The sequence below is a fragment of the Gemella cuniculi DSM 15828 genome (assembly GCF_000425665.1).
Taxonomy (GTDB): Bacteria; Bacillota; Bacilli; order Staphylococcales; family Gemellaceae; genus Gemella; species Gemella cuniculi.
This window is the reverse complement of the sequence record NZ_KE384431.1, coordinates 205,706-311,847: the sequence shown is the minus strand read 5'-3', so window position 1 is coordinate 311,847 and position 106,142 is coordinate 205,706. Positions and strand designations below refer to the sequence as shown.

General features: G+C 28.8%; 101 protein-coding genes, 8 tRNA genes and 2 pseudogenes (1 of these 111 cut by a window edge). 95 read left to right on the top strand and 16 right to left on the bottom strand.

The window, feature by feature from the left end; translation table 11 throughout:
* Positions 1–200: helix-turn-helix domain-containing protein (locus tag H612_RS0106220; RefSeq protein WP_027129863.1), on the bottom strand; the 200-nt coding region annotated here is incomplete at its 3' end.
* 198 nt (positions 201–398) lie between these two features.
* On the opposite strand from H612_RS0106220, the gene H612_RS09245 reads away from it, so the two are divergent.
* The 7 genes from H612_RS09245 (at position 399) to typA (ending at position 10,007) form a co-directional block, all read left to right on the top strand.
* Positions 399–1,190 (top strand): PspC-like choline-binding domain-containing protein, encoded by a 792-nt coding sequence (locus H612_RS09245; protein WP_051210169.1) that lies wholly within the window; start codon positions 399–401, stop codon positions 1,188–1,190.
* Positions 1,191–1,670: 480 nt separating this feature from the next.
* Positions 1,671–2,759 (top strand): PIN/TRAM domain-containing protein, encoded by a 1,089-nt coding sequence (locus tag H612_RS0106205; RefSeq protein ID WP_027130651.1) that lies wholly within the window; start codon positions 1,671–1,673, stop codon positions 2,757–2,759.
* A 77-nt stretch (positions 2,760–2,836) separates the two neighbouring features.
* Positions 2,837–3,067: a preprotein translocase subunit SecG gene (gene secG / locus H612_RS0106200; RefSeq protein WP_027130650.1), complete on the top strand. Its 231-nt coding sequence runs from the start codon at positions 2,837–2,839 to the stop codon at positions 3,065–3,067.
* Positions 3,068–3,128: 61 nt separating this feature from the next.
* Positions 3,129–5,252, top strand: a complete 2,124-nt coding sequence (gene rnr / locus H612_RS09240; protein ID WP_051210167.1) for a ribonuclease R — start codon at positions 3,129–3,131, stop codon at positions 5,250–5,252.
* A 12-nt stretch (positions 5,253–5,264) separates the two neighbouring features.
* Entirely contained in the window at positions 5,265–5,729 is a 465-nt protein-coding gene (gene smpB / locus H612_RS0106190; protein WP_027130649.1) for an SsrA-binding protein SmpB, read from the top strand.
* Positions 5,730–6,280: 551 nt separating this feature from the next.
* On the top strand, positions 6,281–7,939 hold the full coding sequence (locus H612_RS0106185) for an L-lactate permease (RefSeq protein ID WP_027130648.1): 1,659 nt from the start codon (positions 6,281–6,283) through the stop codon (positions 7,937–7,939).
* A 223-nt stretch (positions 7,940–8,162) separates the two neighbouring features.
* A complete protein-coding gene (gene typA, locus H612_RS0106180; RefSeq protein ID WP_035500391.1) occupies positions 8,163–10,007 on the top strand; it encodes a translational GTPase TypA in 1,845 nt (614 codons plus the stop codon).
* 225 nt (positions 10,008–10,232) lie between these two features.
* Here typA and H612_RS0106175 read toward each other — a convergent pair whose 3' ends face one another.
* Genes H612_RS0106175 through H612_RS0106165 form a run of 3 tightly spaced genes read right to left on the bottom strand, consistent with a single transcriptional unit; the run spans position 10,233 to position 11,282 of the window.
* Positions 10,233–10,847, bottom strand: a complete 615-nt coding sequence (locus H612_RS0106175; RefSeq protein ID WP_027130646.1) for a hypothetical protein — start codon at positions 10,845–10,847, stop codon at positions 10,233–10,235.
* A gap of 14 nt (positions 10,848–10,861) precedes the next feature.
* On the bottom strand, positions 10,862–11,077 hold the full coding sequence (locus H612_RS0106170; protein WP_027130645.1) for a hypothetical protein: 216 nt from the start codon (positions 11,075–11,077) through the stop codon (positions 10,862–10,864).
* A 1-nt stretch (position 11,078) separates the two neighbouring features.
* Positions 11,079–11,282, bottom strand: coding sequence for a hypothetical protein (locus H612_RS0106165; protein ID WP_027130644.1), 204 nt, complete (start codon positions 11,280–11,282; stop codon positions 11,079–11,081).
* A gap of 173 nt (positions 11,283–11,455) precedes the next feature.
* Here H612_RS0106165 and H612_RS0106160 point away from each other — a divergent pair, with 173 nt between their 5' ends.
* From H612_RS0106160 to mtrB, 4 genes are all read left to right on the top strand, one after another.
* Positions 11,456–12,466 carry an NAD(P)H-dependent glycerol-3-phosphate dehydrogenase gene (locus H612_RS0106160; RefSeq protein ID WP_027130643.1) on the top strand — a complete coding sequence of 337 codons (1,011 nt, stop codon included), beginning with the start codon at positions 11,456–11,458 and terminating at the stop codon, positions 12,464–12,466.
* Between the two features lie 204 nt (positions 12,467–12,670).
* Positions 12,671–12,943, top strand: a complete 273-nt coding sequence (locus H612_RS0106155) for an HU family DNA-binding protein (RefSeq protein ID WP_003144688.1) — start codon at positions 12,671–12,673, stop codon at positions 12,941–12,943.
* 75 nt (positions 12,944–13,018) lie between these two features.
* Entirely contained in the window at positions 13,019–13,579 is a 561-nt protein-coding gene (gene folE, locus H612_RS0106150) for a GTP cyclohydrolase I FolE (protein WP_027130642.1), read from the top strand.
* 9 nt (positions 13,580–13,588) lie between these two features.
* The gene (mtrB, locus tag H612_RS0106145; protein ID WP_027130641.1) at positions 13,589–13,792 is read left to right on the top strand and encodes a trp RNA-binding attenuation protein MtrB; all 204 of its coding nucleotides are present in this window, start codon (positions 13,589–13,591) and stop codon (positions 13,790–13,792) included.
* A 71-nt stretch (positions 13,793–13,863) separates the two neighbouring features.
* On the opposite strand, the gene H612_RS0106140 is transcribed toward mtrB, so the two are convergent.
* Positions 13,864–15,225: an FAD-dependent oxidoreductase gene (locus H612_RS0106140; RefSeq protein ID WP_211223601.1), complete on the bottom strand. Its 1,362-nt coding sequence runs from the start codon at positions 15,223–15,225 to the stop codon at positions 13,864–13,866.
* Between the two features lie 544 nt (positions 15,226–15,769).
* On the opposite strand from H612_RS0106140, the gene H612_RS0106130 reads away from it, so the two are divergent.
* The 3 genes from H612_RS0106130 (at position 15,770) to trxA (ending at position 18,048) form a co-directional block, all read left to right on the top strand.
* Positions 15,770–16,048 (top strand): co-chaperone GroES, encoded by a 279-nt coding sequence (locus H612_RS0106130; protein WP_027130638.1) that lies wholly within the window; start codon positions 15,770–15,772, stop codon positions 16,046–16,048.
* A gap of 13 nt (positions 16,049–16,061) precedes the next feature.
* Positions 16,062–17,666 carry a chaperonin GroEL gene (groL, locus tag H612_RS0106125; protein WP_027130637.1) on the top strand — a complete coding sequence of 535 codons (1,605 nt, stop codon included), beginning with the start codon at positions 16,062–16,064 and terminating at the stop codon, positions 17,664–17,666.
* 76 nt (positions 17,667–17,742) lie between these two features.
* Positions 17,743–18,048, top strand: coding sequence for a thioredoxin (gene trxA, locus H612_RS0106120; protein ID WP_035500389.1), 306 nt, complete (start codon positions 17,743–17,745; stop codon positions 18,046–18,048).
* Positions 18,049–18,278: 230 nt separating this feature from the next.
* Here trxA and H612_RS0106115 read toward each other — a convergent pair whose 3' ends face one another.
* Positions 18,279–18,665 (bottom strand): rhodanese-like domain-containing protein, encoded by a 387-nt coding sequence (locus H612_RS0106115; protein WP_027130635.1) that lies wholly within the window; start codon positions 18,663–18,665, stop codon positions 18,279–18,281.
* Between the two features lie 141 nt (positions 18,666–18,806).
* Here H612_RS0106115 and H612_RS0106110 point away from each other — a divergent pair, with 141 nt between their 5' ends.
* The 35 genes from H612_RS0106110 (at position 18,807) to H612_RS0105935 (ending at position 46,080) form a co-directional block, all read left to right on the top strand.
* Positions 18,807–19,562, top strand: a complete 756-nt coding sequence (locus H612_RS0106110) for a TrmH family RNA methyltransferase (protein WP_027130634.1) — start codon at positions 18,807–18,809, stop codon at positions 19,560–19,562.
* A 71-nt stretch (positions 19,563–19,633) separates the two neighbouring features.
* Positions 19,634–20,587: a magnesium/cobalt transporter CorA gene (corA, locus tag H612_RS0106105; RefSeq protein ID WP_027130633.1), complete on the top strand. Its 954-nt coding sequence runs from the start codon at positions 19,634–19,636 to the stop codon at positions 20,585–20,587.
* Between the two features lie 27 nt (positions 20,588–20,614).
* Positions 20,615–20,818 carry a DUF1146 family protein gene (locus tag H612_RS0106100; RefSeq protein WP_027130632.1) on the top strand — a complete coding sequence of 68 codons (204 nt, stop codon included), beginning with the start codon at positions 20,615–20,617 and terminating at the stop codon, positions 20,816–20,818.
* Between the two features lie 17 nt (positions 20,819–20,835).
* Entirely contained in the window at positions 20,836–21,996 is a 1,161-nt protein-coding gene (locus H612_RS0106095) for an AI-2E family transporter (protein ID WP_027130631.1), read from the top strand.
* 156 nt (positions 21,997–22,152) lie between these two features.
* Positions 22,153–22,575 carry a cell division protein SepF gene (locus tag H612_RS0106090; protein WP_027130630.1) on the top strand — a complete coding sequence of 141 codons (423 nt, stop codon included), beginning with the start codon at positions 22,153–22,155 and terminating at the stop codon, positions 22,573–22,575.
* 2 nt (positions 22,576–22,577) lie between these two features.
* Positions 22,578–22,853 carry a YggT family protein gene (locus H612_RS0106085; protein ID WP_027130629.1) on the top strand — a complete coding sequence of 92 codons (276 nt, stop codon included), beginning with the start codon at positions 22,578–22,580 and terminating at the stop codon, positions 22,851–22,853.
* Between the two features lie 10 nt (positions 22,854–22,863).
* Positions 22,864–23,634, top strand: coding sequence for a YlmH family RNA-binding protein (locus tag H612_RS0106080; protein WP_027130628.1), 771 nt, complete (start codon positions 22,864–22,866; stop codon positions 23,632–23,634).
* 169 nt (positions 23,635–23,803) lie between these two features.
* The gene (locus H612_RS0106075; protein ID WP_027130627.1) at positions 23,804–24,688 is read left to right on the top strand and encodes a phosphate/phosphite/phosphonate ABC transporter substrate-binding protein; all 885 of its coding nucleotides are present in this window, start codon (positions 23,804–23,806) and stop codon (positions 24,686–24,688) included.
* A gap of 96 nt (positions 24,689–24,784) precedes the next feature.
* Positions 24,785–24,857, top strand: a tRNA-Asn gene (locus tag H612_RS0106070).
* A gap of 2 nt (positions 24,858–24,859) precedes the next feature.
* Positions 24,860–24,947: transfer RNA gene (locus tag H612_RS0106065), tRNA-Ser, on the top strand.
* An 11-nt stretch (positions 24,948–24,958) separates the two neighbouring features.
* Positions 24,959–25,033, top strand: a tRNA-Glu gene (locus tag H612_RS0106060).
* Positions 25,034–25,055: 22 nt separating this feature from the next.
* A tRNA-Asp gene (locus H612_RS0106055) sits at positions 25,056–25,131 on the top strand.
* Between the two features lie 5 nt (positions 25,132–25,136).
* A tRNA-Phe gene (locus H612_RS0106050) sits at positions 25,137–25,209 on the top strand.
* Positions 25,210–25,223: 14 nt separating this feature from the next.
* Positions 25,224–25,299 (top strand) — tRNA-His (locus H612_RS0106045).
* 130 nt (positions 25,300–25,429) lie between these two features.
* Positions 25,430–25,777 carry a DUF6568 family protein gene (locus tag H612_RS0106040; protein WP_027130626.1) on the top strand — a complete coding sequence of 116 codons (348 nt, stop codon included), beginning with the start codon at positions 25,430–25,432 and terminating at the stop codon, positions 25,775–25,777.
* Between the two features lie 173 nt (positions 25,778–25,950).
* Positions 25,951–26,688 (top strand): phosphonate ABC transporter ATP-binding protein, encoded by a 738-nt coding sequence (gene phnC, locus H612_RS0106035; protein WP_027130625.1) that lies wholly within the window; start codon positions 25,951–25,953, stop codon positions 26,686–26,688.
* Positions 26,663–28,222, top strand: coding sequence for a PhnE/PtxC family ABC transporter permease (locus H612_RS0106030; protein WP_027130624.1), 1,560 nt, complete (start codon positions 26,663–26,665; stop codon positions 28,220–28,222). The genes phnC and H612_RS0106030 overlap by 26 nt, the downstream gene beginning before the upstream one ends.
* A gap of 13 nt (positions 28,223–28,235) precedes the next feature.
* Positions 28,236–28,745 carry a ribosome maturation factor RimM gene (rimM, locus tag H612_RS0106025; RefSeq protein ID WP_027130623.1) on the top strand — a complete coding sequence of 170 codons (510 nt, stop codon included), beginning with the start codon at positions 28,236–28,238 and terminating at the stop codon, positions 28,743–28,745.
* The gene (trmD, locus tag H612_RS0106020; RefSeq protein WP_027130622.1) at positions 28,745–29,476 is read left to right on the top strand and encodes a tRNA (guanosine(37)-N1)-methyltransferase TrmD; all 732 of its coding nucleotides are present in this window, start codon (positions 28,745–28,747) and stop codon (positions 29,474–29,476) included. Before rimM ends, trmD begins: the two co-directional genes overlap by 1 nt.
* A 78-nt stretch (positions 29,477–29,554) precedes the next feature.
* Positions 29,555–30,763 carry a 30S ribosomal protein S1 gene (gene rpsA / locus H612_RS0106015; RefSeq protein ID WP_027130621.1) on the top strand — a complete coding sequence of 403 codons (1,209 nt, stop codon included), beginning with the start codon at positions 29,555–29,557 and terminating at the stop codon, positions 30,761–30,763.
* A gap of 141 nt (positions 30,764–30,904) precedes the next feature.
* The gene (gene der, locus H612_RS0106010; protein ID WP_027130620.1) at positions 30,905–32,212 is read left to right on the top strand and encodes a ribosome biogenesis GTPase Der; all 1,308 of its coding nucleotides are present in this window, start codon (positions 30,905–30,907) and stop codon (positions 32,210–32,212) included.
* A gap of 14 nt (positions 32,213–32,226) precedes the next feature.
* A complete protein-coding gene (locus H612_RS0106005; RefSeq protein ID WP_027130619.1) occupies positions 32,227–32,997 on the top strand; it encodes an HAD-IIB family hydrolase in 771 nt (256 codons plus the stop codon).
* Between the two features lie 96 nt (positions 32,998–33,093).
* Positions 33,094–33,816 carry a zinc metallopeptidase gene (locus H612_RS0106000; protein WP_027130618.1) on the top strand — a complete coding sequence of 241 codons (723 nt, stop codon included), beginning with the start codon at positions 33,094–33,096 and terminating at the stop codon, positions 33,814–33,816.
* 332 nt (positions 33,817–34,148) lie between these two features.
* Positions 34,149–35,210, top strand: a complete 1,062-nt coding sequence (locus H612_RS0105995) for an NAD(P)-dependent alcohol dehydrogenase (protein WP_027130617.1) — start codon at positions 34,149–34,151, stop codon at positions 35,208–35,210.
* Positions 35,211–35,264: 54 nt separating this feature from the next.
* On the top strand, positions 35,265–36,197 hold the full coding sequence (locus tag H612_RS0105990) for a GTP-binding protein (protein WP_027130616.1): 933 nt from the start codon (positions 35,265–35,267) through the stop codon (positions 36,195–36,197).
* Between the two features lie 234 nt (positions 36,198–36,431).
* Positions 36,432–36,689 (top strand): hypothetical protein, encoded by a 258-nt coding sequence (locus H612_RS0105985; RefSeq protein WP_027130615.1) that lies wholly within the window; start codon positions 36,432–36,434, stop codon positions 36,687–36,689.
* A 3-nt stretch (positions 36,690–36,692) separates the two neighbouring features.
* Complete coding sequence (locus tag H612_RS0105980; protein WP_027130614.1) at positions 36,693–37,610, top strand: YihY/virulence factor BrkB family protein; 918 nt, start codon at positions 36,693–36,695, stop codon at positions 37,608–37,610.
* A 302-nt stretch (positions 37,611–37,912) separates the two neighbouring features.
* Positions 37,913–38,401 carry a peptide-methionine (S)-S-oxide reductase MsrA gene (gene msrA, locus H612_RS0105975; RefSeq protein WP_027130613.1) on the top strand — a complete coding sequence of 163 codons (489 nt, stop codon included), beginning with the start codon at positions 37,913–37,915 and terminating at the stop codon, positions 38,399–38,401.
* Between the two features lie 148 nt (positions 38,402–38,549).
* A complete protein-coding gene (locus H612_RS0105970) occupies positions 38,550–39,476 on the top strand; it encodes a manganese-dependent inorganic pyrophosphatase (RefSeq protein WP_027130612.1) in 927 nt (308 codons plus the stop codon).
* 165 nt (positions 39,477–39,641) lie between these two features.
* Positions 39,642–40,028, top strand: coding sequence for a phage holin family protein (locus tag H612_RS0105960; protein WP_027130611.1), 387 nt, complete (start codon positions 39,642–39,644; stop codon positions 40,026–40,028).
* 14 nt (positions 40,029–40,042) lie between these two features.
* Positions 40,043–40,990 carry an HPr(Ser) kinase/phosphatase gene (gene hprK, locus H612_RS0105955; RefSeq protein WP_027130610.1) on the top strand — a complete coding sequence of 316 codons (948 nt, stop codon included), beginning with the start codon at positions 40,043–40,045 and terminating at the stop codon, positions 40,988–40,990.
* 1 nt (position 40,991) lies between these two features.
* On the top strand, positions 40,992–41,795 hold the full coding sequence (gene lgt, locus H612_RS0105950; protein ID WP_027130609.1) for a prolipoprotein diacylglyceryl transferase: 804 nt from the start codon (positions 40,992–40,994) through the stop codon (positions 41,793–41,795).
* Positions 41,796–41,817: 22 nt separating this feature from the next.
* Complete coding sequence (gene trxB / locus H612_RS0105945; protein ID WP_027130608.1) at positions 41,818–42,741, top strand: thioredoxin-disulfide reductase; 924 nt, start codon at positions 41,818–41,820, stop codon at positions 42,739–42,741.
* A 629-nt stretch (positions 42,742–43,370) separates the two neighbouring features.
* Positions 43,371–44,486: an alanine dehydrogenase gene (gene ald / locus H612_RS0105940; RefSeq protein ID WP_027130607.1), complete on the top strand. Its 1,116-nt coding sequence runs from the start codon at positions 43,371–43,373 to the stop codon at positions 44,484–44,486.
* A 226-nt stretch (positions 44,487–44,712) separates the two neighbouring features.
* A complete protein-coding gene (locus tag H612_RS0105935; protein ID WP_035500383.1) occupies positions 44,713–46,080 on the top strand; it encodes an amino acid permease in 1,368 nt (455 codons plus the stop codon).
* 292 nt (positions 46,081–46,372) lie between these two features.
* On the opposite strand, the gene H612_RS0105930 is transcribed toward H612_RS0105935, so the two are convergent.
* Complete coding sequence (locus H612_RS0105930) at positions 46,373–46,936, bottom strand: thermonuclease family protein (protein ID WP_027130605.1); 564 nt, start codon at positions 46,934–46,936, stop codon at positions 46,373–46,375.
* A gap of 166 nt (positions 46,937–47,102) precedes the next feature.
* Here H612_RS0105930 and tsaE point away from each other — a divergent pair, with 166 nt between their 5' ends.
* From tsaE to H612_RS0105875, 11 genes are all read left to right on the top strand, one after another.
* Entirely contained in the window at positions 47,103–47,555 is a 453-nt protein-coding gene (gene tsaE, locus H612_RS0105925) for a tRNA (adenosine(37)-N6)-threonylcarbamoyltransferase complex ATPase subunit type 1 TsaE (RefSeq protein ID WP_027130604.1), read from the top strand.
* On the top strand, positions 47,549–48,217 hold the full coding sequence (gene tsaB / locus H612_RS0105920; RefSeq protein ID WP_027130603.1) for a tRNA (adenosine(37)-N6)-threonylcarbamoyltransferase complex dimerization subunit type 1 TsaB: 669 nt from the start codon (positions 47,549–47,551) through the stop codon (positions 48,215–48,217). Before tsaE ends, tsaB begins: the two co-directional genes overlap by 7 nt.
* Entirely contained in the window at positions 48,210–48,662 is a 453-nt protein-coding gene (gene rimI, locus H612_RS0105915; RefSeq protein ID WP_027130602.1) for a ribosomal protein S18-alanine N-acetyltransferase, read from the top strand. The genes tsaB and rimI overlap by 8 nt, the downstream gene beginning before the upstream one ends.
* Positions 48,649–49,671, top strand: a complete 1,023-nt coding sequence (gene tsaD / locus H612_RS0105910) for a tRNA (adenosine(37)-N6)-threonylcarbamoyltransferase complex transferase subunit TsaD (RefSeq protein WP_027130601.1) — start codon at positions 48,649–48,651, stop codon at positions 49,669–49,671. Before rimI ends, tsaD begins: the two co-directional genes overlap by 14 nt.
* Before the next feature lie 756 nt (positions 49,672–50,427).
* Entirely contained in the window at positions 50,428–51,552 is a 1,125-nt protein-coding gene (locus tag H612_RS0105905) for a cysteine desulfurase family protein (RefSeq protein WP_027130600.1), read from the top strand.
* On the top strand, positions 51,552–52,661 hold the full coding sequence (mnmA, locus tag H612_RS0105900) for a tRNA 2-thiouridine(34) synthase MnmA (protein ID WP_027130599.1): 1,110 nt from the start codon (positions 51,552–51,554) through the stop codon (positions 52,659–52,661). Before H612_RS0105905 ends, mnmA begins: the two co-directional genes overlap by 1 nt.
* Before the next feature lie 161 nt (positions 52,662–52,822).
* Positions 52,823–53,461, top strand: coding sequence for a helix-hairpin-helix domain-containing protein (locus H612_RS0105895; protein ID WP_027130598.1), 639 nt, complete (start codon positions 52,823–52,825; stop codon positions 53,459–53,461).
* A gap of 2 nt (positions 53,462–53,463) precedes the next feature.
* Positions 53,464–53,928 carry a ComE operon protein 2 gene (locus tag H612_RS0105890; RefSeq protein ID WP_027130597.1) on the top strand — a complete coding sequence of 155 codons (465 nt, stop codon included), beginning with the start codon at positions 53,464–53,466 and terminating at the stop codon, positions 53,926–53,928.
* Complete coding sequence (locus H612_RS0105885; RefSeq protein ID WP_027130596.1) at positions 53,928–55,853, top strand: ComEC/Rec2 family competence protein; 1,926 nt, start codon at positions 53,928–53,930, stop codon at positions 55,851–55,853. The genes H612_RS0105890 and H612_RS0105885 overlap by 1 nt, the downstream gene beginning before the upstream one ends.
* Positions 55,853–56,833, top strand: coding sequence for a DNA polymerase III subunit delta (gene holA / locus H612_RS0105880; RefSeq protein WP_027130595.1), 981 nt, complete (start codon positions 55,853–55,855; stop codon positions 56,831–56,833). The genes H612_RS0105885 and holA overlap by 1 nt, the downstream gene beginning before the upstream one ends.
* Positions 56,834–56,860: 27 nt before the next feature.
* Complete coding sequence (locus tag H612_RS0105875; RefSeq protein ID WP_027130594.1) at positions 56,861–57,508, top strand: DUF998 domain-containing protein; 648 nt, start codon at positions 56,861–56,863, stop codon at positions 57,506–57,508.
* A 744-nt stretch (positions 57,509–58,252) separates the two neighbouring features.
* Here H612_RS0105875 and H612_RS0105865 read toward each other — a convergent pair.
* The 4 genes from H612_RS0105865 to uvrB form a co-directional block, all read right to left on the bottom strand.
* Entirely contained in the window at positions 58,253–58,558 is a 306-nt protein-coding gene (locus H612_RS0105865; RefSeq protein WP_027130593.1) for a hypothetical protein, read from the bottom strand.
* A gap of 193 nt (positions 58,559–58,751) precedes the next feature.
* A complete protein-coding gene (locus H612_RS0105860) occupies positions 58,752–60,113 on the bottom strand; it encodes a UDP-N-acetylmuramoyl-tripeptide--D-alanyl-D-alanine ligase (protein WP_035500381.1) in 1,362 nt (453 codons plus the stop codon).
* An 8-nt stretch (positions 60,114–60,121) separates the two neighbouring features.
* On the bottom strand, positions 60,122–61,189 hold the full coding sequence (locus H612_RS0105855; RefSeq protein WP_027130591.1) for a D-alanine--D-alanine ligase: 1,068 nt from the start codon (positions 61,187–61,189) through the stop codon (positions 60,122–60,124).
* A 105-nt stretch (positions 61,190–61,294) separates the two neighbouring features.
* Positions 61,295–63,292 carry an excinuclease ABC subunit UvrB gene (uvrB, locus tag H612_RS0105850; RefSeq protein WP_027130590.1) on the bottom strand — a complete coding sequence of 666 codons (1,998 nt, stop codon included), beginning with the start codon at positions 63,290–63,292 and terminating at the stop codon, positions 61,295–61,297.
* A gap of 279 nt (positions 63,293–63,571) precedes the next feature.
* Between uvrB and H612_RS0105845 the strand changes: the two genes are divergently transcribed.
* The 4 genes from H612_RS0105845 (at position 63,572) to H612_RS0105830 (ending at position 68,336) form a co-directional block, all read left to right on the top strand.
* Positions 63,572–65,164: an ATP-binding protein gene (locus tag H612_RS0105845; protein ID WP_027130589.1), complete on the top strand. Its 1,593-nt coding sequence runs from the start codon at positions 63,572–63,574 to the stop codon at positions 65,162–65,164.
* A gap of 14 nt (positions 65,165–65,178) precedes the next feature.
* On the top strand, positions 65,179–65,859 hold the full coding sequence (locus tag H612_RS0105840; RefSeq protein ID WP_027130588.1) for a response regulator: 681 nt from the start codon (positions 65,179–65,181) through the stop codon (positions 65,857–65,859).
* Positions 65,860–66,141: 282 nt separating this feature from the next.
* Positions 66,142–67,215, top strand: a complete 1,074-nt coding sequence (locus H612_RS0105835; protein WP_027130587.1) for an AEC family transporter — start codon at positions 66,142–66,144, stop codon at positions 67,213–67,215.
* 104 nt (positions 67,216–67,319) lie between these two features.
* On the top strand, positions 67,320–68,336 hold the full coding sequence (locus H612_RS0105830; RefSeq protein WP_027130586.1) for a 2-hydroxyacid dehydrogenase: 1,017 nt from the start codon (positions 67,320–67,322) through the stop codon (positions 68,334–68,336).
* A 772-nt stretch (positions 68,337–69,108) separates the two neighbouring features.
* On the opposite strand, the gene prmA is transcribed toward H612_RS0105830, so the two are convergent.
* Complete coding sequence (gene prmA / locus H612_RS0105820; protein ID WP_027130585.1) at positions 69,109–70,044, bottom strand: 50S ribosomal protein L11 methyltransferase; 936 nt, start codon at positions 70,042–70,044, stop codon at positions 69,109–69,111.
* Between the two features lie 487 nt (positions 70,045–70,531).
* Here prmA and gatC point away from each other — a divergent pair, with 487 nt between their 5' ends.
* Genes gatC through gatB form a run of 3 tightly spaced genes read left to right on the top strand, consistent with a single transcriptional unit; the run spans position 70,532 to position 73,743 of the window.
* Positions 70,532–70,822, top strand: a complete 291-nt coding sequence (gene gatC / locus H612_RS0105815; protein WP_027130584.1) for an Asp-tRNA(Asn)/Glu-tRNA(Gln) amidotransferase subunit GatC — start codon at positions 70,532–70,534, stop codon at positions 70,820–70,822.
* A 22-nt stretch (positions 70,823–70,844) separates the two neighbouring features.
* The gene (gatA, locus tag H612_RS0105810; protein WP_027130583.1) at positions 70,845–72,305 is read left to right on the top strand and encodes an Asp-tRNA(Asn)/Glu-tRNA(Gln) amidotransferase subunit GatA; all 1,461 of its coding nucleotides are present in this window, start codon (positions 70,845–70,847) and stop codon (positions 72,303–72,305) included.
* A 10-nt stretch (positions 72,306–72,315) separates the two neighbouring features.
* Positions 72,316–73,743, top strand: a complete 1,428-nt coding sequence (gene gatB / locus H612_RS0105805) for an Asp-tRNA(Asn)/Glu-tRNA(Gln) amidotransferase subunit GatB (protein ID WP_027130582.1) — start codon at positions 72,316–72,318, stop codon at positions 73,741–73,743.
* 127 nt (positions 73,744–73,870) lie between these two features.
* Here gatB and H612_RS09235 read toward each other — a convergent pair.
* Positions 73,871–76,135 (bottom strand): annotated as a pseudogene (locus tag H612_RS09235) (type III restriction-modification system endonuclease); the annotation flags it as partial.
* 66 nt (positions 76,136–76,201) lie between these two features.
* Here H612_RS09235 and H612_RS0105795 point away from each other — a divergent pair.
* The 4 genes from H612_RS0105795 (at position 76,202) to H612_RS0105780 (ending at position 81,767) form a co-directional block, all read left to right on the top strand.
* Entirely contained in the window at positions 76,202–76,969 is a 768-nt protein-coding gene (locus H612_RS0105795; protein ID WP_027130581.1) for a nitroreductase family protein, read from the top strand.
* Positions 76,970–77,502: 533 nt separating this feature from the next.
* On the top strand, positions 77,503–80,085 hold the full coding sequence (locus tag H612_RS0105790; RefSeq protein WP_027130580.1) for an ATP-dependent Clp protease ATP-binding subunit: 2,583 nt from the start codon (positions 77,503–77,505) through the stop codon (positions 80,083–80,085).
* A 182-nt stretch (positions 80,086–80,267) separates the two neighbouring features.
* Entirely contained in the window at positions 80,268–80,741 is a 474-nt protein-coding gene (locus H612_RS09230) for a glutamate racemase (protein ID WP_245570457.1), read from the top strand.
* A 297-nt stretch (positions 80,742–81,038) separates the two neighbouring features.
* Positions 81,039–81,767: a DUF554 domain-containing protein gene (locus tag H612_RS0105780; protein WP_027130579.1), complete on the top strand. Its 729-nt coding sequence runs from the start codon at positions 81,039–81,041 to the stop codon at positions 81,765–81,767.
* A gap of 340 nt (positions 81,768–82,107) precedes the next feature.
* Here the strand turns inward: H612_RS0105780 and H612_RS0105775 are convergent, their stop codons facing one another.
* Positions 82,108–83,157: a PTS sugar transporter subunit IIC gene (locus H612_RS0105775; protein ID WP_027130578.1), complete on the bottom strand. Its 1,050-nt coding sequence runs from the start codon at positions 83,155–83,157 to the stop codon at positions 82,108–82,110.
* A gap of 388 nt (positions 83,158–83,545) precedes the next feature.
* Here H612_RS0105775 and H612_RS09970 point away from each other — a divergent pair, with 388 nt between their 5' ends.
* From H612_RS09970 to H612_RS09945, 14 genes and pseudogenes are all read left to right on the top strand, one after another.
* Positions 83,546–83,692, top strand: a complete 147-nt coding sequence (locus H612_RS09970; protein WP_156882802.1) for a hypothetical protein — start codon at positions 83,546–83,548, stop codon at positions 83,690–83,692.
* A 97-nt stretch (positions 83,693–83,789) separates the two neighbouring features.
* The gene (locus tag H612_RS09965) at positions 83,790–83,945 is read left to right on the top strand and encodes a hypothetical protein (protein ID WP_156882801.1); all 156 of its coding nucleotides are present in this window, start codon (positions 83,790–83,792) and stop codon (positions 83,943–83,945) included.
* Positions 83,946–84,142: 197 nt separating this feature from the next.
* Positions 84,143–84,301: an RNA polymerase sigma factor sigma-70 region 4 domain-containing protein gene (locus H612_RS09960; RefSeq protein WP_156882800.1), complete on the top strand. Its 159-nt coding sequence runs from the start codon at positions 84,143–84,145 to the stop codon at positions 84,299–84,301.
* 39 nt (positions 84,302–84,340) lie between these two features.
* On the top strand, positions 84,341–84,505 hold the full coding sequence (locus H612_RS09955) for a hypothetical protein (protein WP_156882799.1): 165 nt from the start codon (positions 84,341–84,343) through the stop codon (positions 84,503–84,505).
* 27 nt (positions 84,506–84,532) lie between these two features.
* Positions 84,533–84,703 (top strand): SHOCT domain-containing protein, encoded by a 171-nt coding sequence (locus tag H612_RS09950; RefSeq protein ID WP_156882798.1) that lies wholly within the window; start codon positions 84,533–84,535, stop codon positions 84,701–84,703.
* Positions 84,704–84,816: 113 nt separating this feature from the next.
* Positions 84,817–85,230, top strand: a pseudogene (locus tag H612_RS10505) (recombinase family protein); the annotation flags it as partial.
* 87 nt (positions 85,231–85,317) lie between these two features.
* Complete coding sequence (locus H612_RS10500; protein ID WP_281170298.1) at positions 85,318–85,740, top strand: recombinase family protein; 423 nt, start codon at positions 85,318–85,320, stop codon at positions 85,738–85,740.
* Entirely contained in the window at positions 85,694–86,116 is a 423-nt protein-coding gene (locus tag H612_RS09580; RefSeq protein WP_027130577.1) for a hypothetical protein, read from the top strand. Before H612_RS10500 ends, H612_RS09580 begins: the two co-directional genes overlap by 47 nt.
* Complete coding sequence (locus H612_RS09575; protein ID WP_051210161.1) at positions 86,076–87,056, top strand: recombinase family protein; 981 nt, start codon at positions 86,076–86,078, stop codon at positions 87,054–87,056. Before H612_RS09580 ends, H612_RS09575 begins: the two co-directional genes overlap by 41 nt.
* Before the next feature lie 70 nt (positions 87,057–87,126).
* On the top strand, positions 87,127–87,582 hold the full coding sequence (locus H612_RS10175) for a hypothetical protein (protein WP_051210158.1): 456 nt from the start codon (positions 87,127–87,129) through the stop codon (positions 87,580–87,582).
* A 300-nt stretch (positions 87,583–87,882) separates the two neighbouring features.
* The gene (locus H612_RS0105735; protein WP_027130576.1) at positions 87,883–88,155 is read left to right on the top strand and encodes a class IIc cyclic bacteriocin; all 273 of its coding nucleotides are present in this window, start codon (positions 87,883–87,885) and stop codon (positions 88,153–88,155) included.
* Between the two features lie 47 nt (positions 88,156–88,202).
* A complete protein-coding gene (locus H612_RS0105730) occupies positions 88,203–88,676 on the top strand; it encodes a stage II sporulation protein M (RefSeq protein WP_027130575.1) in 474 nt (157 codons plus the stop codon).
* A gap of 15 nt (positions 88,677–88,691) precedes the next feature.
* Positions 88,692–89,180 carry a hypothetical protein gene (locus tag H612_RS0105725; protein ID WP_027130574.1) on the top strand — a complete coding sequence of 163 codons (489 nt, stop codon included), beginning with the start codon at positions 88,692–88,694 and terminating at the stop codon, positions 89,178–89,180.
* 31 nt (positions 89,181–89,211) lie between these two features.
* Positions 89,212–89,364 (top strand): hypothetical protein, encoded by a 153-nt coding sequence (locus H612_RS09945; RefSeq protein WP_156882797.1) that lies wholly within the window; start codon positions 89,212–89,214, stop codon positions 89,362–89,364.
* Between the two features lie 144 nt (positions 89,365–89,508).
* Here H612_RS09945 and H612_RS0105715 read toward each other — a convergent pair whose 3' ends face one another.
* Complete coding sequence (locus H612_RS0105715; RefSeq protein WP_027130573.1) at positions 89,509–89,796, bottom strand: hypothetical protein; 288 nt, start codon at positions 89,794–89,796, stop codon at positions 89,509–89,511.
* A gap of 861 nt (positions 89,797–90,657) precedes the next feature.
* Here H612_RS0105715 and H612_RS0105710 point away from each other — a divergent pair.
* From H612_RS0105710 to H612_RS0105680, 7 genes are all read left to right on the top strand, one after another.
* Positions 90,658–91,302, top strand: a complete 645-nt coding sequence (locus tag H612_RS0105710; protein ID WP_027130572.1) for a hypothetical protein — start codon at positions 90,658–90,660, stop codon at positions 91,300–91,302.
* A gap of 418 nt (positions 91,303–91,720) precedes the next feature.
* The gene (ileS, locus tag H612_RS0105705; protein ID WP_027130571.1) at positions 91,721–94,453 is read left to right on the top strand and encodes an isoleucine--tRNA ligase; all 2,733 of its coding nucleotides are present in this window, start codon (positions 91,721–91,723) and stop codon (positions 94,451–94,453) included.
* Between the two features lie 541 nt (positions 94,454–94,994).
* Complete coding sequence (gene secA / locus H612_RS0105700) at positions 94,995–97,565, top strand: preprotein translocase subunit SecA (protein WP_027130570.1); 2,571 nt, start codon at positions 94,995–94,997, stop codon at positions 97,563–97,565.
* A gap of 102 nt (positions 97,566–97,667) precedes the next feature.
* Positions 97,668–98,393 carry an NAD-dependent protein deacylase gene (locus H612_RS0105695; protein WP_027130569.1) on the top strand — a complete coding sequence of 242 codons (726 nt, stop codon included), beginning with the start codon at positions 97,668–97,670 and terminating at the stop codon, positions 98,391–98,393.
* A gap of 206 nt (positions 98,394–98,599) precedes the next feature.
* Positions 98,600–100,345 carry an ABC transporter ATP-binding protein gene (locus H612_RS0105690; protein WP_027130568.1) on the top strand — a complete coding sequence of 582 codons (1,746 nt, stop codon included), beginning with the start codon at positions 98,600–98,602 and terminating at the stop codon, positions 100,343–100,345.
* A 1-nt stretch (position 100,346) separates the two neighbouring features.
* Positions 100,347–102,083: an ABC transporter ATP-binding protein gene (locus H612_RS0105685; protein ID WP_027130567.1), complete on the top strand. Its 1,737-nt coding sequence runs from the start codon at positions 100,347–100,349 to the stop codon at positions 102,081–102,083.
* A gap of 171 nt (positions 102,084–102,254) precedes the next feature.
* Positions 102,255–103,004: a copper homeostasis protein CutC gene (locus tag H612_RS0105680; protein ID WP_027130566.1), complete on the top strand. Its 750-nt coding sequence runs from the start codon at positions 102,255–102,257 to the stop codon at positions 103,002–103,004.
* Positions 103,005–103,407: 403 nt separating this feature from the next.
* Here H612_RS0105680 and H612_RS0105675 read toward each other — a convergent pair whose 3' ends face one another.
* Positions 103,408–104,400 carry an ornithine cyclodeaminase gene (locus H612_RS0105675; protein ID WP_027130565.1) on the bottom strand — a complete coding sequence of 331 codons (993 nt, stop codon included), beginning with the start codon at positions 104,398–104,400 and terminating at the stop codon, positions 103,408–103,410.
* Positions 104,401–105,112: 712 nt separating this feature from the next.
* On the opposite strand from H612_RS0105675, the gene H612_RS0105670 reads away from it, so the two are divergent.
* The 3 genes from H612_RS0105670 to H612_RS0105660 all read left to right on the top strand — a co-directional run.
* Positions 105,113–105,188, top strand: a tRNA-His gene (locus tag H612_RS0105670).
* Between the two features lie 26 nt (positions 105,189–105,214).
* A tRNA-Cys gene (locus tag H612_RS0105665) sits at positions 105,215–105,288 on the top strand.
* Between the two features lie 140 nt (positions 105,289–105,428).
* Positions 105,429–106,142, top strand: partial view of a phosphate/phosphite/phosphonate ABC transporter substrate-binding protein gene (locus H612_RS0105660; RefSeq protein WP_027130564.1) — the 5' portion only. 177 nt of this gene lie beyond the right edge of the window; the window shows 714 of its 891 coding nt (coding positions 1–714); it begins with the start codon at positions 105,429–105,431; the stop codon falls past the right edge of the window.

The window sequence follows — 106,142 nt, the reverse complement described above, 5'->3', positions numbered from 1 at the left end:
TCTTTCAATTTTGATAATTTTATATAGTTTTTTTGTGCTTCTTCTGAAGTATAAGTTCCATCTTTACATCTCTTTATTTCTCGTGATATTGTTGATACATTTACTCCTATTTTCTTAGCTATTTTTCTCATAGAGTAGCCTTCTTCAAGTAATATTTCTATATTATTTCTTTGTTTTATGGTAAGATATTTATAGCTCATATATGAACCTCCGTGATGTTTTTGTCGTTATTAACATTTTACACGATTGTTCTTTATGAGTCTTTTTTTATGTCTTACTGTTGCACTTTATTTTACAACTTATCTTATAAAATTGCGAAAAAGATTTTATTATTTGATTTAGTGTATAAAATATGATACCGTTTTATATATAAATAATATTTTTAGGAGGAAATAAAAATGAACAGAAAGTTAAAAAGTTGTACAAAAATTTTATTAGTTGGTACATTATTATTTTCTTTATCACTTCCTATTGCGAAAGATATTTCAGCACAAGATATGTTGTTAAGTCCTAAGGAAATAGTAGAAAAAAATGGAAGTTGGCAAAAAGATAACAATGGTTGGTGGTATAGATTTAATGATGGGACATATGCAAAAGGCGTCTTTGTAAAAATAAAATTAAAGACTTATTATTTTAATGAAAAAGGATATATGGTAACGGGATGGTATTTTAATAATTCAGAACAGAAGTGGTATTATTTTTATCCAGGAAACGGTGCAGCAGCACTTGGTTGGGAAGAAATAAATGGAAAATGGTATTATTTCCAATCACAGTCGCCTAATCTTTACCAAATGACGACAGGTATTAAAAATGTCACAGGAAAGTGGTATTATTTTGATCAAATAAATGGAGATATGAAAACAGGATGGCAAAAAATTGGAGAATTCTGGCATTATTATGATCCTGTAGATGGAAGTGGGAAACAAGGCTGGTTAAAATATAATAATAAATGGTATTATTTCTGGACTAATTATGGGCGTATGTCTGTAGGTTGGTGGGATATTGATGGTAAAACATATTATTTAGATGGAAGAACTGGAGAAATGGTAACGGGCTGGAAGAAAGATAACAATAAAAAATGGCATTATCTTGATCCAAATGATGGAGGAGCAGCTGCAAAAAACAAAACTTTGTTTATAAATGGTAAATATTATACTTTTGATGAAAAAGGGATACTAGTAAAAAATTGATTTGAGGTATAATATTTTTGTGGACTTCTAAATATTTAGAGGTCCATTTTAGTGGTATAAATAAAAGTTTTATAATTTTATTTGATGATAATGAAGGTATTATAAGAATTCTATTGACTTTTGTTAAAAATAAAGTAGGGATTGTGATAAAAAGGAATGTTACTATGACTGAAAGAAAGTTATTGAAAAATAATATCACATTTTTTAAATGAAAATTATAAAGTAATCTCAAAGTATAAATTATTTTTTTATAAAATAATTGAAAATATGTGTTGGTATTTTCAAAAAATTCAATTTCTTAATTACTGTATTTAGTAATTTATTAATTACAATGAATCATTAAAAATATTTTTAATTTTTTTGCAAAACTTATATTAATTTTTAGGTGAATGTAGTACAATAGAGATGTGAATAGTCGATTTGAAATATATAGTTTAAAAATCAATTAATTACAATAATAATATAAAAAGGAGTGATTTGATGTTAAAAAAAATATTGATGATAATCTCATTGTTTTTGGGAATAACAGTAGGAACTTTAGCGACAAGTGCTTTGTTAAACTATAATGTTTTTCCAGCAATTAATGAAACTAGTTTAAGATTAATTGGTATAACTGGGACCGCTGTAATTTTCTTATTAGTGTCTTTATTATTTTCTGATAGATTTATAGAAGCAATGAGAAGAATAGAAGATCGTTTATCTAAAACACCAATTCAAAAAATTGTTTTTACTACAATAGGCTTAATATTAGGTCTGTTACTTGCAATGTTACTTTCTGCAGGGGTAGATGTTATAGCGGGAGCAGGTATAATGGGAAGAATTATTTCTGCAATTATCTATATAGTATTCGGTTATTTGGGATTAGTGCTTGGATATAGACGTGGTGGAGAATTCTTGAATATCTTTACATCATTTAAATTAGGAAATAGAAATAAAGAAAGAGAAACTAAGTCTAAAAATAAAAAAATAACAGAAATTTTGGCAAAAATAATTGATACGAGCGCACTTATAGATTCAAGAATTCATGATGTGGCTAAAACTGGCTTTTTGGAAGGAAAGGTTATCGTTCCAGAATTTGTTTTAAAAGAATTGCAACTTATATCTGATTCAGAGGATCCACTAAAACGCTCTAAAGGGCGACTAGGGTTAGATTGTGTTGAAGATTTGCAGAAGATGAAAGAAATAGATTTGGAAATTGATAATAAGTACAGTTACAATGAACATAAAGGTGTGGATAATCTATTGATAGATTATGCTTTGAAATATAAATGTGCTATTATAACAACAGATTATAATCTTAATAAACTTGCGACATTACAGTCTATAAAAGTTCTTAATGTAAATGATTTATCTAATGCGGTAAAACCTATATTGACTACAGGTGAAAAATTGAAAGTGCAAGTGTTGAGAGAAGGTAAAGAAAATAATCAAGGTGTGGCTTATACAGAAGATGGAACAATGATAGTTGTTGAAAATGGGAAACGCCATGTAGGAAAAAGTATAGAAGTAGAGGTTCAAAGTGTTTTGCAAACTTCATCAGGAAGGATCATCTTTACAAAAATAGTTTAATAAAATTTGCTTTTTATAAAAAAATGTGATATGATTAAGTGTATTGTATTAATGAATTAGTATTTTAGGAGGAGAGTATGCACACTTTTTTAATGGTAATGGCAATATTGAGCAGTATTTTGCTAATTGTAGTAGTATTACTACAAGAAAGTAAATCTGGCGGTCTATCTGGACTTACTGGTGGAGCAGAAGAATTGTTCGGAAAACAAAAAGTAAGAGGTGCTGAATTAGTTTTACAAAGGATTACAATTGTATTAGGACTAATATTTTTTATATCACTAGTGTGTCTTACTTGGTTAAAGTTATAGACTAAATGTATAAACCTAAAATGTGAACGCATTTTAGGTTTATTTTTTTAAAGGAGGGTATATGGTAGAAAATATATTAAGATTATTTAGAGAAAATAAAATATTAAGTGTAGAAGAATTAAAAGAAAAATTGAATATAGAATCAGCTAAGGAATTTGTAGCATTAATAAAAAAAATTGGAAGATTAGAAGAAAGAATGATAATAACTCAGCTACCTAATGAAAAATTTCTCTATACTAAGGAAAAAATTCAAGCTGAAGGAATAATTAAGGTACATGCAAAAGGATTTGCCTTTGTGTATTCAGATATCTTGGGAATAGAAATTTATATTCCCAAAGGTTATACTCAAAATGCAATGACTGGTGATAAAGTTTTAGTTACAATAGATAATGTAAACAAAAATGAAAAAAATATAAGTGGTATTGTTCAAAAGATAGTAGAAAGAAATACTAAATATACAGTAGGAACATTGACTAATGCTAAATTTTTTTCTTTTGTAAAAAGTGATGATAAAAATATTTCAAAATATATAAAAATAGAAAATTCTAAAAATTTTAATTTGGATGATGGTTATAAAGTTCTTGTAGAAATAACATATTATTCAAAGACTAGCTTTGAAGATCATCAAGGAATAATTATAAAAACATTGGGGCATAAGGATGATCCAGGTATGGATATACTTTCCACCATTCATAAGCACGCTATCCCCAATGAATTTCCTGTTGAAGTAGAAGAAGAAATTAAAACTATAAGTGAAGATATAAAATTTGACGACAGGTATATAGACTGTACACAAGAAATGGTGGTTACTATTGATGGGGATGATGCAAAAGATTTAGATGATGCAATTTCAGTAGTAAAAACTAAAAAAGGATACAAATTAAAAGTTTTTATAGCTGACGTGAGTCATTATGTAGAAGAAAATAGTTTTTTAGATCAAGAAGCGGCTAGAAGGGGATGTAGTGTTTATTTAGTTGACAGGGTAGTTCCTATGTTACCTAGAAAATTATCAAATAATATTTGTTCTTTGAATCCTCATGTTTTGAGATATACGATTTGTTGTGATATGGAATTCAATGAGAGAGGATATATTGATAGTTATGATATTTATCCAGCATTGATAAAATCAAAAGGAAGATTAAGTTATAAAAAAGTTAACGAAGTTTATGAAAATTCTAAAGAAACAATAAAGGAATATAAACCGTATATTTCTATGTTAAAGTCAGCACTAGAACTATCTAAAAAAATTAGAGAAAATCGACAAAGACGAGGTGCAATAGATTTTGACAAAGACGAATCAAAGGTATTGGTAGATGAAAGTGGGAATGTTCTTGATATTGTCTTAAGAGAGAGGGGAACTGCGGAAAAGTTAATCGAAGATTTTATGTTGAGTGCTAATGAGGTTATAGGAGAACATTTTTATTGGATGCAAGTTCCATTTATATATCGAATACATGAAGAGCCTAAAGTTCAAAAATTAAAACAATTTTTCGATATAGCTGCAAATTTTGGATATAGAACCAAAGGCAATATAGAAAAGGTGGAGCCATACATGTTATCTAATATGTTGCAAAAATTCAAGGGTGAAGTCATAGAATCAATGTTATCTACGATTTTATTAAGAACAATGAATCAAGCAAGGTACTCGACTAGTAACATAGGACATTTTGCTTTGGCAACAAAATACTATACACATTTTACTTCACCAATAAGAAGATACCCTGACCTATTGGTGCATAGAATGATTAGGAAATATTTATTTGTTGGAGATGTAAAAGAAAATACACTAGAACATTATTCAGAAATACTTCCAAAATTGGCGGAAAGTTCATCAGAATATGAAAAAAGAGCAGTAGATTGTGAAAGAGAAGTAGATAGAATAAAAAAATGCGAATACATGTGTAAATATCAAGAAAAAAGATTTAAGGGAGTGGTTTCTGGTATAACAAGTTTTGGAATATTTATTACACTGGAAAATACAATTGAAGGATTAGCACATATAAAAACAATGAAAGATGATTATTATGTTTATGATGAAAAAAATATGCTCCTAATAGGAACTCATAATAAAAAAGTATATCGACTTGGTGATGAAGTCATAGTAAAAGTTGATAATGTTGACATAGATAATCAAGAAATTGATTTTAAAATTTTGAAACATAAATCTTTGGTAAATAAAAAGTAAAGGAAGAGATATATGAAAAAAGAAGTAAGAGTAATAGCCCAAAATAAAAAAGCAAATCATGATTACTTTATAGAAGATACATATGAAGCAGGATTAGTTTTAACGGGAACGGAAATAAAATCGATAAGACGAGGTAGAATAAATTTAAAAGATTCATATTGTCAAACACGCCGTGGAGAATTATTTGTTTATAACATGCATATTTCTCACTTTGAAGAAGGAAATAGATTTAATCATGAACCATTACGAGTGAGGAAATTATTATTAAGAAAAAAGCAGATATCAATACTAACAAGTGTTCAAAATGAGGTAGGTATAAGTATTATTCCACTTAAAGTATATATAAAAAATGGATATGCAAAACTTTTGATAGGAGTGGCGAAAGGTAAAAAAAATTATGATAAGCGCCATATACTTAAACAGAAAGAAGCAAATAGAGAAATTAATAGAGTATTAAAAGATAAACAAAAATATTAAAAAGTAATTTATTATCTTATAATTATAATTGAAAATATATCATTCTTTTGGGAATGATATATTTTTCTTGTTTAAAAAAGGATATTAATTTATAGCTGTAAATTTTTGAGAAATTAACGATAAAAAAATTATTTAAAAGTGTTATAAAAAAATAATTTGTTCTGTTATAAAAGAAGCGATGAATATTTTTCAAAAAAATATTCATTATTTTCTTTGATATAATAGGATTTTTCACAAATATTGTAAGAATACTTAAAAAAACGCTTTACTTTTCCATGAAAGCGTGCTACAATATAAAATGTAAATTAAAAAAATCATCAAATAAAAAAGGGCTAAAGTATGAAGCAATTAACAAAATATAAAAGATATGAAATGATATTTTTTAAAGCTGTAGTACAACTATTGTTTTGTGGTTTCAAAAAATATTTGTCAAAAAAAATAGAAGTTTTTGTGTAATGTTTAGCTATAAAAATATGTTCTAATCTTATAAAATTTGATGGTAATATTTTTCATATAAACAAAATATATTTATACAAAGGAGAAGTGTATTCATGGAAAAATTCACTCAATTATTACAGCCAGTGGCTGACAACATATATATTTCTGCACTAGTTGCACTAATCCCTATAGTTTTTTATCTAGTTGTATTAGCTGGATTTAAAGTTAAAGGTTGGTTGACTGGATTACTTACTTTAATTGTAGCTATAGTAATGGCTTGTGTATTCTTTAAAATGCCATTCAAGTTTGCTGCTATGTCATCATTACATGGTATGGTTTATGGTATTTTACCAATTGGTTGGATCATTTTAACATCAGTATTCTTGTATAAAATGACTGTTAAAAGTGGACATTTTGATATAATAAGAGATAGTATTACATCTCTTACTGATGACAGACGTATCCAAGCGTTAATTATTGCGTTTTCTTTTGGTGCATTCCTAGAAGGTGCAGCAGGATTTGGTGCACCAGTTGCAATTACAGCAGCACTTCTAGTAGGGTTAGGATTTAAACCTTTGTATGCAGCAGGAATTTGTATGGTTGCTAATACTGCACCAGTAGCGTTTGGTGCTGTAGGTGCACCAGTAACTGCTATGGATGGTTTAGCAACATATGCAAATGGTTCACCAATTCCAGCAACAGAGATTGCAGCTATGATTGGTCGTCAATTACCATTAGTATCAGTATTTATTCCATTTTACTTAGTGCTTATTATGGCAGGATTTAAAAAAGCATTGGAAATTTGGCCAGCACTACTTGTTTCAGGTGGTTCGTTTGCTATTGCACAATTTATAAGTTCTAACTTCATGGGTGAACAATTACCAGACATTCTATCATCATTGATTTCATTAGTTTCAATTGTTATTTTGTTACAATTCTGGAAACCTAAAACTACTTGGAAGTTCCCAGGTGAAGAAGAGAATAATGGGGCTAAAGAACAAGTTGCTCCTCAACACTCTCTAAAAGAAATTTTGGTAGCATGGTCACCATTTGTTGTTCTAACTCTTATCATTTTCTTATGGACAATGAAACCTGTTAAAAAATTCTTCGCAACTCTTGCATTGAATCCATCAGTTCCATTTATTGATAAAAATATTATTAGTTCAATATCTGGTAAAGAGATAGCAGCAGTGTTTAAATTAGATCTTATTGGTTCAATAGGTACTGGTATTCTTGTTGCAGCAATTATTTCTAAATTTATTATTAAACTTAGTTGGAAAGATACATTTAAAACATTTATAGAAACATTCTCAGAAGTTAAGATGGCATTATTAACAATCTGTTTCGTAGTAGGATTTGCTTATATAATGAACGCTTCTGGTATGTCCAATACATTAGGATATGCTCTAGCAGCAACTGGTGCAGCATTCAAGTTTGTATCACCAGCGTTAGGATGGATTGGAGTGTTTATCACTGGATCAGATACATCAGCAAACTTACTGTTCGCAAAACTACAACAAGTTACAGCGAGTCAAGTTGGAATGGATCCATTGTTAGCAGTAGCTGCCAATGCATCAGGTGGAGTTGTAGGTAAGATGATTTCTCCACAATCAATTGCAGTAGCAGCAGCGGCGGTTGGATTAGTAGGAAAAGAGTCTGATTTATTGAAATTTACAGTAAAACATAGCTTTATTCTTCTAATAATTGTCTGTGCAATCGTAGCACTTCAAGCTACAGGAATATTGTCTTGGATGATTCCAGCACACCCATAGAAATCTAAAATAGTTAATTGCTACTTTAAGACTGAAGTTTTAAAATAAAACTTCAGTCTTTTTTATCATTTCTTCAGTAAAAAAGAAATTAAATTAATAAAAAATAATATATTTATTTACAACTTCCAAAATAAGTGGTATTATTGATAAGTTAGGTTAATTATTATTTTATAATGATAATTATAGAAGTCTTTATTAAAGCACAAAATTTAAGGAGAAAGAAATGTCAATAAAATTAAGAGATGATGTTAGAAATATTGCAATTATAGCACACGTCGACCATGGTAAAACTACTTTAGTTGATGAATTGTTGAAGCAGTCAGGAATTTTTCGTTCTAATGAGCATGTAGAAGAAAGAGCAATGGATTCTAATGATTTAGAAAGAGAACGTGGAATTACAATTTTAGCAAAAAATACTGCAATTGATTATAAAGGTAAGAGAATTAATATTCTTGATACACCAGGACATGCAGATTTTGGTGGAGAAGTTGAACGTATTATGAAAATGGTGGATGGTGTTCTTTTAGTAGTTGATGCGTATGAAGGAACGATGCCACAGACAAGATTTGTATTGAAGAAAGCACTTGAACAAAATTTAAAACCTATAGTAGTTGTTAATAAGATAGATAAAGATTCAGCACGACCAGAAGAAGTTGTTGATGAAGTAATTGATTTATTTATTGAACTTGGTGCCAATGATGAACAATTAGAATTTCCGGTGGTATATGCATCAGCTATTAATGGTACTGCATCACTTGAAAGTGCTCCAAACATGCAAGATGAGAATATGCAATGTCTATATGACACAATAATTGATTATGTCCCTGCTCCGATAGATAATAGTGATGAACCATTACAATTCCAGGTTGCTCTTTTAGATTATAACGATTATGTGGGACGTATTGGAATTGGACGTGTATTCAGAGGAAGTATGAAAGTAGGAGAATCAGTTTCTTTAATGAAATTAGATGGAACTGTAAAAAATTTCCGTGTAACGAAAATTTTTGGTTATTTTGGTTTGAAACGTGATGAAATTACAGAGGCTCATGCTGGAGATATCGTAGCGGTTAGCGGAATGGATGATATAAACGTGGGAGAGACTATATGTCCTACTGAACATCAAGAAGCGTTACCAGTGCTACATATAGATGAACCAACACTGCAAATGACTTTCTTAGTGAATAACTCACCATTTGCTGGAAAAGAAGGTAAATTTGTTACTGCAAGAAAATTAGAAGATAGACTTATGCAACAATTAGAAACAGATGTATCACTTCGTGTAGAGCCTAATACAAGTGATTCATGGATTGTTAGTGGGCGTGGAGAATTACATCTTTCTATTTTGATAGAAAATTTACGTCGTGAAGGATATGAACTTCAAGTTTCTAAACCGGAGGTAATTATAAGAAATATTGATGGTATAGACTGTGAACCTGTTGAACGTGTTCAAGTTGATGTTCCAGATGAATCTGTGGGGGCTGTAATTGAGTCTTTAGGTCAACGTAAGGGAGATATGGTTGATATGCAAGCTGATGGTAATGGGCAAACTCGACTTATATTTAATGTTCCAGCACGTGGACTTATTGGATATAGTACAGAATTCATGTCTATGACAAAGGGATACGGAATTATAAATCATACATTTGATTCATATCAACCAATGCAGAAAGGTAGAGTAGGTGGTCGACGAAATGGAGTGCTTGTAGCATTAGAAAATGGACAATCAACAGCTTATTCTATCTCTAGTTTAGAAGATCGTGGAACAGTATTTATTGAACCAGGAACTGATGTTTATGGAGGGATGATTGTTGGAGAAAATAGTCGTGAAAATGATTTGACTGTAAATATTACAAAAGCAAAAGCACAAACTAATGTCCGTTCTTCAACTAAAGATCAAACGGTAACACTTAAAAAAGCTAGAATCATGACATTAGAAGAAAGTTTAGAATATTTAAGTGATGATGAATATTTAGAAGTAACTCCGGTGTCAATTAGATTACGTAAAAAAGAATTAGATAAAGCAACCCGTGAAAAAGCGGCAAGGAAAGCAAAATATTCAGAAGAGTAAAATAAAATTTTAATTGATAATAGAATCCTAGAAGTACGACTGTGTTGTTTTTCTAGGATTTTTTTGAAAGTATTTTTGAAAATTAAAAATAAATTATAAAAAATTTCATAACATACGGAGGTAAATGACAAATTTTAAAATTAATATATTTTATTTTTAATTTATTTCTTGTGCATACTATATTGTGATGTAAAATTAAAGATAGAGAATTTAAATTCTCTATCTTTAATTTGAATTTTTTATTTCTAAATTCCCATTTTTGAGTGAGATATTATCCCCCTCTTTTACTTTGTCGTATTGCTCTTTTGTGACTGAAACATATTTTGTTTCGCCATCTTTTGTTTTTATTTCTAACATATAGACAGGAACTTTGCTATCTTTTACATTATCAACTAATTCTTTTTGTTGCTCACTGGCATGTATACGATTATGTGATGAAGAATGGAAGAGAGTATGCCATAAAAGCAGATTGGTTATGCTGTTTCCTGAGAAAAAACCACTTCGACGATAGTTATTGTTTAAATAATCGGTATAATCTTTTTTGTAATTTTTGTTGTTATAACTATTATAATTAGAATTATAACTACCTTTTGAATTTTTTGTAAAATTTTTTGTAGTTGATTTCGAGTTAGAAGATTTAGTTGACGGTTTACTACTAGAATTAGATGAACTAGGTTTACTACTTTTACCACCACTAGGTTTTGAACTGGGACGTGAAATTTTAGGGGAGATTTTACTTCCCTTTGCTTCAACCAAGTTTATAGTAGAAATATTAGTAGAAAATATTAGTGTAACTGCTAAAAAAATTCCATCAACTTTTTTTAGTATATTTTTTTTCATATTATCTACCTCCATTAATTATTTTGAGTACTACGTTTTGCGATAACAGTTCCTTCGACATCTTCTTGAGAACTTGCTTCATTTTTAACAGTATTTTCTATATTAGTTTTATCATCTACTTTGTCATTATCTTTAGAATAGTTATTAAAATAGTAATATATACCAAAGATAATTATTATGGGCAATAGGAGTGTAACAAATATTTTAAAAAATCTAGCTGTACCAGACATACTAAAGTCCTCCTAATAAATAGCTTTTCATATCTAAAGCACGTTTCAGTCTATCATATTCAGAAGCGGGAATTTCTATTTCATCACCATTTATTTGAGAAATAGTGGCATATTCCGAATCTAAATCTATCCATATATCAATAATATTGCTTAAATTTATCAAGCCACGATTTCCATCTATTAACGTAATTTCAAACCAATTCATAAAATTACCTCCTTAAACTTATAAGTTAATTATAGCATAAAAAATAAAAATGTAGTACAAATATATTAGGATACTACATATAGTAAATTATGATTAATCAAATTTAATTTAGTGTATAATTGCGAAATTTTTGATATAATGAAAACAATAAATAAAATTAGTGAGGATAAAAGATGAAAGTATCTGTAATAGGAGCTGGTAGTTGGGGGACAGCATTATCCCAAGCTATTGTTGACAATGATCATGAACTTCTTTTATATGCAAGAAGTGAGAAAGTTCGAAATGAAATAAATGAAGAACATACAAATAGAAGATATTTAAAAAATATAGTTTTACCAAAGGAGATAATAGCGACATGTGATTTGAAAAGGGTTGTTAATTTTTCTGATGTACTCGTGATTGCAGTTCCCACAAAAGCAATGAGAGAAACTGTAAGAATAATAAATGAATACATTGATAAACCAAAATATATAATACATGTTTCCAAAGGATTAGAAATGGAAACGAATAAAAGAATGTCTGAGATTATTGAAGATGAAATTAATACTAAATATTTAAAAGGTGTTGGTGTTTTAAGTGGGCCATCACATGCTGAAGAGTTAATACTTAGGAATCCAACAGTAGTTGCAATTGCTTCTAAGAATGATGATTTAAATAAAGTTGCACAGAAAATTTTTCATAATAAATATTTCAGAATTTATGTTAACAAAGATATAATTGGAGTTGAAGTAGGGGGAGCATTAAAAAATATAATAGCATTAGGTTGTGGAATTATAGATGGAATGGAGTATGGTGATAATGCAAAAGCAGCATTACTTACTCGAGGTTTAATAGAGATAACAAGATTAGGAACAAAGCTGGGGGCGGATAAAATGACATTTTTAGGCCTAGGTGGTATTGGTGATCTTGTAGTGACTTGTACTTCTAAACATTCAAGAAATTATAATTGTGGCTATTTGATAGGTAAAGGATATACGCTAGAAGAGGCTGTAAAAGAGTTAGATATGGTTGCTGAAGGGGTAAGAACAACTAAGGTATGTTACTTTTTATCAAAAAAATACAATGTATATATGCCAATAACGGAAAATATTTATAAGGTATTATATGAAGACTTAAATATAGAAGAATGTGTAGAAAATTTAATGAAAAAAATGGCTGCAGAAGAAATTAATAAGTTTGAATAACAAATTTTTGTTTATATATTTTAGTATTGGGAATAAAAAATAATGTTATTTTAGAAAATATGGGCGAAATTTTATAAAAAATATAGAAAAAATGCCTATTTTCGCTATTTTTATTCAATTAAAACTTGATTATTACCTTTTAATATGGTAATATTTAATAAGTGAAGCGGGAAACCGCTACTCAAAAATGGAGGTAAAGAATTAATGAATAAATCAGAATTAATTTCAAAAGTTGCTGAGAAATCAGGACTACAAAAGAAACAAGCAACTGCAGCTATCGAAGCATTCGTAGAAACAGTTGAAGAAACTTTAGCTAAGGGTGAAAAAATCCAAATTATCGGATTTGGTAACTTTGAAGTAAGAGAAAGAGCAGCTCGCAAAGGACGTAACCCTCAAACTAATGAAGTTATCGAAATTGCTGCTAGCAAAGTGCCTGCATTCAAAGCTGGTAAAGCTCTTAAAGACGCAGTTAAATAATAGAAATTTAATTCAAAGAGGAGTTACTTATTAAGTAGCTTCTTTTTTAATAAGTACGAATTTTGGAGGTTGGTTTTGAAGAACAAGGAACAATCAATGAAACTTATAAAAACATTGCTTGATAATATTGGAGAAGATACAAGTAGGCCAGGACTTTTGGATACACCTAAAAGATGTGTAAATATGTATGAAGAGTTACTTTCTAAAACTAATGTAGATCCTAAGGAAGAAATAAATACTTTTTTTGAATCAGAAAATGATGAACCAATATTGGTAAAAGATATTCAATTTTATTCATTATGTGAACATCATATGTTACCGTTTTATGGAGTTTGTCATATTGCCTATGTTCCTAACAATGGAAAAATAACAGGACTTAGTAAATTAGCACGTTTGGTAGAAAATACAAGTCGTAGACTTCAAATTCAAGAAGATATGACACTTATGTTAGTTAGAGCTATAGAGGAAAAGTTAAATCCTAAGGGAGTATATGTAGTTATAGAAGCTGAACATATGTGTATGGCAATGAGAGGAATTAAAAAAATAGGAGCTAAAACTATTACTAGTAAGAAGACTGGTATTTTCTTAGAAGATAATGAATTGGTAAAAGATATTCAGTATAAGATAAAGTTATAGGGAAAAAATATGAAACAAGTTGATTATATTATAATAAGAGCAGAAGTTGATAATGTAAAAGTTATTACAAAAAAACTAAATAATGAAGAAGTATTAGAAATTTTAAATAAAGGTGAAGTTATTATTCTTAATATTTTTGAAAATATTGTTAATTTTAAAGTTCAAGGAAGAGCAAGAATAGTATCTAATTTAGATCAGGTAATTTCAGAATAGGATATCTTCACTATAATATAAAATAAAAGAAAAACTCGCTAAAGTACTTTAGCGAGTTTTAATATTAGATTTTAAAATAATAATTTATCTGCTCCTCCAAGTTTGAAGTCAAGTGCGGCCATTGCAAGTACATTAATATAGTGCCATGGTCTATCAAATTCTGGTTGGAAGAAAATATCGGCAAATGCCAACTGTTCCAAAGTCCATTTTGAAGAAATTGCAATAGAGAGTGCAGCGATTCCAGAAGAAATATCACGTTTAGACATAAGTTGAGCTCCTAATATTCTATGAGTATCTACATCATAATATATTTTCATATGAATTAAATTATTTTCCTTTCTCATAAAATCAGGATAAAGTTTTTCTTCTATATATTTGCTAGCGATATTTCCCTCGTATAAACTTATACTATTTTGAGAAAGACCAGTACTTACGAAATTATAGTCAAAGAATGAAAGTGCAGAAGTACCATTAACCTCTGGCATTTTTACTTTTTGTCCCATAGCATTAAGTGCGGCTACAATTCCTTGACGTCGAGCGAGCGTTGCAAGTGCAATAGGAATTTTACCACCAGTAGGAGCATATGGAAGTAAGGTAGAATCACCACCAGCATAAACATCTTTAGCAGAAGTTTCTAGATATTCATTTGTTATAACAAATCCACGTTCAGTTGTTTCAAGTTCTCCTTTAAGCCAAGAGGCATCAGGACGAACACCAACAGAAATAATAACGGTATCAGCTTCATATTCAGCTTTATCAGTAACAACAGCAGTTACTTGACCATTTTCTCCTTTGAATGACAAAACTTTTTCTCCCCCACGAACTTTAAGATTATACCTATTTCCTTCGTTAGTAAGGATATCAGTAAGTTCTTGATCCAAATATGTATTTAGAATTCTTGGAGCAAAATCAACGATCGTAACATCAATTCCTTTTTTTGCATATGATTCTGCAACTTCAAGGCCAATATATCCTCCACCAACTACGACCGCTTTTTTACTGTTTTTCATACAATCAGCTACGGCTTGTGTATCTTCTGGTCCACGGAAAGTATGGATATTTTTTAAATCGATTCCTTCAAAAGGAGGTTTAACTGCGACACCACCAGGACTTAACAGCAGTTTATCATAGTTTTGTTGTTCTTTTCCACTTGGTGTATTAACTACTATGTATTTTTCTTTTGTGTTTAAATCTACAACATCAGAGTTGCAGTGAATATTGATCCCTTGTGAACGATAAGATTTTTCTGTTGCAAAATGTAACTCAGATAATGCTTTAGATGTACCATCTAAATATGATTGGCTACCTCATCCCATAAACGAAGCTGTACTACCTCGCTCGTATAAGTGAATTTCAGCTTTGGGTTCATTTTTTAAAATAGTTTGAACGGCTTCATATCCGAAATGAGACGTTCCAACAACTACATATTTCATATTTATTCCTCCTAAATTTTTATATTATTTATGAATTATGATTTAACAAGGAAAACAATTATTTTAATTTATTTTTCCTAACATATTCTATGATTATACCATAAAGTACTTTAATATAAAATAAAGTTGCTCAAAGTGAAAATAGAAAGGAATACACTATTAATAAGCGATTAACTGTATTGTATATTGTAATATTATACTTAATAATATAATAAAAGAAATAAAATATTAATATTATTAAGTAAAAAGTTATAGAGAGAAATATAAAGAAGTAAGAGAATCTATATTGATTTTTTATTTCTGAAGAGATAAAGTAAATTATTATGGAGAAAAATGGGATAATAGGGTGATAATGTATATGTTGAAAATTTAAGTATTAAAAATAAAAAGAAAAAATTAAATATTTGACTTTCTTTGACTTTTATTTTATGATATATTTTAGTTAAAGTTACTTAGTGATAAAAATATCGGTAACTAGAAACATTACTTTAGACAACTATGGTAATGGAGTAAATAAAAGAAATTTTAATTTAGAGGTAAAGAAATGATAAAACCATTATTTGACAATATTTTATTAAAAAAAATTGAACAGGAGAAATCTACTTCGAGTGGTATTGTTTTATCTTCAAAAAGTAATGAGGAGTCTAATATAGGTGAAGTAATTGATTTGGGTGGAAGCTGTTTGTTATCATCTGAAAATGAAGGCGAATTAGCAATAGGAAGTAAAGTAGTTTTTTCGGACAACTATAAGAAAGTAATTTTTAAAAATGAAGAATATTACATTGTCAATGAAGAAGATGTACTAGCAGTAATAGAAGATTAATAAGGAGGAATTTATGGCTAAAGAAATAAAATTTTCAGAAGATGCACGTCAATCAATGAAGCGTGGTGTGGATAAACTTGCGAATGCTGTAAAAATTACATTAGGACCAAAAGGAAGAAATGTGGTTTTAGATAGAAAATTTGGTTCTCCATTGATAACAAACGATGGAGTGTCTATCGCAAAAGAAATTGAATTAGAAGACCCATATGAAAATATGGGGGCGAAATTAGTAGCAGAGGTTGCTAATAAAACAAATGAAATTGCTGGAGATGGAACAACAACGGCAACCATTTTGGCACAAGCTATGATAACAGAAGGATTAAAAAATGTTACTAGTGGTGCTAATCCCATAGGAATAAGAAAGGGAATGGAAAAAGCAGTAAAAGCGGCTGTAGAACGTCTGCGTGAAATAAGTGTAACTGTCGATTCAAAAGATAAAATAGCACAAGTTGGGGCAATATCTGCAGCAGATGAGGAAATTGGAAAATTTATATCAGAAGCTATGGAGAAAGTTGGAAACGATGGAGTAATTACAATAGAGGAATCACAAGGATTAGAGACTACTTTAGAAGTTGTTGAAGGTATGCAATTTGATCGAGGATACATTTCACCATATATGGTAAGTGATACAGAAAAAATGGTTGCAGATCTAGAGAATCCGTATATTTTAGTTACTGATAGGAAAATAAATGCAGTTCAAGAAATTTTACCCGTTTTAGAAGAAGTTGTGGCTGCAGCCAGACCATTGTTAATAATTGCCGATGATATTGAACAAGAAGCAAGTGCAACTTTAGTAGTTAATAAATTAAGAGGTACGTTTAATGTAGTTGCAGTAAAAGCACCAGGATTTGGCGAAAGAAGAAAAGCAATTCTAGAAGATATTGCAATACTAACAGGTGCAACTTTAATAACAGAGGATTTAGGATTAGAATTAAAAGATGCAAATATCACAATGCTGGGAAATTCGGCTAAAGTAAATGTGACTAAAGATAATACCGTTATTGTAGATGGTAAGGGTGAAAAAGAAAATATAGAAAGTCGTATTCAACAAATAAAAGCATTGTATGCAGAATCTACATCAGAATTTGATAAAGAAAAACTTCAAGAAAGATTGGCAAAACTTTCAGGTGGTGTTGCGGTAATAAAAGTAGGTGCAGCAACTGAAACAGAACTTAAAGAAAGAAAACTTCGTATCGAAGATGCACTTAACTCGACTCGTGCGGCGGTGGAAGAAGGTATAGTCCCTGGAGGAGGTACAGCTTTAGTTCAAGTAATTTCAGAAGTGGAAAAATTAGAGGCGACTGGAGACGAACTGACAGGAATAAATATAATAAAAAAAGCGTTAGAAGCTCCAGTTCGTCAAATAGCGGAAAATGCAGGGGTAGAAAGTAGTGTAATAGTAGCAAAGCTGAAAGAAGAAAAAGTAGGAATAGGTTATAATGCAGCGACAGAAGAATGGGTTGATATGATAAAATCAGGAATAGTAGATCCAACTAAAGTAACTCGTTCTGCACTTCAAAATGCAGCTAGCGTTTCAAGCTTATTCTTATCAACAGAAGCGGTCGTAGCTGATATTTCAGATGATGAACCAATGCAATCACAAATGCCAATGATGTAATCTTAAGACAAAATAGTTGAATAACAAAGTGTAATATTATAATATATATTCATAATATAAAAGGAGATAGAAAACAATGAGAGAAATCACAGATAAAGAATTTTATGAATTGTCAAAAACTGATAGTGTAAAACTATTTGATTTTTGGGCACCATGGTGTGGGCCATGTAAAATGTTGGCTCCAGTGTTGGAAGAAGTGTCTAATGAATTAACTAATATTGAATTTTATAAAATTAATGTAGATGAAAATCAAGAAGCCGCAGCTGAATTTGGGGTAATGTCGATTCCAACTTTACTAGTAATGAAAAATGGTGAGGTATTGGAAGAAAAAACAGGTTACTTACCTAAAGAAGCATTAGTAGAATTATTATCAAAATACTAAAATATAAAGCTAACTCAATAGTAGAGAAATAATAAATTTAAAATGTATTAGAGTTTGTTATTTGTGATTGTTTGCTAACGAGTTAGTTTTTTTATAATTAAATTAAGGTTTATAGATGAAAATTAAATTAATGATATTGATATTAATAAATATAATTTTAATATATAAGATTAATATTTAACAAATAGAATAAAATAAAAAACCAATATCCTATGATACTGGTCAAAAAATTACTTTTTAGTTTTAAGGTTTTCTTTCCAATCTTGAAGACCGTTTTTTAACATATATACATTAGTATAACCATTTTTTTTCAATGTTAGAGCAGCTCTTGGCGCAACTGTTCCGTTTTTATCACAAAGATAGATTGGTTGATCTTTTCTAAGAGAGGTATATAAAAAATTAAATTGAGAAAGTGGCATATTTCTCGCTCCATTAATATGAGCATATTTGAAATCTTCTTTTTCTCTAACATCAATCAATTGAACTTTTCTAAGATTTTGTCTAAACTCGGCATAAGGAAGTTTTGTAACTGCATTTCTTAATCTTAGATAATTAAATAATCCAACTGCTCCAAATACAGCAAGTATTATTAGGGTTGACACTAAAAATGACATAATAAACTCCTTTATAAATATATTTATCAATAGAGAAATTATATCATAATTTATAACTTTATTCAATATGGATTATGATATACTTATATTTAAGGAAAATAAAATAAAAAACTATCTTAATTATATAAAAATTATGGAGGTAAAATGATAACATCATCTAGTAATAAAAAAATAAAGGATTTACAAAAGCTTAAAGAAAATAGAAATATAAAAAAGTATAAAAGATATTTGATAGAGGGGAAACATTTAGTAGAAGAAGCACTTAGTACAAATTTAGTAGAAGAAGTAATTGTGTCAGAAGATTTTGATGATAAGAATTTGTTGAATGATTTTTCCGGAGAAATTACCATAGTTTCAAATAACATCATGAAATTATTAATAGATACAATAACAACACAAGGAATTGTTGGAGTATGTAGAATAGAAGAAAAAAATTTCGATATAAGCAACTACAGTAAAGTTTTGATTTTAGACAGAATTCAAGATCCAGGAAATCTTGGAACAATTATAAGGACGGCAGATGCTTTTGATTTTGATTGTGTAATTTTAGGTAAAGGAACTACAAGTTTATATGGGCAAAAAGTGATTCGTAGTACACAAGGGAGTAATTTTCATATAGAATGTTTTGAAAACATTAATATAGAAGAATTAATTTCTAAAATGGATGATTTTAACTTGTACGCAACCTCACTTAAGGGAGAAAAATATCTAGAAGAAATAAGGAATATAGAAGGGAATATTGCTGTAGTTTTTGGGAATGAGGGATCAGGTGTTTCCGAGTCAATATTGGATAAGGTGAATAATCTTTTAAAAATAAGTATGCCAGGAAGAGCCGAAAGTTTGAATGTTTCTATAGCTGCTGGGATAGTTATGCATCATATTGTAAATAATTTGAAATAAAAATTTACTAATTACAATAAGTATGGTATTATTGTAATTGTGAAAAAATTTTTTAAGAGAGGTGAGGTCTAATGTTAAAAACACTAGCAGTAGATAAAAGAGGAAATATTCTAACTGATATTAATTTGGAAAGACTTAATGACCAGGATATTGCTTGGTATTGGGTTGACTTTGATACTCCAACAAGAAGTGAGATAAACTTGTTGTCAACGTTTTTTAAGTTTCATGAACTTTTAATTGAAGATTGTTTAACCCTTTTACAAAGACCAAAAATTGAAATAACAAGGCAGCAAATATTTTTAGTATCTCATGTTTTAAAAAATATAGATGATGACTATGAAACTATAAATATGTTCGTAGGAAAAAATTATATTGTTACGTTTCACCTCTCTCATATAAGATACGTAAATAAAGTTATACCTAAAATCTTGCAGCGTGGTGCTCAATATTCACCGCTTCATGTTATGCATATGTTAGTTTCTGAAATAGTTGAGGGTTATATACCTATTATCTCAAAAATAGAAAATCGTCTTGATGAAATTGAAGAAACGGACTCATATACATCTGGTAGTAAAATTATGGATGAGGTATTTGATCTTCGAAGTGATCTTTTAAAACTTCGTCGTGGGCTTTTACCTATGCGTGAACTAATTCACAGATTTTTGGTATCAAGACGAGTTGAGATGACAGATAATGATAGAAAATATTTTCATGATATTTATGACGATTTAGTACAACAGACGGAAATTATAGAGGCAAATAGAGAGTTGGCCAGTGATATTCGTGAAAACTTTATGACATATAACTCGCTTAAATCAAACAATATTATGATGACGCTAACTGTTATTTCTACAATATTCCTTCCATTGACATTTATAGTTGGTCTTTATGGTATGAATTTCAGGAATATGCCAGAGTTGGAATGGGAATATGGTTATTTTATTGTTTGTGCAGTAATGTTAATTATTGCTGGTGGAATGTTGTGGGTATTTAAGAAAAAAGGATGGTTAGATATGTTTAAATAATATATCGGCTAAATTAAGGATAATTATATGAATTATATAAAATTGACATTGTTATTTACATTAATTTTAATTTCTAACTTTAGTTTAATTAAACTAGATTTCAGCAAATTTTTTAAAAAGAATAGTACTAGAGAAATAAAAATATTCATAAGTTTATTATCATTTGCTCTAGGGTATATTGTTTTTATGGCAATAATGATGTTGTACGAATTATCATTAACATTATTTTAACTAAGAAAGGAGCATACATGGAAGAAAAAAGAGAAAAAGAGAAAAAAATACGTATTGAAAAAGAGAAAACAGAAATGTCAAGAGAAGATAAATTGTTGGCTTTTTTAGGCGGTAAATTTATTTTGTACATTCTTATAGTTGTTATATTATTGGGGATAGCAATTTATATTTACACAGAAATATCTTATATATTTAATCCTATAAATGCAATAGTTTCAAGCATAATTACACCGATAATATTAGCATATATTTTCTACTATATTTTAAATCCGTTAGTAGATTTATTCTCAAAAAAAATGTCGAGGTTTATTGCCAGTTTATTAGCGATGTTAGTGGGTGTTATCGTTATTTTAGTTGTTATTATAGGAATAGTTCCAGTAGTGGTAGAACAAACACAAAATTTGATAAGTGCCATGCCTAGATATATTGAAGCAGTTCGAGGATATTTAGATACAAATTCTGATAATACATATGTAAAAGCAGTAAATGAATATATAAATACAAATCTTAATACTTCAAAAATAAGTTCTCAAGCAGTTACTGTTGCTTCCTCAGCAGCACAAAGTATAGCTTCTTCGTTATCTTCTACAGCTTCAGTGTTGATTACAATGCCATTTATATTATTTTTCTTATTGAAAGATGCAGCTAAATTTAAGAAATACATAATAAGTTTGGTACCTAATAGATTAAAGTACTCATTTGATGAAACTGTCAATGAGATAGATGAAAAAGTTGGTTCATATATTCAAGGACAAATGCTTGTATCATTGTGTTTAGGGGTAATGCTATTTATAGGATATAACATTATTGGATTACATTACGCATTTTCTTTGGCAACTATTGCAGCTTTTTTGAGTATAGTTCCTTATTTAGGTCCGATATTAGCAATAACACCAGCTATGTTGGTTGCAGCTTCTACTAGCGGAATAATGGTTATTAAAATGTTAGTTGTTTGGGGTATTGTTCAATTTTGCGAAGGTAATATAATATCACCTAATATTATGGGAAGAAGTATGAAAATGCATCCTTTAACTGTAATTTTTGTAATTTTAATTGGAGTAAATATAGCAGGAGTTGTTGGTGCAATATTAGGTATTCCAGTGTATTCAATATTAAAAATTTTAACAATTAGGTTAATAAATATGTTGAAAAATAGATATAATAAATACTATGGGTAATTTCAGTATAACCTTAAAGTTTTAAGCAACTTTAAGGTTATTTGTTTATTATATTGTACATAGAAGAAATAGTAATATTTGTATATTGTTTTAAAAAGATATATATTTATGTTATAATTGGTTAATTGAATATATAATAATTGAGGTTGTAATATTATGAGTATGATGAAAAAATTTAATAATTTATTTGTAAATGAAGAAGATTTTGAAGAAGATACAAGAGAAGAAATGGATGAGGCTCCAAGAGCTCAACCTAGAGTAAGAGTATCAAAGGAGAGTCAAGTGGCAAATAAACAAACGGCTGTGAATCAAACATTAAGTAAAACAAATAATGTAATTTTAACTGAACCACTAGTTTTTGCAGATAGTAAGGATATTATAGATGACATAAAAAAAAATAAAGTAGTTATAATTAATTTAGGTAAATTGGATATAGATACTTCAGACAGACTATTGGACTTTATATCTGGTGGAATTTATGCACTAAACGCAAAATTAAAAACTATAGGTGAGGCTATTTATCTTTGTGTACCTAATGGAGTAGAAGTATCAGGTGATTTTTACGAAGGAGAGTATTAGTATTGTTAAATTTAACAGAGTATTATTGGGTATTTAGATTTATAAGATATTTATTTGGATTTTATGAGTATTGTTTGTTAGCGTACATACTTACTTCATGGTTTCCACAGTTTAGAAACAATATAATAGTAGAATTTCTTGCTACGATATGTGAACCATATTTGAAAATATTTAGAAAATTTATTCCGCCAGTAGGAATGTTAGATATTTCTCCGATTATCGCATTTATTGTGTTAAATATTATTCAGAGAATAATTCTAAGTTTATTATTTATGTAGAGAAAACGATATGAAGAAATTAAATTTTTTAGCAATGTCTTCCAAAGAAGAACTAGCAGTGGCAGAAAAATTATTGCAGACGATCAATTTTTCAAGTAATAAAAATACAGTTACTAATTTTTTGACAAATTTTGAACAGATTATTTTAGAAAAATTGATTTTTCATAACTATAAAGATTTTAAAGTAGAATTTTTTGGAGGTATTGATACTTCTGAGCGAAAAAAGGCGAAGATAATTTCTAATGATTATTATGATATAAAATATGGAATATGTTGCTTGAAAGCAACATACAATAATAAATTTAATGAATTAAAACATAAGGATGTTTTAGGAGCCGTTTATAACTTAGGGTTAAATTTTAATAGATTTGGTGATATAGTAGTTCAAGAAAATGAAATATATCTTTTTGTAGATGAAGAAATTGTAGATTTCGTTACAATGAATCTTTCTAAAATTGGACGTGTAAATATTTCTTTAGAAAAAATTGAATTTTCTAAAATAAAAATAGAAAAACAATTTTCTGATTTTGAAATTGTTACTTCATCATTAAGAGTAGATGCAATAGCTGCTAAAATAACAAATAAATCAAGAAGTAAGATAAAAGAATTTTTAGAACAGGAGTTTATAAAAGTAAATCATGTCGTTATAAGAAATGGGGAAAAAACTTGTTCAACAGGTGATATAATTTCTATACGCCGCTATGGTAGATTTATTTTTAGAGGACAAATTCAAAATAAGAAATCTTTAAAGTATAGAGTAACAATGTCTAAACCAATTTAAAAGCTAGAGTTATCTAGCTTTTATTTTTTTACTTATTGATCTTATTTTAGTTTATAAATATTCATAGTTTGCATGCATGTTATCACATTTCTTGTTTGTAAAAAAATTACTTGAAATTTTAATAGAATGTGATATACTTTTTATAAAAATGAAAAGTAGGGGGTATATAATGAAAAAAGTATTATTATGTATATTGACAAGTTTTTTATTATTTTCCTTATTAGGATGTGGAACTAAAGGAGAAAATAAACAAGAGCGAGTTTTAAAAATGGGAGTTGTTCCAAGCAGCAATAGTGAAAAATTAGTAGAAGATTTAGAGCCGTTTGCAAAAGCGTTGAGTCAAAAACTAGGTGTGAAAGTAGAAGTATTTGTAGCTAGTAGCTACATAGGAGTAATTGAAGGAATTGGTAGTGGAAGTGTGGATTTTGGAATTGTTCCACCATTTTCGGCAATTTTGGCACAAAAGCAAAGTAATACAAAAAATATTTTGGTAGGAAAAACTCCAAATGGAAAGCCAGGATATTATTCAGAAATTTTTGTGAGAAATGATGCTAATATTTCTAAAATAGAAGATTTAAGAGGTAAAAAAATTGCATTTGTTGATCCATCATCATCTTCTGGGTATATTTATCCTGGTGCTATGTTAAAAGATGCAGGGATAGATTTAGAAAAAGATATATCTTATCAGTACAGTGGGGGACATGATAAGAGTTTACAGCTTTTATTGGATAAGGATGTTGATGCGATAGCTAGTTACGAGAATCTTTTAAAGAAATATGAAAAAGAATTTCCGAATGCGAAAAGTGATATAAAAGTTCTAGCAAAAAGTGAGTTGATTCCAGGTGTCACTGTTGTAGCTTCTGGAATGTTGGGTAGTGATATGCAAAATAAGATAAAAGAAGCATTGCTTGATATTCAAGATGATACAGCAAGTATGGATATATTAAAAAATTTATATAATATTGCAGGTTTTGAAGAAGTAAATGAAAGTTCTTATAAAACTATTGAAAAAGTAGCAGCTAAGATGAATATTGATTTAGGAAAAGTGAAGTAAATAGATGAAAAATTTCCAAAAAAATTATATAAAAGTATTGACATTATGTTAATACTTTTGTATAATATTAAATGTTCGTTAAGTGATGAATATTTATCCACAGTAGCTCAGTTGGTAGAGCAATCGGCTGTTAACCGATCGGTCGCAGGTTCGAGTCCTGCCTGTGGAGTTGGAGTAGTACTCAAGAGGCTGAAGAGGCGCCCCTGCTAAGGGTGTAGGTCGGGAAACCGGCGCGAGGGTTCAAATCCCTCCTGCTCCGTTTTTTTTATTGGCCCGTTGGTCAAGTGGTTAAGACACCGCCCTTTCACGGCGGTAACACGGGTTCGAATCCCGTACGGGTCACCATTTGAATTGAGAATAAGAGTTTGGTCCCGTGGTGTAGCGGTTATCACGCCTGCCTGTCACGCAGGAGATCGCGGGTTCGATTCCCGTCGGGACCGCCATTTTTGCCTTGATAGCTCAGTTGGTAGAGCAATGGATTGAAGCTCCATGTGTCGGCAGTTCGACTCTGTCTCAAGGCATTTTTTATTTTATGGCGGATATGGCGAAGTGGTTAACGCATCGGATTGTGGTTCCGACATTCGAGGGTTCGATTCCCTTTATCCGCCCCATTAATATAAATTATTGTTAGAGGTAATATGCAGTTATTTGCGTATTACTTTTTTTGTAAGCAAAAAACTGGTATATAAAAATTTTATAAAGTAGAATAGTGGTATACTAAAATAGAGGAGTGTGCAGATAATGGAAAAAACATTTGAAGAATATCTGGAATATTATGAAATTATAAATTCTAAAATTGCTTTGGAAAAAATTGAATCAGAAGAAAAATTTATCCTATTTGTAGGAAGGGCGACTTGTCCATTTTGTAGGAAATTTATGCCAAAATTGAGTGATGTGATAATAAATGATAGTTTAAATGTATATTTTATAAATAGTCAAGATTCAAAAGATAGCGAGGGTATTGATAATCTAAGAGAAGAATTTTCGATAAAAACAGTTCCAGGTTTATTGGTGTCTGAAAATAAAGACGTAAGAGTTGTCTGTGATTCAAGTTTATCTATAGAAGAAATAAGAGAATTTATCAATTAAATTTTAACGAAAAAACTTATTCTTAATAACAAAGGGTAAGTTTTTTTGTTTAAAAGCTGAAAAATGAAAAATAAAATGATATAATATTATCTATAAAATTTTTAATCATCATTAATAAATTGATGTTTATTCAAATTATATTAAAAACTATATAAAAATAGTGGGGTGAAGCAGTGAAAAGCGAAAGATTAAGGATAGAAAATCTGATTTTTAATTATGGAGAAAAAAAAGTTTTAGATAATTTATCTTTTGAGGTTAAAGAAGGAGATTTTGTAGCGATTGTTGGGAAAAGCGGTGCAGGTAAATCAACACTTTTAAGATGTATAAACCTTTTGAATCGCCCTCAAAAAGGGGAAATAGCTTTTGGAGAAAAAAATATTTTAAACTATAATAAAAAACAATTAAAAAGATTAAGAAGAAATATTGCATTTATTTTTCAAGATTACAATGTTTTAGATAATCTATATACAGTGGAAAATGTATTAACTCCTTATTTATCAAAAAAATCTTTTTTAGAACTTATTTTAGGTTATTCGAAAAAAGAATATCAGGAAGGTATTGAATATTTGAAACAAGTGGGATTGGAAGATGAAGCATTTAGGAAATCAAAATATTTATCAGGTGGACAAAAACAGAGAGTAGCAATTGCGAAGTCCTTTGCTCAGAATCCAAAAATTATATTGGCAGATGAGCCAGTTAGTAGTTTAGATGAGAAAAATACCTATCTTATTATGGACACTTTTAGTAAGTTAAATAAAGAAAATGGAATTAGTATTTTAATAAATTTACATGATATAAACTTAGCAAAAAAATACAGCAACAAAATTTTAGGATTAAAAGACGGCAAGATTTTATTTTACAAAAATTCTAATATGGTGAGTGATGATGAATTTGAAGAACTTTATAATTAAAAAACAATTAGGAAAATTATTTAGTTATGCATTATTTATCTTATTGTTTTTAGTTGCGTACTCATCTTATGATGCGAAGAGTTTTTCTTTGGGATTTGAAAGAATAAAAAATCTTATTTTAAGAATGTATCCAATAGATTTTAGTATTCTAAAAAGTTTGTATCAACCAATTATAGAAACTTTAAATATTGCATTGTTTTCATCAATATTAGCATTGCTTACAGTTTTAATAATACTACCATTTTTGACGAATATTTTATTCGAATTAAAGCTAATTCCTAAGTTTGTAAGTGCAATTTTTTCAATTTTTAGGACATTACCATTTTTAATTGTTGCGGCTATTCTTGTTAGTTTATTTAGTACAGGAGCTTTTAGTGGATTTTTAAGTATGTATATAATAAATTTACTGACTGCATCAAAACTTTTAAAAGAGTATGCAGAGGAAATTGAAAAAAAACATTTAGAGGCTGTCGAATGTTTGGGAGTGTCAAAATTCGCCCTTTATAAAAATGCAATTTTATCAAATTTAAAACCTGCTATTATTTCTGTTTATTTTCTTGTATTAGAATCAAGTATAAGAGGAGCTAGTGTCTTAGGTTTAGTTGGAGCAGGGGGAATAGGGCAGCGTTTATGGAAGGAATTAAACCATCTTCGTTATGACAGGGTTTCTTTAATTATTTTAGTATTGGTAATTTTAATTTTCATAATAGATTCAATTAGTTTTTATTTTAGAAATTTAGAAAGTATTAATTATGTGACTTATGAAAAGTTTATATTTAAGAAAAATATTTTTAAAATTATTTTTTCGTTACTTATTGTTGGTAGTATTTTTTATGTTAGTAATTTTATAAATATAAGTGGAGAAAGATTTTTAATAGGTGTAAAACAACTAAAAGTTTTTGTAACAGAAATAATTAAACCTGATTGGTCTTATACTACTAAAATGCTAGTTCAATTAGCTGTAAGCATTATTATTGCATTTGTTGCAACAGCCTTTGCAGCATTTACAGCAATAATAACTTCGTACTTAGCTTCTGCAAATTTATTCGGAAAATATAAGGCAATAATCTCTAAAATTATCGTTAACATATTAAGGACCTTTCCACCAATAATAGTTGCTTTAATATTTTTTAGAGGGTTTGGTCCAGGTATGATAAGTAGTTTTTTTGCCCTTTATATTTACACAATAGGTGTGATTACAAAAATGTATAGTGAAGTACTTGAAGGAATGAATAGTAATATTTTGTTGACAACTAAAAGTTTGGGATTAGGAAATTTTGTGAGCTATATAAAAATAATTTTTAATGGATATTTTCCAGAATTTGTAACAATAGTTTTATATAGATTTGAATCGAATATAAAAAATTCTACTATATTAGGAATGGTGGGAGCAGGAGGAATAGGTCAGCTTCTAGTAAATAATATAGAGTATAGAAATTGGAATAGAATATCAACCCTTTTGATTGGATTATGTTCAGCGATAATTATTATAGAAAATATATCATATTTGATAAGGATAAAAGTAAAGAAATAAAAAGGAGATCTTAATGCGTTTAAAAGTAGGAAAAATTGTAAATACACATTCATTAAAAGGGGAGTTAAAAGTTATTTCTTCTACAGATTTTGAAGAGAAACGTTTTTCAAAAGGTAACAAATTATTGATTACAAGAGGAAATCAACTGATTAAAGAGGTCGTTGTAGAAAATTATAGACAACACAAGAATTCATTACTTGTAAAATTTGAAGAAATAAATTCAATAGAGGAAGCAGAAAAATTAAAGAATTTGCAGATAAAAATTGATGTAGAGAATACAGAAGAACTAGGAGAGAACGAATTTTATTTTCATGAAATTATAGGTTGTAAAGTTTTTGATGAAAATGCTAAATTTTTGGGAGAGATAATAGAAATATTGACTCCAGGAGCAAATGATGTTTGGGTTATAAAAAATGAACAAGGAAAAGAAGTCTTGATTCCATATATTGAGGATGTTGTAAAAAATATAGATATAAAAAATAAAAAAGTAGAAATTGAAATAATGGAAGGGTTATTTAACTAATGAAAATAGATATTTTAACATTATTTCCAGAAATGTTTACTTCACTTAATCATTCTATTTTAGGAAAAGCGAAAGAAAAACAACTTGTTAATATAAATATTGTAGATTATAGAAAATTTTCTGGAAATAAGCATAATCAGGTGGATGATTATCCGTTTGGTGGGGGACAAGGAATGGTTTTAAAGCCAGAACCAATATTTAATGCGATTGAAAGTCTAAATAAAACAGAAAGTACAAGAATTATTTTGTTATGCCCTCAAGGTGAAAGGTTTAGTCAAAAAAAAGCAGAGGAACTTTCTAAAGAAGAACATTTAGTTTTTATCTGTGGTCATTATGAAGGTTATGATGAACGAATAAGAGAGTATCTAGTAACTGATGAATTGTCAATAGGTGATTTTATTTTGACTGGAGGGGAGTTTGCTGCAATGACTATGGTCGATAGTATAGCGAGATTAGTTCCTGAGGTTTTAGGCAAAGAAGAATCACATAAAGATGATTCGTTTTCAACTGGACTTTTAGAATATCCACAGTATACCAGACCAAAAAATTATAAGGGTATGATAGTTCCAGATGTATTAACTTCAGGTCATCATAAAAATATAGAAATATATAGAAAAAAAGAAAGTTTAAAAAGAACATATTTGAGGCGACCAGATTTGTTGGAGAATTATAAATTAGATGAAAAAGAAAAAAAATTATTTGATGAAATAAAAAAAGAATTAAAAAATTAACATAAAATAAATGACATAATAGCAATTTTGATGTATAATATATAGTATGTTATTGTAAGCACAGGAGGATTAGAAGTAATGACAACTTCATTTGAGGAATTATTAAATAGCTCAGAAATGCTAAAAAAAGGAGATAAGGTAACTGGAACTGTATCTAAAATTGAATCTGATAGAGTATATGTTGATGTAGCAGGAGCGCAGTATGATTGTGTGATTTTGCGAAATCAAATTACAAGAAAGCCGTTTGAAAATATTGAAGAAATACTATCGGTTGGTGATGAAATAGAAGCACAAGTTACTGGTATTAGAGTAGATCGTGAAAAAAGAACAGAAGATGTTCCAGGTGTGATTTATCTGTCACATAAAATTTTAGAAAATGCTGAATATAGAAAACTTATGGAGTTATCTTGGACTCAGTTAATAGAAAAATTTGAAAATGGTGAATATATAACTGCAACTGTATCTGCACAAACAAAAGGTGGATTACTAGCGGAAGTTGAGGGATTACGTGCGTTTATTCCAGGATCTTATATTGATGTTAAATTTAAAAAAGATTTATCAAGTTTTGTAGGTAAAGAATATACATTCAAAATTGAAGAAGTTGATAAATCTAAAAATAAAATTATCTTAAATAGAAGGGTGATTTTAGAAGAAGAGCAGGCTAAAAAATTAGCGGAGATCTACGATAATATTAATGTAGGAGATGTTGTAGAAGGAAAAGTAAATCGTATTGCTAGCTTTGGTGCATTTGTTAATTTAGGAGAGATTGATGGATTACTTCATATTTCCGAGATATCACATAAGCGTTTTGATAAAATAGAAGATGTTCTTTCTGTTGGTGATATGGTAAAAGTTGCAGTAATTGCAGTTGATAAAGAAAATGAAAGGGTATCATTATCGGCAAAAACATTGTTACCAACACAGTGGGAAGTAGCTCGTGCAACCATTAAAACTGGAGATGTGCTAGAAGGTGTTGTACGTAATACAACTGCGTTTGGAGCATTTGTAGAGATTATGGATGATGTAGAGGGATTAGTACACATTTCTCAAATTTCTCACGAGAGAGTAAATAATGTATCAGATGTTCTTAACAGAGGTGATAAAGTAACTGTAAAAGTACTTGATGTAGATTTTGAAAATGAAAGATTGTCTTTAACTATAAAAGAATTACAGGAAAAACCTAAAAAAGAAGAAGTTAAAGAAGAACCAGAATTTGACACATCTTATTTAAAAGACGAAGATACTTCATTTAGTGTTGCAGATAAATTTAAAGATATTGAACTTTAATTTCTAGATTAATTAGAAAAAATAATGGCAGTAGATTGATAGGTGTCTATTGCTATTATTTTTTGAATAAGAGTAATAATTTTTTTAGAAATTGATATTTAATTAATAAGTCTATATTAATTATATTGTGGAGGTAAAAAGATGGCAAAACCAACAGTGGCTATTATAGGAAGACCAAACGTGGGGAAATCTACTATTTTTAATAAAATAATAGGGGATAGACTTTCTATAGTAGAAGATGTAGCGGGAGTTACTCGTGATAGAATATATTCAAAAGCAGAATGGTTAAATTATTCTTTCTTTATGATTGATACTGGAGGAATAGAGTTAGAGGATACTCCATTTCAAAAGCAAATTAGGGCACAGGCAGAATTGGCAATTGATGAAGCTGATGTAATTATATTTCTAACTAACGGTCGTGATGGAGTGACTAGTGACGATGAAGAGGTAGCGAAACTTCTTTACAAAACAGATAAACCAGTTGTACTTGCAGTTAATAAAATTGATAATTTTGATATGAATCATATGATTTATGATTTTTATTCATTAGGTTTTGGAGAACCGTTCCCAATATCTGGCTCACATGGTTTAGGTATTGGAGATTTATTAGATGAAGTTTGCAAAAATTTCAAAGTATCTGACGAAGAAGTAGAAGATAAAAAAATTAGATTTTCTTTAATAGGGAGACCAAATGTAGGAAAATCTAGTTTAATTAACACAATTTTAGGAAAAGAGCGTGTAATAGCATCTGATATTGCGGGAACAACAAGAGATGCTATTGATACCGATTTTATTCATAATGGGGATGAATATGTAGTTATTGATACAGCAGGTATAAGAAAACGTGGAAAAGTATATGAATCATGTGAAAAATATTCAGTACTTCGTTCATTAAAAGCTATAGAAAGATCCGATGTTGTTTTAGTTGTTCTTAATGCCGAAGAAGGGATTATTGAACAAGATAAAAAAGTTGCCGGTTATGCACATGAATCAGGAAAAGGGGTAATAATAGTTGTCAATAAATGGGATGCAATAGCTAAAGATGACAAAACAATGAAGGAATTTGATGAGAAAATTCGTGATAATTTTTCTTATCTAGATTATGCTAAGATTATTTATGTTTCTGCAAAGACAAAACAGAGAGTATTTAACATTTTTCCATTAATAAAAGAATCGTATGAAAATAGACAGCGAAGAATTCAATCGTCAACATTAAACGAAATTGTCGTTGATGCTGTATCTATGAATCCAACACCAATGGATAAAGGGAAGAGGTTAAACATTTTTTACGCATCACAAGTTGCAATTAACCCACCAACATTTGTATTTTTTGTAAATTATCCAGAATTAATGCACTTTTCTTATGAGAGATTTTTAGAAAATAGAATTCGTGATTCATTTAATTTTGATGGAACACCAATAAAATTATTAGCAAGAAAAAGAAATTGATGTAGAAGTTAATTATGAAATTTGTATTTGATTTAGATGGTACAATTTGTTTTGATGGAAAAAATATTTCAAATAAAATAATAGAAATTTTAAAAAAGGCAGAAGAATATGGCCATGAAATTTGTTTTGCATCTGCAAGATCATACCGGGATTGTATGCCAGTTTTAAAAGACGATTTTAAGGAAAATATTGTTATTTCGCTTAATGGAGCAGCAGTATATAAAAATCAAAATTTATTAACTTATACACCCTTAAATAAGGATTTTTATTTAAGAATATTAAAGTTCTGTGAAAAATATGATTTACCTTATTTTATAGATGATTATATAAATTATGTATATAACAAGGAAGAAGAAATTAGCTTTTTCAAGTATGTTGATAAATACAAAGTTGCAAAATCATTAAAACTAGATGAAATGCTAGAACCTATAAAAATGGCAATTTTTGTTAATAAAAATGAAGAAATTCGTGATCAAATTTTAAATATTTCAAACGATGAAAAAAAAGTTTCTATTATGTATCATGAAATAGAAAGAGCAATCTACATTAATCCTGTAGATATTAATAAAGCAAATAGTATAATTAATAATATATCTCCAGAATATGTAGCATTTGGAAATGATAAAAATGATATAGAAATGATAGAGAACGCGACATATGGAATTCAAGTTGGAGAATATTCGGAATTAACTAAGGTTGCAGACGAAATAATTTCAGGAGCAAATATTGAGAAAAAAATTGCTGATAAAATAATGGAGTTGTTTATAAAATATCAGGGAAGTTAAAATAATTTTTCTTAAATAATGGTAGAAAATACTAGCAAATAATAGAAGAACATGATATAATCTTCTTTATATATTTACCACTAGGAGGAAATTGATATGCCAATAGGATTTTATGGAACGTCGGCTAGTTACATACTTTACTTTTTATTGATAATGTTGATTCCGTTATGGGCACAATTTAAAGTAAGAAGTACATATGAGAGATACAAAAAAGTAAGAACAAAATCAGGATTAACAGGAAAAGAAGTTGCGGAAATAATAATGCAAGCTAATGGAATAACTGGAGTTGAGGTAATAAAAGGAGAAGATGAATTATCAGACCATTATGACCCCACTAAAGATGTTGTTGTTTTGTCTCCGATAGTTTATTCACAACCAACAGTTGCTTCAGTAGCAATAGCAGCACACGAAGTGGGACATGTTATCCAAGATAAAGTTGCAGATTACAAACCTATGAGATGGAGACATAGTTTAGTTCCGTTAGCAAATATTGGTGGAAATTTATCAACTATTTTAATTTTAGTAGGCTTTATGTTGACTGGACTAATAGGGCAATTTGGTTATACGGTGGCTTGGATAGGTGTAGGATTCATGTTATTTGCAGTACTATTTCAAGTGGTAACTTTGCCTGTAGAGTTTGATGCCTCTAAGCGTGCTTTAGAACAAGTTGTAGATCTTAATATAGTTGATGAACAAGAACATAGACATTGCAAAAAAGTTTTAACAGCAGCAGCTTTAACATATGTAGCAGCAGCATTAGTAGCTTTAATGGAAATGTTAAGATTTATATTTATATTATTGAGTAGTAATAGAGATTAGAATAAAAGACGATTACGCTGTAGTGAGCTGTACCTAAAATTAATTTAAGGGACAGTTCACTTTTGTAGTAATCGCTTTTTTATATTGTTATACAAGATAAATTGAAAAATATAGTTTTTATTATAAATTTTCTTTTTTGTAATATAAAATCTATTATAGAATAAATTTTTTTTCAATTTAATTTGAAATAAATATGAAAAACAATTATAAAAATAATAAATATAAAATCGTCTTATATTTTGAAATGAGAAGGATAATATAAGTTTTAATAATTGAAAATTTTAAAAAATAATGAGATAATTGTTTTACAAAACAAAAGGAGGAGAAACATTATGAAAGGTTTTGCTATGAAAAAAATTGGAGAAATTGGTTGGATTGAAAAAGAAAGACCAGTTTGTGGACCAAGCGATGCTATAATAAAACCATTAGCGTTGTCACCATGTACATCAGATGTGCACACAGTGTGGGAAGGAGCAATTGGCGAAAGAACTGATATGATATTGGGGCATGAAGGCTGTGGTGTTGTTGTGGAGGTAGGAGAATTAGTAAAAGATTTTAAGGTTGGAGATAGAGTTATGGTTGCAGCTATAACGCCTGATTGGAATTCTTTAGAGGCACAAGCAGGTTTTCCAATGCATTCAGGGGGGATGCTAGCAGGATGGAAGTTTTCTAACTTTAAAGATGGGATGTTTGGGGAATTTTTCCATGTGAATGATGCAGATGGAAACTTAGCACATATTCCAGATGGAGTTAGTGTAGAAGAAGCGTGTATGCTTTCTGATATGGTACCAACAGGATTTCATGGTGTGGAGTTAGCTGATGTACAGTTTGGAGATACTGTGCTAGTAGTCGGAATTGGGCCAGTTGGTTTAATGGCAGTAGCTGGAGCAAATTTGAGAGGGGCATCTAGAATTATTGCAGTAGGTACTCGACAAATTTGCCGTGATGTAGCTAAAAAATATGGTGCAACTGATTTTATTGGATATAAAGAAGGATCAATTGATGAACAAGTACTAAAACTAACAGATGGAAAAGGAGTAGATAAAGCTATAATAGCTGGAGGTAGTGTAGAAACGATGGAACCAGTTGTTAAATGCTTAAAACCTGGAGGAAAAATAGGAAATGTAAATTACTTAGGTAAAGGTACTTACATAAATATCCCACGTGTTGAATGGGGTGTTGGAATGGGACATAAACAAATTTTGGGAGGTTTAATGCCAGGAGGAAGATTACGCTTAGAAAAATTAGCAAAACTAATTGAATGTGGGAAATTAGACGTAAATCATCTATTAACTCATAAATTTTATGGCTTTGACAAAGTAGAAGATGCCTTATTACTTATGAAAGAAAAGCCAGCTGATTTAATAAAACCAGTTGTTATTTTGGAAAATTAATATTAATGACGGAGAAGCTGGATGCTTTTCCGTTTTTTATAGGTGGTGTGTTAGGTGAAGATAATTTTAATATCGGGATTTTTAGGTGCTGGAAAAACTAGCTTTGTAAAGAGTTTATCCGAAAATACAAAAGAAAAATTTGTTATATTAGAAAATGAATTTGGAGAGTTAAATTTAGATGGTGAGTACTTAAGAAAAAATTTAAAAGACGACATTGCTAATGAGGTAAAGATATGGGAACTAACGCAAGGGTGTATTTGTTGTTCTGTAAATTTAGATTTAACGCATTCTGTTTTGACTATAGCTAATACATTGAATCCAGATTATTTAATAATAGAACCAAGTGGTATTGCAATGACTAGTAATATAATTAAAAAATTGAATAAAATAAGTTATGAAAGGATAGAATTAGGACTTCCTATAGTTATAATAGATGCCCATAATTATAAAAATAGTTTAGAAAATTTTAAATTATATTTAGAAGATCAATTAAATTACAGTGGTTTGATAGTTGTAAGTAAATCAGAAAATATGTGTGAAAATGATTTTTTAGAATTAAAAAAAGAGCTAAATATAAAGGAAAGCACACAGTTTCCGCTTACTCATTATAGTAGGTGGTCGGAAAAAAATTGGCAAAATATTTTAGATGTAAAAACATCATTGCATAAAGAAGATAAAAAGATAAAATTAAATTTCAAAGTTGAAAATAATAAGAAGAGAAAGTTAGAACAAATTAGTTTCGATAATATAAATATAGAATCAGTAGATGTACTATTTTATATTTTGCTACTTTTAACGTCTGGAAAATTTGGGAATATAGAAAGAGCAAAAGGATATTTTTCAATAGAAAATAATTATTTTAAATTTGATCTTGTAGGAAAAAATTATGCAATAACTGGTTGTGAAAAAATGTCTGATGAAAGAGTAGTAATAATAGGTGAGAATCTAGAAAAATGTTTATTAAAAAATTTATTTAAAGTTTTTTAAAACTAGTTATTTTTTAATAACTATGCTTGCTGTTATTAAAAGAAAAAATAATAAAAATAATAAATTAGTGACTATGTAGTCTAGTGCTAATTGTAGAATAAATCTTTACAATAAGATTAATTCTTTTAAGATAATTGTTGCTTTGTTTAAGTAAATGGTTTAAAATGTTATTATGCTGTTAAAATATAATAATAAATATTTTACATAATCATCAGTGAAATAAAGGAGATATAAATGAACAAAAATACTTTATTAACTTTAGCCGCTGCAGGTGCTTGTGCTGCTGTAGTATCAAGGGCTTTATCAAAAAAAGAAAAATTTACTGCAGAAGAATTAGAAAAAATTAATAAGTACAAAGAATATTTAGAAGACAAAGACTATGTCATAATTAATAAAGAAAATTATAAAAAGAATAATTCAAAATTACTTTCTCTTTCTTCAATACCTATCTACTATAAAGCTGCCAAAACTGTAGCAAAATTTATTTTCTAAGTTATGTTTATTCCAGAAAAAAATTATTCGTTTTATGAAGAAGAACCTAAGGGGAAGTTAACTTTTAAAAAATTTTGTAAAGAGATGTATTATAGGATTATGTATGATGAAATTTCGATTCTGTCATCTAACCTTAGCTATTATTTTATTCTATCTCTTTTTCCGATGTTAATAGTAGCATTAGCATTAACTCCATATTTTAGAATCGATCAACAATTTTTATTAAATAAAATTCAAACTTTTGCACCGGGAGATTTAGGTGATTATTTATTTAATATGATTAGTGAAGTGCTAAATAATAAAAGTAATACTATTATTACCGTGGGTATTGTATTTACATTATGGTCTGCTTCTAATGGAATTTATGGGATTATAATCGCTTTTAATAATGCTTTTAGAGTTCGTGATGGAAGAATTTGGATAGTTACTAAACTGATAAGTATTTTATTTACTATTTTATTTTTAGTAGGAATGTTTTTAGTGTTGGCACTTGTAGTTTTTGGAAAGCAGCTAACTTACCTACTATTTCATAAATTAAATTTTGATGAAGGATTTTCAAACCTATGGTCATATTTAACTTACAGTTTTCCTATGTTATTTACTTTTATAGTATTTGTGTTTTTGTATATACTAGGACCAAATGTTAGAGTAAAATCTATAAGTTTATTTCCAGGGGCACTGTTTTCTACAATATCTTGGACTTTAGTAAGTAGACTTTTTGGATATTATATTGATCATTTTTCCAGTTATATAAAAACTTATGGAACTATTGGTGCATTAATGGCGTTTATTATTTGGTTATATATTACAGGATATATTTTGATTTTAGGTGCTGAGATAAATGCAATTTTTCATAATTATAAAGTTGAGCATAGAGTTTTTGAAGAAACCCATACAAAAGAGGAAAATAGTTTATTTTAAATCTCAAGAGTAATTTTTACTTTTGAGATTTTTATTGTTGAAATTTTTATTTGTAGAATTGAGCAAACTTTATTTTTTAATAAACACAAAATATAAATTTTAGGATGTTATTATGTTAAAAGCACATAATTTATAGTATAATGATATAGATAAAATATATTAAAATAACTGTTAAAAATTTGTGAAATATTTATAGTTATTGATACGCCACCAACTATTTATAAATTTGTTATTTTATTGAATTTTATTTTATAGATTGTTATTAAATTGAAAATTTTTAATTTTGAAAGGAGTTTTTGAATATGAAAAAAGAAATTTATTTAGCTGGAGGATGCTTTTGGGGAGTTGAGGGATATTTTTCTCAACTTCCAGGAGTGATTAAAACTAGAGCAGGATATAGTAACGGAGAAACTAAAGAAACAGATTATACAAAAATTAAATCAACAGATCACGCTGAGGTAATTTACTTAAAATATGATGCTGATGTGTTACCATTAAATGATGTTCTTCGTCATTATTTCAGAATCATAGACCCAGTTAGTGTTAATAAACAAGGTGCAGATATTGGACGACAATATAGAACGGGCATTTATTATGTTGACGAAGAAACAAAAGAAGAGGTAGTGAAATTTATAGATGAGCTTCAGAAAAATTTTACTAAAAAAATTGCTGTTGAAGTTGAAAAAGTAGCTAATTATATTGATGCAGAAGAGTATCATCAAAAATATTTAGAAAAAAATCCTACAGGGTATTGTCATGTAGATTTATCATTAGCGAAAAAAAGTTTATAATCAATATTTGTAAATGTGGCGATTATAGATAAAGAAGTAAAACTAATTAAGGATAACTTTGAAATAAAAAATTAAGAAAAACTTTGAAAAAAAGTAAAAAAAAAGGTAAAATATATATTAAGTATATGAATAAGTGAGGAGTTTAAAAATGACTAATATTTTAATTTTGGGGCATAAAAATCCAGATACGGATTCTATATGTTCTGCTGTTATTTATAATAATTTAAAAAGAATGCAAGGAATGGATACTGAAGCGGTACGTCTAGGTGAATTGAATGATGAGACGAAATATGCCCTGAAATATTTTGATGTAAGAGAACCACGTTTAATTAATGAAGTTAACGAAGGACAGAATGTGATCTTAGTTGATCATAATGAATTCCAACAATCAGCAAATGGTATTGAAAAAGCCATTATTCGAGAGGTAATAGATCATCATCGTATAGCGAACTTTGAAACGGCAGGTCCTTTGTATTATCGTGCAGAACCTTTAGGGTGTACAGCTACTATTTTGAAAAAAATTTATGAAGAGCAAAGTGTGCATATTGATAAACAAATAGCAGGGCTTATGCTTTCTGCCATTATTTCAGATTCATTATTATTTAAATCACCAACCTGCACTTTACAAGATAAAGTTGCAGCTAATGAATTAGCAGAAATAGCAGAAGTAAATCTTGAAGAATATGGATTAGCTATGCTAAAAGCAGGGGCCTCTACTAAGGATAAGAAGGCTGAAGATTTAATCTCATTAGATGCTAAAGAGTTTATTTTAGGTGAAGATAAACTTATTGTTGCTCAAATTAATACTGTCGATGAAAAAGAAGTAGTAGAACGTAAAGAAGAATTAGAAAAAGCAATTAATACTGAAATTTCTTCAAAATCATTATCAGCTTTTGTTTTTGTTATTACAAATATTTTAACTTCTAATTCAGAAGTTTTAGTATTAGGTGGGAAAAAAGACAAAGTAGCGAATGCTTTTGGAAAAACATTAGCCAATGACTTTATGTTATTGGAAGGTGTTGTTTCAAGAAAAAAACAAGTAGTTCCTCAAATTACAGAAGAATTTGCTAAGTAGTTTTAACTTTAGCTTAGGTAGTAATAATAAAATAATTATAGAGTAGAAAGTGGGACTAAGTATCTCACTTTCTAATTTATATATAAGATTAAAATTAGATAATGAAAATCTTAGCTTTAATACTTTTATTATAATATTAAAAATTTATTACAACGAGGAATATATATGGAAAAAAGAAAATCAATAATATGGAATTTTATAAAAAGTGTAATTATAAATTCTTTGATAGTTCTCGCATTTTCAGGATTATTTAGTAATAGCCTGAGAATAGAAAAAACCATTTATGGATTTTATGGTGCACTTTTAATTACATTATTTTATATGTTTATACGACCACTGCTCATGTTAGTAAGTATTATACCTATAGTTATGACTTTTGGTATTTTTATTGTCATAATAAATGCTTTTTTAATAGCTTTGGTTTCGTATCTATTGGCACCAAGGTTCGAGGTGGCTTCTTTTGGAGCTGCATTTTTCTTAGCAATTTTTATTTCATTATTTAATGCATTGTTAAATAGTAATGACAGAAAAATAATTATTAAAAGATTTTAGTTAGGAGATATTTTATGGAGAAAATTACAACGAGATCTCTTGTAGAAAAATTAAATTTGGAAATAATTAGTGGAGAAAAAGGTTTAGATCGTGAAATTACGACAGATGAATTATCAAGACCAGCATTACAACTTGCAGGTTATTTCTCTTATTATTCTCCACAAAGAGTACAAATTTTAGGAACTAGTGAACTTTCTTTTTTTAAATTGGTACCAAATATTGAAAAAAGATCAAGAATGCGTATGTTATGTACACGAATTACACCATGCATAATTGTTTCAAGAGATTTAGAAGTTCCTATTGAATTAATAGAAGCATCAAATAGATATGATACTCCGGTTCTTCGCAGTAAAGTAGAAACCACAAAAATTATGGGAAGTATAACCAATTATTTGCAAAAAGTGTTTGCTCCTTCAACATCAGTTCATGGTGTATTTATAGAAGTCTACGGGATAGGGGTACTTATAACTGGAGAAAGCGGAATAGGTAAAAGTGAAATCGCACTTGAACTTATTAAAAGAGGTCATCGTCTTGTAGCGGATGACAGGGTTGATATAAAAGAACTTGAAAAAAATTATTTGTTAGGAAGTTGTGAATCACCACTCATAAAGCATTTGTTAGAAATACGTGGACTTGGAATTATAAATGTCATGACATTATTTGGAACAGGAGCCGTAAGAAGTGATAAAAGAATGCAACTAAATGTCCATTTGGAAACTTGGAATGAATCTAAGCAATATGACAGAATAGGATTAGGAAATGAATATAAAGAAATATTAAATTCAAAAATTGAGAAAAAGACTATTCCGGTAAGACCTGGACGTAATGTAGCAATTATTATTGAATCAGCAGCTATGAACTATAGGTTAAATAAAATGGGAACAAATACTGCTGAAGAATTCACTGAACGACTTGCTGCTGAAATTAAAAAGAATAATTTAAAAAATAAAGAAGGTGAGTAATATGAATTTTAATTACATAAATCCAATTGCAGTTCATTTATTCTCTAAACCTATTTATTGGTATGGAATAATTATTGCAACGACAGTTTTAGTTGCATATTTAATGGCTGATAAAGAAGCAACTAAAAGAGGATTAAAAAAAGATACCATGATAGATTTATTATTAATGGCGTTACCAGTTGCATTTATTTTTGCTAGGGCATATTATGTAATGTTTAGATGGGATTACTATTCAATACATAAAAATGAGATTATAGCAATTTGGGATGGAGGAATCGCTATTTATGGTGGACTTATTGGCGGCTTTATAGTTTTATATTTCTTTGCTAAAAAAAGAAATATAAAAGTTATAAAATTACTTGATATTATTGCTCCTAGTCTTTTAGTTGGTCAAATTATAGGGCGTTGGGGAAATTTTTTCAACCATGAAGCATATGGAGAAGTAGTCAGTAAAGAATTTTTAGAAAAGAGATTTATCCCTAACTTTATAATTGAAAATATGTATATTGATGGAGCATATCGACAACCAACTTTTTTATATGAAAGTTTATGGTGTATAGTGGCTTTAATAGTGTTGTTACTTCTAAGAAATAAACTTGCACAAAGTGAAGTGTTTGCAATGTATTTAATTTTATATGGTATTGAACGTTTCATAGTAGAGGGAATGAGAACTGATTCACTTTATTTAGGAGGAATGAGAGTTTCGCAAGTTCTTTCACTGGTATTTGTTATAGGAAGTTTGATATACTTAGTAGTGCTTAATACGAAATACCGTAATAAGAAAATTTTGTATAAAGAATCATAATTAACAAAAGAGGGTGAATAATATGTCAGAAAAAATTTATGACTTAATTATTATAGGAGCGGGACCAGCAGGAATGACAGCTTCTATCTATGCATCAAGAGCAAACTTATCAGTATTAATGGTAGAAAGAAAATATCCAGGTGGGCAAATGTTGGCTACCGAAGAAATAGAAAATTATACGGGATATGAGAAAGTGACTGGACCAGAATTATCAGAGAAAATGTTTGAGCATTCAAAAAAATTTGGAACAGAATTTGCTTTTGGAAACATAACAAAAATAGAAGTAAAAGATGATTTAAAATATATTACAGCAGGAAACAACGAATATGTAACAAAATCAATTATTATTGCAACTGGCTCTGAGCATAGAAATCTGAATATTCCAGGTGAAGAAGAATTTTCAGGAAAAGGTGTAAGTTATTGTGCAGTTTGTGATGGAGCATTTTTTAGAAATAAAGAAGTAGTGGTTATTGGTGGAGGAGATTCGGCAATAGAAGAAGCATTATATTTATCAAATTTAGTTAGTAAGGTAACTGTAGTTCATAGACGAAATGAATTACGTGCACAAAAGATTTTACAAACTAGAGCATTTGCTAAAGGAAATATTGAATTTATTTGGGATACCATTCCAGTGGAAATTAAAGGAGATAGAAAAATTTCTTCCATTATATTGAGAAATGTAAAAACCAACGAGGAAAGCACATTTGAAGCTGACGGTATATTTATTTATGTTGGAATGTTACCACAAACTTCTGATTTTACAGAATTAGGAATAACAAATAAAACAGGATACATACCAACAAATGAAAAACTTGAAACAAATATACCTGGAATATTTGCTGCTGGTGATGTAAGAGAAAAAGAAATTAGACAAGTGGTGACAGCAGCAGCAGATGGAGCTATTGCTGCTCAAAGTGCATATAGTTATATAGAAAATTTAAATTAAATATAAGGAGTTAGTCCAAAAATAAAATTTTTATTTTAAAGGATGAACTCCTTATTTTTTTGTTAATACGATTATAAATTAACAAGTAATAATAGTCTCAATCAAGAATTATTTTATTAGAATAGAGAAAAAATGCATAAATTTATAATTATATTGAGTTATAAAACATATTTATACATTGTGTTATGAAATATCAAAAAAGTAAAAAATGTAAATAATTATTTTTCAGCGAAATAATAAATAATATAAAATAAAAAAATTTGTATTTTAGAAAAATAAAATTTATAAAATCATGAAAAACTAATATTGTTATAAAAATAAATTGATATTTTTTAATAAAAAAAAATTATTTTATTTAAATATTATAAAGATTTTTATTATTAAATATAATCAATTTATGAAATAAAAAAACTGTTTTTCTGTATTCTTTTCTTTTAAAAAAAAATATATTTTTCCCTTTTGAATTCATGTGATTACTGTCAAAAAGCCTATAATAGAAGTATTTTAAAAAAACAAAATATTAAAATAAAAAGAAAATATTTTCAATAAAAATTTCACGAAAAAAACGCTTTCACAAAGTTGTGTTATATGTTATCATATAAGTACAAATAACAAGGAGGTAAGGGAAAATGATTATAGGAGTACCTAAAGAAATAAAAAATAACGAAAGCAGAGTTTCTGCAATACCAGGTGTTGTAGGTGAATTAGTTCACGATGGGCATACAGTTTATGTGGAAAAAGGGGCAGGTGTTGCTTCAGGTATTTCGGATGAGGAGTATGCAAAAGTAGGGGCTGTGTTACTAGATAATGCAGAAGATGTGTGGAATAAATCAGATTTAATTTATAAAGTTAAAGAACCTATTCCAGCAGAATATAAATATTTTAGAAAAGGTTTAATTGTTTATACATACTTACATTTAGCTGCAGATGCTGAGTTAACAAAAGCTATGGTGGATGCAGGTACTATTGGTATTGCCTTTGAAACAGTTAAAGTGGGACGCGGATTACCGTTATTAAGACCAATGAGTGAGATTGCTGGAAGAATGGCCATCCAAGAGGGAACAAGATTTTTATCTAAAGTACAAGGTGGTAAAGGAAAATTATTACAAGGTGTTCCAGGTGTTCAACCAGGTCATGTTGTAGTTATTGGAGCAGGTGTAGCAGGGACTGCAGCTGCTACTGCGGCAGCAGGATTGGGTGCACGCGTAACTATGTTAGATGTTAACTTAGATCGTTTGACAGAATTATCACATATCTTTGGTGGTAAAGTAGAAACAATTTATTCTAATAAATTAAATATAGCTAATGCTATTAAAACTGCAGATTTAGTAGTAAGTACTGTTTTAATACCAGGGGCAAAAGCACCAAAACTTGTTACTAAAGAAATGATTAAAGATATGCCTGATGGTGGTGTAATTGTCGACGTAGCTATTGACCAAGGTGGTACTACAGAATATACTGAAGGTCGTCCAACAAGTCATGACAATCCTATATTTGTAGAAGAAGGTGTATTACACTATTCAGTGGCAAATATTCCAGGTGCAGTAGCTGAAACAGCAACATATGCACTATGTAATGCAACAGCTAAATATGTAAAAGTAATTGCTAATCTAGGCGTTAAAGAAGCTGTAGCAAAATTCCCAGAATTAGAACCAGGGGTTAATGTTGCTAATGGAAAAGTAACTTTCAAAGCAGTTGCAGATGACTTAGGATATGAATTTGTACCTGTAGAAAAAGCATTGTAATTAAATAAGAAATAAAAACAGCAGAAGTGGAGAGGGGGGAGACTTTCCACTTCTATTTTTTAAAATTTTAACAAAAATATTATAATTTATAAAATAATAAAAAAATAAATTTTGTGATTTTATTGATAGTAAATTTTATTATTATTTTATAGTAAATACATAATAAATATGGTATAATAAAAAATTATCGCTATTGATAATTCTTAGAGTATTTTAGGAGGAAATTATGAGTGTATTTAGAAAAAAATCTATAGATTCCATTTTAGAAGATGCAAGTAAAAAAACTTTTAATCCTACTATGAAAACTATGGATTTGGTCTTGTTTGGAATAGGAGCTATTATTGGCTCGGGGATTTTGGTTTTAACAGGAAAGGCTTCATCAGAAGCAGGTCCAGCTGTAGTGTTTTCTTTCTTAATAGCAGGGTTAGCATGTTGCTTAGCAGCCTTATGTTATGCGGAATTAGCTTCAACGATTCCGTCTAGTGGTAGTACATATACTTACTTGTATGTTTCAGTTGGTGAAATTATTGCTTATTTAGTAGGTTGGGTACTGATAGGTGGATATGTTTTAACATCTGCAACAGTAGCAAACGGTTGGTCGAGTTATTTTTCAAGACTTTTAGCAGGTCTAGGATTAGAAATACCAACTAAATTTATGACATTACCAAATGCTGGTGGTTATGGAAATATGCCAGCGCTGTGTATAGTATTATTAATTACTTTTATTTTGTCCAAAGGTACATCTAGTAGTAAATTGGTAAATAATCTTATGGTTGCAGCAAAAGTGGGGATAGTTATCTTGTTTATTATTGTTGGAGCATTTTATGTTGAACCTACACACTGGACAAATAATTTTGCACCTACAGGATTTTCTGGAGTAATGTTAGCAGCCACAACAGTATTTTTTGCATATCTAGGTTTTGATGCTATTTCAACTTCAGCAGAAGAAACAATTAATCCAGAAAAGGCAATTCCTAGAGCAATAATTATAACTATGATTGTTTGTACAGCATTTTATATTTTAGTATGTTTAATCTTAACTGGTGTTGTTCCTTATACAGAATTAGGAACAGGTGATGCTTTGGCATACGTATTAGAAGCTGTAGGGCAAAATAAAGTTGCTGGTGTTGTTTCCCTCGGGGCGGTAATTGGACTTATGGCTGGTATTTTATCGTTTATGTATGCAGGAATAAGAATAACTTATACTGTTGCACGTGATGGTTTATTACCAAAACAACTAACAAAAGTAAATAAAAATAAAGTTCCTAGTGTTACTTGGGGAATTGGGATATTAACAGCAGTATTGGCAGGCTTTTTACCATTAGGTCAATTAGCTGATTTAGCTAATGTAGCTTCAATTATTTCATTTGCACTAGTAAGTTATACTACTATTGTATTTAATAAGAAATATCCAGATTTGAAACGAGGATTTAGAGTACCAGGGATGCCATACTTACCTATGATTTCAATAGTATTATTTGTAGCATTACTTTATAGTATAACATTAACAACATGGAAAATATTTATAGTATGGATTATAGTTGGATTGGTAATCTACTATGTATTTTCATACAAAAATAGTAAGCTGAAATAATTAAAATAAACCCATTTAAGAATCAAAAATTTTATTGTGGTTTGATATTAATATTTAAAACAAAAGATGATCGTATTATTCCAAATAACGAGAACTATATATAAGTGAGCTTACTTAGTTTGTTAAGAATAAAGTTTTACTGAGGATTTTCTCATAGACTGTATATACGATATAAAATTGAGTGGGAGTGACTTTAAAATTATGATTTCTTGAAGCAAGATTTTATAAAGTCACTTCCACTTTTTATATTTTAAGTTAGAAAAGACAAGATGAAGGTTAAAATTATAATTAACTACTTATAGGTGTTATTAGACTGACTCCATAAATTTCTTTTATTACTCTTAGCTTTATTTTGTGCATTTTTAAATTTTTTTAAATATCTTGTGTCAGGCTCTTTTACATATTTTATTTCCGCTAAACCTGCTAATAATAATTGTTCTTGAACGGATTTTCCATCAGCATATACGTAACAGAGAGCTCTATGGTATTTATCTTCTTTTTGATAAATATCAAATTCTATTTCAATATCTTTGGCTTCAGATAATATTTTTCCGTTTAGTTCACTGGCTTCTGGTCCATATTTTTGAACCTTCACCCCTCTTTTTACAGTTTCAGGCGTATCTACTAATAAGTATCTAATTTTTAGATCTTTTTTATTAAAATTTACAACTATTGTATCCCCATCTATCTTTTTAACAAAGTTTACTTTATATTTGGTGGTGTCCCCTTTTATTTTTACTCCATTTATTTCCACTACTTTATAGTTTGAAGTATAATCTTGTTTTATAATGAAAAAAATACTAAAAAAAATTATAGAAAAAATTCCTAGACATATAATAAAAACTTTTTTGTTCATAATTGCACTCTCCTCACTAATATTATTGTATCATGTTCTAATAGAAAAACAATATTTAGTTATTATTTTTTATATGGGTTAAAAGTTTTTTATATGTTGGAATAAGTTGATAAATATGTTATTATAATAGATGTTATAATTAAAATTGTATTTAGAAGGGCTAGTAATGTTGAAGATAATTATTAAAAATTTAGATGATACCAAGCGATTGGCAAGATTAGTTGCTAAGAGCGTTGATAAAAAACTTATACTTATGTTGAATGGTGATTTAGCTGCTGGGAAAACAACTTTTACTAAATATTTTGCAGAGTATCTAGGTGTTAAAAGTGTTGTTAATTCTCCTACTTTTAATATTATGAAGGAATATAAATTTGATAAAGGAAAGCTATATCATATTGATGCATATCGATTAGAAGGTAGTGATGAAGATCTCGGATTTGAGGATATTTTTTATGAAAATAATATTTGTGTAGTTGAATGGGGGGAGTTTATCAAAGAATTTTTACCCAAAGAAAAATTGGTTTTTAATATTTCAATTAATGGAGACGAGCGTGTTGTTGAAATTTCAGCGACAGATAGTTACAAAAACATTGAAGAAAGGATACAGGAAAATTGGTAAGTTTGGTTGTAGAGGCTTCAAACGGATTTCTTTCGCTTGCTTGTTTAGATGATAATCAAGTAATTTCTGAAAGAAATATTGAATGTAGTAATAATTTATCCGAAGTTATTTTGCAAGAAATAGTACTGTGTTTGAATGAAGCTGGAAAAAAAAAATCAGATCTTAAGGAAATTATTTCAAGTAGTGGTCCAGGTTCTTATACAGCGATAAGAGTTGTAGCTGCAGTGTGTAAAACTTTGGCATATACTCTTAAAATAAATTTAAAAATTATTTCAAGTTTAAAATTTCAAGCACTTTTGGAATATGAAAGTGAAAATTTGATTGTTCCACTTATTGATGCACGCCGTGGTTATGTTTTTAGTGCAGTTTATAAAAAAAATAAAAATGATTTTGTAGAAATTTTAAAAGAAGGATATTATTCATTGGAAGAGGTAAATAAATTTCTTTTAGATAGTGGAGAAAATGTAGTTTATGTCGGAAAAGATGTTTCAAAATTAAAAGAAAAACTTTTAGTAGGAGAGCAGTTTAGTTATAATAAAAATGATATTAGAGCAAAAAATGTTTTGAAAGTTTATGATAGTCTGAAAATTGTTGATAGTTATAATATGAAGCCACAATACTTAAGAAAAACAGAAGCGGAAAGAGGGTTAAAAAATGATTAAAATAAATAAAGTAGATGTTAATGATTTAGAAGTACTTTCTAAGATTGATATGGATAATTTTGAAGATGCTTGGACTAAAGAAATGTTTAAATCGGAACTTAAACACGAAAATTCTATATATTATGGGTTGTTTAATGATGGGGAGATAATTGGTTTTTGTGGTGGTTGGTTAGTAGCTGATGAATATCAAGTAAATAAAATTGTTATTGATAAACCTCACCAAAACAAGAAATTGGGACAAATATTTTTTACTTATGTTATGCAATTGTTAAAGACTCAAGGAGTAAAAAAAGCAATGGTTGAAGTGAGAATTAGCAATAGACCAGCGATAACAGTTTATGAAAAAGCAGGATTTGACACTATTGATGTAAGGAAAAATTATTATAAAAATAATGGTGAGAATGCATATGTTATGGTAAGGAATTTTAGTAATGAAAGATATTAATATACTAGCTATTGAAACTAGCTGTGATGAAACTAGTGTGGCTGTCGTTCGAAATGGGAAAGTGGTTCTTTCCAACATTGTAAGCAGTCAAATAGAAACGCACAAAAAATTTGGTGGTGTTGTTCCAGAGATTGCGAGTAGGCAACATATAGAAGTAGTAATTCAAATAGTGGAAGATGCATTAGAAGAATCAAAAATTTCTTTGAGTGATATAGATGCAATATGTGTAACTCAGGGACCGGGATTGATTGGTTCACTTTTGGTTGGCGTAAATGTTGCGAAAACTTTGAGTTATGTGTTAGATAAGCCACTTATTGCTGCACATCATATTGCAGGACATATATATGCCAGTAATATAGATAATGATATAGTTTATCCTTCCTTAGCACTTGTAGTTAGTGGAGGACATACAGAGTTAGTTTACTTAAAAGATGAACTTAATTTTGAAATCATAGGCTCGACCCACGATGATGCAGTAGGAGAAGCATATGATAAAGTAGCACGTCAGCTAGGTTTAGAATACCCAGGTGGACCTAAAGTAGATAAACTAGCTAAACTAGGTGAAGATAAATATAAATTTCCACGTGCTATGATTGACAGCGATGATTACAACTTTAGTTTTTCAGGAATGAAGTCAGCGGTAATTAATTTTGTTCATAATGCAAAACAACGAGGAGAAGAAATCATTCCAAAAAATTTAGCATGTAGCTTTCAAGCTGCGGTGGTAGAAATACTGCTAACTAAAACGAAAAAAGCTATTACTAATTTTGGAGTAAGGCAACTTATATTAGCTGGTGGAGTGGCAGGGAATAGTGAATTACGTTCTCAAATACTTGACTTAGAAGCAGAGTGCGGAATCGAAGTATTAATACCAAAGATGGACTATTGTAGTGATAATGCCGCTATGATGGGAGCAGTTGGGTACTATTACTACAAATATAAACTGTTTGCAGATCCATTAATACTTAATGCAAAATCAACATTAAACCTAGAAGAAGTTAGAGGGTAAAATCGTAAGTTTAGATGTTAAGAAAGATGAAATTGATTAATTTAAAAATATAAACTTCTGATAAAATTTTATTAATTATAACAGATGAGGGAAGTTGTTGATTTTTAAGTAACACTTTAGTGAAATTTTTTAGAAAGTCTAATAAATTATGTAGGGGATTACTAAAAGTCGTTTTTATGAAATTACGATTTTTGAGTTAACCCCTAATTTTATTTAAGTTACTTAATTATAAAATAGATTTAGTTTCAGTATTTTGAATTTAAGATATTTGTATATAGGAATATATCATAATTATTATGAAAATTAAAGTTAGATTTAGTTATATTGTGTTAGAAAAATATAAAAGGTAATAGTGTATGTTTATACTTTGAAAATTATGAGAATTACATAGTGATAGAAGCAAATTAATCTATTCATTTTATTATGCTAGTCAAGGTTATTTTTTTACTTTAAACGATATATGTGATCATGATATTTCTTAGAAAGTTAAGTTTGTGTTACATTATGCTGAAACTATGAGTTAATTGTTAGATTTTCATGTAGTAAAATGATGTAGAAGATATTATTGGATAACTTAAATAACAGTTATTTGAGGTTTAAGAATTTACGGAATAAAAAGCTAGCTAATTTATGGTTGTTGAAGTATTTTGACACTTTTTCATTTCTAAAAAACTAAGTTGTAGTACAAGTATTTTTGATTTTATTTGACCTTTGTTTGTGGTACAATATAGTAGATTAATATTAGGAGGCGATGTTATGGCAAATATATATTTAGATTATGCGGCAACATCAAGAAAGCATTTTGATATAGTAGATAAAAATTTAAATTTATTGAAAGAAATTTATGCTAATCCAAGTAGTAGCCATTCGCTTGGGAAAAAAAATGCTAAACTAGTAAAAGAAGCACGTTTAAAAATTTCTAACTCAATTAATGCTAATCCGGAAGAAATTATTTTTACATCTGGTGGAACTGAAAGTAATAATATGGTTTTTAATCATATATTAAATAGATTTGATGGCGGAGAAATTATTATTTCAACAATAGAACATTCGTCAGTTAAGGCAAGTGCTAGAAATTTAGAGAGGTATGGTTTTGTTATCCATGAACTTTCTACAAATAAATCAGGAACTATTGATTTAGAACAGTTAAAGCGAAAAATTAATGATAAAACTATTTTAATTTCAGTAATGTTGGCAAATAATGAAACAGGAGTAGTAAATCCAATTAAAGAAATTTCTAAAATTATTAATGGTAGGGATATTTTATTACATAGTGATATCGTTCAAGCATTTGCTAAGGTAAATATTGACGTAAAAGATTTAGGAGTGGATTTTTCCTCAGTATCAGCACATAAGATAGGAGCACTTAATAATTTTGGATTTTTATATGCGAAAAATGGTGATGTTGAACCTTTTATCTTAGGTGGAGGTCAAGAAAATGGATTAAGATCGGGGACTAGTGATCTTTTAGGGACTTTAGTTTTAGCTGATTGTATCGAGGAAACGATTATTTCCATTCCTAAATTAAGAAAATTAAAAAACTATTTTTTAGAACAATTAAAAAATAAAAATATTGAATTTGAAGTTAATGGCATGATTGAAAATTCTCTTCCTAATATTTTAAATATTTATTTTAAAAACATTGAAGCACAACGCTTAATTACATATCTTGATGCGAATAATATATACATATCCGGTGGTTCTGCGTGTAATTCTGGAAATATAAAAGGAAGTAGAATTATAAAAGAAATGTATGGCATAGATAGAGCGAGTCATTCTGTTAGAATTAGCATAGGATTTGATATTAATAAAGAAATGATTGATTTTGTGATTGATAAAATAGATAGTTTAGAAAATAGAATAAAAGAAAGGAACGAGTAATGAGCACAAAAAAAGTAGTAGTTGGAATGAGTGGAGGAGTTGACTCATCTGTTACAGCTTATCTTTTGAAACAACAAGGGTACGATGTAATTGGAGTTTTTATGAAAAATTGGGAAGAAAAAGATGATAAGGGTGTTTGTGTAGCAGAAAAAGATTATGAAGATGTAATAAAAGTATGCGAGCAGTTAGATATTCCATATTATTCAATAAATTTTGAAAAAGAATATTGGGATAAAGTGTTTACTTATTTCTTAGATGAGTATAAAAAAGGAAGAACACCAAATCCTGATATAATGTGCAATAAGGAAATTAAATTTAAAGTATTTTTAGACTATGCTGAGGATTTAGGAGCTGATTATGTAGCTACAGGACATTATGCTCGTGTTAAAGATGAGAATGGTCAAAGACTTCTTTTGCGTGGTGTAGATAATAATAAAGATCAAACTTACTTTTTATCACAATTAAAGCAGCATCAAATAGAAAATATTTTATTCCCAGTAGGTGAACTTGAGAAAAAAGAAGTTAGGAAGATTGCTGAAGAAGCAGGATTAGCTACAGCTAGAAAAAAAGATTCAACAGGAATTTGTTTTATAGGGGAGAAAAATTTCAGAGAATTTTTATCTCATTATCTTCCAGCCCAAAATGGAAAAATGGTTGATCTTGATGGAAATGTTAGAGGAGAACACGTTGGACTTATGCACTATACAATAGGACAACGTCATGGACTTGGAATTGGTGGTACTAAAGATACAGAAGGTGAAGCATGGTTTGCGTGCGGTAAAGATTTAGAAAATAATATTCTTTATGTATGTCAAGGATTTCATAATGAAAGATTATATTCAGATAGTTTATTAGCAAGTTCATTGTCATTTACTACTAAAGAACAACCACCGAAAAACTTCACATGTACTGCGAAGTTCAGATATCGTCAGTCAGATACGGAAGTTAAAGTAGAAGTATTAGAAGATGATAAAGTAAAGGTAATCTATAAAGAACCAGTAAGAGCGGTAACTCCAGGTCAAGCAGTTGTTTTTTATGATGGAGAAGTCTGTTTAGGTGGAGCAATTATAGATGAAGTTTACAAAAATGGGACTAAGTTACAAGTTTAAAAAAAGTTCGCTAGATAATATAAATCTAGTGAACTTTTTTTATTTGTTACATTGAAGTATTTTTTATATAATTATTTTCATTATTATACTATATTAAACAGATTCTATTACCATTTTTTTAACATTAGTGATATAATATAGCTGTAGGGAGGAGAGTAATTATGAAATTAAATAAAGAAGAAATTATTTTATTTGTTAAGCAAAATTTAAAAACTATAGTAGCTGCATTTATTTGTAGCATTTTGTTTGTTGTGATAGCAGTATATTATTTTAATATTAACAAAAATGAAGATTATAGTGATATAAATTTCACACAACAAAAAACAGAAACTAAAACTGTGGATAATGAAAATAGTGAAAAGGATGATAAAAATATTTTCGTTGATGTGAAAGGTGCAGTAAAAAATCCTGGAGTTTACGAAACGACAAAAGAAAAAAGAATAAAAGATATAATAGAGGAAGCAGGAGGTTTATTGGAAGATGCAGATACATCTAATATTAACCTCAGTCAAAAATTGAAAGATCAAATGGTTATTTATATCTTAAAAAAAGGTGAAAAATCTAAACAATTAGAAAGTAATCACTCAATGGAAAATAACAAAAATAACGATATTATAAATATAAATACTGCAAATAAAGAACAACTCATGAAAATATCTGGAGTTGGAAAAACAAAAGCAGAAGCAATAATAGAATATAGGGAAAAAAATGGAGATTTTAAGAAGAAAGAAGATATAACAAAAGTAAAAGGAATTGGAAAGTCTACTTTTGAGAAAATAAAAGAGAAGATAGAGGTATAGTTATGCAAAGGATTAGTTGGGACGAGTATTTTATGGCACAAAGTCATCTTTTGTCATTACGTTCTACTTGTAGTAGATTATCTGTTGGTGCGACAATAGTAAAAGATAAACGAATAATAGCAGGAGGGTACAATGGTTCCATAAAAGGTGATGAACACTGTATTGATGTTGGGTGTAAAGTTGTAGAGGGGCATTGTGTAAGGACTATCCATGCAGAAATAAATGCAATTCTTCAATGTTCAAAATTTGGAGTAGGAACAGAAGGTGCAACTATTTATGTAACTCATTTCCCATGTTTAAATTGTACAAAATCTATTATACAAGCAGGGATAAAAGAGATTTGTTATGCAAATGATTATAGAAATAACGAATATGCAAAAGAATTATTAGAAAAATCTGGCGTTGTAGTACGAAAAATAAAGTATGATGTCAATATGATAGTAGAACGGCTTTTGGATAAAAAATAATGTATTATCTACAATTAGCTTTACTAGCATTAGCAGCGATATTATTAAGTTATAATTTTATAATAGCTGTTTTATGCCTAACTATTTTTCTAATAATAGTTTTGAAAAATAAAAATTTAAATGCTAGGAAAACTATTTTTTGTCTAATAGTCTTCTTAGCTTTTTTTATTCGAGGAATGCATATTCAAAAAACAAATGTTAGCCATTTATCTAATATTGAGGAGGCACACGTTATATTAGAAGTTAATGATAGAGTAACAATAAATGGAAATTATATGAGAGGGGTAGCAAAATTAAACAAGGAAAAAATTTTATTTAATTACGTATTAAAAAATGAAGAAGAGAAAGAATATTTTAAAGAAAAATTTTCAGGAGGGAGAATTTTTGTAGTAGGTAACATAGTTAATATAACAGAAAAGAGAAATTTTTATTCATTTGATTATAAAAAATATAATGAAAATAAAAGAATTTTCAAACAAGTTAAAATAAATAATATAGAAAAAATAGAAAAAAATAAAACTTTAATATCTAAAATAAAATCTTTAAGAGGAGCAATAAGTGCAAAAATTAATAAAAATATTTCCTTTGATAAAAGTGGGTATATAGAAGCACTTTTATTTGGTGATAAATCATATTTACAAAATGATGAAATAAATAATTATAAAAATTTAGGTACAAGTCACCTATTGGCTATTTCAGGATTACATATTGGAGTTTTGATAGGGTTAGTTTATTTCATATTGAAAAAACTAAAAATAAGTATTGAGACAATAGACAAACTAATTTTTATTATTCTATCAATCTACATGTTTATAAGTGGATTAAGTCCATCAGTCTTAAGAGCTGGAGGAATGATTATGTTCTACGTGTTATTTAGAAAAAAAGATTTAAGTCGTTTGTCAGCACTACTTTTAACTTTTATGCTACTATTAATGATAAATCCACTATTTATATTTGATATAGGTTTTGAGCTATCGTTTTTTATTACATTTAGTCTATTGATGTCAAACAGTTATTTAAAAAGAGCTAAAAATAATGTACACAGTTATTTTAGAATAAGTTTAATATCAAGTCTAGCAAGTTTTCCAATTCTTATTGCTAATTTTTATACTTTTTCTTATATATCTGTGGTAAGTAATATAGTATTGGTTCCAATATTTAGTTTAATAATTTTTCCTTTAGTGATATTAAGTTATATAGTATTTTTATTTAGCTCATCATCTTTTAATTTTTTTTGTAGACCATTATTGAATTTTGCTTTTTATATTTTTGATAAAATGCAAGATATATTTTTAATATTTAGACCTATAATCATTGGGAAACATAATATTTATATTGATGTATTGTACTTTATATTAACACTTTTGTTAATAATTTATTTGAACAAAAATAATTTTAAATTCATATTTTATTATTCTGCGGCTTTGATTTTGATGATATGTGGTTCAAAATTAAATTATATAGACTATTTTGAAGAAATTAAAATAGGGAAAAGTAATATTTATTATGCAAGTGAGGGAAGAAAAAATTTATTAATAAATACTTCTAATAATGTTGATAATTTTTATACAGATTTTAGAAAAAAAGATACTGAATATGATATAATAAACGAATACACTTTACTTTTTAATTATGTGGGAAAAAGAAAAATAAATTATTTGTTATTAACTAGTGAAAAAAATTCAAAAATTGGCTATGCTAAAGAACTTATTGGTAAAGGTTTAGTAGAAAATGTGATAGTAATAGATCATATGGAAAAAAATTTGAAAGAGATAGTGGATTTAGCAAAATTCAAGCATGTGAAAATTAATATTCTAAAACAAAATAATAGATTTAATTTAGAAAATATTAAAGTTTATTATAATAAAAATGAAGTTAAAGTTAAAAATAAAGAAAAAGAATTTAAAATTGAGGTAGATAGTTAATGAAAAATATCTATGTAATCTATGGAGAAAATTTAGAAGGAATAAATGATTACGAAAAAAAAATAGCAAAAGAATATCTAAAAGAAATTGATGAGTTCAATTATGTAAAAATAAATATGAATGAAAATACAATAGAAACGCTTGTATATGAATGTAGAAGTAGTGGACTTTTTAGCAATAACAAAGTAATTGTTGCGGAAAATTGTAATTTTCTTTTGGCAAAACCTAAAAAAATAAAAGTTGAACATAATATAGATGTATTAAATTCATACTTAGAACATTTGAATGAAGAAGTTGTTCTTATATTAAAATTAGTAGAAAAAGTTGATAGTAGAAAAAGAATAGTAAAGAAATTGAAAGAACTTGGAGAAGTTAAGGAGTTTTCTAATTTTAATGATAAAGAAATTTCTGAATATATTGTTAATTTTATATCTGGACAAGGTTTAAAAATTGCTAAATCTGATGCACAGTTTTTAGTCAATTATACAAGATTAGATTTTGCAAACATAAAACGAGAATTAGAAAAATTGGTACTTTACTGTGGAAATAAAAAAGTAATAACAAAAGGGGATATAGAGCTACTAACAACTAGAAGTTTAGAATATGATGTTTTTAGTTTGACCAATGAACTTTTTGGGAAAAATTATTCAAAACTTAGAGAGGTTTATAATTCTTTAGTTTTAAAAAAAGAAGAGCCAATTTTTTTGTTATCATTAATAAGTGGACAGCTTAGGATTTATTATAAGGTAAAGGTACTTCTTAGTGAACATTATTCTCAAAAAGAAATAGCAAAAGCATTGAGTATTCATCCATATAGAGTTCAGTTAGCTACACAAGGTGTGTATAATTATAGTATAGAAAAAATTATGAAAACTTTAATTCTTGCTGCTGATTATGATAAATTGCTAAAATCATCATATATGGATAAATATTTGATTTTAGATTTATTTATAAATAAACTAATTGATGAACTTAGATGATATTAATATAAAAGATAAGGAGGCTTTATGGAAGAGAAAAGGAAATCTTTGATAAATATAGGAGCATTATTATTTTTGTTAAATGGTATTTTATATTTGACAGGAGAATTTATTGCTGCAATAGGAACAGGTTATTCATTAAAAGAAGTTTATTTAAAACATTTTATTAGTTCGTTAGGAGTATATCCACATTTGAAAGTGGATAGTGTACCTGATGGATTTTCTAAGTTAGCCATTGTTATGAATATAGATTTTATAGTAACAGGTGTTGTGTTTTTTATTGCATATTATCTTTTATTTTTTAAAAAGTTTGAAGAAAGAAAATTATTTCTAATAACTCCGATTTTATTTGCGATAGGTAGTGTTTTAGTTGGAATTTATCAAGGAGGGGTACCAAGTGAAGATGGATTACATGGACTTGGAGCAAGATTTTCATTTTTGGGTGGGAATTTTACGCTTTTAATTACAGGAATAAAATTAATAAAAAATAATAAGAGATATGCTATAGTGTCAATAGTCCTAGGAATAGTAGGGTTAGTAAGTGCAGGATTGATGAATAATGCACTGTCAAATAACATAGTAAATGTTGTAGCCATATATGAAAGATTTACGGTTTATCCTATAACTATATGGCAATTAGTAACAGGAGCAATATTTTTAAAGATCAAGAATTGAAAAGTAATAAATTACTTTAAACACTAAAAATGAAAATTAAAGAATTGTATAAGCAGATTATTTGAGATAATTAAATGTTAGTGTTAGAATTTAGGTAGATAAAATCAAGAAATGAAGAGTAAAGTAGCTTTTGTAGACTATTTTACTCTTTATTATTTTAACATTGATTTATTTATAGTATTTGAAGAAGATGATATAGTAATCTTAGTTATTTTATTTTGTTATAAATAAAAATTAGGAGAAAAATTATGAATACAGAAGAATACAGTGTTGAGAGAAAAAATACAAATTGTATAAAGTGTGATGAATTGAAAGAATGTATTGGCTATGTGGGCTGCTGATATGGAATTTAAAATACCAGAGTGTTTGTTTTTTAATGAACCTTTTAATACCTTCTAAAAAATTTGATAAATTTAAGATGATGGCAATTTTTTGTTTCGGAATCTTCTCCTCCTCTTCAAATTAAGAAAAGTACCAAGAGACTTACAGTCATCTAACACTTTTTTGAAAATTTTTGTTCGTATTTGACAGTGAGCTTATTAATTATCGTCTTTTTCTAAACCTTTTTTGATAAAACAAATAATTAAAATTATAAATGGTACAGTGAGTATATAAACAATTATATCAAAAAAATATTTAAATTTTTCATCCATAGCTTTTAAACCTAGAAACCTTGATTATAATATATATATCCCGTGAAGTGCACAAGAACAACGTGCGAAGTGTAAAAAAACTAGTGTAGGATCATATGGAGTAGTAGACGTAGGATACAAAGTTCCTTTGTATAGTTTTTCCATTGTGCCATTCTTGTATATATAATGATTTTGGTAGTATAGTCCATGGTGCACCGATTCTTGTTACATCTTTATAGATTCCGTAACTACCGCCCCCACCATCTGGAATAGATGGTCCATGTATAGCATATTCTGCAATCACATCACTATTTGTAATAGTTTTTATAATATTATCTTTAGCAAGAGTATTATTAGTAGTTAAAGGAATCATTAATAAGCTAGCAGAAAGAATAGTACCAATAATTTTTTTATTCATAAGATTATTTTCCTTTGTATTGTATCATATCTATCAAATATAAATCAATATTGAAAAACATATTTATTACTGCAATATTAAAAGAATTAAAACAAAATTTAAAGGACTCAGGCTTGTTGATTATAAGTCTAAATCCTTTTTATAAATTTTTTGCTTAATATTTTTAGGGTAAGTACACTTTTGGAATAGCCCCTTATTCTGTTATCTTTTTTATAATATTTTCTAATTTCATTGAACGACTTGCTTTGAATAAAATTACTTCGTTTATGTGAGTATTATTTATTAAATACTGGCTGACTTCATTAGTAGAAGAAAAGTGTATAGTTTTAATGTTTTTATTAGAAACATTATTTGTAATATTTTTTGCTAGATTTCCAACACTAATAATAAGATTAATATTTTTTGAGTTTTCGGAAATATACTTTCCAATTTCGCTATGATATTCGACTTCGTTTTTTCCAAGTTCAAACATATCACCTAAAACTACAGTTTTATATTCAAAGTCATTAAGATCGCTTATTACATCAATACTTGCTTTCATTGATGTTGGGCTTGCGTTGTAAGCATCGTTAATTATTAGTGAGTTTTCCTTGTAGGGAATACTTTCTAATCGCATATTAGTAATTTTAGAAATATTTTTAATTGATTCTAGGATTTTTTCATCATTAAATCCTATTTTTTTTGCAATAGCAACTGCAAACATAATATTAAATAAATTATGTTTGCCTTTTAAAACTGTTTGGAAAGGATGTTTGCTAATATTTAATTTAAAATCAATGTGATTTCTAGTAATATGATAGTTTTCTAAAATGATATCATTATGATTTTGTTCTCCACATGAAATCGTATTAATATTACAGTTGGTTACTAAATTTTTTAATAAAATTTCATCACCATTGAAAACAAAGAAACCATCTTTTTTCATACCATTTGTAATCTCAAATTTAGCCTTTGCAATACCTTCACGAGATTTAAAGAATTCTATGTGACTTTCTCCAATATTTGTAACGACTGTAAAATCAGGTTCTACTAATTTAGAAAGGTAATCTAATTGGCCAAAACCATCCGCGCCCATCTCAAGGACTAGTATTTCACTATCTTTAGGAGCAGTTAGAATAGTCAGTGGGACACCTAATTCATTATTAAAATTTCCTTGTGTTTTATGAACTTTATATTTAGTTTCTAGAATATCACTTATTATGTCTTTAGTCGTAGTTTTACCATTACTACCAGTAATAGCGATTATCTTAGCATTCAAAGAGTTAAGGTAATCTTTTGCTAGTGTTTGAATAGCTTGGTAACTGTCTTCTACGTAAATTATGTTATTATCAAGAACGAAGTCTTCTTTTAGACAAAGTGCAGCAGCAGCTCCCTTGTCAAAGGCACTTTGAATATAGTCATGCCCATCAACATTTTCTCCAAGAAATGGAATAAACAAATCACCATCCTGAACTTTTCTACTGTCAATAGCAACACCGGTAATGATTTTATTTTGGGTAATATTGATTTTTTTTGCATTTAATATTTTTTTTAAGTTTTGTACTAAATATTTCATATTTTTACCTATTCTTCTGTTAGTAAATTTTTTCGATCTTCGTATCTTTCTTTAGCAAGGTTAAATAGTTCTTCAATTATCTCAGGGTAACTTACATTCATATTTGCCCATAATGATGGGAACATAGAAAATGGTGTAAATCCTGGCATTGTGTTAACTTCGTTAATAAAGATTTCTCCTTTTTTAGTGTAAAAGAAATCAGCACGCACTAACCCAGAACCACTAATTGCACGAAATGCGCGAGCAGCCATCTCTCTAAATATAGGGTAAAGAGTAGTATCTATTGGAGCAGGAATATCCATCCTTGATTGTCCATCTGTATATTTAGTCTCATAGTCATAAAATTCTGTAGTTGAAATATTGACTATTTCTCCAGGATTAGTTGTTTTAATTTCATTATATCCCAAAACTGCAACTTCGATTTCTTTAGCATTAATTGCTCCTTGTTCTACAACGATTTTTTTATCGAATTTTAACGCTTCTTCTATTCCATTAATAAGCTCTGCTTCATTGTTACAACGGCTAATCCCTACAGATGAACCTAAGTTTGCTGGTTTAACGAAAACTGGGTATTCAAGGGTAGAATTAATATTTTTTATAATTTTTTCCTTATTATTTTTCCATGAATACTCAATAAAATGTGAGTATGGTAATTGTGGAAGATCGTAAGCAGCAAAGAGTTGCTTCATTACGACTTTATCCATTCCAGTTGCACTTGATAGAACATTATTACCAACATAAGCAATATCCATAATTTCCAACAAACCTTGAATTGTTCCATCTTCACCATTAGGACCATGAAGAACAGGGAAAACAATATCAAATTTTTTCCCTTCCTCAAATAGTAATCCACTAATATCATTATCGAAGTTAGAGAATACTAATTCCTTTTGATCCTTAACTTCGCTAGTTATTTTTTCTCCTTTTGCCCAAGCTCCATTTAAAGAAATAAAAATTGGGAATACGTTATACTTTTCCTTATCTATTGCATTAATAATTGATTTAGCAGTAAGAAGTGATACTGAATGCTCAGCACTTTTACCACCATAAATGATTCCAATATTTTCTTTTACCATTTTAAAATCTCCTAAAATAAAAAATGAGGACGTTTTAACGTCCTCATAATTATACCATAAATTTTAAAAGTATAGTAGTTTAACAATTTAAATGTTGATAATAAACTATATTTTGTATTTTTCTTTTAGTTCAAAAATAGTATCACGTAGTTTTGCAGCTTTTTCAAAATCAAATTTTTCAGCAGCAGTAAACATTTCTTGTTCAAGTTTAGCTAAGTGTTCCTCAATATTATCATCTATAATTTGATCAATTTTTTCAAAATTAAGAATCTCTTCAGAAACGATTTCTTTCTTAGCACTAATGGAATCACGAATATCTTTAACGATGGTTTTTGGAGTAATATTATGTTTTTCGTTGTATGCTATTTGAATTTCACGACGACGATTAGTTTCATCGATAGCTTTTTTCATACTTTTAGTTATATTGTCAGCGTACATAATAACTCGACCATCAGCATTACGTGCAGCACGTCCAATAGTCTGTAGTAGAGCTTTATCACCACGTAAAAATCCTTCTTTGTCCGCATCTAAAATAGCAACAAGAGAAACTTCAGGGATATCCAATCCTTCACGAAGTAAGTTAATTCCAATTAAAATATCAAATTTTCCAAGACGAAGATCTCTAATGATTTCTGTTCTCTCTAAAGTTTTAATATCAGAGTGTAAATATTCTACCTTTAGTCCGTTTTCTTTCAGATAGGATGTAAGAGCTTCTGCCATTTTTTTTGTCAGAGTAGTTACTAAAATTCTATTACCCTTTTCAATAATTTTTTGAGCCTCTCTAGTTAAGTCAAATACTTGATCACTGACTGGACGTAATTCAATAATAGGATCTAACAATCCAGTAGGGCGAATAATTTGTTCAGTAATTTTTGTACTGTGTTCTAATTCATAGTCACCAGGCGTAGCTGATACAAAAATAGCTTGATTAAGTTTATTCTCAAATTCAGCATAATTTAGAGGTCTATTATCAAGAGCAGTAGGTAATCTAAAACCATAATCTACCAAAACTTGTTTACGTGCTCTATCTCCATTGAACATACCACGAACTTGAGGTAGTGTAACATGTGATTCATCTACGACTAATAACCAATCTTTAGGAAAATAATCTAAAAGAGTATAAGGTGTAGAACCTGGTTCACGTAGTGTTAAATGAAGAGAATAGTTTTCAATACCAGAGCAAAAGCCCATTTCCTCCATCATTTCAAGATCATAATTGGTTCTTTGTTCAAGGCGTTGTGCTTCTAAAAGTTTATTTTCCATATTTAAAACTTTCAGTCTTTCTTCCAATTCTTTTCTAATTCGTTTAATAGCTTCTTTAGTTTTCTCTTCACCAGCTACGAAATGACTGGCTGGATAAATAGAGATATGTTCAAGATCATAAAGAACTTCACCAGTTAAAGAATTAATTTCACGAATACGATCTATTTCATCACCGAACATTTCTATACGGATAGAGTTTTCGCTTCGTGATGCAGGAAAAATTTCTATAACATCACCACGAACTCTAAAAGTACCACGTGTAAATTCAATATCATTGCGCATATATTGAATGCTAATAAGTTTTTCTAAAATTTTGTTTCGACTAATTTCATCACCAACTCTAAGTGAAAGTACTAAAGAAGAATATTCCTCAGGAGATCCAAGACCATAAATGCAGCTGACGCTAGAAACGATAATAACATCATCACGTTCAAATAATGAAGATGTAGCACTGTGACGAAGTTTGTCGATTTCATCATTAACTGATGAATCTTTTTCAATGTAAGTATCTGTAGATGGAACATATGCTTCTGGTTGGAAATAGTCATAGTAAGAAACGAAGTATTCAACACGATTATTAGGAAAAAATTCTTTTAATTCATTATATAGTTGACCTGCGAGTGTTTTATTATGTGCAAGAACTAGAGTGGGTTTTCCTACATTTTTAATAATATTAGCTATAGTAAAAGTTTTTCCTGTACCAGTAGCACCAAGTAATGTTTGGTATCTTTCGTTATTGTTAAGTCCATCAGTAAGATCACAAATAGCATTTATTTGATCACCTTTTGGAGCATACTTACTTTGAAGATCAAAATCAATATGTTGTCTATTAATTTCCAATTAACTCACCCCGTTTATAAATTTATATTTAACAATATAATTTATAAAATAAAATTTAACGTTACTAGAAAGTTTAATTTACTTTTAATAATTATTATATTGTTAAATATAGTTACTATATAATTATATACTAGAATTAATATAAGTAAAAGTAGTTTGTCCATTAAGAAAATCAATTTCAAATAAAATATGTAACTCTTGAATAAACATCTAATATAAATTATAATGTAAAAATGTTAAATATAAAAATTTCGTTTGTATGAAAAGGAGAGGAGAATTTTGAAAAAGAAAAAAAGTACATTATTAAAACTTATGTTTCTAATGATGACTTTAGTAATAATTTCACTGTTGGTAACAACAATCTTCATGAGATATTACATAAAGACGAGAGAAGATGAAATAATAAGAGAAAAAATTCAATCAACAGCCAGATTGATAGCCAATAATAGTGATGTAAAAAAAGTTGTAGAAAAAAGAGAAAATAACGAATTATTCCAAAATTATGTTAATAATGCAATGAAAGAAACAGGAACTGATTTTATTGTAGTAATGGATAAAGATTTTATTAGGTATTCACATCCAACTACAGATCTTATAGGAAAAAAATTCTCTAATTTGAAAGATGCTGGAGAAACATTCACAACTGGGGAACATTATAGTAGAGAAACAGGAACTTTAGGAGAAGGTGTGAGATTTTTTACAGTTATAAAGGATGATTATGGCAATAATATTGGGGTAGTGTGTGTTGGATATACAAAACGAACAGTAGAAAGTCAACTTTTGAAAGTGCAATGTAATTTATTTATATCATTATTTATAGGATTAGGGGTAGCAATATTTCTAGCAACTGTATTCAATAAGCAATTAAAGAAAATATTATTAAATAGAGAACCAGAAGAAATAGCACAATCATTTATAGAAAAAGAATTGATTTCGGATCATGTGTCAGAAGGTATAATAGGAATAGATCTTAATAAAAAAATAATAGTTATAAATAGTAGTGCGAATAATTTGTTAAAAAAAGCAAAGTTCCATTTCAAACTAGAAATGGAAAAAACCTTGGATGAAGATATATATGAGTTGTTATTTAAGAATATTTTAGAAGATCAAAAATCAGTTTTAGACGAGCAGATAATTTTAAATAATGTAGATGTGTTACTAAATAAAAATCCAATATATTACAATGGAAAACTATATGGAGCGGTAGTTACACTTCGTGATCAATCAGAGATGAAGCAACTTATAACAGAATTGAGTGGAACAGAAAAATATAATGATAGTTTAAGGGAACAAAGTCATCATTTTATGAATAAACTTCATGTTTTACAGGGATTAATCGAGTTAAAATCATATGATGATGTTGAAAAATATATAACATATTTGAAAGATGACTATCATGAAAAAATAGGTCATATAACAGAAAATATAAAAGTTCCCTCAATAGCAGGTTTTTTATTAGCTAAATCTAGAGAAGCAAAAAAGAAAAATATAAAACTGGTAGTAGATAATGATTCAATAATTTATCAACAGCGAGGTTTGGAAAATATATTTAATGAGTTATTGATAATATTAGGAGTGTTAGTAGATAATTCAGTAGATGCTTTGGAAAAAAGAGAGAATAGAAAAATTATAGTTTACTTATTTTTAAATTTAGATGAAAAAGTATTACTTTGTAGTGTTGAGGATAATGGTGAGGGGATTAGTAAAGAAAATAAAAATAATATTTTTAAAAGAGGATATTCTACCAAAGGTATTAATAGAGGGTATGGTTTAGAAGCGGTTGAGACAATAGTGACTAAATACGATGGACTTATTAATGTAGAAAGTGAAGAAGAAAAAGGTACAAAAATAACGATAGAAATTCCGATTTAGGAGGATAAGAAATTATGAAAGTTTTAATAATAGAAGATGATCCAATGGTTGCGATGATTCACCAAGAATATTTTAAAAGAAAAGAACTTGATTATAAGGTAGATCATGTATTTTCATTAAGAGATAGCGAAGAATATTTAAAAAAAAATATCCCAGATTTAATAGTTTTAGATAATTATTTATCGGATGGACAAGGAGTAAATTTCATTCCAAAATTGAAAGGATATCCTATTGTAATGATAACTGCAGCTAATGATATTCAAACAGTTGAAGTTGCTTTAACAAATGGTGTAATAGATTATTTAGTGAAACCTTTCACTTATGAAAGATTTTCACAAGCAATAGACAAAGCGAAAGATTTTTTATCACTCTTATCAAAGAATAAAGTAAGTCAAGCTATGTTGGATGAATATTTAAATTCTTCAAAAGACAAAGAAAATACGGAAGAATTACCAAAGGGATTGTCAAAAATAACTTTGAAGAAAATAATCGATAGTATATTAAAAAGAAAAGAAAATTTTACAACTCAACAAATTGCAGAAGAAATTGAAATATCAAGAATAACTATAAGGAAATATTTAAATTACTTAGTTAATATTGGTATTTTAAGTGAAGATGCAGAATATTATACATCAGGTAGACCTGTATCAGTTTTTAATGTTGTTTCAAAAAATAAAATACAAGAATTGATATAACTGTACTATAAAATTTAAAATATCTGTTCTTTATTTTTTAATAATATTACTCAAATATAATACATAAAATAAATAGCTTTATGTATATAAATATAAGAAAGTGAAAATAGTTTATTTAAGTAAAAAAGCTTGAATAAACTATTTTTGTTGTCTATTTACATTATTTACATAAGTTATAATACTTTAATAATATTGGAATATTTTTTTATTAATGATATATTTAAGAAGTCTTAAAAGTGTCTTACAACACTTAAAATATTTTATAAAGGAGATTTATATATCATGAATTTTTTAGATGTTTTTGTAAAAACATTAGCAGATCAAAAAATTAATACTGCTATTATTTCAAGTATTGCTATTATTTTATTAGGATACTTTTGTCGTAAAAGAAACTTATTTAAAGATAACACAGCAAAAGTTTTAACTAATGTTGTATTGACAGTTTCTTTACCAGCGTTAGCTTTCAGATCTTTTCTAGTTGATATTGATGAGAAGAAATTAACGCAAGGGATTAATGTACTTATTTGGGGAATAGTTGTATATATTGTCTTAATTCTTATTAGTAAACCATTATTTATGCAATTCAAAGGAGATCAACAAGATACAATGCGTGTCTTAGCAATTTTTGGTTCTACAACATTCTTTGGTATTCCAATAGTTACAGCTATTTATGGGCCAACTGGAACATTATATGCCTCTATCTTTAATATTGGATATCGTATTTTCTTATATTCATATGGATACATTAAGATGAGTGGATTAAAAATGACAATGAAAAATATTAAAACTATGTTTTTAAATCCAATAGTAATTGCTACATTTTTAGGTTTATTTATTTGGTTATTCCAGGCATATCTTCCAAAAGTTGGTGTATCTGTAGTTGATGCAAAAACTGGTGCAAAAGTTGTTAAAGAGTATGCGTTTTTACGCTTTGATCAAACATTACCACAATTCAATCAAATATTAACTTACTTAGCTGGTTTATGTTCTCCACTTGCATGGTTAGCAATTGGATCAACATTAGGTTCTGTTTCATTCAAAGATGCTTTAGCAAACAAACCAACTTGGTATTATTCTGCAATTAAATTAATTGCAATTCCAGCTATTAATGTTGCAATTTTGGCGGTTTTAGCAGTAACAAATATTTTACCAGTTGACTTAACTGCGTTAGGGACTATTGTAGTTATGATGGCAACACCACCTGCAACAGTAGCTGCTGCTTATGCAATTAGTTTTGATAAGGATGCGGTATTAGCATCTAACGCTTCACTATTAGGTACATTAGGTGCTGTAGTATTGACGCCAATATGGATAGTGATTGTACAGATTATTGGTTCACTAGGAATTTTTAACTAGTATAAAATAAATATAGGACATACTCGTCCTTAACGAATAATGGACGAGATTTTGATAATCTCGTCTTTTAATTTTCAACAATAAAAAGAAAGAAGGATAATAAAATGACACTTAAAGTAGTATGTTATGGTGTTCGTCCAAATGAAGTACCATTTTTTGAAAAATTAAACAAATATAACTTCGAATTGAAATTAGTAGAAGAATTATTAACTCACGACAATATTGATACAGCAGGAGGTATGGATGCGGTAATTCTTCGTGGAAACTGCGTGGCAGACAGACAAAATATTGAAAAGATGTCAGAGTATGGTATTAAATATGTATTTACACGTACTGTAGGATTTAATCATATAGACTTGCAAGCAGCAGCTGATTATAATATGAGTGTTGCTCGTGTTCCAGGTTATTCACCAAATGCTATTGCAGAATTATCATTAACACTTGCTATGTCTTTACTACGTCATGTGAGTCATACGGTAAACAAAACTTCAAAATATGATTTCCGTGTCGATGGAGCTATGTTCAGCAAGGAAATTCGTAATTGTAAAGTTGGGATAATAGGAACAGGTAAAATAGGTTTAACAGAAGCAATGTTATTTAAAGGTTTAGGAGCAGAAGTATTAGGATACGATGTATTTCAAAGTGATGCAGCTAAAGAAGTAGTAAAATTTGTTGAAATGGATGAACTTTTAGCAGAGTGTGATATTGTAAGTTTACACGTTCCTTACTTCCCGGGGAAAAATGATAAAATGGTTAACGCAGAATTTATCGCTAAGATGAAAGATGGAGCTATTTTAATCAATACTGCACGTGGTGAATTACAAGATAACGTAGCTATCCTAGAAGCAATCAAATCAGGAAAATTAGATGGATTTGGTACAGACGTATTTGCTAATGAAGCTGCTTTCTTCTTCAAAAACTTTGAAGATGGAGATGAAATCTCAGATCAAACAGTAAGAGAATTAGTAGATTTATATCCAAAAGTATTAGTAACACCTCACGTAGGTTCGAATACAGATGAAGCATTATCAAATATGATTGAGATTAGTTTTGATAATCTAAATGATGTATTAATGACTGGTTCGACTACTAATGCAATAGAATTACCAAAAGTCAAATAATATACGAAAAATAAATCTCAGATCATAGGATACAGTAATAGTCCTCAAAAGTTGGATGAGTGAAAACTTTTGAGGGCTATTAAAATATATACGAATTGAGGACCACTTATTCATTTTTTATTAGTTCACAAAACTAGTAATTGCATTTATATAAATAGAATCAAATCCATTTAAAATTTCTTTAATTTCAACACTAGGTTTTCCATAAACTGTATATGCAGTTACATTAACTAATGTTGCGAAATCTGTTGCGAAATTTTTAACAAAACTATCTAAATGTAATTTTGTTGCTTCGTTATCTTTATAGTTGTTCAGTTATATTAATTTTATTTCCACTGATAGGTCGGTGATAAGTAAGGATTCTATTTTCTTTTTTAGTACTTTCTACCATTTTTTTATTAATTCAATGAACTCATCTTTTTTATTATCTTTAATTGTTGTTTCAACTGAGTACATAATACTATCTGTTGTCATGTTAAACTTCCGAAATTTTCTATATTTGATTATATTAACATTGTTTTTGTTTTTTGTGGTATTTCAATTCTCATAATTGTTCCTTTATAGAAAAAATAAAAGCAAAATGCTGTAAAACTGGCGATTTGTTTTTTTAGAGTTCCCTTAGCTTATATCTTTCTTTATTAGTTATTAATTAATTAATAACTTTACTAGCTGATATTAAAAATATTATTGTAAAACTCTCTTTGAATAACGGAGTTTCAGGATGCATTACAGAATAATAGTAACGAAACTTTTCACATGCAAGTTCAATTATCTATTTTGTTACTACAAATGAATACCAGTCGTTGTCGGAAGTTTCTTCAACTAGTCTGAATCCTTGTTTTAACATTTTGTCTAATAGTTCGTCTTTTTTATCTTTAATAATACCGGAAGTAATGAAATAACCACCATCTTCAAGTAAATTATACGCATCTTCAAGCATAAGTTCAATTATATGTGCCAAGATATTAGCAACTATAACATTGTATTTTTTGTTTTCATTTGTAAGCAAACTTGCTTGTTCTACCTCAATTCTATTTTCTAGATTATTAAGAGTAAAATTTTCATAAGATACATCTACAGCAAGTTTATCAAGATCAACAGCTTTTAATTTACCATCAGTTAAGTAGCTTGTAGCGATACTAAGAATTCCACTCCCACAACCAACATCGATTACATTATCGTGATTTCTCACATATTTTTCTAAGTTTTTAATGCAAAGAGAGGTAGTTTCGTGTCCACCAGTACCAAAAGCCATACCAGGATCTATATTTATTACATACTTATTATCAAGATTTTTATATTCTTTCCAAGTAGGAACAATAACAAATTTTTCTCCAATATTTAATATATCAAAATAGTCTTTCCAAGAATTTTCCCAGTCGCTATCTTGAATAGTAGTAGTTTCAATTTTGAAAAAATCTCCAATATTTATATTTTTTCCTAAATTTTCTAATTCAGACTTGAACATTTCAAATGTTTCTTTATCGAAATTAAGTTCATTGATATAACCTTTAACTAAAACACCAATATCAGGAAAGTCGGTAGGATTCAGTTCAATGATAGTTCCAAAGTCATCGTGTAAATTTTCTTCAAGTGTAGTGGGATCTTCAATAGCGACTCCAGTAGAACCGTAATCTAATAAAATAGCTTCAACTATTTCGCTTGCCTCATTAGTAGTGTGAATAGTTATTTCAATCCAGTTTTCCATTTTATACCTCATAATATTTTATTTAATCTATTTACTAAATCATATTATACTATTTTTTTGATATTAGCAACAAAAAAGAAAAATATAAAATATTATATATTTTTTCTTAGTTGCACATTTATAAAATATTAGGTAGTAATCAAATTTTTCTATTTAATTTTCTTGACAATAAGTATTGTTTAGTATAATATAATTAAATAAACCGTAACAGAGGATAAATAAAAAGAATTTCATTTTATGTTTTTTTAAAGAGAGTTTGATCCATGGGCTGAGAGATTAAATATTAATGATTGAAATGAGTAACACTTTTTATAAAATAAAATATAATTTGTAGAGGTATCAGTATTCTGATATAAATTAGGGTGGCACCACGAAAATAACAATCGTCCCATATAGTTTTAATAAACTATGTGGGGCGTTTTTGATAAAAAAGTGGTGTTGGACTAATATAAAATAGTTAAAGAATAATAAAAAATTGGAGGAATTTATGTCAACTATTACAAAAGAACAAGTAAATCATATTGCGCATCTTTCAAGATTAGAAATTCAAGAAGATGAAGTAGATGGTTATATTGAAAAATTAGAGAAAGTTGTAGATTTATTTAATGAATTAAATAGTGTTGATACTGAGGATATAAAACCAACTTATCACGTTCTTGATTTAGTTAATGTATTTAGAGAAGACGTAGCTCAAGATGGAATGGATAGAGAAGAAGTACTAAAAAACTCTAAAGAAACTGAAGCAGGACAATTTAAAGTACCTACTATCATAGAATAAAATTTAGTAAGGAGATAATTTGATGAGTTTATTACATGAATCAATAGAAAGTTTAGAATCTAAACTGAAAAATAAGGAAATTAAACCTAGTGATTTAGTAAAAGAATCGTTAGAAAGAATAAAAGAGACTGAAGAAAAAGTAGGGTCATTTATTACAATAACTGAGGAACTTGCTCTAAAAGAAGCTGCTGTGCTTGATAAACATCAAGAATCAGGGGATACTTCAGGAAAATTATTCGGTATTCCAATGGGAATTAAAGATAATATTGTAACGAAAGATATTCAAACAACATGTGCCTCAAAAATTTTGGAAGGATTTAATCCAATATACGATGCAACGGTTATGAATAAATTAAATGCAGAAAATCCTATTTTAATGGGTAAATTAAATATGGACGAGTTTGCAATGGGTGGTTCTACTGAAACATCTTATTATAAATTAACTAGAAATCCACACGATCTTGATGCGGTACCAGGAGGCTCAAGTGGGGGTAGTGCAACAGCAGTAGCAGCAGGTCAAGTAAGCTTCACATTAGGAAGTGATACTGGTGGATCTGTTCGCCAACCTGCTTCATATTGTGGTATAGTTGGATTAAAACCAACTTATGGACGTGTATCACGTTTTGGTTTAGTAGCGTTCGCTTCATCACTAGATCAAATTGGACCAATGACTCGTACGGTTAAAGATAATGCACGAGTTTTAGAAATTATTTCGGGGTTAGATGCACATGATATGACTAGTGCACCTATCGAAGTTCCAGAATTTAGTAAAATTATTACCGGAGATATTAAAGGTAAAAAAATAGCTTTACCTAAAGAATATTTTGGATCTGGTATTGATGAGGATGTAAAAAAAGCAGTACTTGATGGTGTGAAATATTTAGAAAGTCAAGGAGCAATTGTAGAAGAAGTATCACTACCGAACACCAGTCATGCAATTTCTACTTATTATGTAATTGCATCAGCGGAAGCGAGTTCAAATCTTTCACGTTTTGATGGTATTCGTTATGGGTTTAGAAGTCCTAATGCTACCAATTTAGAAGAAATTTATAAAAAAACTCGTGGAGAAGGTTTTGGAGCAGAAGTTAAACGTCGTATTATGTTAGGAACTTACGTGCTTTCTTCTGGATACTATGATGCCTACTATAAAAAAGCACAACAAGTTAGAACTTTAATCAAACAAGATTTTGATAAAGTGTTTGAAGAATATGATGTGATTATTGGACCAACAGCTCCAACAGTAGCGTTCAATATTGGAGAAGAAATTGATGATCCTGTAACAATGTACGCAAATGATATTTTAACAATTCCTGTAAATATGGCAGGCTTACCTGGATTAAGTATTCCATGCGGATTTAAAGGAAAACGCCCAATAGGTATGCAACTTATTGCGAAACCATTTGCGGAATCAACTTTATATGATGTAGCATATAATTTTGAACAACATTACAATTTACACGACAAAAAAATAGAATTACAATAGGAGAAACATGATGCATTTTGAAACAGTAATTGGACTTGAGGTCCACGTAGAATTAAAAACAGATTCAAAAATATTTTCACCATCTCCAGCTCACTTTGGAGCAGAACCAAATACAAATGTTAATGTTATTGATTTGGGATATCCAGGGGTATTACCAGTAGTTAATAAAAGAGCAGTTGAATGGGGAATGAAAGCAGCTATGGCTCTTAATATGACAGTAGCTCGTGAATCGAAATTTGATAGAAAAAATTATTTTTATCCAGATAATCCAAAAGCATATCAAATCTCTCAATTTGATCAGCCAATTGGAGAGAATGGTTGGATAGATATAGAAGTTAATGGAGAGACTAAACGTATTGGAATAACACGTGCACATCTTGAAGAAGATGCAGGGAAGTTGACTCATAAAAATGGTTATTCACTAGTTGATCTTAATCGTCAAGGGACACCACTTATCGAAATAGTGTCTGAACCAGATATTAGAACACCAGAAGAAGCCTACGCTTACTTGGAAAAACTTCGTTCAATTATTCAATACATTGAAGTATCTGATGTTAAGATGGAAGAAGGTTCTATGAGATGTGATGCGAACATTTCTATCCGCCCATACGGTCAAGATAAATTCGGTACAAAAACAGAGCTTAAAAACTTAAACTCATTTACTTTTGTAAAAAAAGGTTTAGAGTACGAAGAAAAACGTCAAGAGCAAGTTATCCTATCAGGTGGGGAAATTCAACAAGAAACACGTCGTTTTGATGAAACAACAGGAACGACGAAACTAATGCGTGTTAAAGAAGGATCAGACGACTACCGTTACTTCCCAGAACCAGATATCGTCCCTATGATTATCTCTGATGAATGGATGGAAGAGGTGAGAAAAACTATTCCAGAACTTCCAGATGCACGTCAAAGAAGATACCAAGAAGAACTTGGGTTACCAGCATACGATGCACACGTACTAACATTAACTAAAGAAATGTCAGATATGTTTGAAAAAACTGTAGAACTAGGGGCGGATGCCAAATTAGCATCTAACTATTTAATGGTAGATGTGAATGCTTATCTAAATAAAGTTCAAAAAGAACTTAGTGAAACAGCACTTACAGCAGAAGGTCTTTCTGGTATGATTAAGTTGATTACAGATGGAACAATTTCAAGTAAAATTGCGAAAAAAGTATTTGCTGAGTTAATTGAACATGGTGGCGATGCAGCAAAAATAGTTAAAGAAAAAGGTCTAGTACAAGTCTCAGATACTGGGCAGTTGTTAACATGGGTTACAGAAGCATTAGACAACAACCCACAATCGATCGAAGACTATAAAAATGGTCGTGATCGTGCGATTGGCTTCTTAGTAGGACAAATTATGAAAGCCTCAAAAGGACAAGCTAACCCACAAATGATTAACAAAATGTTATTAGAAGAAATAGCGAAAAGATAGAAGATAATAAAACCAGAGCCAGACGTAGAGTAGGGCTCTGGTTTTATTTTGAATTTTTTTATATTTAGAGGTTTGGAAAGTATGTTCGAATTTGTCGCATTAGTAATTGAGGCGAACTCTATATTTTTTATTCTGTAACTTTTTTTATTAAACTGATAATATCATCTTTTCGAATTTGTTTTTTAAATGTGACGTTAACGCCGTCCTCTTTTAAGGCTTCGAAGAATTTTCTTGCACTTTCGATGCGTAGGTCTTCATCTATTCTTGTTCCAGTATCGCTATCAACATCTTTAGTTTCAACGATTAAATTAACTTCAAGGTCACCGTCTTCTTTTTGTAGAACATACATAAAGTTAGGACTAGTAGTACCACCAAAATATAGAGGGACTCTAATACTACGACGGGGGATTTTTCCAAATACAACAACCTCATCAACATTACTTCGTTCAATATTCTCTTTCTCCAGTTGAGAATCATAGACAAAACTGTCGTATAAGAATTTATCAGGAACGATTTTATTATCATCCTTATAGACACCTATATTTCCTTGAATAATGTTCTCACGAGGTAGACCATCTATTGTAGTAAGAACAGTTTCACTGATTTTCACATTCATCTTTTTGTAGTTAAATCTATTTATAAATGTACGTTGTAACCAAGATTGATACCCAGTTATAAAGTTAGAAAGAGTTTTTTTGTTAAAGAATCCTTCATTTAGTTCATTATTTTTAGAGTATTCAACTAAACATTCATGTACTAGTGTTATAGGCAAACTAGTAGTTTTATTAATTCTTTTTAAGAACTCATTGTAAGGAAGAGCCTCTTCCAAAGTGAAGTAATTAATATTCCCATCGTGAATACTAATTTCATTATTTTGGCTATGCAATCTTTTTTCGGTTATTGAAACGTATTCTTTAGCATAAATTCCAGAATTAAGGATACTAAGAATAGCTTCTTTCAATTCATCATCAGAGATATTATCTAGTTTTAAATAATACTTTTTATTAATTTTTTCCCATAAAGATTTAAGTGATTCGAAGTTATTTTTACGAATGTTGACGTAGTTTTTATTCAATTTATTTTTATCTATAACTTTCTTCGTATTTAACCTGTGATTAAATTCTGGGTAAGAGATGAAAAATTCATCACGTTTATCTTCGATAATGTTTTTATTCATATCAATAAAATCATTAATGATTAATTTTTTAAATAAATCATTTGCTGAAATATTTCTAGTTTTCGCAACTCGTTCTAAATCTATATCTGTGATAACATTACCTTGAGGAATATCACTATTAATCTCGCTAACAAGTCTATTAGCAAAATCTTGCTCACTAAAATCTATTAAGTAAGTTAGATAAAATTCTTCATCAGATATACGATTACCGTATTCGTCGATAGGAAGTCTAAGCCCACGCCCAACTTCTTGAAGTTTACTAATTTCACTTCCGCTAGAACGCAATTTAGCTATTTGAAAGACATTAGGATTATCCCAACCTTCTCTTAAAGTCCATTTAGAAAAGATAAAACGCCTTGTATTCCATGTACCATCACTATTTTTAAATGATAACATTTTTTCTTTATCACGCAAAATAGCATCTATTTCTTCTTTTATTTTTTCATCATCGGTAGAATTATCTACTGCGAAATATCCACCATTAGTAGCTGGTAAATCACTAAGAGAAGCCTTTAAAAAACTACGATATTCTAAATCGATATTTCTAGTTTTATCAGATAATTTAGCTAATTCTTTTTCTAACTTTTCTTTTAAAAAGTTCTCGAACTTAGTTTTTAGATAACCATCATTTTCTTCACCACGGTAAGAGTAGACGCTATCTATAAAAAATAATGATAATGTTTTAATTTTTCTTTCACGATAGAAGTTATCTTTTTCTTGTTCGAAGTGATTATTTATAGCTTGTTTAAGCATAATATCTTGATATGAATCTGAATAGATATTAGTATAAACACTATCTCCAACAGCGATACTAGTGCCATTTGAGAACTCTGTACCTTTAGCTATATTAGCTTCTTCGATTTTCCCAATTTTATCCAAAGTTAATCCACGAAAATCAGGGGAGATATCAGCCAAACTATCGCCAAGAGAAATAGTATATTCTTTTTTAGTAGTTTCATTTCTAAATACAGCTACTTTTGGTTTTTTATTAGTTATTTCTAATAATTTGACTTTAGTAGTTTCACTATCAGCGTTAGCTGGCGTTTGAATAGCAACCCCTTTAACTAATCCATCATTAAAAGATTTTACAGCGTTAAGATTATAAACTAAGTTATTGTAGTCAGTAACTTTTGTTTTTTCATTTTTTGGAAAGGTTGCCCCAAAACGAATAATAGCTTGGGGTTTTATTTTTTCAATAATTTTTTTATACGCTTTGTTTTCTTTTCTTTGTGGTTAGTTTATATTATAATACTAAATATAAATCAATTTTCGGAGGTAAGTATGAACGAAGTAATTAAAACGATAATGAATCATCGTGCAAATCGTAGTTTTGTTGCAGGTGAAAAAATTCCAAAAGAAGAGCTTGATCAAATAATTGCTTGTGCAAAGCAAGCGCCTAGTTGGATGAATGGTCAACATTATAGCATTATTGTGGTAGAGGGAGAAACTAAACAAAAATTAGCTGATTTGATTCGTGATAAAAGTCCAGGTAATGCGGTACATATAGAAAATGCTGCTACGTTCTTAATGTTTAGTATGGATTTTACAAATATTAAACTTTCTTTTGACATAGAAGGAAGCGATTTTGATGTTCGTGATCAGTACGAGCCGCTTCTTGTTGGTTCGATGGATACTGCTCTTGCTATGCAAAATGCGTGTATCGTTGCTGAATCTTTAGGATATGGTACTGTTTTTTGCGGTGCGGTGAGGAGTTTTGGTGTAGAACTTAATAATATGTTTAATATTCCTAATACGGCATTGTTTTTATGTGGATTAAGCATTGGACGTCGTGATGAAAAACTTTCTACAGAAAAAGTGAAACCGAGATTACCAAAAGAAGCTAACGTAGGATACAATATGCATCCAGTGTCTACAGAAGAAATAGTAAAAGTATATCGCCAAACTATGGTTGACTTTGCGGAAGCTCGTGAGACAAAAACATGGACGAAAAAATTCGCTGATGTTTATGCTGATACATTGCCAGCAGAAAAAGTTACAAGAAAACTACTGGAAAGAAATGGTTTTATAAGTAAGAAGGACGATGAGTAATATTTAAGAAACTTCTAAAACTAGAATCTATTTAAAAACACAAAAAATGTTTGTCGCATTTTATTCAGTAGACAAACACTTGGTTCGTAAATAGTACCCCTCATCTGTGGAATGGGGTAGAAATAATTCAGTTCGTAAATCCTCGTCAAAAACGACGAGGATTTTTTTAGGGGTAAAAGAACGAAATACGAATTGCCGAAGTTTTACTTTTAAAACTTGTTTTTCGTTATTTCGTATTCGTTATAAAATATCGGGGCGTTTATATGTACATTGTACCATTTTTTGTATATTTTTATTTAGTTATCTTTGTACATTCTTATTTTAGCATTTACATACATTTTATTTAGCTATCTTTGAACAATCTTATCTTAGTATTTACACTATATTAAGATTTTAGTTAGCGTTTCTACTTTTTTATTTTTTTTGAAATAACTATTGTCAAAAAAGGTCAAACGTGTTATAATTTATTTAAGGTCAAAAAAGGTCAAAATAAACTTTTTAATATGACTGAAATTTATAAAAGGAGATTTACAATGGATATAAATAGTTTTACTAATAGTGTGAAAGAAATCTTAGCGAAATCTTCCGAATTTGCAATAGAGAAAAAAAGCCAAAGTATTACGAGTGAGATGTTTTTAAAAGCAGCGTTAACTGGTAGTAATTTGTATAGTGATATATTAGGAAGAATAAATGTAGATAAGGAGAGAGTAGTTAAGGAATTGGATGAAGAAATCCAAAAAGTAAATGCGGTAGAAGGTGATAATATAAATTATGCTAGCTACTTGAGCAATGATTTGAATTTGTTATTAATAGAAGCGAATAAATATAAAGATAAATATGAAGACAAATTTATTTCTTGTGAGCATATCGTACTAGCGAGTTATATAAAAAATAGTATAGTAAAAAAATATATTGATAAAGTAACGACATTAAATGAATTAGTCGTTGTTATTGATAATATAAGAGGAGGGAAAAAGGTCATGAATGAAAATCCAGAAAATAACTATGAAGTTTTAGAAAAATATGGCCGTGATTTGGTAGAAGAAGTAAAAAGTGGAAAACTCGATCCTGTAATAGGTCGTGATGAAGAGATAAGAAATGTAATAAGAATTTTATCAAGAAAAACAAAAAATAATCCAGTGTTAATAGGAGAACCGGGTGTAGGTAAGACAGCGATAGTTGAAGCACTAGCACAACGTATTGTTCGTGGTGATGTTCCTGAGAGTCTAAAAGATAAAACTGTATTTGAGTTAGATTTAACTAGTTTAGTAGCGGGAGCAAAATATCGTGGAGAATTTGAAGAAAGATTAAAGGCTGTTCTTAAAGAAATAAAAGAAAAGGAAGGAAAAATAATTTTATTTATTGATGAAATTCATATGCTTGTAGGTGCTGGAAAAACCGATGGAGCAATGGACGCTGGCAATATATTAAAACCGATGCTTGCTCGTGGTGAGTTGCACTGTATAGGTGCTACAACTTTAAACGAATATCGTCAATATATAGAAAAAGATTCAGCATTGGAACGTCGTTTCCAAAAAGTATTGGTAAAAGAACCAACTGTAGAAGATACAATTTCTATACTACGTGGACTTAAAGAAAGATTTGAAGTTTATCATGGGGTTAAAATATCAGACCGTGCAATAGTTGAAGCAGCTAAACTTTCTGATAGATACATTACTGATAGATTTTTACCAGATAAAGCTATTGATTTAATCGACCAAGCGTGTGCCACTATTAAAACAGAAAATTCTTCTAATCCAGCAGAGTTGGATACTATTAATAGAAAAGTGATGCAATTAGAAATAGAAGAAAAAGCTCTAAGTGGAGAAGATGATGAAATTTCACGTCGTCGTTTAGATAATTTAAAAGAAGAATTAGCAAATTTGAAAGAAGAGCAAAATAAACTTCAACTTCAAGTAGATAGTGAGAAAGAAAAATTGTCTGCAGTAAAAAATCTTCGTGAAAAAATTGATAGAGTGAAATTAGAATTAGAGCAAGCACAAAATAATTATGATTTGGAAAAAGCATCTGAGTTACAGTATTCTATTTTGCCAAAACTAATTAAAGAATTAGAAGAACTTGAAGAAAAATCTAAAACTGAAGAATATAAACTTTTAAAACAAGAAGTAACAGAAGATGAAATAGGATATATCGTAAGTCAAATGACTGGTATTCCAGTTACTCGACTAGTTGAAACAGAAAAAGAAAAACTATTACATTTGGCTGATACTATACATGAAAAAGTAATCGGACAGGATGAAGCTGTAGAAAGTGTAACAAATGCAATCCTACGTTCGAGAGCTGGAATTGCAGATCCGAATCGTCCAATCGGTAGCTTCTTATTCTTAGGACCTACTGGTGTTGGCAAAACTGAATTAGCTAAGGCACTTGCCTTAAATTTATTTGATGATGAGCGTAATATCGTAAAAATAGATATGAGTGAATATATGGAAAAACATTCAGTTAGCCGTCTAATTGGAGCACCTCCAGGATATATTGGATATGAAGAAGGTGGTCAGCTTACTGAAAGTGTAAGACGTAATCCATACAGTATAATTCTAATGGATGAGATTGAAAAAGCACATCCTGATGTATTTAATATTTTGCTTCAGCTGCTTGATGAAGGAACTTTAACAGATTCAAAAGGTGTAGTTGTTGATTTCAAAAATACAATTATTATTATGACTTCAAATATTGGTTCATTAGAACTTCTCGAGGAAGTGAAAGATGGTGTTATTTCAGAAGAAACTCGTCACAATGTTACAAGTCAACTCTATGGATATTTCAAACCAGAGATTTTAAATCGTATGGATGATATTATTATCTTTAAACCATTAACTGAGGATAATATTAAAGGTATTGCGAATAAACTTCTTGATGAACTTGTGGTGCGACTTCTTGGACGAAACATAGTTTTAACTTATAACGAGAATGTTTCTTCTTGGGTAGCAACAGCAGGTTTTGATATGAAATTTGGAGCTCGTCCACTTAAACGATTTATTCAAAGTCAAATAGAAAATAAACTTTCTGTTGAACTTATTCGACATGGTATAGAAGATGGAATGGAAATTAATTTAGATTACGAAAATAATGAATTGAAAATTTTTATAAAATAAAAATAAAAAAAGACTTGTGGTTATTAATTTAAAATCATGAAGTCTTTTTTTGTGAAAAAAATTATATAATTTTCCATGTTACTAAGAAAAAATAAAAAAATTTGAGGTTTTTAATTTTTTTCTTTTGTAGTATAATGGTATATAATTTAGTAATAATTGCATATATTAAAAGGAGAAGTGTTATGAAAATAGCGGTAATGGCTGGAACACCAATTGATTCTCAGCTAGGGGAAGAATTATTAAAAAAACATGGACATACTGATACACTAAGAATTCCTATTTCGAAAAATCCGATAGAACAAACTACATTTCAAGCATTGGATGATAAAAAGAGAGAAGAAATAATAATAGAAATAATAATAAGATTAAAAGAAGAAGAATGTGACGTGATATTTGTTTATTGCAATTCTCTAAGTTCGGTTGTTGATTTTGATAAATTGGCTAAAGAGTATAAAATGAATATTGTTACACCAATGCAAATGTATAGAAGCCTAGGTTTGGAGTATCAATATTTAGTTGTGATGGCAGCGAATTCTCATGGATTGACAGGAGTAGAAAATAATTTATATATATCAAATCCAAAATTAAAGGTTTTAGGTTTGTCAATGTTAGAACTTGTAAAAGCTATTGAAGAAAAAATAGTCCAAAAGTTATAGTTGAAAATTTTGATTTCGAAGTATTATTTGATTATTTTGAACAGATAAAAGTAGAAGCGGTAGTATTGGGTTGCACTCATTTTCCGTATATAAAAAAAGAATTGGAAGGTATAACAAATTTACCAATAATAGATGTTGGATTATTTATGATAGAGAGATTAAAAAAATTGTAATATAGTTTTTTATAATGAGAATTTTAAAATTTATTAGTTAGACTATTTTAATAAAAATTGTCGAAAATTTTATTACATGGTAGAATTATTACATAGATTGAAATTTTAAAAAGGAGAAAATATTATGCCTGTAGGAGTAATTATAAATTCAGCTGCAATATTCTTAGGAGGAATAGCTGGAGGTGTTCTTGGAAATAAACTATCGGATAATCTAAAAGAACAGCTTAATTTAATTTTTGGATTGTGTTCTATGGGGATGGGGATTGTTTCGATTGGACTTATGAAATATATGCCAGCAGTAATTTTTGCTATTATAATTGGAACATTATTAGGATTTCTTTTTAATCTTGGTGAATGGATTTATCAAGCTAGTGTTAAGATGCAAAGAATAATGTTAAAGATAATTCCAAAGGGTAAAACAGAAATGTCTGAAACAGAGTATTTAGCTACTTTAATAACAGTAATTGTATTGTTTTGTGCTAGTGGAACAGGAATTTATGGCAGCTTAAATGAGGGAATGACTGGAGATGCAAGTATATTAATTGCAAAATCAATATTAGATTTTTTTACTGCGATGATTTTTGCTTGTAACCTAGGTTATATAGTTTCATTAATTGCGATTCCACAAACGATAATTTTTGTATGTCTTTATTTCTCAGCAGGAATTATTATTCCGCTTACCACGCCGGATATGATTTCAGATTTTAAAGCATGTGGTGGATTTTTAATGTTAGCAACAGGTTTTAGAATGATAAAATTAAAAATGTTTCCCATTGCAGATATGATACCAGCGATGTTAATAGTCATGCCATTAAGTTGGCTTTGGGGAAATATTATTTTACAGTTATTGTAAAAATTTGGAAAAAAATGATAAAACACTAGAAATACTTCTAGTGTTTTATCATTTAATACAGTTAAAAATTTTATTATAGTTTTCTTAGTAGTTATTTTAGAGCTAGTTTTTTCAAAATGTTATACAGTACGATTGCTTTTGATGTTACTAGATAAAAAATATAATGATATTAATTTTTTATCAGTAAAATAATAATAATCTTTTAAAAAATTACTATGAGATACTACTTAGATGTAGTAGTATCTCATAGTAAAATACGAATAATATCTATATTTGATAGTAAGTAATAAAAATAATATTTTGATTAAAATATTGTTTTTAGCTGAAACCATAACCTATATTAAATTTCAATTTTGTAATCATCAGGTTTTATGATTGGAATAATTTTTGTAAATAATTTTACAAAAATATAACCAGTTACTATAGGGACTATTGCAAAAATTATAAAAGTTTTTATTATTTCAAAAATTCCACCATTAGTCGTACTCAGATGTGCAAGTGGTCCAACTAAACCACTAAAACCAAATCCAGCACTCATAGCAGTTCCTTTAATTCCGAAAATTGATGCTAATACACCTGTACAAGCAGCACTACAAATAACAGGTAACATTATTTTTGGTTTAGCGAAAACGTTAGCCATAGAAATTTTTGGAGAGCCTATAAAATGAGCTAAACTTATTCCTTTAGAGTTGATATGCCATCCAGCGATAGCAAGAGTAAATCCACATGCACAAATTCCAAGATTTGCTGCACCTGATGCGATCCCATCAATATTAATAGCAAGAGCAACACCAACAGATGTAATAGGAGTTACAATAAGGCATGCAAAAATAATGGCTATTAATATAGTAAGTAAAATTGGTTGTAAAGTTAGTAAGTGTTTAATGCCATCTCCTAATAATTTAGTGACTGCTGAAAAAGTAGGAAGTAGGTATCTTCCTATACCACCCACAATAACGAGAGTAAGCGGCGGTAGAATTAGAATTGCATAACTTTTTGTCTTATTACCAATTAAAAGTATAAATGCAGTAGCAAGTGCAGCAGTAAAAATCATTGTTACTATATCACCAGCACCTTTTAAGATAAAACCAGTTTTATCAGCTGTAGGTACTATTGAACCACTCGCATATAAAGTAGCAAGTCCAATCGAAAGTGATTGAATTGGAGTGAATTTGAAAAGCATTCCAATAATAACCCCGGACGCAAGACCAATCATAGCATTGGAGATTGTAACTGCCATAGATAAAAATGCAAGTGAGGGATAAATTTTTGCAATATATTTTAAAAGCTCACCTAATAAAGCACCAGGTACTAAACAAAGAACAGTTCCAAGTGCAATACCGTTAAGAATATTCATAGTAAATGTTTTAAGTGTAATTTTTTCTTCCATATTGATGTCTCCTTATTAATAAATTTAACTAAATAGTTATCAATTTAATATTATATAGTAAAATCTATGTTTTGTACACAATAGTCTTATTGTTTTTAAAAAGAATAAATGTATTCAAAAATCAAGTCAGTGAGAGTAACGAGTGGAGAACTGTCAAAAATAATATCAAGCCTTAATGTAAAAAAATCAAGATATAGGCGATATAGTAATTCCAGTTTATCTAGATGGAACTTTATTAGATGAAATTATAATCAATGCTCGGAATCGTCAAATCATAAAATCAGGAGGTAGATAGAAATAAAAAATTCATATATAAAAATTAATAATGAGAAAATACCTACACCTGATGAATTAGAATTTGAGTTCAGAGATATCGAAGGTTCTAGTAGTGGAGTTACAGAAGCAGGAATTATATATCGTAGAAAATAAAACTAAAAAACGTAGACATATCGGAACTATTAGTGATGAAATTATGCTAGATAGTTTAAAAATGGTATTAGAAGAAATATCGGAAGAAGATAATAATTCTATATGAATATATCCATCATTCTGAAAATAAAGATGAAATCTTTGAAAAAATAATAGATACTAACACGATCACTTTTATAAATCTTAGAGATTGTTTATTAGGTATGGGAAGTATATTAGAAGAAAATTTTGAGGAAACATACTATATTATTGAAGTAACAAGTGGAATACTAAATAAAAATAGAGCTATAGTAATTATAAAATGGAATTCTGATAAGATTTCACTTTATGGGTATGCGAGAGAAGGCTTGATAAATTAGCATACTGCAGAGAAGGCTATAGAAAAATTAATTGAAAAAATTAAAAGTTAATGCGAATGATTTTAATAAGACAAGTGGAAAATCTACTTGTCTTATTTTTTCACCCCTTTTTTCTTCCTTTGAGTTAAATTTTTTTCGTTTTTCTTTGCCTGTGATATGAAGAGGTAATTTTTCAATTTTAAGAGGAGCTAGGAAAAATGGAAGAACAGGTAAAAATCAAAATATCAGAATTAAGAAGAAATAAGGGTCTGGGTTATAAGAAAATTGCAAGTGAGCTAGGAGTAAATATTAATTCAGTTAAGTCTTTTTGTCGTAGTAATAATCTTACTAGTGAATTCGTTAAAGGAAAACAATGATGTAAACAATGCAAAAAAGAACTTTATCAACCTCCAAAGATGAAGACTATTAAGTTTTGTTGTAAGAATTGTAGAGTAGAATGGTGGAACAAACATCGTCAGCTTATTCACCCTAAAACTAAGATTGAAATAGAGTGCTATGGCTGTGGGAAGATATTTTATGCGTACGCAATAGAAAGTTTTGTAATCATTCTTGTTATGTAGATACTAGGTTTAAAGGAGGAAGAAATAATGGATAAACAAATTAAAAGTGAAACGGATTATCAGCTTTCTCTTAATTTGATGAAAAGTCTTCTTTCTAAAAAGTTGCTAACGCTGGAAGAATTCGAGGATATTAAGAAAAAATTGCTAAAAAAATATCAACCATATATTAGTACATTGTTGGAGAATAAACTTGACTAATTCGGTGTTTAGAGTGATATATATGTAGAAGAAAGGAGAATGACTATGAACAAAAATAGAACCGAAAAAAGTAACTATTCAAAGAAAACTTAAGGTTGTAAGCCTATGCTCGTGTTTCTGTGGATACCGACAGACTTAGACATTCGCTCTCAGCACAAATAAGTTATTACAACAATCTTATTCAAAAAAATCCTTTGTGGGAGTTTGTTGAGGTTTATTCTGATCTTGGAATTAGTGGAACAACTACTAAAAAGCGTGATGAGTTTAATCGCATGATTAAAGACGCAGAGGACGGAAAGATTGATATTATTCTAACGAAATCAATTCAGCGTTTCGCAAGAAATACTTTAGACCTACTTGCTACAGTTAGACATTTAAAAGATCTAGGAGTTGAAGTAAGATTTGAAAAAGAGAATATAAATTCATTAAGTGGTGACGGAGAATTAATGCTTTCGATACTTGCTTCATTTGCACAAGAGGAAATTCGCTCGATATCTAATAATGAAAAATGGAGTATAAAAAAGCGTTATGAAAAAGGGATCCTCAATAATAAGTTTAATATTTATGGATATCGTTGGGAAAATGATAAATTATCAATATTTGAAGAAGAAGCAATGGTAGTCAGATTAATTTATGATAATTACTTTAAAGGAATATCTGCTGAAAAAACAGAAAAACAACTAGATGAAATGGGCATACCATCACCAACTGGAAAAAAATTTCCAGCAGTTACGATAAGACAAATACTAAAAAATATTAACTATACAGGAAATTTATTATTACAAAAAGAATACATAGTAGATCCAATAACAAAAAGAAGTAAAAAGAATAGAGGGGAGTTGCCGATGTATTTTGTAGAAAATAATCATGAGCCTATAATTTCTAAAGAGTTGTTTGATATGGTCCAGGAAAAAATAGCATTTAAAAGGGAACTAGGAGTATTTGGAAATGAATCAATAAAAACTTATCCGTTTACTACAAAAATACAATGTGCCCATTGTAAATGTAATTTTAGAAGAAAAACAGCTAACAGCTAAATATTTTTCAAAAAAACATCATAAATGGTTATGTAGGATTGCAGATGACAAAGGAAGAAAATTTTGTACAACTAGAAGCATACCTGAATCGCTATTAAAAGAAAGTATTTGTGAAATTTTAAATTTAAAAAGATTTGATAAAGAACTGATGAGAAAAGAAGTAGAGTGCATCGTTGCAAAAGATAATAAAATAAAGTGTCAACTTAAAAATGGAGAAGTAGTAGAAAAAGAATTGATAATCAAAAGGAGACCATGCCCTAAATTTACAGAAGAACAGAAAAAAGAATGTAGTCGCAGAATGACTGAAATTTGGAGAAATAAAAAGGAGAAGAAAAATGAAGAAAAAAGTAACAACGATACCAGCTACATTAAGTAAGTTTAGTCGAATATCAATAGAGGCACAAATAGACTACTACGAAAATTATATAAAAGGTCGTAATGATTGGGAATTTGCAGGAATGTATTCTGATGAGGGAATTTCAGGAACAAATACTAAAAAGCGTATTGGATTTCAAAATATGATAAATGACGCTTTGGACGGAAAGATTGATTTAATAATAACAAAAAGTGTAAGTAGATTCGCAAGAAATACAGTAGATAGCCTAACGACAGTAAGAAAATTAAAAGAAAAAGGTATTGAAATTTATTTCGAAAAAGAGAACATCTGGACGCTTGATTCAAAAGGAGAGTTACTCATAACAATCATGAGCTCACTAGCACAAGAAGAAAGTAGATCAATATCAGAAAATGTTGCGTGGGGACACAGACGGAGATTTGCGCAAGGAAAGGTAAGTGTGGCTTATAAACACTTTTTAGGGTACGACAGAGGTGAAGATGGAAATTTAGTAATAAATGAAGAACAAGCAAAAATTGTTAGAAGGATATATTGTATGTTTTTGCAGGGGTTTACTATAGGAACAATAGCTACTAGGTTAACATCAGAAGGAATTAAAACAGTACAAGGGAAAGAAAAATGGTATCACGGAACTATTAAAGGGATATTATCTAATGAAAAGTATAAAGGAGATGCCTTACTTCAAAAAACGTTTACTGTAGATTATTTAACGAAAAAATCCAAGAAAAATGAAGGAGAAGTACAACAGTATTATATTAGGGATAACCATGAAGCGATAATTTCTAAAGAAACATTTGATAGGGTTCAGAGAATACTTCAGAAAAAATTAGAAGATAAAACTAAGTATTCTAGTGTTAGTATCTTCTCAAGTAGGATAAAATGTGGCTGCTGTGGAGGCACTTACGGCTCGAAACTGTGGCATTTAAATAGTAAATATCGAAGGGACAATATGGCAATGTAATGAAAAATTTAAAGCTGATGAAAAATGTACAACACCTCACTTATCAGAGAATGAAATAAAAGAAATTTTCGTGAAAGCAGTTAATCAACTAATAAAAAGAAAAAAAACTATAATAAAAGAGGGGCAAGAATTAATAGATTTAGCTTTAGATACCACAGAGTTAGAGAAACGAAAATCCAAATCAGAAGATGAGCTTAATGAAATTGTCGACACTATTAATTATTTAATAAGTGAGAATAGCAAAAAAACTCAAAATCAAAAAGAGTATGAAGAAAAATATCAAGAAGCAGTAGCTGAATATGAAAAAGTTCAAGAAGAATTAACGAACTTAACTCAAAATATCTTAGATAAAGAAGTAAGAAGAGATGAAGTGGCTAGCTTTTTAAAAACAATAAAAGAGCAAGAGGCAATTACCAAATTTGATGTTGACCTTTGGTGTAATACTATTGACTGCATAATTGTAAAAAATAAGCAAGACTTTATCGTGAAATTCCAAGATGGAACGGAAGAAAATGTGGGGAAATAAAAATTTTCTTTTACTAAAAAAATTAAAATTTAAGTAGATAAAATTTTTTAGTATAAAAACATTTTAAAAATATAATATATAATTTAAAATTATATTTACGGTTACAATTTTCTATGATTAAAAAATATATTAAGTAAATATTAAAGGACAAGGTATTATTAATTGATTAGGAATAATTTTATGGTTAGACTAGATATTAAGTTCTCTTCTCACTCTAAAATTACATAATAGCTTTATTTACACACATATAAAAGAGGTGTATACTTGAGTAAGAAAGAGATGCAACATAGGAGGTAAAAAATGAATATAATAGAAAAATTAACTTTAACAAAGACGGAATATAACTTAATTAAAATGATTATATTCTTATCTTGCGTAGCACTACTGTTTACGAATGTTTATTTTATAGCAGGAAAATTAGGTATAACATTAGCCCCTGGATGGTATGAAAAATTGGTTAATTATATTTCAGCCGGTGGAGGAGCAGTTGATGGAGTAGCAATGATATTAGGTATTACCTTACCTGGTTGGGCTATAACTGTAATAGGAGCGTTTGGATTAGTATCAGCATAAATGTGAAAAATATTAATGCATCTCTTTAAAGTATAGGAGCTAACAAAATGAAAAAAGAACAATTTAAAGTATATTTTACATTCATAGTCACTTTTCTTATATTTTTATTATTAACTAGAGGAATGGATACACATCCCATTGTAAAAATAGAAATTAATTTAAGAAGCAACTTTTTATTTTTTATAAATATATTATTTAAGAATACATTATGGTATTTTATGTTGTTATTATCTATGCGATTCAAGGTTAAAGTATTACCGAAATCTATGATAATAATTAATTCATTAATGTTAGCTCTTTTAATAAATAAACTAGAGGAAATTCAAAAGATTATTTTGGTGCTACCTCATGGTGTATTAGAAATGGTAATTTTATTAAATGTCATTAGTTATATATTATACAAAATAAAAAATGATGACTATTGCATAAAAAAATTTTTTTTGAAATATTATTTTTTGCTCATTAGTGCTGCATTAATAGAAAGTTTCATAACTCCATATTTAGCTATTAAATTTCTATAAAATAAAGGGGGACGAATGAAAGATAAAATTATACATATTTTGTTGATAATTATAATTTTTCTTAGATTGATTATTGCGGATAATCAATATTCAGTAAAACAATTGGAAAACACAGTAGAAATAAATTATTATATATTAGTAGTAATATTACTAAGTTTAAATCTGATTTTGATATATGGTTCAGCGTTAATTAGTAACATTATTATTTCTATAAGTATAAATTTCACTAAAATATATGGTGATAAACATATGTTATTTATAGTAAAAGAAAAGGTATATTTTATTTATGGTATTATATATCTCATATATAATTTATTGCTAATAGCTTTAGATACATGGATAAATATTAGCTTGTTAAAATTTTTCCAGATTGCTGTTTATATAATAATTTCAGCGATGATTTATTCTATATTATCTAAATTAATGATTATTAACAAATACAAAATTATGAAAATATCACTTATAAATTTTTTTGTATTATCTGGATTGTTGATAGTAATTTAAATATAAGAGATTTGTTAGGAGGAATATCTAAATGAAAAAACTACTGGAAAATATTATAATAATTTCTTTAAATATAATTGGAATAGGTATGTTAATTGCAAAAATAGAATATGCCCCAATTGTATTGTGTATAACAATATTTTTGTCTATATATATATTAAATAAAAGAAAATTAATAAAATAGAGGTTTGTAAATAAAAATCATTTGTTAAAGTATGTAAAAGATATGAGGCGGACTATTAGTACGGTAGGGAATCAGAAGAGGTTAATTTATTCTGATTCCCTTTCTGCATATGGTATGGTTCATAAATTAGGTGATGTTTCATATTCAGATTAAATGTTTTTTAATATTTATTAAACTTTTCTTTATTGTCTTAGTGAAATAGATGTAATCTCTCGCATTTATTTCTAGCCCAGGAGAACTAGCTAGTTCTATAGGTTCTTCGTGCAATTCATAATAATACGGATCAAATTCTTTATTAATAGGCTCATCGAGGGTATCTTCTAATTCGTTAAGTATAAATAGAATTCTTTTTGAATCTTCCTTATCTTTTATGTAAATAGATGAACATTTTTCATCAATTTTTGGTGTGAAATTTTTGCATATTTTTATCATAGTTATCAACTCCCGTTCTTTCTTTTATTATATCATGAAAATATTTCCAATTAAACGTTTTCTATAAAATTTTCCAATAAAAAATAAGTCTAGTAGGGAAGACTAGACTTATTAAATATGAAAAATATTCTTTGTATATATAATTATAACACATAACTAAAATAAAAGAAAGAGTTTTCTTAGTGTGTTTTAAGCAATTTAAAGTCAAAATTCAAGGGTTGTCTAAATAGAAAAATTTGTATTAAAAACTGTGTCCAAATAGAAATGTAAAACTTGTCCTGAAAAAAATTATCCCAACTGTACTTAATTGAAAAGGTTCAGGATAATAGAAATAGATAAAACAGTATAATTTAGTGTTTTTGATATAGCAGGATTATCAGATTTTATTAGTTATATTGTTACAAAAAATAATGTGGATAAGTAATAAAAAAGTAGAATTATGGATAGTATTTCGGCAACTATAAAAGTATAAAATCCTATTTCAAAAGGGACAATAGTTATGATGAAATATTTGGTTTTGTATTCCGGTAAATTCTTATTTCATTCTGCATAATAGAAATTAAAAGTAATTGAATTAAGAGAATGTAGTTTTTTATGTTTCTTCATCAATATATGATATTTTAAATACTTTAAACAATACTTACAAATGCTAGTGTTTTTGATAATTGTTTATTTTTAGTTTAGGGTATATTGGGAAAATTTTAAAAGTTTTTATTTGTTCATATTATCCTCTTAAGTACTTTATTTACAGTTATATTATATCATTTATCAGAACTAAAAGTATAGCAATAAAAAATATTAACCATGTTTTAAGTTATATTTGTATAGTAGATACAACTACGGAAAAAGGAGTTTGGTATAGTGAAAGTATTGAGAAAATTACTAGCTTTTGTTGTTGTTTTAGCATTATTAGGTGGTGGTGTCACTTATGCACTTACACCAAATGAGAAAATAAAAAGTAATGAAACACTTGCTAATGTGAAAAGTGAAAAAAAATTAAGTGATTTAAATCAAGATTTTATCAGAAATATAAATTATGGGAGTTCGAAATTAATTACCAAAGTAGGTGTAGATAACGAAATGTTTTTAGCATTGTTAAAAGATATTACTAAAAACAATGTTACTTTACAAAATGGTAGTTATAGATTGGTTGGAGATAGTATTGAAGCAAAGATTCCAATGAAATTAGGATTATGGACAACGCAGTTAGCTTCTAATATTAAAGTAGTTGGTACGAATAATAAAATAGAACTTGTTCTTGAAAATGCAAAAATAGGTAAAGTTTCTATTCCTAATTTTGCATTAGAAAAGTATCTTAAAGAAATTTTAACTGGAAGTGGTGCAACTGTCAATGGAAATATAATCACACTTTCTTCTTCAAATTTGCCTGTTATGATAGATAACATAGAAATAAAAAGTGGGATAATTAATTTAACAGCATCTGTAACAAATACTCAACTACTACAGTATGGAGGTCAAGCATTAAGAAATTATATAGGTTCATAACTCAAAAAAATAGTTTTCAGATAAAGTGAAAATTTATTAGCAGAGAAGATGCATGTTAGAACATTGAGTAAAAGTGATGATAAAATTAAAATTTTTATCAATATTGATGCACAAAAAATATGAAAAATATTATTTTCAGAAAATTTTAAATTAAATTCACATAAAATACTTGAAACTTTGAGATAAATATAATATAATTATAACATCTTAAGTAAAGACAAGGCTATTATTGTGGATTTTTAGAGAAAAACTGGTTGGTGAAAAGTTTTATGAAGCGTGAGTAGTTATCACTTTATTGTGAAAATAAAATAGAATCAAAGAGTGCTCTTAGTAGGAGTTAAAAAGAGGTGGTACCGTGGATACATTTCGCCCTCTATAAACTTTTACTAGGGGTTTTTTATAATTGAAAGGAGAAAAAATGGTAGAGTTAAAAGATACATTGTTAATGCCAAAAACAAAATTTCCAATGCGTGGTAATCTTCCGAACAAAGAACCTGAATTTTTAAAACGTTGGGAAGAAATGGATTTATACAGAAAAATTTTAGAAAAAAATTCAGGGAAACCAACATATGTACTTCATGATGGTCCTCCGTATGCTAATGGTAACATTCATATTGGTCATGCACTTAATAAAATTTTAAAAGATTTTATCGTGAAATATAAAAATATGAATGGTTTTGTATCTAATTATGTTCCAGGATGGGATACGCATGGATTGCCAATAGAACAAGTTCTAGTGAATAATGGTGTGGATAGAAAGTCAATGCCAGCAACTAAATTTAGAAATAAATGTAAAGATTATGCATTAAAACAAGTTGATAAGCAACGTGCAGATTTTAAAAAATTAGGAGTTATAGGAGATTGGGAAAATCCATATATTACCCTTGATCCAAAATTTGAAGCTGAACAAATTCGAGTATTTGGAAAAATGGTAGATAAAGGATACATCTATAAAGGACTAAAACCTATCTATTGGTCACCGTCATCTGAATCTGCGTTGGCAGAAGCAGAAATTGAGTATAGAGATCATACCTCTCCATCTATTTATGTTGCATTTGATTTAGTTAGCGAAAATGGTGCAGTAGAAAAAGGAACAAAATTTGTAATTTGGACGACTACACCTTGGACATTACCGGCAAACTTAGGTATTGCTGTTCACCCTGATTTTGAATATCAAGTGGTTAAAGCTAATGGAGAGAGTTACTTAGTGGCGAAAGAACGCGTAAGCCATCTTGCAGAAAAATTTGGTTGGGATGACTATGAAACTGGAGAAGTACTAGTAGGTAAAGACTTGGAATATTTATTATGTCAACATCCATTCTTAGAGCGTACTTCTACATTAATTTTAGCGGACTACGTAACATTAGATTCAGGGACTGGATTAGTTCATACTGCTCCTGGACACGGGGTTGATGACTATCTTGTTGGTCAAGGGAAATATAAACTTGGAGTGTTATCTCCGGTTGATAATCAAGGTGTTCTGACAGAAGAAGCGGGACAATTCGCTGGTCAATTTGTTTTTGACGCTAATAAAAATATCATTGCACACTTAGATGAAATTGGAGCGTTGTTAAAACGTGAAGATATTACTCACTCATATCCACATGATTGGCGTAGTAAAAAACCAATTATTTTCCGTGCGACACCTCAATGGTTCTGTTCTATTGATGCGTTTCGTAAAGAATTATTAGAAGCGGTAGATAACACTAAATTTTATAGTGAATGGGGTAAACCAAGATTATATAATATGATTCGTGATCGTGGAGATTGGGTAATTAGCCGTCAGCGAGTTTGGGGTGTACCAATACCAGTGTTTTATGCAGAAAATGGAGAAGCAATTTTAGACAACGGATTAATTGAACATGTGGCGAAAATTTTTGAAGCAGAAGGATCAAATGTTTGGTTCTACAAAGATGCTAAAGAATTACTCCCTGAAGGGTATACTCACCCAGGAAGTCCAAACGGAGAATTTACTAAAGAGATGGATATCATGGATGTTTGGTTTGATTCTGGAACATCTCATCAGGGATGTTGTGCAGTACGTGATGATTTAACATATCCAGCTGACCTTTATTTAGAAGGAAGTGATCAATACCGCGGTTGGTTTAATTCTTCGTTAATTACATCAGTAGCAATTTCTGGAGAGGCTCCTTATAAAGAATTAGTATCTGCTGGTTTTGTTATGGACGGTAATGGAAATAAAATGAGTAAGTCATTAGGGAATGTTATTTCTCCAAATGATGTGGGAAAACAACTTGGAGCAGAAATTATTCGCTTATGGTCAGCAAGTGTTGACTATACACAAGATGTTCGTATTTCGAATGATATTTTAAAACAGGTATCAGAAACTTATAGAAAAATTAGAAATACATTCCGCTTCTTGTTAGGAAACTTGTTTAATGGAAGTTTTGATAATAGACGTGATTTATTGTCATATGAAGATCTTGAAGAATTAGACAAATACATGATAATTAAATTTGAAAAAGTGGTAGCAAATGTTCTTGATAATTATGAAAATTATCAATTCAACAGTGTAACTAATGAATTAACTAATTTCTTCAATGTAGAATTATCTTCGTTCTATCTTGATTATGGAAAAGACATTCTTTATATTGAAGGTGAAGATTCTCATAAACGCTTAAGTATGTTGACAGTACTTTATACGATTTTGAGTAAATCAGTTAGACTACTTGCACCAATCCTTTCGTTCACAGCAGAAGAAATTTATGATAATATGCCATATGAGGATGCTGAATCAGTTCATCTACTTGATTTTCCAGAAAAAAATATTATTGCTGATAATGAGCTAGAAGTAAAATGGGATAAATTATTAAAAGTAATAGATGATGTAAATAAAGCATTAGAAGAAAGTCGTAATGAAAAAATTATTGGTAAATCATTAGAAGCTGCTTTAGAAATATATAGTAAGGATGAAGAGCTAGCAGAGTTGTTAAATTCAGTGGGGAATTTACATCAACTATTTATCGTTAGTAAAGTAGACGTAAAAGAAAATAGTGGGGTAAACTACGATTTAGTAACTATTAAAGTAACGAAAGCAGATGGTCATCGTTGTGAACGCTGCTGGAATATTGTAGAAGAAGTAAATGAAGAAAGTTTATGTCCAAGATGTGCTAGTATCTTAAATAATTAATCGCCAAATTAAGCATAGACTAAAAAATAACTAGAGAATAATTTTAAATTAATTTTTCTCTGGTTATTTTGTATTTTAGTTTTGTTTTTAGGAAGGACTACTACACTTTTATTTTTTACAAAGAAAATTATTTTTGTTAGAATACGATATTTAGAACAAAGTAACAAAAAAATATATAATTTTTAAATAATTCAAAAATGAAAATAAAATATAGCTTTTTAATTTAAATTAGGAAATATTATTATTCTAGTTATATTGTATATGATAAAAATAATCTAAAAAATCATGTATAATTTAAGAGAGTATGAGATATAAAAAATAAATATTCTAATAACAAAAGAAAATTAAGATATTTATATCAATAAAAAATTAATCATTCATAACGTTTTTTTTGGCATTGTATTTTTCTTGATTATTTTTATATTTTTACTTAATGTGTACTTAAAATTCCTTTGAAATTATTGCTTTAAAGGGAAATGAGTGTTATAATAAAATGATGATTATAATATCGTGAATAAAATTATTCGGAAGGAAAATGCGAATGTCTATTTTAGGTAAATTATTCGATGCTAATAAAAAAGAAGTAAGAAATTTAGCAAAACTAGCTGATAAAGTCTTAGCTAAAGAAGAAGAATATTCACTGCTTAGTGAAGAGGAATTAAAAAACAAAACAGAAGAGTTTAAAAAAATTATAGAAGAAGAAAAAGAAAACGGGAAAGCGACTTCTGATATTTTGGACAAAATATTAGTTGATGCATTTGCGACAGCAAGAGAAGGTGCACACCGTTCACTAGGAATGAAGCCTTATAAAGTTCAAATTATGGGTGGAATTGCTCTTCATCGTGGTGATATTGCTGAAATGAGAACAGGGGAAGGTAAAACTTTGACAGCAACTATGCCAGTATACTTAAATGCACTTGCAGGTGATGGTGTTCATGTTGTTACCGTCAATGAATATTTGTCGCAACGTGATGCTGAAGAAATGGGAGTTTTATATAATTATTTAGGACTGACAGTAGGTCTTAATTTAAATTCTCTTAATTCAGAAGAAAAAAGAGAAGCATATAGTGCAGATATAACATATTCAACAAATAATGAGTTAGGTTTTGATTATTTAAGAGATAATATGGTTAAATCTGTAGAAGCACGTGTTCAACGCCCATTAAATTATGCTGTAATTGATGAGGTTGACTCTGTACTTATTGATGAAGCACGTACTCCTCTTATTATTTCTGGTGAAGGTCAAGAATCTACTTCACTTTATCAAGTAGCAAATGCTTTTGTTAAAACTTTGAAAAAAGCCACAGAAGAAGATGGAAGTGATGGTGATTATACATTAGATGTTAAAACAAAAGCAATTCAACTTTCTGAAAGTGGAATTGATAAGGCTGAAAATTATTTTGGTCTTAAAAATCTTTATGATATAAAAAATGTTGATTTAACTCATCACATTAATCAAGCGTTAAAAGCGAATTACACTATGGCACTTGATGTTGATTATGTCGTTGCAGAAGATGGAGAGATTTTAATCGTTGACCAATTTACTGGGCGTACGATGCCAGGACGTCGTTTTTCAGAAGGACTTCACCAAGCTATTGAAGCAAAAGAGGGTGTTCAAATTCAAAGAGAAAGTAAGACGATGGCAACTATCACTTTCCAAAACTTCTTTAGAATGTATAAAAAACTTAGTGGAATGACAGGGACAGCAAAAACGGAAGAAGAAGAATTTAGAAATATCTATAATATGTATGTTACAACAATTCCAACTAATATGCCTATTATAAGAGATGATGCGCCAGATTTTATTTATTCAAATATGGAAGCGAAGTTTAATGCAGTGGCTAGAGAAGTAAAAGAACGTTATGATAAGGGGCAACCTATACTTTTAGGGACTGTTTCTATTGAAACTAGTGAATTAGTTTCTAAATTGCTTTATAAATATGGTGTGCCTCATAAAGTTCTTAATGCTAAGCAAAATGAAAGTGAAGCAGAGATCATTAAACAAGCTGGACAAAAAGGTTCAGTGACTATCGCGACCAACATGGCTGGTCGTGGTACGGATATAAAACTTGGTGAAGGTGTTCGTGAATTAGGTGGATTAGCAGTGATTGGTACAGAACGACACGAATCACGTCGTATTGACAACCAGCTTCGTGGACGTTCAGGTCGTCAAGGAGATCCTGGCTATAGTCGTTTCTATTTATCATTAGAAGATGAATTAATGGTACGTTTTGGTGCTGATAGATTGAAAAGAATTATGGGAGCAACTGATGATACCCCACTTGAAAGTAAAATGGTCAGCCGTTCAGTAGAAAGTGCTCAAAAACGTGTAGAAGGTAATAACTATGATGCACGTAAACAGGTTCTTCAATACGATGATGTGTTGCGTAAACAACGTGAAATAATGTATGGAGAAAGAAACGAAGTATTAGAAAATGAAGTTGTTTCTGATATTATAGATAGGATGATAGATGAGGCAGTGGAAAAAACAATCCAGTATGTTGGTCAAACACTTGAAGTTCAAAGCGAAAAAGAAGAAACAGAGGAAATAGTAAAATCGCTAAACGAAAAATTCTTAGGTCAAAATCCAATTACTGATAGTGAGTATGGAGAGGTAATGTCTGATGATGAAATCAAAGAGATTGCTCTTGAAAAAATTAATAAAGAATTAGAAGAAAAAAGAGAACTTCTTGGTGATGATACTATGAATTCATTTGAAAAATATATTTTATTAAATGCCATTGACGATAAATGGACTGATCATATTGATCAAATGGATCAACTTAGAAAAGGAATTTTCTTGCGTTCTTACGGACAAATTGACCCACTTCGTGAATATAAAAATGAAGGTCATGAGATGTTTGAATACATGATTGATGACATTGAAGGGGAAGTCGTTTCTAGTTTATTACGTATCAAAGTAGAACGTCATGAAGAAATTGAGATGAAAGAAGAACCAACTAATTTAATTACAAACGATAGTAAAGAACATATTTCACGTGGGCCTGTAAAAAGTAAAAGTCGTGAAGAGAAAAAAGCACGTATAGAAGAAAGAAAACAAAAAATTAAAGAACTAAAAGCACAAAAAGAAAAACAAAGAAATAAATCATAGATTTGTTTCCTTAATGGTAAAGAAACTTGTATACAGGATATATGTATGTGAGTTTCTTTTTCTTAATAAAAGTAAATAAAAATTTTCAAATAAGGAGTTATTATGGAAAAAATAGAGAAATTGAAAAATATAATAGAAAAAAGCAACAATATAGTTTTCTTTGGAGGTGCAGGCGTTTCCACGGAATCTAATATTCCAGATTTTCGTAGTGCAGATGGTGTTTATAATATAAACTTAGGGAAACATTTTACACCAGAACAATTAGTATCTAAAACAATGTTTAAAAAATATCCAGAACAATTTTTTGATTTTTATAAAAAACATTTAATCTACCCTAATGCAAAACCAAATAAAGCACATCACTATTTAGCAAAATTAGAAAACGCTGGAAAATTAAAAGCAATTATTACACAAAATATTGATACACTTCACGAATTGGCAGGAAGTAAAAATGTATTGAAAATTCATGGTACAGTTGATAGTAATTACTGTACTAAGTGTGGAAAATATTATAATTTAGAGCAATTTTTAAATATTAAAAATACCATTCCGTATTGTACAAATTGTCAAGGAATTATAAAACCATATGTTACATTATATGAAGAAGAGCTAGATATGATGATTTTTAGCCAAGCGGTGAAATATGTAAAAGAGGCAGAAGTTTTGATTATTGGTGGTACTTCATTAATTGTTTATCCTGCTGCTTCATTAATACAATATTTTAAAGGAAAGCATTTAGTAGTAATAAATAAAAGCTCAACCTCACATGATGATTTTGCTGATTTAGTGATTAATGAAAAAATTGGAGAAGTATTTTCTAAGATGTAGATTAAAATATAATATGATGATTGATGTTAGTAAAATAAATTTTATGTAGAACAACTTAATTTGAAATTATTAAAAATTGATAAAAATAAAATAATGATGTAAAATGGGTAAGAACATTTTTATTTATATAGGGAGAAAAACTCCCTTTTTATATTTTGTATAGATAAGAGAATATTATTTTTTATAACTAAATGAAAGGAGAAATTATGAATTTAGCAAAAAAATTGGGGTGGTTTTTAAAGCTAGAAAAACGAAGATATGTAATTGGAATAATAGCACTTTCGTTAGTAAGTGTGTTTAATCTTATACCACCTAGGGTAATAGGTAATATTGTTGATAAAATTGAGAGTGGTAGTTTAACAAATAATCAGCTTATTATTAATTTAATTTACTTAGTAGCAGCTGCATTTATTATGTATGGTTTAAGATATGTATGGAGGGTTTATATTTTTGGAGCAGCTTATAATTTAGGGAGAATATTACGCTTTAGATTATTTCAACATTTTACAAAAATGTCACCATCTTTTTATCAAAAATATCGAACAGGTGATTTAATGGCTCATGCTACCAATGATGTAAATGCTGTTGTTATGGTTGCAGGTGGTGGAGTTATGTCTGCAGTTGACGCTAGTATTACAGCTTTGGTGACACTTATAACTATGATTTTTCTTTTGAGTTGGAAGTTAACACTTATTGCTATAATTCCGTTACCGTTTTTAGCATACGCAACAAATAAATTAGGTGAAAAAAATCATCAAAGTTTTAAAGAAGCACAGGAATCATTTTCAGATTTAAATAATAAAGTTCAAGAAAGTGTTTCTGGTGTTAGAGTAACAAAATCTTTTGGATATCAAAATGATGAGGTGAAATCATTCGAAAAAATTAATAGAAAAGTATTTAATAAAAATATTATTGCTTCAAAATACAATGCCTTATTCGATCCAATGGTACTAGTTTTCGTTGGTTTATCTTATACATTAACGCTTATATTTGGAGGAGTATTTATTTCAAAAGGAGCGATGACTGTTGGAGAGTTAGTAACCTTTGTCACTTATCTTGATATGTTGGTATGGCCATTACAAGCAATTGGTTGGTTGTTCAATATTGGGCAACGTGGAGATGTTTCATATACTCGTATTGAAAATTTATTAAATGAACATAATAATATAATAGAAGAAACTAGTTCAAAAAACTTAACAGCAGAAAATGGTCGACTTGAATATAACATAGAAAATTTTTCGTATACTGGAGAAGAAACTTTATCAGATATCAAGTTTTCTTTAGAAAAAGGACAAACATTAGGAATAGTGGGAGTTACAGGCTCAGGGAAAACTACATTGTTAAAATTACTTTTAAGAGAATACGATGTAAATAAAGGAAATATAATTTTAAATGGGGAAAATATTAGAGATTATAAGATAGAAACTCTTAGGAGTCTAATTGGGTATGTTCCTCAAGATCAAGTTCTTTTCGCTATATCAATAAGGGAAAATATCCGTTTTGCAGATCCAAAATTTTCAGATGAGAGGGTAGAGGAGGTTGCTAAAATTTGTGGTGTTTATGATGATATAATAAATATGAACGATGGATTCAATACTATTATCGGAGAAAGAGGCGTTTCTTTGTCAGGAGGACAAAAACAACGTATTGCAATTAGTCGTGCTTTAATAATGAATCCAGATATACTCGTACTAGATGATTCATTATCAGCTGTTGATGCTAAAACAGAAAATTTGATTTTAGAAAATCTGAAAAAAGAACGTAGTGGAAAAACTACAATTATAACCGCGCATAGACTTTCAGCAATAGTTCATGCAGATTTAATTATAGTAATGGATAATGGAAGAATTATTGAGCGAGGAACACATGATGAATTATTATTGCAAAATGGTTGGTATAAAGAGACTTATAATAGTCAACAACTAGAAGAACAACTGAAAGGAGGAAAATAGCGTGAAGAAAAAAACAACTTTTTTAAGATTGTTAAAGTACATGTTTAAATATAAAGGTTTAACTTTTATAGCTTTATTTTTTATTTTATCAACAACGATAGTAGCAACCGCTATTCCTCTTTTAGCTAGATTTTACATAGATAATTATATAACAAAAAATATAGCAAGCTCAGGTATGTATCTTTTAATTGCGTATTATGGATTATTTTTAATGAGAGTAATATTTACTTTTATAGGGGAATACTATTTTTCAAAAGTTGCACATAATATCGTAAAAGATTTAAGAGAAGAAAGTTTTTCTAATTTACAAAAATTAGGGATGTCTTATTTTGATAAGACACCTGTAGGTTCTATTGTTTCAAGGTTGACAAACGATACACAGGCGGTTGCTGATATGTTTGGAACAATTTTCTCAAGTTTTTTAAATTCGATTTTAATGTTTGCTGTAACGATAACAACAATGTTAACATTAAGTTTGGAACTTACAATTTTGATGATACTGTTCATACCAATTATGTTAGGATCAGTTTATTTTTATCAAAAATTATCTAGTAAATTGGTAACATTGACAAGAGCTAAACTCAGTGATTTGAATACAAAGTTATCTGAAAGTATCGAAGGTATGAGAATTGTTCAAGCATTTAATCAAGAAAAAAGATTACTAGATGAATTTGAAGAAGTTAATAAAGAACATCTTTACTATTTAAGTCGTTCACTTTCTGTTGATAGTTTGTTACTACGTCCAGCAATGGCACTTTTTAAAATTTTAGCATATGGAGTCATACTTACATACTTTGGATTAACATGGCAAATTGCAGGGTTTACCGCAGGCCTTATATACGCATTTATTCAATATACAAATCAACTTTTTAATCCTTTAATAGAACTTATGCAAAATTTTTCTGTATTACAAACTTCTATGATAGCAGCGAGACGTGTTTTTGAATTAATTGACAATACAGAATATGAACCGCTTCAACAAGATAATAATTTTGAAATACAAGAGGGGAATATAGAATTCAAAAATTTATGTTTTTCTTATGATGGAAAAAATGAAATTTTAAAAAATATTTCATTTTCAGTTAATAAAGGAGAGACTATAGCATTTGTCGGTTCAACTGGTTCAGGAAAGTCGTCAATTATAAATTTATTCTTACGTTTTTATGAGTTTGAACGTGGAGAAATCTTAATTGATGGTAAAAATATTAAAGAGTATAGCAAAAAAGAATTGCGAAAAAATATTGGTTTAGTTTTGCAAGATCCATTTTTATATCATGGAACAATAGAGTCAAACATAAAGATGTATAAAGAAGAGTTAACTTTAGAAGATGTAAAAGAAGCGGCTAGGTTTGTAGATGCTGATGAGTTTATTTCACATCTTCCAGATAAATACCAAAGTCTTGTAACAGAAAGAGGTTCGACTTTTTCAAGTGGACAACGACAGTTATTAGCATTTGCAAGAACTATAGCAACTAAACCTAAAATACTTATTCTTGATGAAGCAACAGCAAATATCGACTCGGAAACTGAGGAAATTATTCAAAATTCTTTAACTAAGATGAGAAAAGGAAGAACTACCATTGCAATTGCTCATAGATTATCAACTATTCAGGATGCAAATTGTATTTATGTTTTTGATAAGGGGGAAATTATAGAATCAGGAACCCATAATGAATTGTTAGAAAAACAAGGTACATATTATAAAATGTATCAACTTCAAGCTGGTATGATAAAGTAGATTAATATATATAATTTTTAAAATAAGGAATATAAAATTAATATCCCAAAAACATCTTTTTATATAGAGGTGTTTTTGGGATATTTGTTTGAATAGTTAGCTATGGTAACTTGTATATTTTATTGAAATTTGTGTTATAATTATTATAACTTGTTAAAAGGAGAAGGGAATATGATAAAAGTAGAGGTATGTGCAAATAGTATAAGAGATTGTTTAGTGGCACAGAGCGAAGGAGCTAACAGAATTGAATTAGTGAGTGCTAGTTTTTTAGGTGGATTAACACCAACAGCGTCTATGTTAGATATAGTATTGGAACAGGGTGTAACTTTACCTATTATGTGTATGGTAAGACCAAGAGGAGGAGGTTTTTGCTACAGTGAGCTAGAAAAAAAGCAGATGTTTAGAGAAGCAAAAGAACTTTTAAAACATGGAGCTAATGGAATAGTCTTTGGTTTTTTAACTGAGGATAGCAGAGTAGATTGGGAATCAACAGAAAAAATGATAGAAATATGTAATAAATTTGGTGCTGAAAGTGTGTTTCATCGTGCATTTGATTGTGCAAAAAATCCTGAACATAATATTCAAAGATTAATAGGTTTAGGCTGTACAAGAATTTTGACTAGTGGACTAAACGAAACTGCAAGTAAAGGTAGTAAAATCATAAAATTATTCCAAGAAAAATATGGAAGATATATAGAAATATTGATAGGAGCTGGGATAAATTCAAATAATGTTCAAGAGATAGTAGAAAAAACAGGTATTACCCAAATTCATGGCACATTTAAATATTTTGAAAAAGATTTAACAACTACAAAAGAAGGGGTATCGTTTAGTTATAGTCAAAAAGGAGATTATGAACAACTAAATGCGATAGAGTTGAATAAAGTAATAAATATAGTACGTAACTATGTAGAAAAATGAAGAAAAATATTATTTTCAGAAATTAGAAAAGAGGTTGCTTCAAAAGATAAAAAACTTTGCGTGGTTTGATATTAAATTCCAGAACAAAGATAGGAGCGCCATTTAAATTAATTGGAATATTAAAATTGTATCATATAAAAAAACAAAAAACTAGTCTGCTTGTTCAGAGGTTAAGATTAGGTTTTGTTGTGTTTTACTTGTTTTAAAATTCATTTTTGAATTCCCTTCTAAATCAAATATAGCAGAAATGTTTGCACTCAGGATTGTGCAAATAGATTAGCATTCCTTTAATGAACCTTTTACGTCTGTTTGTTTGAAGTCTTATGATTAAAACTTAAGAAGAAGCGACTCCAAAATTATTTTTTTATGAAATTATGATTTTAGAATCGCTTTTTTCGTTTTGTTATAAGTTTACTTTTTTTCCGATATTTAATTTTAATGCATGTTTTACAATTTCATTTCCACACGCAATATCAAGAACCGCAGTTCCAACAGATTTAAACACGGTAATTTCATCATTATCTTTTCTTCCTATTTCGGGATTTAAGATTAATTCACCTAATTCGCCGATAAAATCGTTTATACCTATTAAATTTTCTTTTAGTGGAAGAATTATATCTCCAGCTTCACTTAAAACACCCTCATTAGTGTCAAAATATATTTTATTTTTTTTATTAATTATTTCTTTAGGAAGCTCAATCATTTCAGGAGTAAATGAACCTATGCCATTTATATGTGCTCCTCGTTTCACAAATTTTGCATTAAAGGTTGGTACTTTTGATGTAGTTACTGTTGTAATAATATCAGAATCAATCACAGCCTTATTTGCATCTTCAAATTCAACAAACTTTGTTTTAAAATTATTAAAATCATTTTTTAGGAGTTGTACAAATTTTTTTGTTTTTTCAAAATTTCTACCGACAACACGCAACTCTTCCAAATTACGAACACAGAGCATAGCGTGTGCTTGTTCATATGCTTGTCCCCCTGTCCCAATCAATGTAGCAATTTTACTATTTTCTTTTGCTAGTAAATCAGTAGCAGCACCTTGTAGTGCAGCGGTACGAAGTTTTGTAAGATAAGTACCATCAATTAATCCTGAAGCAATTCCAGTTTTCGGATCAAAGATAAGCATAGTTGCAGGTACTGAAGGTAGATTTAGTTTTATATTGTTGGGATAAACTGATACAATCTTTATACCTAATGCATTATCCGCATCGTTAATATTGGCTGGCATAAATAATATTTGTCCATTAGAATCTTTTACATCTAGTTTATTTCGTAGTGGAACATTAGCTAACCCTAAAGAATAATTTTTTAATGCGTTTTTACAAATTTCAATAGTATCTTTCATAGTTATACATTTTTTTATGTCATCTCTAGATAAAATAAGCATAGCTTAACACCTCAGTTTATTAATAAAATTTAAAAATAGAGAATTATAATACAAAGCAAATTAAATAGTTTAAAAATTCTGTATTTACTCTCTTTGCTATATTATATCAAATCTATAAAAAAAATAAAACGGTAACAAGTGAAATTTTATAGTATTTACAAAAGTTATGAATAAATAAAAATTGTTAATAAATAGTGAATAATATTAAAGGAATTAATAATATATTTTGTTATTTTTTAATAAATTTTATAATTATTTTTCATAATAGTTATAGACGAAACAAAGATAATTTTTTTAACTATTATATCTAATATCACGACATCACAGATTTAGATAAAATTTTCTTTAATTATCAAAAGTATTTGTTTTGATATTATCATTCGATATTTGTAGAGGAATAACATTATTAGAATTTATATTATCAAGAAAAATATTTTTATTAGTAACTTTTATATTGTTAGCATAAACAAGTATATTTTTAGAAGCTGTAAAAAGAAAAATATTTAAAACTGCTGCATTTTCAAATTTAATAACTTCCTCTCTTTTTAGAGTAGGATAAAGTGTTGCTTTTAATATTGGAATATTTTAGAAATATCATCACTTATGGAAGAAAAAAATAGATGAAAATAAATATGTTTTGAAGTTAATAATTATGAAAAAAGTTCTTGACATACATTATAGAAGAATGTATAATATATATTGTTCTGTAATGGCGGTTGTGGCGAAGTGGTTAACGCATCGGATTGTGGTTCCGACATTCGTGGGTTCGATTCCCATCAGCCGCCCCATTTTAAATTTTATATCTATAATATTAGGCGGCTTAGCCAAGTGGTAAGGCACGGGTCTGCAAAACCTTGATCACCGGTTCAAATCCGGTAGCCGCCTCCAAATTTTTAGCATCTAACTTTTGGGTAGATGTTTTTTTATTTTGTATATATATTAAAATATTTCTAGATATCTGTATTAAAATATGTTAAAATGGTTAAAAAGATTAATATAAGCGTCTTAGTATTTTAAGGAGGAAGAATATGAAAAAGTTATTTTTAACCATCTTTAGTATCATTTTTATATTTTCGATAGTGGGATGTTCAAATAAAGTGGAAGAAAAGAAAAAAGAAGAAAAAGTTATAAAAATGGGGTTTGTACCATTAAAAAATAGTGAGAAATTAGTAGAAGATGTAAAACCTATAGCAGATTATTTAAGTGAAAAATTAGGTGTCAAGGTTGAAGCATTTACTGCGAGTAGTTATATAGGTGTTGTAGAGGGTATAGGAAGTGGAAGTGTTGATTTTGGAATTATTCCTCCATTTTCAGCATTATTAGCACAAAAACAAAGTAGTGCAAAACCTTTGTTGACTGCAAGAGGGGCGACAGGAAAACCTGGTTATACTGCTGAACTTTATGTGAGAAAAGATTCAGAAATAAAAACTTTACAGGATGTAAAAGGGAAAAAAGTAGCATTTGTTGATCCGTCATCATCATCAGGATATATTTATCCAGGGGCTATGTTAGTAGAGGCAGGTCTAAATCTTGATAAAGATATAAGTTATCAGTTTAGTGGGGGGCATGATAAGAGTTTACAGTTACTACTAAATAAAGATGTAGACGTTATAGGAACATTTGATGGAGTACCAGAAAAATATTCTAAGGATTTTCCAAATGCAGTGACTGACACAAGAAAATTAGCAACAAGTGATTTGATTCCTGGCGTTATGGTTACAGCATCAAGTAAAATGGACTCA

Coding starts and splice junctions, on each gene's coding strand:
- H612_RS09245 (WP_051210169.1), top strand. CDS start 399: ATGAACAGAAAGTTAAAAAGTTGTACAAAAATTTTATTAGTTGGTACA.
- H612_RS0106205 (WP_027130651.1), top strand. CDS start 1,671: ATGTTAAAAAAAATATTGATGATAATCTCATTGTTTTTGGGAATAACA.
- secG (WP_027130650.1), top strand. CDS start 2,837: ATGCACACTTTTTTAATGGTAATGGCAATATTGAGCAGTATTTTGCTA.
- rnr (WP_051210167.1), top strand. CDS start 3,129: ATGGTAGAAAATATATTAAGATTATTTAGAGAAAATAAAATATTAAGT.
- smpB (WP_027130649.1), top strand. CDS start 5,265: ATGAAAAAAGAAGTAAGAGTAATAGCCCAAAATAAAAAAGCAAATCAT.
- H612_RS0106185 (WP_027130648.1), top strand. CDS start 6,281: ATGGAAAAATTCACTCAATTATTACAGCCAGTGGCTGACAACATATAT.
- typA (WP_035500391.1), top strand. CDS start 8,163: ATGTCAATAAAATTAAGAGATGATGTTAGAAATATTGCAATTATAGCA.
- H612_RS0106175 (WP_027130646.1), bottom strand. CDS start 10,847: ATGAAAAAAAATATACTAAAAAAAGTTGATGGAATTTTTTTAGCAGTT.
- H612_RS0106170 (WP_027130645.1), bottom strand. CDS start 11,077: ATGTCTGGTACAGCTAGATTTTTTAAAATATTTGTTACACTCCTATTG.
- H612_RS0106165 (WP_027130644.1), bottom strand. CDS start 11,282: ATGAATTGGTTTGAAATTACGTTAATAGATGGAAATCGTGGCTTGATA.
- H612_RS0106160 (WP_027130643.1), top strand. CDS start 11,456: ATGAAAGTATCTGTAATAGGAGCTGGTAGTTGGGGGACAGCATTATCC.
- H612_RS0106155 (WP_003144688.1), top strand. CDS start 12,671: ATGAATAAATCAGAATTAATTTCAAAAGTTGCTGAGAAATCAGGACTA.
- mtrB (WP_027130641.1), top strand. CDS start 13,589: ATGAAACAAGTTGATTATATTATAATAAGAGCAGAAGTTGATAATGTA.
- H612_RS0106130 (WP_027130638.1), top strand. CDS start 15,770: ATGATAAAACCATTATTTGACAATATTTTATTAAAAAAAATTGAACAG.
- groL (WP_027130637.1), top strand. CDS start 16,062: ATGGCTAAAGAAATAAAATTTTCAGAAGATGCACGTCAATCAATGAAG.
- trxA (WP_035500389.1), top strand. CDS start 17,743: ATGAGAGAAATCACAGATAAAGAATTTTATGAATTGTCAAAAACTGAT.
- H612_RS0106110 (WP_027130634.1), top strand. CDS start 18,807: ATGATAACATCATCTAGTAATAAAAAAATAAAGGATTTACAAAAGCTT.
- corA (WP_027130633.1), top strand. CDS start 19,634: ATGTTAAAAACACTAGCAGTAGATAAAAGAGGAAATATTCTAACTGAT.
- H612_RS0106100 (WP_027130632.1), top strand. CDS start 20,615: ATGAATTATATAAAATTGACATTGTTATTTACATTAATTTTAATTTCT.
- H612_RS0106095 (WP_027130631.1), top strand. CDS start 20,836: ATGGAAGAAAAAAGAGAAAAAGAGAAAAAAATACGTATTGAAAAAGAG.
- H612_RS0106090 (WP_027130630.1), top strand. CDS start 22,153: ATGAGTATGATGAAAAAATTTAATAATTTATTTGTAAATGAAGAAGAT.
- H612_RS0106080 (WP_027130628.1), top strand. CDS start 22,864: ATGAAGAAATTAAATTTTTTAGCAATGTCTTCCAAAGAAGAACTAGCA.
- H612_RS0106075 (WP_027130627.1), top strand. CDS start 23,804: ATGAAAAAAGTATTATTATGTATATTGACAAGTTTTTTATTATTTTCC.
- H612_RS0106040 (WP_027130626.1), top strand. CDS start 25,430: ATGGAAAAAACATTTGAAGAATATCTGGAATATTATGAAATTATAAAT.
- H612_RS0106030 (WP_027130624.1), top strand. CDS start 26,663: ATGAATTTGAAGAACTTTATAATTAAAAAACAATTAGGAAAATTATTT.
- rimM (WP_027130623.1), top strand. CDS start 28,236: ATGCGTTTAAAAGTAGGAAAAATTGTAAATACACATTCATTAAAAGGG.
- trmD (WP_027130622.1), top strand. CDS start 28,745: ATGAAAATAGATATTTTAACATTATTTCCAGAAATGTTTACTTCACTT.
- rpsA (WP_027130621.1), top strand. CDS start 29,555: ATGACAACTTCATTTGAGGAATTATTAAATAGCTCAGAAATGCTAAAA.
- der (WP_027130620.1), top strand. CDS start 30,905: ATGGCAAAACCAACAGTGGCTATTATAGGAAGACCAAACGTGGGGAAA.
- H612_RS0106005 (WP_027130619.1), top strand. CDS start 32,227: ATGAAATTTGTATTTGATTTAGATGGTACAATTTGTTTTGATGGAAAA.
- H612_RS0106000 (WP_027130618.1), top strand. CDS start 33,094: ATGCCAATAGGATTTTATGGAACGTCGGCTAGTTACATACTTTACTTT.
- H612_RS0105995 (WP_027130617.1), top strand. CDS start 34,149: ATGAAAGGTTTTGCTATGAAAAAAATTGGAGAAATTGGTTGGATTGAA.
- H612_RS0105985 (WP_027130615.1), top strand. CDS start 36,432: ATGAACAAAAATACTTTATTAACTTTAGCCGCTGCAGGTGCTTGTGCT.
- H612_RS0105980 (WP_027130614.1), top strand. CDS start 36,693: ATGTTTATTCCAGAAAAAAATTATTCGTTTTATGAAGAAGAACCTAAG.
- msrA (WP_027130613.1), top strand. CDS start 37,913: ATGAAAAAAGAAATTTATTTAGCTGGAGGATGCTTTTGGGGAGTTGAG.
- H612_RS0105970 (WP_027130612.1), top strand. CDS start 38,550: ATGACTAATATTTTAATTTTGGGGCATAAAAATCCAGATACGGATTCT.
- H612_RS0105960 (WP_027130611.1), top strand. CDS start 39,642: ATGGAAAAAAGAAAATCAATAATATGGAATTTTATAAAAAGTGTAATT.
- hprK (WP_027130610.1), top strand. CDS start 40,043: ATGGAGAAAATTACAACGAGATCTCTTGTAGAAAAATTAAATTTGGAA.
- lgt (WP_027130609.1), top strand. CDS start 40,992: ATGAATTTTAATTACATAAATCCAATTGCAGTTCATTTATTCTCTAAA.
- trxB (WP_027130608.1), top strand. CDS start 41,818: ATGTCAGAAAAAATTTATGACTTAATTATTATAGGAGCGGGACCAGCA.
- ald (WP_027130607.1), top strand. CDS start 43,371: ATGATTATAGGAGTACCTAAAGAAATAAAAAATAACGAAAGCAGAGTT.
- H612_RS0105935 (WP_035500383.1), top strand. CDS start 44,713: ATGAGTGTATTTAGAAAAAAATCTATAGATTCCATTTTAGAAGATGCA.
- H612_RS0105930 (WP_027130605.1), bottom strand. CDS start 46,936: ATGAACAAAAAAGTTTTTATTATATGTCTAGGAATTTTTTCTATAATT.
- tsaE (WP_027130604.1), top strand. CDS start 47,103: ATGTTGAAGATAATTATTAAAAATTTAGATGATACCAAGCGATTGGCA.
- rimI (WP_027130602.1), top strand. CDS start 48,210: ATGATTAAAATAAATAAAGTAGATGTTAATGATTTAGAAGTACTTTCT.
- tsaD (WP_027130601.1), top strand. CDS start 48,649: ATGAAAGATATTAATATACTAGCTATTGAAACTAGCTGTGATGAAACT.
- H612_RS0105905 (WP_027130600.1), top strand. CDS start 50,428: ATGGCAAATATATATTTAGATTATGCGGCAACATCAAGAAAGCATTTT.
- mnmA (WP_027130599.1), top strand. CDS start 51,552: ATGAGCACAAAAAAAGTAGTAGTTGGAATGAGTGGAGGAGTTGACTCA.
- H612_RS0105895 (WP_027130598.1), top strand. CDS start 52,823: ATGAAATTAAATAAAGAAGAAATTATTTTATTTGTTAAGCAAAATTTA.
- H612_RS0105890 (WP_027130597.1), top strand. CDS start 53,464: ATGCAAAGGATTAGTTGGGACGAGTATTTTATGGCACAAAGTCATCTT.
- H612_RS0105885 (WP_027130596.1), top strand. CDS start 53,928: ATGTATTATCTACAATTAGCTTTACTAGCATTAGCAGCGATATTATTA.
- holA (WP_027130595.1), top strand. CDS start 55,853: ATGAAAAATATCTATGTAATCTATGGAGAAAATTTAGAAGGAATAAAT.
- H612_RS0105875 (WP_027130594.1), top strand. CDS start 56,861: ATGGAAGAGAAAAGGAAATCTTTGATAAATATAGGAGCATTATTATTT.
- H612_RS0105865 (WP_027130593.1), bottom strand. CDS start 58,558: ATGAATAAAAAAATTATTGGTACTATTCTTTCTGCTAGCTTATTAATG.
- H612_RS0105860 (WP_035500381.1), bottom strand. CDS start 60,113: ATGAAATATTTAGTACAAAACTTAAAAAAAATATTAAATGCAAAAAAA.
- H612_RS0105855 (WP_027130591.1), bottom strand. CDS start 61,189: ATGGTAAAAGAAAATATTGGAATCATTTATGGTGGTAAAAGTGCTGAG.
- H612_RS0105840 (WP_027130588.1), top strand. CDS start 65,179: ATGAAAGTTTTAATAATAGAAGATGATCCAATGGTTGCGATGATTCAC.
- H612_RS0105835 (WP_027130587.1), top strand. CDS start 66,142: ATGAATTTTTTAGATGTTTTTGTAAAAACATTAGCAGATCAAAAAATT.
- H612_RS0105830 (WP_027130586.1), top strand. CDS start 67,320: ATGACACTTAAAGTAGTATGTTATGGTGTTCGTCCAAATGAAGTACCA.
- prmA (WP_027130585.1), bottom strand. CDS start 70,044: ATGGAAAACTGGATTGAAATAACTATTCACACTACTAATGAGGCAAGC.
- gatC (WP_027130584.1), top strand. CDS start 70,532: ATGTCAACTATTACAAAAGAACAAGTAAATCATATTGCGCATCTTTCA.
- gatA (WP_027130583.1), top strand. CDS start 70,845: ATGAGTTTATTACATGAATCAATAGAAAGTTTAGAATCTAAACTGAAA.
- gatB (WP_027130582.1), top strand. CDS start 72,316: ATGCATTTTGAAACAGTAATTGGACTTGAGGTCCACGTAGAATTAAAA.
- H612_RS0105795 (WP_027130581.1), top strand. CDS start 76,202: ATGAACGAAGTAATTAAAACGATAATGAATCATCGTGCAAATCGTAGT.
- H612_RS0105790 (WP_027130580.1), top strand. CDS start 77,503: ATGGATATAAATAGTTTTACTAATAGTGTGAAAGAAATCTTAGCGAAA.
- H612_RS09230 (WP_245570457.1), top strand. CDS start 80,268: ATGAAAATAGCGGTAATGGCTGGAACACCAATTGATTCTCAGCTAGGG.
- H612_RS0105780 (WP_027130579.1), top strand. CDS start 81,039: ATGCCTGTAGGAGTAATTATAAATTCAGCTGCAATATTCTTAGGAGGA.
- H612_RS0105775 (WP_027130578.1), bottom strand. CDS start 83,157: ATGGAAGAAAAAATTACACTTAAAACATTTACTATGAATATTCTTAAC.
- H612_RS09965 (WP_156882801.1), top strand. CDS start 83,790: ATGGGAAGTATATTAGAAGAAAATTTTGAGGAAACATACTATATTATT.
- H612_RS09960 (WP_156882800.1), top strand. CDS start 84,143: ATGGAAGAACAGGTAAAAATCAAAATATCAGAATTAAGAAGAAATAAG.
- H612_RS09955 (WP_156882799.1), top strand. CDS start 84,341: ATGAAGACTATTAAGTTTTGTTGTAAGAATTGTAGAGTAGAATGGTGG.
- H612_RS09950 (WP_156882798.1), top strand. CDS start 84,533: ATGGATAAACAAATTAAAAGTGAAACGGATTATCAGCTTTCTCTTAAT.
- H612_RS10500 (WP_281170298.1), top strand. CDS start 85,318: ATGGTAGTCAGATTAATTTATGATAATTACTTTAAAGGAATATCTGCT.
- H612_RS09575 (WP_051210161.1), top strand. CDS start 86,076: ATGAAGAAAAAAGTAACAACGATACCAGCTACATTAAGTAAGTTTAGT.
- H612_RS0105735 (WP_027130576.1), top strand. CDS start 87,883: ATGAATATAATAGAAAAATTAACTTTAACAAAGACGGAATATAACTTA.
- H612_RS0105730 (WP_027130575.1), top strand. CDS start 88,203: ATGAAAAAAGAACAATTTAAAGTATATTTTACATTCATAGTCACTTTT.
- H612_RS0105725 (WP_027130574.1), top strand. CDS start 88,692: ATGAAAGATAAAATTATACATATTTTGTTGATAATTATAATTTTTCTT.
- H612_RS09945 (WP_156882797.1), top strand. CDS start 89,212: ATGAAAAAACTACTGGAAAATATTATAATAATTTCTTTAAATATAATT.
- H612_RS0105715 (WP_027130573.1), bottom strand. CDS start 89,796: ATGATAAAAATATGCAAAAATTTCACACCAAAAATTGATGAAAAATGT.
- ileS (WP_027130571.1), top strand. CDS start 91,721: ATGGTAGAGTTAAAAGATACATTGTTAATGCCAAAAACAAAATTTCCA.
- secA (WP_027130570.1), top strand. CDS start 94,995: ATGTCTATTTTAGGTAAATTATTCGATGCTAATAAAAAAGAAGTAAGA.
- H612_RS0105695 (WP_027130569.1), top strand. CDS start 97,668: ATGGAAAAAATAGAGAAATTGAAAAATATAATAGAAAAAAGCAACAAT.
- H612_RS0105690 (WP_027130568.1), top strand. CDS start 98,600: ATGAATTTAGCAAAAAAATTGGGGTGGTTTTTAAAGCTAGAAAAACGA.
- H612_RS0105680 (WP_027130566.1), top strand. CDS start 102,255: ATGATAAAAGTAGAGGTATGTGCAAATAGTATAAGAGATTGTTTAGTG.
- H612_RS0105675 (WP_027130565.1), bottom strand. CDS start 104,400: ATGCTTATTTTATCTAGAGATGACATAAAAAAATGTATAACTATGAAA.